A 115,343-nucleotide genomic window follows, 5' to 3' on the forward strand; every position below is an offset into this window, starting at 1 on the left:
CGAAACCACCCTTTCCACGAATGCTCACGCGCCAGGCTTCAGCGTCGCGGTGGAGCAGGCTATCCGTCAGCTCAATGACGATGATTTTGTGATGGCCGTCGATGTGCGTCGCGCACGCATGCAGCGAATCAGGCCGCTCGCGCTGGGGTCGGGCTCACAACCGGATACCGAGGCCGCGACACCTGCCGAGTCCGCCAGCTTCGATGCGCTTGAGAACGCACCGCAGCTGCCCGCGTTCGATGTCGAAGTTCCCGCCGAGCCGGATACCCCCGCCGGAAAGCTGGAACTGTGGCAGCGGAAGCTGCTGGATCTGACAACACGCAACCGTCTGCTTCATGTGCCGGAAAGCGCAAAGGCCATCCGCCTCATCTGCCCGGACCCTGCACTGCTCGAGGATCGGCTGGCCGAAGGCAAGCGTATTCGCATCGTTTCCATGCCGGATCTGACGGCCAGTGGCCGCGATCCCGCTCTTTACGAGCAGCAAAATCGCGAGAACCTTCGTGACGAGTACGCGCGCAGCGCGCTGGAGCGATCGGAAGTCCTGGCAACCCTGGAGAAGTCGAAGCTGGAGGCTTCGCTGGTCGACATGTATCGCAAGGCGCGCAGCGATCTGGACGAAGGCGGTGCGAACACGCTGTACCTCGCACTTGGCTTCCTTAAGTGGAAGAAAGCTGCGGAAGATCCGAAGACGTACTCCGCGCCGCTCATTCTCGTGCCGGTCAAGCTCGAACGAAAGAGCGCGCTCTCCGGTGTCGTCATGACCATGATCGATGAGGAACCGCGGTTCAACCTCACGTTGCTGGAGTTGCTTCGTCACGATTTCGAATTGGTGATTCCCGGCCTCGGTGCCGACCTTCCCACGGACGAAAGCGGCATCGATGTCAACGGTATCTGGAATCGGGTACGTCATGCGGTTCGGGACGTTCCTGGATTTGAAGTGGTACCCGATCTGGTTCTGGGGACGTTCTCATTCTCCAAATACCTCATGTCGAAGGACTTGTCCGACCGTTCGGAGCAATTGCTCGAAAGCCCGATGGTGAAGCACCTTCTGGGAGATCGAACTGAAGCCGGTGTGTTCTCAAACACGGGGGAGTTTCCGCGGCCGGAAACCCTGGATCAGGTCACCGATCCGGCTAACCTGTTCATCCCTTTGCCAGCGGACTCATCGCAGTTGGCCGCGGTTGTGGCTTCCGCCGCGGGGCATAGCTTTGTTCTCGACGGGCCTCCAGGAACGGGCAAGTCGCAGACGATCGCCAACATGATCGCGCATAACCTGGCCTTGGGTCGGCGGGTACTGTTCGTAGCAGAGAAAATGGCCGCTCTGGACGTCGTGAAGCGTCGACTCGATGAGCGAGGGCTGGGCGAATTCTGTCTGGAACTGCACTCGAGCAAGGCGTCCAAGGCCGAAGTCCTGAAGCAGCTGGAGCGTGCCTGGGATACGCGCGATCTGCTCTCCGCCGACGAATGGCGCGAAGAGGCGGCAAAGGTCAAGATGATTCGTGACCGCCTCAATGGTTTGGTGGGCGTGCTTCACCGTCGCTGGCCGAACGGTCTGACGATTCATACGGCTATCGGCCGTGCGGTGCGAGACGTCACTCCGGCGACCCCCCGTCTGGCCTGGCCCGCTACGACGCGGCACAGCGCCGAGGAGATTGCCCAGCTGCGTTCAGTCGCCGAACGTGTCGATCTCAATCGGCAGGTGCTGTCGCAAGCGAGCGGACTCAATGTGGTTCGTACAGGCGAATGGTCGAACGGATGGCAGGAAGCCCTGGTCGGTAGTGCTCGTACACTGGCCGCCGCCATCGACGCCTGCCGGTCGGACGTACACCGCACACTTGAGGCAACCCGACTGCCTCTCAACGAGACGGATCACGCGGGTGTCGGTCTGCTCATCGCCTTCACACGGTTACTGGCCGCCGCCTATGACGTGGACCTGCGCTTCGTCTTCGCGCCAACGTTCAGTGCGGTTCAGGCCGCAGTCGGGACGGTGCTCGAACAGATTCAGTCTTACCGGGACGTCGAGAAAACTTTGTCGGTAGCGTATGCCCCGGAGGCCGTCCGTCGAATCGAACTGGCACGGTTCAACGCGGAGTGGGTGGCAGCAGGTGAGAAATTCTGGTTCCTAGCGACGCTGGCGAAGAAGCGGGTCAGCAAGGCACTTGCCCTGGCCGGTGCGACGGGAAGCGTGCCTGATGTACAAGCTGACCTGCCGAGGCTGGCTGAGATGCACCAGTTGCTGGGCAAGATTGACCTCGCGGGTGGCGAACTGATTGGCGTGCCCGGCTGGAACGGGTTGTCGACAGACGTTGCCAGGGTCGCATCGGCGTTGGAGCTCGGAGCGAATATCCTTGCCTCGCTAGTCGCGCTAGCGAAGTCGCCGGAGCATCTGATCGAACTTCGGAAGGCCGCTGGCTCCCTCATTGTCGACGGTAACGAGATGTTGGGCGCGGGCGGGACCGTTGTGGGTGCGGCTACGCACCTCAAAACGACGTACGACGCGTTCAAGGGCGCGCTGGCGAAGTTCGCCGAACTCACCGGGTCGGTCTTGAACCCCGATGCCGATCTCGATCACCTCTACGGGTCCTGTCAGGCGATTCTTTCACAGGAGCGCCAGATCAAGGCATGGTGCGATTGGTGTCGGGTACGCGACGAAGCGCATACGCTCGGACTGCGGACGATCATCGAGGTCGTCGAGCTTGGAGCGCCCCCATCGGACACGGCAACGGACATGTTCGAGGCGGCCTACGCAAGGTGGTTCGCCAGTGCTGCCATTGACGCCGAGCCGCTCCTGCGCGGATTTGTGGCCTCCGAACATGCGAATGACATCGAGAACTTCCGACGTCTTGATGAGAAAGTCGCCAAACTTACGGTCCGGTATATCCGAGCTAAGCTCAGTGGCGTAATCCCTGCCAAGAACGATGTTCCCAAGAATGGCGGATACGGGATCCTGAAGCACGAATTACAGAAGTCGCGCAGGCATAAGCCCGTCCGTCAACTCGCTGCGGAGATGGGTGACGCCATGGCAAGGCTGGCGCCCTGCATGCTGATGAGTCCGCTTTCGATCGCGCAATATCTCCCTGCCGACCAGGCACTCTTCGACCTTGTGATCTTCGATGAGGCGTCCCAGATCGCACCGTGGGATGCGATCGGATCCATTGCGCGCGGCAAGCAGGTGGTGATTGCTGGCGATCCACGTCAGATGCCGCCGACCAGCTTCTTCAATCGCGCCGCCAGTGCGGACGACGACGATACGGCGGAGGATCTCGAGAGCATTCTCGATGAGTGCCTTGGTGCGGGCGTACCGAGTCATCGCCTCACCTGGCATTACCGGAGCCGGCACGAAAGCCTGATCGCCTTCTCCAATCACCGTTATTACGACGATGAATTGATTACGTTCCCGGCGGCGGAGACGCGCCCCAGCGCTGTCGAGTGGCGGCGCGTGGGAGGCGTGTATGCGAAGGGCAAAGGGCGCAACAATCAACGCGAGGCGGAGGCGATCGTGGCCGAGACGGTCAGGCGTCTGACCGATCCGGCTTTCATTGCGTCCGGCCAGTCGATTGGCATCATTACGCTCAACTCGGATCAGCAGAAGCTCGTCAACGACTTGCTTGATGCCGCTCGTCAGGTTCATCCGGACATCGAGCCGTATTTCCAGCCAGAGCTGGCCGAGCCCGTCATCGTGAAGAACCTTGAAACGGTGCAAGGTGATGAGCGCGACGTCATCATGCTCGGCATCGGCTATGGGCCGACGGCCTCCGACGCGAACACGATGTCGATGAACTTTGGGCCGCTCAACAAGGAAGGTGGATGGCGCCGTCTGAATGTCGCTGTGACGCGTGCCCGGCGCGAAATGCTGGCCTTCACGTCGTTCGATCCATCGATGATCGACCTCAATCGAACATCCGCCAGAGCGGTGGCCGATTTGAGGCACTTCATTGAATTTGCGCAGCGCGGGCCCCGGGCGCTGGCGGAAGCCGTGCGGGGGTCGGTGGGTAGCTATGACTCGCCTTTTGAACGTTATGTCGCCGACGGTCTTCGGGCTAAGGGGTGGGACGTAGTGCCTCAGATTGGCGTATCACGATTTCGTATCGATCTGGGTATCGTGCATCCGGACCGGCCCGGTGACTATCTGGTTGGCGTCGAATGCGATGGTGCGACGTATCACAGCGCTGCTACAGCTCGTGACCGTGACAAAGTTCGCAGCGCCATCCTGCAGGGGCTCGGGTGGAAACTGCTCAGGGTATGGTCGACAGAATGGTGGGTGGACAAGGAAGGCGCACTGGGCCGTCTGCACCTTGCTATTGTCGATTTACTCGAGCGATCTCGCGCAACCTCTCCGGCGAAGGCGCCTGCCGTGAAGGCCACCGACCCGAAGACATCGGAACGTCTGCTGCCCAAGGACGTTCCTGAGGTCGTCGTCGCCGAGCCTGAGGAGGTTGTCCAGGCCGAGAAGTCCTCAGGCCGCGTTGAGACAACAACCGTCTCGCAGGATGTCATTATCGCTCGTCGCTCGGACACGGTGGATGCACGCCGTGCGAAGTACGTTGTGGCGGATCTCGGTGACCTCGCCGGTTCGGTCGATCCGGCACGTTTCTATCTCCCTGAATATGACGAGGCGTTGCGGATCATTATTCGCCGGGTGCTTGAGCAAGAATCGCCCATGTTGGATACGCTGCTGGTGCAGCGCGTCGCAAGGACTCATGGATTCTTGCGGGCAGGGCGACTGATCAGGGAGCGCGTGCTCGAACTCGTCGACCGTTACCATCACGTGGAGGCTGATCCGCTCGAGGGCGCTTTCGTCTGGGTTGATGCCGATGCGGTAAATATGTGGACCACTTATCGTGAGCCGTCTGGGCCAGGGGACGTTCGGTCAATCGAGGAGGTGTCGATGCACGAGCTCGTAGCCTCAGCGCGCTCCGTGAGCGGCGCGGATCCAGTGGTCGAGATCGGCCGAGTCTTCGGCGTCAGGCGGCTGAGCGCGCAGGCGCGGGTAAGGATTGAGCATGCACTGTCACTCGGTTCGTGAGCGCTACAAATGCCGCTTAGAGGAGATCAACGATGGCTAGCTTGACTCTCGGCATACCGTCCATCGATACCGGGAAGGTGCATGCACGCTCGCGTTGACGCCTGGTACCTTCCGGTGACCGAATTCGCCGCCTCGGCCTTCATCAGCCACGGCGCGGTTCCGGAGGCGTCGATCGAGCGCGCGGCGCTGCTGGCCATGATGCTGGCGACGCAGCGCCCGCTGGGTCGCGGCGACCTCTATCGCCTGGTGGACGAGGCGCGCCAACTCTTCGATGGCCAGCCGCTGGCGGACGGCGAGCGCGATCTCCTGGCGCAGCGTGCCGTCCTCGCGGACATGGGATTTGGTGAGGTCGCAGGCTTGCTTGGCGATCAGGGCGTCGCTTTCGCCGATGTCGAGGTCATGGCGGCCGAGGCGTGGCTCGGGGAGGACGGCGAGTTCTCGCACGGGTTTCAGGCGGCCTGTCGTGAAACCTTCATGGAGGTGAGCGTTCGACTCGAAGAAGACCTCGGGGCGGACGACGAGGACGGCGACGTCGAACAACCGATGGCGGGCGATCAGGTCGTCGAAGTGGTCCGTCCCACGTTCCACCTTCGTGGAACGACGGATCAGGTCCGCGCGGTAAGGGCCATCGCGGCATCCTCGAGCGAGCATTACGCGATCACCGCGTTTGCCGGAACCGGCAAGACGCACCTCATGTTCGCCCTCGCGACCAGCGGTCGTCGTTTCACGCACCTCGCGCCGACCCATGCGCACCAGCACGCCTTCAACGAGCGCGTAGGGACTCGTGCGGTCTCCAGCGTGGTGCTTCGCACGCTCGCCAATGACATGGCCACCGCGCACGTCCAGGGCAACAGCATCCGCTGGGTGCGGGCGCCGACGGTGCGCGAAGCCAGTATGCCGCTCGAAGCACGATTGCAGGCCGCGGGCATCGTGTCGATTGCCGGCGATAGTCCGGCCAGGGTGCTTGCGGCGGTCGATCGCATCATCAACCGGTGGTGCTACACGGATGCGCCGCAGATCGGTCCGGAGCACGTGCGCTTCAACGACGGCCTCTCGGTGGATGAGCGCGCCGCTTACGTGGCGATGGCACGCCGCGTGTGGGAGCTGATGCTGCAACCGCTCGGGAACAAGACCGAGCGACCGTTCACCGTTCGCGCGTATCACCTGTTCAAATGGCTCGACGTCGAGGGCGCCTCGTTGCCACCGATGGGCACGCTGCTCATCGACGAGGCCCACGATCTTCCCGCCCCGTTGCTCGCCCTCATTCGTCGCTACCCCGATGGCTGCGTGACCATGGGCGATCCCTATCAGAAGTTGAGCGGGGTCATGGCCAACTACGGGTCGGGCAAGGCGTTGACGCTGACCCGGTCGGTACGCGCCGGTGGTCAGGCGGTCGGACTCATCCGGTCGGTGCTCGACATGCACAGTACGGAGCTGGTCGTCGAGTCGCTCGAGGGTTCGCGAGAGCATTACACGCGACGGTATTTCTATCAGTCGACCGACACGCTGCCACTCGCAGGGCTTCGCGTCTATGGGAGCGTGTGGTCCATTCTGGAGGACGCGCTACGGCTTAAGAGCCAGGGCGTGCCGTTCCGGTTGCTGCCCGCCACGGAGAGCGACCTGGCACGTGCCACCGAAGATGCGATCGGCATGCGACGTGGGGACCACGTGACACGGTATTACGGCAACCGGGAGTACACGTCCTGGAGCGCACTGGCAGGGCACCTGGAGAGGATCGGCTACAGCAGGGTCGTGCGGCTGTTCGAACGGGATTTCGGCAGCACGGATATGCAGTCGCTGCTCGGCTCCCAGAAGGACGCGGAAGCGGAAGGACTGACCCTGGGCCTGCTGGAGCATTGCAAGAGCCTGGAGTTCAGCCAGGTGACCTTGTGGCCGTGTTGCTTCGACACGCTGTCGGGAGCGCTCGAGCGACGTCGCGCCGACGAGCGCGTGCGCGCCGTCTATCTCGCGATGAGCCGTGCGACGGACGAACTCTGGTTGCCTGGCGATGCGCTCGACATCCTTGCCGACAGGGTGTCGCGGGGACGCGGCCAGTTCACCTGAATGCGATCAGCCTGCGCTGATCGCGAACCTCCGCCAGGAACTTCTGCGGGGTAGTACCGGCGATGACATGAAAGTCCGCGATGAGATGGGCCTGGTCGTAATAGCCCGCATCCACCGCGACGCTCGACCAGTTCGATTCGCCGTTATTCAGCGCGCTGCTTACGGCGCGGTCGAACCGTTTCAGCCGGGCGAACGTCTTGGGATTGAGGCCCGTCACCTCCTGAAAGACGCGACGCAGATGACGATCGCTGATTCCCAGTTGCGTTGAGACTTCGCCGACGTTGGCGTGTTCCAGCAGTCCGGCTGCCCGGCGCACAAAGCCATGCCTGGCATCCATCGGCGTCGACGCGACACGCAGGGCGATCGCATCTTCCAGCACGGAGGCAGCGGTGGCGGAATCATGGGTATCGGCCAGCTTCCCGATCAGATCCTCCGCAGCGCTTCTGCTCCAGATCTCCTCGATCGGAATCGTCCGCCCCACCAGCGCGCTCGCCGGCACGCCGAACACGGCCTGGTGAGTCTCATAAGGAACACGGACAAAGGCGGCGCGGTGACCGCGGTAGATCCGCTTTCGATGAACGCGCTGACGTGCACCGAGCGCATGAACGTCCAGTCCGCCGGGAATTGACGGGCCGTAGCGAGCGACCAGATACATATTGGCGCTTGGGCTTGCGACGAGGTCGAGGTAAGTCGCGGATGCCGGGAAGGGCATGCTCAGCGGGTCGTGATAACGGTGCATCTCTGTGCGCATGGGGTCAGTCTGAAGACAAACCGGGCGGCTAACAAGCCTTGTCCGATTTATCCAATTCTCCGGAAATCCCGCGAGTACGCTGACCGCTCATTCTTTCGGAAAGGCGGTGTCGTATGAAGGTCCTGGTTACCGGAGCGACGGGTAAGGTGGGTTCACGTCTCGTGAAGCGCCTGATCGAGCATGGCGAGCAGGTGAGGGCGTTGGTGCGCGACGAGAAGCGCGCCGGGGACATGCTGGGCGACCAGGTGGAACTGGTCAAGGGCGATCTGCTCGAGCCTGATTCCTTGCCTGAGGCGGTGGAGGGTGTGGACGCGGTGGTTCATTGCGCCGCGTTTTTTCGTGGCGCGACCGATGAACAGGCGCATGCGACGAACGACCTGGGAACGCGGCATCTGGCGGAGGCGAGCAAGAACGCCTCGGTAGGGCGCTTCGTTTTCACGAGTACGGGCCTGGTGTACGGCCCCAAGGGTGGAGCGCAGACCGGCGAAGAGGATAGCTGTGCGCCGGTAGATGCGTACCCGGTGAGCAAGCTTGCCGCCGAGAAGATGCTGTTGTCGATGGACGGGCTGGATGTCCGGGTGCTTCGTCTTCCCTTCGTTTATGGCGCGGGTGATCCGCACATCAACGAGGTCCTGCCGTTCATGCGTAAGTTCCCCGCCGACATGCGGATGTCGCTCGGGCATCATGACGACGTCGCTCAGGCGGTCGTTCGCATGCTTCATGCGAAAACGCCGAAGCACCGTATCTACAACGTCGTCGACGACGAAGATCCCGATCTGGCGACGTTGTTCAAGGCGGTCGGCGAGCTGCCTCCGGATGGTTCGGACGCTGAGCGAGCCAGGATCTTCAATGTGCGCATGGACGGTCGCCGCATTCGCGAAGATCTGGGTTTCTCACCGGTCTTTCCGCGTCTGCGGGATGCTGTGGAGGCGGGGGCTCTCTAGGCCGCGGGACGGCTCAAAAGTCTTCCACCAAGCCACAATGCTCACGATGGCCGGTTACGGGGTGGCCGCGGAGACATGGCTTCGGACACGCCGGACAGCATGGGCGCGTAGGCTCCGCGCGGGAAGAGGATGACAAAGTCGGGATCCGGTCTCATCGCAGCCCGTTGACGCGGCTTTGTCGCCCCGTCCCCGACCATGTCCCATGCCCGCCGATTCCTTCACATACACCCGCTCCCTTCGAGTCAACGAACTGCGCCGCAGCGGCCTGCTGGATCGGCCGGGGAGCGCCCAGTTCGGACACCTCACCGAACTGGTCCGGAACGTTCTTAGCGTTCCCGTCGCCATCGTGTCCATCGTCGACGAAACCCGTCAGGTGTTCGCTGGTCACTCTGGCCTGCCCGAGCCCTGGGCGTCGATGGGCGAAACCCCGATCACTCATTCGTTCTGCCAGTACGTCGTCGAGCGGGGTGAAGTGTTCGACGTACCGGATGCGCGCGCCGAGCCGCTGGTAAAGAACAACCTCGCCATTCCCGATCTTGGCGTAGAGGCGTACCTTGGCGTGCCGATCCACTCGCTCGACGGTTCACTGATTGGGGCCCTGGCCGCGATCGACACGAAGCCGCGAGCATGGACGGCGCACGATCGCAGCGTACTCGAGATGATCGCGATCATCGTCGACAAGGAAATCCGCGTCGGTTCGTCGGAGCGAAAATTCCGTACGCTTTTCGGGGAGATGCGGGAGGGCTTCTACGTCGGTCAGCTCATGCGCTCGGCCGATGGCGCCGCCGTCGACTTCCGTTTCGAAGAGGTCAATCCATCTTTTGGAAGACTCACCGGTCTCGACCCGGCGGCGACGACCGGTGCGATGCTGGGCGATGTCGCGCCGCTGGCCATCGATGAATTGCTTCCGGTGTTCGAGGGCGTACTCAAGGATCGCTCGGCGGTCGTGCATGTCGGTCGTTCGACGCTGGTCGACGGCCGCTGGTTCGAGACCCGTCTGACGCCGCTCGACGGCGACCGGCTGATCGGCTTCTTTACTGACGTCACCGAGCGTCGCAGAAACGAAGAGCTGCAGGATGTGCTCAACCATGAGATGAGCCATCGTCTGAAGAATACGCTCATGATGGTTCAGGCGCTGGCCGTGCAGACCTTGCGCGGCGTGACCGAGCGGGACGCCGTGGATGCACTGGAAAAGCGCATTCACGCACTCAGTTCGGCGCACGACATTCTCTTCCGGGAGAACTGGCACGGAGCGCCCGTGCTAGCCATCGCGCAGTCGTCCTTCGGGCGTTTCTGCCTGGAAAGCCGTGTGGATTTCATCGGCACGGCGTTCGAACTCGGACCGAAAGCCACGCTTTCCCTGTCGCTCCTGCTTCATGAGCTGACGACCAACGCGGTGAAGTACGGCGCTCTTTCGAATGCCGAGGGAAGGATACGACTCAGTTGGTCAACCGACAGCGAACAGTTCTATCTGAAGTGGCAGGAAGTGGGTGGGCCGCTTGTGAGCGAGCCCGAACGCAAGGGCTTCGGCTCCCGTCTGATCAGGATGGGCATGGGGTCGGGCGATGTTCGTACGGAGTACCACCCTAAGGGGTTCGTACTGACGCTCTCCGCACCGCTTTCGCATCTACAGCAGGTATGACCCAGTGGGCCAGGCATCTCCCTTGAAACCCGTGGTTCTCATCGTCGAAGACGAACCGTTGCTGCGCCTCATGGCGGAAGAGCTGATCGAGGACGGTGGCTTTGACGTCGTCTCCGTGCCGGATGCCGCGTCGGCCGTGCGGATTCTGGAAACCCGGCTCGACATCCGCATCGTGTTTACCGACATCGATATGCCCGGTGGCATGGACGGCATTCGCCTTGCCGCGATGATCCGCGACCGCTGGCCGCCGATCGAGATCGTGGTTACGTCCAGTCATGTCAGTATCGCGAACCACGAGATGCCCGCGCGCGGAGTCTTCCTTTCCAAGCCGTATGACGCGCAGCAACTCGTGGGCCTGCTTCGGAGCATGGCGGAGCGGAGGCCGGATGTGCCGGATCCTGCGCGCCCGAGGTGAGCTGAGCTGAGGTGCATCGACCTGATTCATCTGTTTGGCCGCGGAAGCGCGCCCGGCAACGCCCTGAACGCGAACGGTGACGTCGCCACCGCTTACAGATCGCGTCGGTAGAAGCGCGTGTCCACCGCCATCCGGGGAAACATGGCCGGTAGCCTCTCTGGATCGACCACTGTAAACCCGTGTTTCTCATAGAAACGATGTGCGGCAAGAAAGCGGGCGGTGGTGCCGAGGTAGAGCGATCCAAATCCACGCTTCCTCGCGGTTTGCTCCAGGACGTCCAGCAGCCCTGCGGCCACGGACGGCCTGATCTCACGCCAGTCGCGATGGACGAACATCTTCCGAAGCGCGCCGATCCCGCCGCCGATGTCCTTCAGCGCGATAGTCCCCACGATCCGGCCACGCTGTCGGGCGACCCAGAAGTCACCCTGGCCGGTGCGATAGTAGCCGTCGATGTCGGCCAGATCCGGTTGATCGTCCCGGGTGATCGGGAGGCCGAATTCCTCCCTTTGTATGGACACGATGAGATCGGCGATGGCGTCGGTATCGGCGTGGGTCGCCGGGTCGAACGTGAGCATGCTATCTCCGTAGCGAATGGCCAGCGTAGCGCTCTAGACGGCCGCCTTCGGGCGGACGGTCAACGACTGACTGATGACAGCGACGGGACCGCGCTCGTCGTATACCGTGCTATGGGTCACCCCGAGCCCTGCCGGTCCGAACGACGCGTGGCTTGCCAGCCCCAGCCAGCCGCCCTCGGGAGAGCGCAGGATGTGCGCGGTCAGATCCACATTGGGAAACGCCACGTCACCGGGCAGCCGCCTCGGGCAAAGGCCATTCGCGACGTCGACGACACCGAGCATCCTTGCGAGGGGGCTGGTGGCGGCATCGGCGATCAGCGGAAACCCCGGTCGCACCCAGCTGGTCGCCTGACCGGTATCGACCTTGATCTGACGCGCTTCCACACTTCGTACGAAGCCGCCCGGCCACAGGGATGAGAAGTCCCACGGCGGGGTGTCCGCCAACGGAGGCATAGACGGGAATCCGTCCCCTGCGATCGTCGACGTGTCGGATGTCGCCAGCAGCCATGCGCGCAGTGTGATCGCGATGCGTCCCTGACAGGTGAGGGTGGCCTCGACGAGCTCGATGGTGCGGCCCGGGCGGATTACGTCGACCGATATATCGAACGCGTCCATGGGAAGCACGCCATGGATGTCGTAGGTGGCACGGCTGATGGTCAGAACGTCGGTCCGACGCGACGCATGGTGCGTTTCGATTTCGCGGGCGAGCAGGCCCATGACCGGCGCGATGTGCTGTTCGTCGGGATTCCAGCCCCCGCCGACGTGGTCGGTGGGACGATAGCGCCCTGGTGCGATCGGAACGAAGTAGGCGTCGGCAACGGGCGTGCTCATCAAAGCGTTTTTCTGCGCAGGGAAACGGCGAGGTTAGCCGAACTGGCCGATCGACCTCAACGCGCCCGACAACGCAGGTATGTCAACGAGTTTCAGCATCAATCCGGCTGCTCGGCATCGAGCATGGCCTTCAGCGTCAGGGCATTGGGGACGGCCTCTCCGCGTGCCGTGTTGTCAAAAATGCACCACGCGTCGCGTCCGTCGCCGGCTGACAGCCGCATCCTCGTGGCGACGCTGTCGATGAACGTGCGGTCGTATGCGGAATAGTAGATCTCGGGGGCGCCGTGCAACCGAATGTAAAGAAGCTCGGGGTGAAGCATTGGCTCGACACCGGCGACGGGCGAGGGATGGGCCTGGACGATCGATATGTCCCCTTCTCGTAACAACGCATCCGCCTTCGCCGTAAACCAGGAAGCGTGTCGCGGCTCGCACACGACGGGGGTGGATGTGATCTTCCGCAGACGGCGGAAAAATGCTCTCGCTGTTTTTGAATCAAGTGCAAGGCTCGGGGGAAGCTGGATCAGGATGCAACCGAGCTTGGCCTTCAGTCCTGACACCTCACGCAGAAAGGCGGCGAGCGGCGCTTCACAGTGCTGCAGGCGAAGCTCGTGCGTGATCGTTCGAGGCATCTTCACGCTGAAGCGAAAGCTTTCAGGAACGCTTTCCCCCCAGCGAAGGTAGGTCTTCTCCTGGTGCGACCGATAGAAGGACGAGTTGATCTCGACGCAGGAAAACACCCGCGCATAGCGCTCCAGATGAGTGCCCTCGGTGCCGAACGACGAGGCGACCTTCGACGCAAGCGACCAGCCCGCGCAGCCCACTCGCAGGGCGGGCGATTCGGAAGCGTGAGTGGTTTGGTTCATGCGGGCAGTCTTGGTCAGACGGCGTGAACGCACGGTGGCCTGACCGGACAACGTCGCATGAGGTCTTCACCGGGCCTCCTGACTCAGTCACGCAATGAACACCGCCGACACGCTCTTTCGTCACGGAGGTGGGGCAACGATTCGTTCTTCTGAGAGGAGAGAACACCATGAGCGACCGCGACAGCGTGCAGCATTCCTCCATCGGCGTCGGTGGGTCCAACAATCCAGCGGCCAACCCCGGCCAGGACAAGCCGGCGAACGAGCCCTCGGACCAGGTCGGTCAGACCCGGCCGGACGATGTGGCGACCGACGGCGCGGATCAGAAGGGACGGCGGGATCCGGGCAAGAGCGGTCAGCGATAGGGTAGGGAGGCACGCTTTTGAATTACTAGCCTCGCGGGTATATCAAATTGGGATTCGCAAGATTAAAATCATGTTTCGCCGATATGGCAAACACATGTCTTAATCCGCTTTTCAGGGATCCCAGAATTGAGCAACTCCGCCTCGCTGCGCATCGTTCCCCTTGATAGCAAGGCCGAACTGGACCGGTTCATCAAGGTACCGGGCGCGATCCTGGGATCGGATCCCGCATGGATCGCGCCTTTATTTCTTGAACGAAAACTCCACCTCGGTGCAAAAACCAACCCATGGTTCGAGCATGCCCGGTGGAAGGGGTGGATCGCCTATCGCGGTGATCGCCCGGTTGGCAGGATCAGTGCCCAGATAGATTCCCTGCACCTGCAGCGCCACGCCGACGGTGCGGGCTTCTTCGGCATGCTCGACGCCGAGGACAACCCGGAGACCTTCGCCGCGTTGCTCCGGACGGCGGAAGACTGGCTCCGAGGCGAGGGTATCGAACGCATACGCGGGCCGCTCAGTCTGTCGATCAACGACGAGGTGGGCCTTCTCATCGACGGCTTCGATACGTCGCCCTATTTCATGATGGGTCATACGCGGCCGTATTACGGCTCGCACATCGAGCAGGCAGGCTACGCGAAAGCCAAGGACATGTTGGCCTATGTCGTCGCGCCCGACTTTCCCGAGCCCAAAGTGATGAACCGCTTGCTCGGCAAGTCGAAGCAGCGCATCCGCGTGCGCCCGCTCGACCGCAGCCGTTTCGATGAAGAACTGGCCACGCTGCGCGATATCTTCAACGATGCCTGGGCCGATAACTGGGGCTTCGTGCCGTTCACCGAAGCCGAATTCAAGGATCTCGGTCACACCCTGAAGGTCTTGATCGCCTCGGAGCTGATCCAGATCGCCGAGGTGGACGGCGAACCGGCCGCGTTCATCGTCGCCTTGCCCAACGTCAACGAAGTGATCAGGGACTTCGACGGCAAGCTGCTGCCGTTCAACTGGGTCAAGCTGCTGTGGCGGCTCAAGAAGCGCTTCCCGAAGTCGTCGCGCGTGCCGCTCATGGGCGTGCGTCGCAGCTTTCATAACACGCCGCTCGGTCCCGGACTGGCATTTCTGGTGATCGATGCCGTCCGGCATCATCTGGTGGCGCGTGGCGTCGAGGAGGTCGAGTTGTCCTGGATCCTCGAAGACAACGCCGGCATGCGCAACATCATCGAAGCGATCGGCGGTCGTGACTACAAGCGCTATCGCGTCTACGAAAGGCAGCTCTGATGGCGAAGCAATCCTCGCGTGGAACCGTGGCGGTCGTCGGCATCGTCGCGGTCGCCGCGATTGTATGGTGGGTCGGACACGGCAAAAAAGACGGTGCCTCGGTAGCCGATCAGGCGGTGCCGGTCGTCACGGCCACCGTCCGGCAAGGCGGATTCGTCGTCTATCGCGTGCAGCCGGGAACGGTCACCCCGTTCAACAGCGTGCTGGTGCGGAGCCAGGTGGATGGAGTGCTCACGCGCGTCGCCTTCAGCGGCGGGCAGCAGGTCAGGAAGGGCGATCTGCTGGCCGAGATCGATCCGCGAGCCTCGCAGGCACAGCTCCAGCTCGCAACCGGCGATCTGGGCCGCAGTCAGGCGCAGCTGGCCAATGCGGAAGAAACGCTCAAGCACTATGAGGCGCTCCTCGCGCAGGATTCCATCTCGCGTCAGCGGGTCGCCGATCAGCGCTCGTTGGTACGGCAGTACGCCGCCGAGGTGAAATCCGAGCAGGGCCGTATCGGCAGCGCCAACCTTCAGGTGTCCAACGCGCGGATCGTCTCGCCGATCTCGGGAATGGTGGGCTTGCGGCGCGTCGACCCGGGCAATCTGGTGGGCCCGTCGGACGCTCGTGGCATCGTCACCGTCACGCAGTCGCAGCCCAGCAAGGTCCTCTTCTCCGTACCGGTCAACGTGGTTCCGCGCGTACTCGCGCGCCTTAACGGCGGTGCCTGTATTCCGGTCGATGCTTACGGCGACGGCCCTGACGACAAACTGGGTACCGGCCATCTTCTCGCGGCGAACAATCAGGTGGACCCCACGACCGGCACGGTGAAGTTCGAAGCCGAGTTCGCCAATGCCGACGGCGCGCTGCTGCCGAACCAGTTCGTGACCGCGAAGCTCCCCGTCGATGTGTTGCCGCAGGCGATCCTGGTGCCATCCGCAGCGATCCAGCAGGGCGCTCAGGGGCCCTTCGTCTACGCGATCAAGGACGACAAGACCGCTGCCGTCGTGCCGGTCAAACTGGGTGCTCAGGACGCTTCCACCACCGTCATCGCCTCCGGGATCGCAGCGGGGGCGAAGGTCGTCGTCGAAGGCGCGGACCGGCTGCGCGCCGGGACGAAAGTGCAGGCCACGGCGGCGGCCGAGCCTGCGCCGTCCCCCGCGGCGGAGACGCCTTCCTGTCATCGCGACGAGGCGGGCGCCTCAGCGCGGACGTCGACCGCGCGCTCGTGAACCCGTCCCGTCCGTTTATTCTCCGGCCGGTCGCAACCGCGCTGCTAGCCGTCGCGATCCTCCTGGTCGGCCTGTTCGGGTATCGCTTTCTGCCGCTCTCGGCGCTGCCGGAAGTGGACTTTCCGACCATCGAGGTCGTCACAGCGTATCCGGGGGCCGGACCGCAGGTGGTGGGATCGACCATCACGGCGCCGCTCGAACGGCAGTTCGGCCAGATGCCAGGGCTGAGCCAGATGTCGTCGACGAGTTCGGCGGGCGCCTCGACGATCACCCTGCGCTTCAATCTGGATCTGCCGCTCGACGTGGCGGAGCAGGAAGTGCAGGCTTCGATCAACGCGGTGGCGCCGTCACTGCCTTCCGATATCTCGCAGCCGCCGATCTACCGCAAGGTCAATCCGGCCGATGCGCCGGTGATGACGCTGGCGCTGACGTCCCCGACGTTGCCGCTCCGGACGCTGCGCGAACTGGCGGATACCCGCCTCGTGCCCAAGTTGTCTCAGGTGACCGGCGTCGGCCTGGTCAGCCTCGGCGGAGGCCAGCAACCGGCCATCCTGGTACAGGCCGATCCGGCGAAACTGCGCTCGCGTGGCATGACGCTGGAGGACCTGCGCGGTTCGATTCGCGAGGCCAATTCGAACGTGGCTAAAGGCACCCTCGACGGCGCGGTGCGTTCGTCCAACATCGCCATCGCGGATCCGCTGGACAGCGCGGAAGCCTTCGCGAATCTGACCGTGGGCCACCGCGAAGGCGCGGTGGTTCGCCTGCGCGATGTGGCGAGCGTGAGCGATGGTGCGGAAAACGCACGTCTTGCCGCCTGGTCGGGCGAGCAGCCCGCCATCATCCTGCAGATCCGCAGGCAGCCGGGCGCCAACGTGGTCGAGGTCGTGGATCGCGTCCGGCAGGTGCTGCCGCAATTGCAGGCGACGCTGCCCGCGGCCGCCGATGTCACGACACTGGCCGATCGCACGGAGTCCGTGCGTGCCGCCGTGCACGATGTACAGATGGAGCTGGTATTCGCCGTGATCCTGGTGGTCCTGGTGATCTTCCTGTTCCTCGGCGGCGGCGCCGCGACGCTGATCCCCGGTGTGGTCGTGCCGCTGTCGCTGATCGGCACGTTCGCGGTCATGTACCTCGCGGGCTTCTCGATCAACAACCTGACGCTGATGGCGCTGATCGTGGCGACGGGTTTCATGGTGGACGATGCGATCGTCATGATCGAGAACATCGCACGCTATGTCGAAGCGGGGGAAGAGCCATTCGCCGCCGCGCTGAAGGGTTCGCGCCAGATCGCGTTCACCGTGGTCTCGCTCACCTTGTCGCTGCTGGCGGTACTGATCCCGCTGCTGTTCATGGGCGGGGTGGTGGGGCGTCTTTTCCGCGAGTTCGCGGTCACCCTCGCGGTCGCCATTCTGATCTCCGGCGTGGTGTCGCTGACACTGACACCGATGATGTGCGCACGGATGCTCCGGCGCACGCCCGTGCGCGAGGGCAAAGCGTGGCATGCCCGCGTACTCGCGCGTTACGAGGCCGGTCTGAGCTGGGTCCTGGCACGGCAGACCGCGACACTCGTGACGGTCGGCGCGATGGCGGTATTTGCGGTCGCGCTGTATTTCGTCGTGCCGCGCGGTCTCTTTCCCCGGCAGGACAGCGGCGACATTCAGGGCGTCACCGTCGCGCCGGCGACCGTATCGTTCGCCGCCATGAGCCAGCGGCAGCAGGCGTTGACGCATGCGATCCTGCGCGATCCGGCCGTGGCCAGCGTCGCGTCGTTCGTCGGTGTGGGTGACGGTGCGCCATCCCTCAACAGCGGGCGACTGCTCATCCACCTCAAGCCGCTGTCGCACCGCGACCGCGCGCCCGCGGTCATGAAGCGACTCGCGGACGCGGCGTCCGGCGTCGCCGGCATTACGCTCTACATGCAGCCGGTGCCCGACCTGACGATCGACGACCGCCTCAGTCCGGGTCAGTACCAGTTCTCGGTCGAAAACGCGGACTCCACCCAGCTTGCGGCCTGGCTGCCGCGGGTGCTGGAGCCCTTGCGGAACGACCGGCACCTGGCCCATACCACCAGCGATCAGCAGGTCGACGGTCTCGAGGCTTACGTCCATGTCGATCACGAGCTTGCCAGCCGCTACGGGATCACGTCGGCGGCTGTGGGTGACGCGCTGTACAACAGCTTCGGCCAGCGTCAGGTCGGCACCTTGCTCACCCTCGCCAGCCAGCGTCGCGTCATCCTCGAGGCCTTGCCCGCCGCGGGCGGTACGGCGAGCGCGATGGAGGGTGTCTATCTCTCCGGCCAGGGCGGGGCAGGCGACGCCGGTGCCGACCCTGCGGATCCGGCGGCGTCGCTGATTCCCCTCGCATCCATCGCGAAGGTGACGGAGCGCACCGCGCCGCTGGTGGTCACCCGAATCGACCAGTTGCCCGCGGCTACGGTGTCGTTCAATCTCGCTTCGGGCGTGTCGCTGGACGGTGCGATGGAAGCCGTGGATTCGGCGTGGCATCGACTGAAACCGCCGGCCGGCATGCACATGCGCTGGCAGGGCGCCGCGCAGGCGTTCGAAGCATCGCGCGGCGGACAGCCGTGGTTGCTGCTGGCCACGCTGCTCAGTGTCTACATCGTGCTCGGCGTACTCTACGAGAGCTACATCCACCCGTTGACGATTCTTTCGACGCTTCCCTCAGCCGGCATCGGTGCCCTTTTGGCACTCATCATCGGCGGCTTCGAGCTCGACGTGATCTCGCTGATCGGCGTGATCCTGCTGATCGGCATCGTGCAGAAGAACGCGATCATGCTGATCGACTTCGCGATCGATGCGCAGCGCGAGCAGGGCCTTCTCCCGCGCGATGCCATCGTGCAGGCGTGTCTCCTTCGTTTCCGTCCGATCATCATGACCACGCTGGCCGCGATGCTGGGCGCGTTGCCGCTGATGCTGGGCGGCGGTATGGGCGCGGAACTGCGTCACCCCCTGGGTGTGGGCATCTTCTGGGGGCTGCTGGTCAGCCAGTTGCTGACGCTGTTCACCACGCCGGTGATCTATCTGGCGTTCGAGCGCGTGCTGCAGCGGGGCGGGCGTCGCTCGTGAGTGAGACGGCATGAATCTGTCGCGTCTCTTCATCGACAGGCCGGTAGCGACCTCGCTGCTCTGCCTCGGGCTGGTGGTCGCAGGGGCGCTTGCCTGGCGGCTGCTGCCGATCGCCTCGTTGCCCGAGGTGAACGTGCCGACCATCAAGGTGTCGGCCGAGTTGCCCGGTGCCAGTCCGGCGACGATGGTCTCGGCCGTGGCGACGCCGCTCGAGCGCGCGCTCGGGCGCATCGCCGGGCTCACCGAGATGACCTCCGTCAGTACGACGGGAGGCACCGACGTGCGGCTCACCTTCGACCTGTCACGCAACGTGGTCGGGGCGTCGCGCGACGTGCAGGCGGCGATCAATGCCGCGCGTGCGGACCTGCCGTCCGATATGCCGGCCGCACCGAGCTATCGCGAGGTCAGTTCCGCCGACGCGCCCGTGCTGGTGCTCGGCCTCACCTCCCGGCATGCGACGCCGAGTCAGATGTATGGCGTCGCGTCGACCACCTTCAGCCAGACGCTGGCGCAGGTGGATGGGGTGGGCGAGGTCGAACTGGTCGGAAGTTCCGTCCCCGCCGTGCGTGTAGCCCTGGATCCGCAGGCGATGAACCAACGGGGTGTCGGCTTCGAGCAGGTGCGCCACGCGGTGTCGGCTGCCGTGTCGAATGCCGCCGGCGGCGCGATCGAGACCGGTGACCGTTACCTGCAGGTCGCTACCAACGGTCAGTTCGACAAGGCCAGCGCGTTTCGCTCGGTCGTCGTGGCGGGACGCGATGGTACGGCCGTGCCGCTCGGTGACATCGCCCGCGTCATCGAGACGGAGCGCGACCCACATCAGGCGGCGCTCGCCAACGGCGAGCCGGCCGTGCTGGCCCTGGTCCGCCACAAGCCCGGCTCCAATACCATCGATGTCATCGACGGGGTGATGAAGCGCCTGCCCGCGCTCCAGGCTTCGCTGCCTGGCGACATGAAGGTGAGCGTCATCGTCGATCGTGCCACCTCGGTCCGCGGCTCGCTGCGCGCGGCCGAACATACCCTCGCGCTGGCCGTCGTGCTGGTGGTCCTGGTCATGCTGGTCTTCCTGCGCGACCTGCGCGCGGCCCTGATCGCCAGCGCCGTGGCGCCAATCTCGCTGCTCGGTGCGATGACCGCGATGTACCTGCTGGGGTACAGCCTCGACATCCTCTCGCTGATGGCACTCACCATCGCGGTGGGCTTCACCGTGGATGACGCGGTCGTCGTCGTCGAAAACATCGCGCGCCATATCGAAGACGGGGTGCCGCCGCGCGAGGCGGCGCGTGTGGGTGCTGGTGAGGTCGGTCTCACGGTGGTGAGTATGAGCGCGGTCCTCATCGCGGTATTCATTCCCTTGTTGCTGATGGGCGGCTACGTCGGTCTGTTCGTGCGCGAATTCTCCGTCACGCTCGCCGTCGTGATCGCGATCTCGCTGGTGGTTTCGCTTACTGTCGTGCCCATGCTGTGCGCGTTGTGGTTGCAACCGGCAGACGCCCGGCGCGCACCAGGGCGGATGCTGCGCTGGAGCGAACGTGCGTTCAGTCGTCTGCAAACCGCTTACGACGACAGCCTGGTGTGGGCGCTCCGCCGTGCGCCGCTGACAATGCTTTCCCTGCTGGCCGTGCTTTGCCTTAGCGTCTTTCTCTACATCGCCGTGCCGAAGGGATTCTTTCCGCGGCAGGACACCGGTGAGCTCACCGGCGACTTCGACACCGACGCGGATGCCTCCTTTCCGGTGGCGCGCGCCAAGCTGGCGAGCTATCTCGAGGTGGTGCGTGCGGATCCGGCCATAGCGAGTGTCGCGGGTTATGTCGAACACGATTCGGGTTCGCTGTTCGCCACGCTGAAGCCGCTTTCGCAACGCGACGCGACGGCGGACGAAGTGGCCGCGCGTATCAACGCCAGGCTGGCGAAACTTTCGGGCGGCACGTTTACCGTGACGTCGGTGCAGAACATCCGCACGGGTGGACGTCGTAGCCGCGCCTCCAACGAATACACGATCCAGGCCGACTCGTCGGCGCTGCTGGCGACATGGGTGCCGCGTATCGCGGAGGCCATGGCAAGGTTGCCGGAGCTGTCCAACGTGCACGGCAGCGGTAGCGGGACGGGCGTCGCGACGGCGCTGCACGTCGACCGGGATGCCGCGGCGCAGTTCGGTGTCAGCTACGCACGGGTGGACGGCGTGCTGCGAGACGCGTTCGCAGGCCGCCGGGTCACGACGATGTTTTCTCCGTCGAGCCAGACGCCGGTGCTGATGGGGATCGCGCCCGAACACGCCACGTCTACCGACGTGTTCAACCACATCGAGGTTCCCGCAGCGAACGGTGCCAGCGTGCCGTTACCCGTGCTCGCCCATGTGCGTCAGTACGACATGCCACTGATGATCGCGCATTTCGCTCAGTCCGTGGCGACGACGATTTCGTTCGACAGAGCGCCTGGCGTCTCCCTCTCTCAGGCAACGCTCGCTATCAGGAAGGCCGTGGATGGGATGGCCGTACCGACGTCCGTCCGCGGCAGCCTGCAAGGGTCGGCGGGTGCGGCTCGCCAGGTGGCGGACAGCGAGCCGGCCCTCATTCTTGGCGCGTTCCTCACCCTGTTCATCGTGCTGGGTATTCTCTATGAGAGCTGCGTGCACCCGCTGACGATTCTTTCGACGTTGCCGTCGGCCGCCGTGGGTGCCGTCTTTGCGCTGATGCTCTTCCGGACCGACCTGGACGTCATCGCACTGGTCGGGATCTTCGCGCTGATCGGTATCGTGATGAAGAATGCGATCATGATGGTGGACTTCGCCTTGGCCGCGCAGCGCGGATCGGCGCTGACGCCGACGGAAGCCATCCAGCTGGCATGCCGGCTGCGCTTTCGCCCCATCCTGATGACGTCTCTCGCCGTCATGGTCGCCGCGGTGCCGCTGGCGGTCGCACGCGGCGACGGTGCCGAGATGCACCGGCCGCTCGGCATCGCGATGGGCGGCGGCCTCGTGGTCAGTCAGCTCTTGACCCTTTACACGACTCCCGTTGTGTACCTTTACCTCGATCGATTCAGCAAGTGGGCAGGCAGATGGATGCAGAAACTCGGCAGGCGCGACGACGCGGGTTGGTCAACCGGCCGCGAGGATCCGCTGCCGTGAGCGAGCGCATGCCTCCCCGTGTATGGCGCGTTACCCTCGTCACTCTGGCTGTGTGCTTCATCGGCGCCTGCGCGCCGGTGGGCCCGGACTATGTTCGCCCTTCCGCGCCGGTACCCGCCGCTTACAAGGAAGCGGGCGCGCATGCGTCGTCGGGTGCGCAAGCCGCTATCTCGGCCAGGTGGTGGGAGATCTACGGTGACCCGGTGCTCGATGCGCTGGTGTCGCAAGTCGCGGTGAGCAACCAGTCGCTGGCGGCCTCGGCGGCACGCGTACGCGAGGCGCAGGCGCTGGTGCAGGTCGCCAGTGGTGCCTCGGTACCGGCGGTCAGCGCGGGAACGCTGAAATCCGGCCGCAAGAACGAGAACGACTTCGGCCTGGGCGTCAGCTGGGAGCTGGATCTGTGGGGGCGGATCCGCCGTGACGTCGAAGCCCATCGGGCAGCCGCCGACGCCAGCGCCGACGATCTGGCCGCCGCCACCCTTTCGATGCAGGCGCAGCTGGTGCAAAGCTACTTTGCGCTGCGTCAGGACGATGCGCTGATCGTGCTGCTTCAGCGAAGCGCCGAGGCAAACGATCAGTGGCATCGCATGGTGGGCAACCAGTACGCCCAGGGACAGGCATCGAGCGCGAACGTCGCCGAGGCGCTGATGCGGGCGAGTACGGCGCAGATGCAACTGGCGGATACCAGGAGCGCGCGAGCCCAGCTGGAGCACGCGATCGCGGTGATGCTCGGCAAGGCGCCGGCGGACTTTGCGATCGCCCCTGCGGCGTTCGACGTGCAGGTCCCGGCAATTCCCGCGGGCGTACCCGCGACGTTGCTCGAACGCCGGCCGGATGTCGCCGCCAGCGAGCGTCGTATGGCGGCGGCCAGCGCGCGCATCGGCGTGGCCAGGGCGGAAGCGTTGCCGACGATCAACCTCGCGGCCGGCATCGGCATCCTCCGCGGTCCCACGGGGACCGCCGATGTACGCGCACCGTTATTCACGGGTGGACGGCTGCAGGCACAGGCCGCCAATGCCAGCGAGGCCTATAACGAGGCTGTCGCCAATTACCGCCAGACGGTGCTCGATGCTTTCCGCGAAGTGGAAGACGGCCTCGTGATCACGAGCACGCTGTCCGGTGCGGCGGAGCTGCAGGACAGGGCCGCCGCGGCGGCCAACGAATCCGACCGGGTCACGCGAAACCAGTACAGGGAAGGTGTCGCCGACTATTCCGCTGTCGTGGAGGCGGCCAATGCTTCCCTCGACGCGGGCCGTGGCGAACTTCAGCTTCGCGTTCGCCGGCTGGACGCCAGCGTCAATCTGATCATGGCGCTGGGCGGCGGGTGGTCTTCTCCGTCGCCGCCCGTCCCTGAGCACCGATCACCCTAAACGGGGTAGCGGGCGATCAGCGTTTCGAGGCGTGAACGAATCTCGTTGGCCAGCGGAGCCGGCGTGCGGTAATGACGCCGGCCGGAGAGGGCCTCGGCCACCATTTCGTCGTGACGCGAGCCCATCAGGCCATTGATGGCCGCCAGAAACCTCGACATGCGCAAGGCATGCTCGTCGGGACCGAGCGAGCGCAGGGTGTCGTAGTAGGACACCTGCATGCTGACGATCTTGCGCACGGTATGGAATTCGTGGCCCGCGAAGTGCGTGCGCGACACCGCCCCGGCGAGGCGCCGCATTTCAGCCCGCTGCAACGCGATCAGCCCGGCTTCGGTATCGATGCGCGTGCGTTCCATGGTCCGCCGTACCATCGTCCACACGGGCCTGGACAACAGAACGCGCAGTCTTAGCCCGTGGCGGACGATGCCGCCGCGCCTGCCGCTGCGGAACGCATCCTGCAAGTGGCCGAGCACGCGTGTCGTCAGGTCGAAAAGATAGCTGGAAGTGTGACCTTCGCTGTACAGGCGCTGCGCGAAACGGAGGTGTTTGTACCGGGCGCGGATGTGCTTGAAATGCAGGCGCTCGTCCGCGCTCAACCCTTCGTTGCGAAGCAGCTTTCCGACGAGTCCCAGGAGCTCTTCCCGCCGCACGCCTTCTTCCCAGAACTGCAGGCACAGCGCGTAGCAGTCGCGCATCGTGCCCTCGGGGCAGCTCAGAACGATGGGGTCGGGCAGGGCGACATGCGCATCGACGATATCGTCGACATCGACGGCGTCGAACAGACGTCGGAGCGCTTCGGCCGGAAAGGTCGGCCATGCGTGGTCACGGCGGCGGATCATGTCTGCGCTTCCTCGGGCTTGTAGAACGAAAGCGTATGTCGCTTGCGGTACGCGCCGATCGTCGGAATCAGCGAGAAGAAGGCCTCCAGGCACTGTCCGCCGAAGTAGGCGATGGCGGCGCCCATGATGCCGAGATAATGCGACAGTCCGACCAGCAACAGGGCGTAAAGAAGGGCCGCCAGCGCCTGGGCGACCAGGGCGGCACGCTGACGGCTGGCGATGTACAGCAGCGATTCGAGCGGGAAGCCGGCCATCGAGACCACCAGGGCGGCGGACATGACCTGGAGCAGGTTGTAAGACTCGAGATACTGCGCTCCGAACACCGTCGAGATCAGCGGCTTGCCGACGACGATGACCAGTAAGGCGACCAGAAGACCGACGCCGCCGGCCAGCGTCGCCGAGCGCAGCCCCAGCTTCCACGGGCGTGTGCTGGCCGGGTCCATGCGCATGATTTCCGGATAGAAGCTTTTCTGCATCAGCGACGCCGGCGTGCCGGCGGCGTCGAAGAAGGTAAGCGCCACCTTGAACAAGCCGGCCGCGGTCGGTCCCAGGATGATGCCGACCAGCACGTTGGTACCGGCGTTGCGGGCGGACCAGATCGAGTGCGCGATGTTCGTCGTCCAGACGAAATCCCATGCGCCCTTGATACGGCGGGCGGGACCGAGCAGGCCCGGGCGCAGCGCATGATCGATCCGCTGACGGCGGAGTTCGCGGACGGCGAACAGCCACAGCACGCCGTCTCCGGCCAGGCTCGAGACATACCAGGTAGCGATGAAGCCCGGAAATCCGAGATGGCCGAAGTACGCGATGACACTGCCGGCCGCGCGCAGCAGCGGCGTAATGGCTTGCTGAACCGCGATCAGGTCGAAGCGATCGATCGAGCGCAGGATGCCGGTCGGTGTCGCCGCGGTCATGGTCGGAATCAGAGTGCAGTAGCCCAGTGCCCACCAGAAGTCCGCGGGCGAGATGCCGACGGCATGGCCGAGCAGCGGGAGCAGCACCACGCCACCCACCAGGGCGACCGCGCCGCTCGCCAGATCCAGTCCGAAGGACAGGCCCGTGACATCGCGAAAGCGGGCCACGTCCTGATGGGCCAGCGCGGGGGTGCCGAACTGAACGATGAATTGCCAGGTCTGAAACTTGACGAAATCACTGACGCTTTTCGCGTACGCCTGAACGACCACCAGCGTGCCGAACAGCTCCGGCGTCATGCCACGTCCCGCACACGCGAGCGACAGCAATCCCAGCAACGCGCTGGCGACGTTGCTGGAAGCCAGATAGGACGCGTTGCGCACGATGGCGCGGAAAGCGCCATCGGAGAACCAGTGCTTCATGCTTTGGCGCCAGTCCAGCTGGCGAACGCGGCGCAGATGGCGTCGATCTGCTCGGGCGTGTGAGCGGCGCTGACGCTGCAGCGGAGCAACGATTCGCCCCCGGGCGTGGCCGGCGGAACCATGAGGTTGACGTAGACACCGTGTTTGAGCAGGTGGTCCCAGAAGCGCAGCGCCTCGAGCTTGTCGCCGACAAGGACGGCGACGACGGCGTTCGCCGGAGCGCCGAGCCGGAAGCCGAGCGCGCCCAGGCCCGCGTGCAGACGCTCGGCATTGTTCTGCAGGCGCAGTCGCAGGTCGTCGGCGGCCGACAGCGTGCGCAGCGCCTGCCGGGTGGCGGCGATGGTCGCGGGCGGCAGGGACGCGGTGAAAACGTAAGGCCGGCTGGCATAGCGCAGCACGTCCAGATCCGGCGAGTCGCTGACGCAGAAGCCGCCCGTGTTTCCGAGGCTCTTGCTGAAGGTGCCGACCACGTAGTCGACGTCGGCAAGCACACCTTGCTCATCGGCCAGGCCGCGCCCCTTGCTGCCGAGCACGCCCATGGAGTGGGCTTCGTCCACCATCAGCGTGGCACCGAACTCCCGCTTCACGCGAGCGAAATCGCGCAGGGGAGCGCGGTCGCCGAGCATGCTGTAGACGCCTTCGACGACGATCAGCGCGTTGGCCGCGTCGTCGCCAAGACGGCGCATGCGCTTGGCCAGATCGGCGGCGTCGTTGTGACGGAAACGAATGACGTTGGCGCCGCTCAGCCGGCAGCCATCGTAGATGCTGGCGTGGCTGTCGGCGTCGATCATGACGACGTCGCCGGTGCCCACCAGCGCGGAGATCATGCCGAGGTTGGCCTGATAGCCGGTGGAGAAGACGATGGCGTCGCGTTTGCCGTAGAACGCCGCCAGATCCACTTCCAGCTCGCGGTGTCCCGCGTAGCTGCCATTGGCCATGCGCGAGCCCGTGGTGCCCGTGCCGGCCGCCTCGAGCGCTTCGCGCGCCGCGGCGATCGTGCCGGGATCGAACGTCAGTCCGAGGTAGTTGTTCGTGCCCGCCAGGATCGTGCGGCGGCCGTGGATCAGGCCTTCCGTGGGCGAAAGAATGCGGTCGATCTGCACGCCGAACGGATCGATCCCCAGGGTGGCGAGCTCCTGCCGGACGGCTTGTACCGCCTGAAGCCTGGGATTCTCTCTCATGCGTTTGCGCTCAGCGTCGTTTCGATCTGCGTCGCGAGGTCGCCGACGGTCTTGATTTCCGCGAGGGCGTTGATGGGAATCGAGATGTCGAACTCGTCCTCGACCGCCAGCACCAGGTCCATGACCCGCAGTGAATCGAGTTCCAGTTCGCCGGTGAGTTCCGTGTTCTCGCCGATGGACGCGACGCGGCCCTCCGCGAGTGGCTCGAGGATGTCGACAAGCTTCGCAACGATGTCTTGATGGTTCATCAGGGTATTCCGTTCAGTGCGTCACGGTGTTGCCGAGCGTGGCGGCAAGGCCACGTTCAAACCCGATGTCGGGTGTCCAACCGGTGGCGCGGGTAAAGGCGCGGCCGTCGCATACCCAGTCGGCATGCGTCAGTTCGCGGACCTTGCCGGGGGTCAGCATGGGGGCGTAACCGAACACGCGCGCCGCGGCGCGGTTCGCTCCGGCGATCGCGCGTAATAACGGCGCGGGGATGAGGAGGCGACGGATCGGCGCGTTGTCGCGCAGGACGCGTGACGCCGTGCTCAGCACGGTGTCCCAGTCGTAGCCGCCCGCGTGACCGTCGTCGAGTTCGAAAGTCTGCCCCGACTGTGTGTCCGAGCGCAGCCAGGCCACGATAGCCGAGGCGAGATCGCTCACATGGATCAGGGAAAAGCGACCGTCGCCGCTGCCGGGTATCGGCGCGATGCCGCGTGCCATGCTCTGGAAGAGCGGAAGCATCTCGCGATCGCCTGGCCCGTAGACCGCCGGCGGCCGCAGCGCAGCCCACACGAGGTCGCCGGCGTGGGCTGCCAGGGCGCGTTCACCGAGCCACTTGCTGCGTGAGTAGTCGGACAGCTGCGGCTCGCGGGCCGCCAGCGACGACACCAGCAGGAACCGGTGGCAGTGGCTTTCTTCCCGCGCCGCACGCACGATGTCGATGACACCGGCTTCATTGACCACGTCGAAATCGGCGGCGCGCGCGCCGCGCACGTTGCCGGCGCAGTGCACGACCGCGTCCGCGCCTTCCACGAGGGCGGCGAGGGCGTCGCGATCGTTGAGGTCGCCGGCGATCCACTTAAGGCCGGGCGCATTCTCCGGTACCCGCCCGGGACGAGGTCTGTACAACGCCCGCACACGGTATCCGGCAGCCATCAGCTGTTCGCGCAGCACCGTGCCAATGAAGCCCGTCGCCCCCGTCAAAGCAATCACGGGATGCCCCGCGTCGGCGAGTTCCTTCATCGTTACGCCGCGGCTCCGGTCGCATCCCGCATGGACTGACGCTCGAGGTATCCGGTGCGCGTCGCCGAACGCGACAACTTCCCGGAGGACGTGCGCGGCAGCGTGTGGCGAGGTACCAGCTCGATGATGCAGGCAATGCCGAGTTCTTCGAGCACGTCGCGCCGTACGCGCCGCACCAGGGCGGCGCGGACATCGGGATCGAGCGAATTGCACTGTACGACCACCGCGGCGATTTCCGCTCCCCCGGGGCCGGGAATGCCGAACGCCGACGCATCCTGCGAGCGCAGTTCCGGTTGGCGTTCGACGATGCGTTCGATGTCCTGAGGCAGGATGTTGCGCCCGTTGACGATGATCATGTCCTTGTGCCGGCCGGTGATCACCACTTCGCCATCGACCACGTAACCGATGTCGCCGGTGTCGAGCCAGCCGTCATCACCCATCACCTGCGCGTTGAGTTCCGGCTGGCGGAAGTACCCCGACATCAGGCTGGGACCGCGCACGAGGATCCGGCCTACGTGGCGTTCCGGCAGGCGACGGCCGGCGTTGTCGCGCACGTCGAGGTCATGGCCGGGCAACGGTCCGCCGCATCGGACGAAACCGCTGCCGGTGCCTTCGGCGACCGGCGTGGCGCGCAGGTTCTCCGCGAGGTCCACGGGATCGAGCCACTCGACCACGATGCCGGTGTCCAGCGGTGCGAAACTGACGGCAAGCGATGCTTCGGCCATGCCGTAGGAGGGCACGAACGCCTTCGCGTCGAAGCCGGCGGGTGCCAGCATCTCGGCGAAGCGCGCCGGTACTTCCGGCAGGATGGGCTCCGCGCCGATACCCGCGGCACGCCAGTTCGACAGATCGTATGCCGCGATGTCCGACGGGCGGACGCGTCGTGCACACATCTCGTAACCGAACGGCGGACTGTAGGAAATGGTGGCTTTCGATTCGGTCATCAGCTCGAGCCAGCGACGCGGACGCATCGCGAACTCACGCGTGTCCAGGTAATCGATCGAGCGCTGGCTCGCCACGACGGTCAGCAGGCAGCCGACCAGACCCATGTCGTGATAGAACGGCAGCCACGATGCGAAGCGGTCGCTGTCGCGCAGATCGAGGCCGTCGTTGATCGATCCCCGGGCGTTGGCAAGCAGGGCTTCCTGGGTGATCACGGCGGCTTTCGGGGTGCCGGTGCTGCCCGAGGTGAACTGCAGATAGGCCACTTCGTGCGGGCCGATGGGCTGTAATTCGACGTCATGGCGGGGCAGGGCATCGAATGCCTGCGGCTCGCCCCACATGACGATGCCCAGGCCACTCACGGCTTCCCCGAGGAAACCCTGGAACGCGGGCGAGGCCACGGCGATCACGGCCTCGCAGGCCTGCAACATGCCGCGCAGCTTGTGCACGTAAGCGTCGTGTCCGCCCAGATTCACCGAGGACGGCAGCGCGACAGGCACGAGGCCCGCATACTGGCAGGCGAAGAAGAAACGCAGGAAATCCGGCGTCGTCTCCGCGACGATGGCCAGGCACGCGCCGCGTTCGAGGCCGAGGCTGGCCAGTTTCTGCGCGAGCTCGCGAGCCTGCGCTCGCAAGGTTCGATAAGGCAGCGCGGTGTCGAGCTTGCCGCCAGCGTAGAAATTTGCACCTGTCACGCCGCATGCCGCGTAGTCGAGCGCCTCGGCCAGACTGGCGAAGTCGCCGCGTCGCATGGGCACCGTGTTCGTGGTCGGCGTCGCCAGGCCGGCCTGCATCGCAATGTTTCCGTCTGCGCTCATAGTGTTAGTCGCGTCTCAACGAGTCCCGTGCCACTGGGGCCAACCCCCGTGTTACCGGTCTGTTACTGGGTTATTGCCGTGCGTTTACTGTACCCAAGGGTACCATAATCCGAGGATTTGTTAAGAAAAACCTCAGGCCGACGTAAGATTGCGCTAGGGCGCGCAGCGGGACGCGCTCAGGCCCCCTGGGCCGGGAGATCGTGGATGGCGGCCATGGCCGCGGCGAAGACCTCGGCGTACGGGGCACGGGTGTCGAGATCGAAGAGACGGGCGCCGTTGAAGCGCAGCCGTGACATCACCGCAATCTTGTCGTTCAGCTCTTCCGCGCCGTGGTCCGGCTTGCGCGCATGCGCCGTGGCGAAGTCGATATCGAGCTTGATGACGAGCGAAGGGCGATAGGTCGCCATGCGTTCGTACAAGCGCTGCTCGCGCACGGCAAGCTTGCGCACGAGCCAGTGTTCGCTGCGCGCGAGGCCCAGGCCGGGACCGTCGTAACGAAAGCCTGCAATCTCAGCCTGGGGATAGCGGTCCGTGATGATCAGCGTGCCGCGCTCCGCGAGCCGGCACACCCGGCGCAGGTGAGCGGCCCGCCAGACGGATAACCCGTACATGACGAGCGAGCCGAGCACGCCGGGCACCTTGTTGCGCATGTCCTGAGCGCTGGCGGCTTTGGCCGCCAGGCGCCTTTCCAGGCGGGGACCGATGAGCGGCAGGCGCTTGATCTTGTCGCCGGTTTCGCCGGATATCAGCCCGAGGTAACGGCGCTGGACGCTGCGCGTCTGCTTCAGCGTTCTGACGATGTCGTGGGTCAGCGTCGATTTGCCGGTCCCGTCGCATCCCACGACGGCGATGAGCCGCGCGATCGGCGGCCGCAGGGTCTCGGCCGCCGTCATGAGGACAGCAACGGCACAGCCGTGCTCACCGCGCGCAACGAACGATCGAGAATGGCACCCTGATCGTCACGGCCATCGAGGTCGAGGATCCGCGCCCCGTTGAACCGAAGCGTCGGCAAGGTAGCGACCTTCTGGCGAAGCGATGCCATCTTGTGGTCGGGTTTGCGCGCATGCGCCGTCTCGGCATCGACGTTCAGACGGATGACGAGCGCTGGCACGCTGGACGCCATCCATTGGTAAAGGCGTTGCTCGCTCGCGCGGAGGCGTCGGATCCACCAGTTGCCCCCTTCGGTCTTCGCCAGTTGCGGGCCGTCGCAGTAGAACCCGGGAATTTCCGCCTGTGGGTAACGGTCCGTGACCACCAGGACGCCGCGCCGGCACAGGGCGAGCATGCGTCGGAACTTGTGAGCGCGCCAACGCGACAGCATGTAGATCACGAATGCCGCGACGTTGCCCGGCGGCATCGACGGCTTATCGTGAACCTGGTCGGATTTGCGCAGCAGGTACGCGTTGAAGCGTGGCCCGATCAGGGGCAGCGTGCGGATCCACTCGGCGATCCGGCCCGACGACTGGCCGAGGTACAGGGCCTCCGTGGGGCGTTGTTCGCGCAGCTGGGCGACGAGCTTCGCCGCCAGTGTGGACTTGCCGGAGCCATCGCAACCGGTAAGCGCGATCACCCCCACCGTCGGGTGGAAGTCATCGGAATCAGAAAGGAGAGGCACACCAGACAGCCGGTAGCGCAGGATGAATACAATTTTATTACATGGCATATTCTTGCGTCTACGGTCGTAAGACCGCGCGCATCAGCGAGATTTAATGAACCATTTTTTCAGTCCGGTAGCAGTATCCGGGGCAAAGGACGGCGCCATGGCGCCACTGATCGCGGTCATCGGCTGCGACGGTTCCGGTAAGTCGACAGTCAGCGAACATATCCTCGCCTGGATAGGACGTTACGGTCCCGCGGCCAGCGTCCACCTCGGCAAACAGGCCGGTAACGTGGGCCGTGCGGTCGCGCAGTGGCCGCTGGTGGGAAGCGCGCTGGGGCGGTTGATCCGGCGCAAGTCCGATGATGTGAACAACCGGATGAAAGAGGCGAAGCAGCCCAGCCTGCTGCCCGCTCTGGTCATCAGCGCCTTCACGCTCCGCCGCCGACGGCGCTTCCGGCGCATGCTTGCGCTCAGGCGTCGCGGGCTGATCGTGGTCACCGATCGCTTTCCGCAGCTGGAAATTCCCGGCGCGTACGATGGCCCGGGATTTCCCGCCGTCGAGGGGGGCTCGCGCTTCGTGCTCGGTCTGGCTCGGCGCGAATACGCCATGTTCGAATGGATGGCCAGCCACCGACCCGATATCGTGCTCCGTCTGAATGTCGACCTCGACATCGCCTGCGCACGCAAGCCGGACCACCGGCGCGAAGCGCTGGCGCGCAAAATCGCCGTGACACCGCGGCTCGCGTTCAGTGGTGCGACGGTGATCGATATCGACGCCAACCAGCCGCTCGAACGGGTCCTCGACGATGCGAAAGCAGCCGTGGCACGGGTCATGGCCGAGCGCGGCTATACCGCGCGCGCATGAGACACCACGAGCGCCGTGATGACCGGGTTACTCGCTGTCCGCCGCGACCGCTTCGGCCAGCGCATCCCTGGTGAGCCAGACACCCGCATCGTCCTCGATCCGTAGCCGGATCGGGACGGTGCGGGTTTCGCGGATCACATGTGCCCTCGCAAGCGCGAACTGAAGCGATTCCTCGCGAGTGGGAAACCCGCCGAGATGCTGGCGGTCCTGGAACACTGCGTACGCTTCGGCGCCAGCGCTTCCCTGGGGCAGGTAAAAGGTGATCGTGTCACCGAGGTCGCGAGCTTCCATCGTGTTCGTTCCGTTATTTCAGCAAGTCGTCGTGTGGCAAGGCATCATGGGGTAAGCACCACTTTCCGACAATCTTCCTCCTTCTTGTCGAAGATTTCGTAGCCGCGGGCCGCGTCGGCCAGCCTCATGCGGTGCGAAATAATGATGTCGGGCTGAAGCTTGCCGTCTTCGATGAATTCGAGCAGCTCCGGCAGGTACTTCTGGACGTGCGTCTGACCCATCGCCAGCGTGAGCCCCTTGTCGAAGGCGTCACCGATCAGGAAGGCATGGATGAAACCGGCATAGACACCCGGAATGCTCACCACGCCGCCGCGCCGTGTGGCGGTGATGCACTGGCGTAGCACCTCACCCGAGCTCGTTTCGATCTTCAGTGTGCTCAGCACCGTCTCCGTCGTGCTGCCTTTCGCTTCGAAGCCGACGGCGTCGATGGACGCGTCGACACCATGGCCCGCCGTCTGCTCGAGAATGAACTCGGACGGATCGAGTGAACCGAAATCGACGGGGATGACGTCGAACGCCGAGACGGCGAAATCCAGCCGGTATTTTTCGGAGTCCACCATAAAGATGCGCTCCGCTCCCAGCATACGCGCGCAGGCGGCGGCCATCAGGCCTACCGGGCCGGCGCCAAAGATGGCTACCGTCGAACCGCGCTCGATCTTTGCGTTGAGTACGGCCTGATAGCCGGTGGGGAGGATGTCGGAGAGAAAGAGCACGCGCTCATCCGACAGACTGCCGGGAACCTTGAAAGGCCCCACGTTGGCTTTTGGGACGCGGACGAATTCCGCCTGACCACCCGGCACGCCACCGTAGAGGTGCGAATAGCCGAAGAGGGCGGCGGGCGGCGTCATCTTCGCTCTCTTTCTGAGGGACGCACCCTGATCGGGGTTCGTCGTCTCGCAGGCGGCGAACAGGTCGTTCTCGCAGAAGAAACACTTTCCGCAGGCGATAACGAAGGGGATGACCACGCGATCGCCAACAGCGACGTTGGTGACATCGGCGCCGGCCTCTTCGACGACTCCCATGAATTCGTGCCCGAAGATGTCGCCGTGCTTCGTTTCAGGGATCTTGCCGTGGTACAGATGCAGGTCCGAGCCGCAGATGGCGGTTGCCGTGACTCGGAGAACGACATCGTCGGCGGCCAGGATCGTCGGGTCGGGCATCGTTTCGACACGCACGTCCTTGGAGCCGTGGTAGGTCAGAGCCTTCATACTGTTTCTCCAGTCAAAGCCCGATCCTCATCCTGCCGTGTTGAAGGGGAGGTGTTGGCCGCAAGCGGTTTCGCAGCCGCCAAATCGACAAATGCCTGTCGCCGGCGATCGGCAAGCGCGCGCGAAGCATTCCTTCACGCCGCGTTACGGTCGCTGTTACACCCCGCAATGCACGGTCATGACGACGAATCCCATGGCTTGAGAGGGTGTAACGATGGCTTATCGGAATAAGAAAACGCTGAATTTTTTTGTGGCCGGCTTGCTCTTGCTGCCGCTAGGGGCGATTGCCCAGACAAGGGCCGACGAAGGCGCCCAGGTCAAGACGCAGACGGTGGCAGGGCATCCGCAGAAGGTCGTCGAAACACCGAAGACAAAGCGGGCCGAGGCGAATCAGGAGCTGACCGATCCGGTGAATACTAAAAAAGGCTCAGGCGATCCGCGTCGCCGGGATGCTTTCGGAACCCCGGTGCCCGAGCCGCTGAAGGGCCAGGGTACGAACGTGAGCTCGAACGCTGTGCGGGCGGCGGACAAGAAAAAGTAACGTGCTTAAGCCGCGACAGGGCAGGTGAAGTCCATCCCTGCCCGGCCGGTCAGTCGGAACGGTGGTACCTTCAGATTCGCGGATGCCGGCCGATACACGGAGACTTGAGGAACACCGAAACGATGGACAGCCAATTGACCTGCGGGGCCTGCCGCGACAGCGATTCACTTGCCGCCGGGATTACGATGGCGTTCCAGCCCATCGTGGACGTCGCCGCACGTACCGTCTTCGCGCACGAAGCGCTGGTGCGGGGCATCCATGGCGAGGGAGCCGCTGAAGTGCTCAGCGGTATCGACGCATCGAATCGTTACGGTTTCGATCAGGCGTGCCGGGTGCGCGCGCTGGAATGTGCGAAAGAAGCCGCGCTTCCTGCGCTCGTCTCGATCAATTTCCTGCCGAACGCCGTCTACAATCCGGAGCATTGCCTCAGGGCGACGCTGGCGGCCGCGGAACGGGTGAACTGGCCGCTGTCCGACATCATCTTCGAGGTGACCGAGCACGAAGAGATCACGGACCACGCGCACCTGCTCTCCATCCTCGCGGCTTACCGCGCCCGCGGATTCAGGACCGCGATCGACGACTTCGGCGCGGGATACGCAGGGCTGAACCTGCTGGCCGACTTTCAGCCGGACCTGCTCAAGCTGGACATCGGCCTGATCAGAAACGTCCACGACGACGTGGTACGCCAGCGCATCGTGCGACACATGGTGCGGTTATGTGAGGAGATCGGCGTCCGCGTCATCGCCGAGGGCGTCGAACTCGCGGAGGAGGCTAAGGCGCTGTTCGATCTGGGTATCTCGTTGCAGCAAGGCTTTTTCTTCGCGCGTCCGGCGCTGGCCCCGCTGCCGGACATCCATTTCATTTCGCTGCCTTAGCCCAGCCCGGGCCGCGGCGAAGCCGGACCGGTCCCCGATCGATATCATCCGGCGAAAGTCGCTCCGCTCCCTGAGTGATGACGACGCGCCCGCGACGCGCTAGCGTGGCGGCGACTTCGCGTACCTGTGGCATGAGCGCCCGCCAGGCGGCTTCGTCCTCGGCGAGCGCCCGCGCGACATCCGACGGACAAATCGACGCCTCGGGAGCTCGTCGACTCAGAAGCTGGATGATCGTCGCCTCTATATCCACGCTCGCTCCCGCCGGCGAGGCATACGCCGAAGGCGCTTCGCCCTCAAGCAGCGACGCGCACACGCGGCACGCTGAGGGTGAAACGCGTACCTTCGCTGGCGTTCGAGTCCACTCGAAGGGTCCCGCCGTGGCCTCGTGCGATCTCGGAAGCGATGTAGAGGCCAAGGCCGAGTCCGGGCTGGGAGCGGGGCGATTCCGGCCGGAAGAACGGCTCGAACAGGCGTGGCAGGAAGTGCGCGGGAATCGGCTCCCCGGCGTTGGCGACACTGACCTCGATGCCGTCTCCGGACTGTGCATAACTGACGACGATCGGCTGGGTGGGATCGCCGTGGGCCACGGCGTTGTTCAGCAGGTTGGCCATCAGCTGCCGGATGCGCCGGTCATCGAAGCGTACGCCGCAGTCGATCTCCCCTTCGGTCACGATCCGGCACGTGGGGTTGCCCAGACGAACCTCCTCCGCGACACCATCGAGCACCATCTGCAGGTCGGGGCCTTCCTCGAGGTCGAGTTCCAGCCGTCCGGCGAGTCGGCCGCGGACCAGGTCCATCACGTCGGCGATGAGGCCCGTCATGCGGTTGAGGCTCTGCGTCAGGTTGCGGGTCAGGCGCCTGGCGCGCTCGCCTTCCTGCAGCGGTTCGAGGAGCTCAGCGGCCAGCTTGGCGGCCTGCAGGGGGCTGCGCAGGTCGTGGCCGACGACGGCAAGAAACTGTTCGCGGAGCGCGCCGTTGTCCGCTTCGACTTTCAGAGCGGTTTCGGCGGCGATCGTGCGGTCGTGGAGGGCAAGATGGGAGGCGACGAGTTCGGCGAACATCGTGAGGCTCGCGAGGATCGTTCCTTCGTCGAAGTCACGCGGCGCGCTGTCGATCGCGCACAAGGTGCCGAAGAACTTGCCGCCCTCGGTCAGGATGGGCACCGAGACGTAGCTTTCCAGCCCGTAGATGCGGGGCGTGTGGTGCGCCGAAAAAACAGGGTGATGGCTGGCATGACCGAAGATCACCGACTGGCGATGCTCGCGGATCTCGTCGCAGATGGTGCTGTTGAGGACAAGGTCGCCGCCCGGAAGCAATCCGAAGTTCAGGTGGTCGAGAACGGCGCAGGCGGTCCAGCGATCGTCGGTGACGCGGGCAATGGCGGCGAAGCGCATGCCCGTGACCTTGCAGACCGCGTCCAGAACCTTGGGCACGATCGACAGCCGCTGGATGGCCTCAACGGAGGCCTCGACGCTCAGGGGTGTCAGGGATTCGGTCATCGGGCAAGCATAGCCGGGAAACCGGCGCGCCGCTGAACCATCGGCATGGCGGACCATGATCCGGACGCGGCGGGAACCTCCGTCCCGTCCCGGGACGAGGACGGAGGTGCTTCAGCCTACTCGAGTATGTTCGCCGTCACGTGGTACACGCGACCGCCCCAGCCGTCGTCGGGGAAGGCATCGGACACCTTCAGGTAAAGCGGCTTCGCCCCGTCTGCCGCCGCACCGAGATACGGGGTGAGGTCGATGGTGCGGTCCGCCTTGTTCGATCCATCCGTGACCGGCTGCGACTCCTGCAGCACCGTGGTCCAGTGCGCGTTGTCCTGGCTGACCTGCACGAGGAATTCGGCATCGATGGTCAGCGTGACATGCGCGGCGGACGTGTCCGCCGGGAACGGGAAGCGATACGTGAAGTGGGCATGGCCATCGGCGAAGCGGTTCTGCACGCCGTTGCTCTGCGAGCCGCCGGCGTCGAACAACCAGGGATTCTCGTCGACCGTGCCGGTATCGAAGTCGATCGCATGGGCGACGAGCACGTCGGCCTGCGTCGTGAAGCGTAAGCCCGCCGCTTTCAGATACACCGTCACCATGTGGTGTCCATCCGCCGCGTTGCCAGGCACGGTGACGGTCAACGGTAGCTTGCCGCTGACCGGCGCCGAGATGCCGTGGGGCTGCAGGGCAAGCAGATTCGCACGTGGCGTCGCGTTCCATCCCGAAGGTACATCGACCGAGGCGAGCGCGAGCACGGGCAGGAAGCCGGTGGCCGAAACGCCGAGGTCGACGGGAATCTTCGTCACGCCGGATGCCGACGGCATGATGACCGGTTGGGCGGGAGACAACGTCGCCGCCAGCGATTCGAGCGGTGTCACGGCGGGCACGTCGCCAATCAATGCGCTAAGCGCGCTTGCCTGCGTGCGCCAGTCGAACACGTTGGGATGATCGTCATCCGTCGCCCCGGACCAGCGGGTGCCGAGCCGTCCCGCCGCGTCGCGATCGTTCGCCCAGATGCTTTGCGCCTGGTGGTCGAGGAACGTGGCATAACGCGGGTCATGCGTGGTGTCGACCAGATCGGTCCAGTAGCGCGTAAAGATGCCTTTGAACTGCTTCCCATTGTCGTCGCAGGTCTGATCGGTCGCGTCGCAGCTCTCGGTCAGGATGCCGTCGGCCGCTAACGCGTCCGGTCCGATCGCCGCGTCGGCAAGGCGCTTCACTGCCACCAGGATCTGTGCATCCCCGGTCGCGCGATACAGTTCCAGGCCCCCGCCGATGGCGAGCCCCTGGTTGTAACTCCATACGGTCTGGCCGTTATTGGTGCATGCGTTGGTCAGTCCGTCGTTGACCAGCCCGTCGGCATTGACCATGCCGCTGCCCTGGAACCAGGTCCATGCCGTCTTCGAACGGCCCAGCCACAAGGTGTCGCCGGGAATGCGGTTATGCAGTTCGGCGGTCAGACGGATCCACAAACCGTTGGTGATGGCATTCTTGTACGTGCGCTCGCCGTCCCACCAGACGCCACCACCGCAGGTGCCGGTGTCCCAGTAGCCGTTGACGTAGTTGGCGATGGTGACCGCCATGTCCAGGTATTTGGGGTCCTTCGTCAGGTCGTAGGTCTGCAGCCAGGTCAGGGCCCACCATTCCGAATCGTCGATCGCGCGGCTGGTGAAGTTGCCCAGCAGCGGGTCGCCCGATAACACGCCGGCGGGGAAGGCGCCCTTGTCCTTCTCGAACGTGTTGTCCAGCTGACCCAGGTAGCGGCGGTCGCCGGTGCGCTGCATGTAGTCACCGATGGTCTGCAAGGCGACGGCGGAGTTCCACCAGCTGGAGGGGAACCAGGCCTTCACGGGGTCGTAGGTGGCCATCAGCACGTCGGCTGCCACACCCGCACGCGCGACGGCGGTCGGGCCGTCGACCTGCGGCCCGGTCAATGGCGCTTGTACCGCTGCGACAGCAGGGAACGCCGCTGCCACGGTGGCAAGGCTCGCGGTAACCAGCAGCGATCTGAAACGGGCACACGTCGACACCAGCCGATGCACGACCGGCTTGAACTTGATCATCGGATTCACTCACCGCTCCTCAGGGATACCCACGACCCATCTGTCCGTCACCGGACCGTGGGCGGTGATCCGGTGGGGAAACGTGCACGCAGGGCGCCGTTTTGACAGGTTCGAAGAGGCGTCGGCTCGTGCGAGTCGGCGAAGTGTCGCAGAGGTGGTCCGTTAAAAATGAGAACCCGGTCAAGGCAGCGCGGTGCTTTCAACGGTAACCAATTTCATCCCGGTGCGCGGTCAGCTGAGTTCTTTAATGATGGCGACGACGGCTTTCGCGACGGCCTCGGGTGCTTCGAGAACCATAAGATGCCCAGCGCCTGGAATGGTGATCGTGCCTGCGGCCATAGCGACGAGACGCGGCGGCACGCCAAGGGCACCCGCCGACTTTGCGCCCTGGATGAGATAGGTGGGAACCGACGCCATGACGCTCGCAACGGCCATGCCGTATCCGGGATGCACGGTCTCGACGAGCAGAGCACGCGCCATCGCATGTATCGCTTCGGCGGACTGGTGCGCTAGCCAGTCTTCGAGACGTGCCATCTGTTCGGTGTCGAAGGCCATCCGTTCCTGCGCGACGAAACCGGCCGGGTTGGCGCGAGCTTTCTCCAGCCACGCGCGTATGGCGTCGCCCGACATGGGAGCCAGGCGCGAGGAGAGGAATGCGTCGCTTGGCGCCAGGTTTCCTTCGGCACTGACCAGACCCGCGACACGCTCGGGCCAGGCCTGGGCAAAGCGTACGCACAGGGCCGCCCCGCCCGAGTGTCCCACCAGCAGCACAGGCGCGTTGCCGAATCGCGCGGAAATCTGTCGTTCCAGGTGCTCGACCTGGTCGGCCACGGATCGCGGAAAGCGATGTGCGAAGTCGCCGAAGCCAAGAAGGTCAGGGCTGATGACGCGCGATGGATCGAGTCCCGCGCGCAATTCCGGAAAATGGAGGTGGCCAATGAAACCCTGGACGTAGACGACAGGCAGAGGCATTCGGCGGTCCTTGCAAGGTGATGCAAAAACTTATCACGCACGGCGCCTGAAGGTTTGCGTCAGTCGTCGCGGCCTTATGGCAAGTGAGGCTTCGCGATCAACAGGGCATCGGCGATGACGTCGAACAGATGCGCCGCCCGCGGGGCGAACGAGGGCTGGTCGTTGAGCCAGCCCAGCGCCGCGATGAGTGACAGCAGATCCGCCCCGTCGATGTCCTTGCGGGCCAGTCCTGCGTCCTGGGCACGCAGCAACAGTCGGGCACCGTCCGCGCGAACCTTCGTGCACGAGGCATGTAGCGCGGAGTTTTCATCGTCCATCGCGGTAGCCATCAGGTCGACGACGCCGCGGAAGGTGTGGGTGAACGCGACCGCCAGCCGTGACCACGTCAACAGCGCTTCGTCGGGAGCGCAGGTGGCTTCGATGTCGGTCGCCTTCCGTGTCAGCTCGTCCAAGGTGGTGCGCAACAAGACTTCGAGTAATGCCTCGCGTGTGGGGAAATGGCGGTACAGCGTCCCGAGACCGACCTCCGCCCGCCGCGCGATATCGCGGAGTGACGCATCCGCGCCCTGTTCGGCGACGACCTCGGCGGCGACGGCCAGTACCTGATCGTAATTTTTTTTCGCGTCGGCTCGCATGGGCTTCCATTGACAAGTGGAGCAGTGCTCCATATATTGAATCGGAGCACTGCTCCATTAAATATAACTCAAGAGGAAAAGCCATGGGTAAGCTGGACGGTAAGGTCGCGGTCATCACGGGTGGCAGCAGCGGTATGGCGCTGGCCACCGCGCAACGGTTCGTGGAAGAAGGGGCGTATGTCTTCATCACCGGGCGCACGAAAGCGACGCTCGATGAGGCCGTGAAGGTGATCGGTCGCAATGTGACCGGCGTGCAGGGCGATGCGGCCAATCTGGACGATCTGGATCGCCTCTACGACACGGTGAAGCGCGAGAAGGGCAAGGTCGACATCATTTTCGCCAGCGCCGGCACGGGCGAATCGGCCATGCTCGGTGACGTCACCGAAGAACACTTCGACAACGTCTTCGGTCTGAATACGCGCGGCACGCTTTTCACGGTGCAGAAGGCTCTGCCGTTGCTGACCGAGGGCGCATCGATCGTGCTGAACGGATCGATGGTCGTGGTCAAAGGGTTTCCGTCCTTCGGCGTCTATTCGGCGAGCAAGGCCGCGTTGCACGCGTTCGCGCGCACATGGCTGAATGAGCTCAAGGACCGCCGGATCCGGGTCAACGTGCTGCATCCCGGACAGGTGCGCACGCCGATTCAGGAAAAGCTGTTCGATGAAGCGACGATCCGTCAGTTCGAGTCGATGATCCCGCGGGGCCAGATGGGCACGTCGGAAGAGATCGCGAAAGCGGCTCTCTTCCTGGCATCGGACGATTCGACCTACGTCAACGGGGTTCAGCTCTTCGTCGACGGCGGGACGTCGGCGATCTGATTCAGGCGCCTTGCGGCCTGGTCACGGAGCCGCGTGGCGGCTGAGCTGGCCGTAAGGCGTGATGGCATCGCGCAGGGACGCCGAGGTCATCGCGCCGTAGGGCAGAACGGTCTCCGCGGAGGACATCGCCTCGTGGCTCACCGCGCCGTAGGGAAGCACCGTCTGCGGCGCTGAGTGCACGTCGTGTCCGACGGCTCCGTACGGCAGCAAGGCATTTGCCCCGTTCGCCACATACACGGCAGGCGCCGTGTCCGCACTCGCGGGAGCCACCTGCTGCGATGCCTTGCGGACCTGCGGCGCGACAACAAGGAGGCCAGCGGCAAGAACCAGTGCGGCCAGGGGGAGCGCACGCGACGGCGTGCGGGCGAGGGCGGTAGTGTTCATGGTGTTTTCGACTTGGGGCGTTCGCCCCTGGTTGCTTCTGTGAGCGTAGAGCGTGCGCGGCAAGCGCGTTGCAATCCAATCGTTACTTGCTATGGGGGCGATAGCGAAGACAAATGAGCCTTCGCACGTCACCCAGGCTTGTAAGACGGCCGCCTATGGATAGACTAGGGGTTCACCAGGGGAAGGGAACAGGGATGTACTGGCATAAGCGTGTGTTTATCGCGTTCGTCTGCGTGCTGTCGGCATCTGCGCTTGCGCAGGACGGTCCTGCGCGTCAAAGCAGTTCGGCGGGCGCCGCCGCTACCCGTCCAGGCGGGTTATTGCACCGTACGACCGAAGCGGAGACGGCCATCATCGGCGACATGGCGCGCTTCGATGCCTATCCCGATCGTCTTGCCCGCTGCCTGCATTACCCGGATCCGCGGGACGTGCACTGGGATCACCGCGAAGTCGACTTGCTGTGCCACTTCCAGTTCGACCCCTTGATGTCGCTCGGGCAACTTCAGCAGACCTTCGATGCGAAGGGCCCCAAGGCTCTGGAGCGATATTTCGACGGTTTGCTGAAAGATCAGGCTCGCATCGAGACCTCGTGGAAGCTGGACGAGGCCTTCCTGCGTACTTTCTCGTGCGCGTGCAAGGAAGCGCGCGATCTTGCCGACGCCTGGCTCGCGCGTTCGCCCGATAACGTCTGGGCTCACGTTGCAAGCGGCCTGCAGCACGTGGCCGCAGCTGGCGAGGCGCGCGGTGGCGCCTTCAGCCAGGACACCTCGGACGAGCGGTTTGCGCGGATGGCACAGCTTGACGCCAGAGGCGCTGAAGACCTGCGGCGAGCCCTCATCGCCGTCCCCCAACTGACGCCAGCCACATACGGCATGCTCTGGGTCGAAGCGCGCGAGGGTGAGCGGCTGGAGGCGCGGGACCGCCTCGAAAAGGCTCTGCACGAACATCCCGACAATTTCATGCTGCATGAGGAAGCGGCCAGGCTTCTTCAGCGTAAATGGGTGGGCTCGGACGCCGATCTCGTCGCCGAGCAGGAACGTGCGCGGGCGGCCGGCGCGAGCAACCCTTTGCTGATCCTCATCGTGAGCCAGATCGAGTGGACGCGACGCTCGTGCGGCGACGAATGCGCATGGAGCACGGCCGACCTGGAGGCGATGAACCAGATCGGTCCGAGCCTGCCCGTCATGCGACAGATCGCACAGCGGCGCGCACGTGCCGGCGGCCCGGCGGACGCGGCGATCTACGCCACCGAAGTGCTTCGCATGTCACCTACCTCTGAAGTAGCAAGCCGGACCGAGCGCGGCCTCGCCCGCTTGTCGATGAATGATGTGAAAGGCGCCGAAGCCGATGCGGAAGCCGCCCTCGCGGCGAAGCCCGGTTTCGAGCGGGCGCTTCAGCTGATGCAACTGATCACGATGCGGCATCGCTTCGACAGCGGACAGGGTCCCGACAGACTGAGTAAGCAGCCCACCATCTGAGCGGCTACTGCCGGTAAACTCGTCGTTTGACCGACGGGCAGGGAGCGGCCATGACGCGCATTGCAGCACTTTTCGACGGCCCGCTTGACCTGATCGGCGACGTCCACGGTGAGATCGACGCGCTGAGGGATCTGTTGCACCGGCTTGGCTATGGTCCGGACGGCACGCACCCCGAGGGGCGTCGGCTGGTCTTTGTCGGCGACCTCTGCGACCGCGGTCCCGACAGCCCCGCCGTGCTCGACCTGGTCATCGGGCTGGTGGAGAGCGGACACGCGCAGTGCGTGCTCGGCAACCACGAACTGAACATTCTCTGCGGCGCCATCAGAGAGGGCAACGGATGGTTCTTCGAGCACGACCACGATCGTGCGGAGGGGAAGTTTCACACGTCCTCGGCTGTCGACCCGACCATGCGTTCACGGTATCTCGCTTTCCTGGAAGCACTGCCGCTGGCCCTCGAGGGACCTGGACTTCGCGTGGTGCACGCCTGCTGGCACGCGGCTTCGGTCGGGAGGGTGCGGGCGACTTCCGTCACTGGCACCACTGCCATGTTCGACCAGTGGGAAGAAGAACTCGAAGCGAAACTGGAAGCCGAGGGTGCGTTCGTGGGTGCCCGTGACGAGCGGTTGGCGTTCGGCGAACTCATGCATGATCCGAACGCCCTGATGCCCATTTTGCCCAACACGGCGGTCATGGACGAGACGCGCCAGATGGCCAACCCCATCCGGGTGCTGACCTCCGGGGTCGAGCGTGTCGGTACCGCGCCGTTTTACAGCAGCGGAAAATGGCGCATGGTCGAGCGCGTCGCCTGGTGGAACGAATACGCCGACGATGTGCCGGTCGTGATCGGTCACTACTGGCGCTGGCCGTATCCGGTCGATCGCGCCGCGTTCGGTAAGGGTGGTCCGGACCTCTTCGGCGGCGCCTCCTTTGACGAACCACTGGGAGCGCGAAAGAACGTCTACTGCATAGACTATTCGGTCGGTCGGCGGTTTCAGGAACGGCTGCGGGGCACGGACTTCCAGACGCGACTCGGCGCCCTGCGCTGGCCCGAGCGAGAGGTTGTCTTCGACGACCTGGTCACCTCGGCAGTCGCAGGATCGGTCGCGCGTCGCGGTTAGCGCGACGCGGAAACGTCTTCACCATCGGTTGGGGTCGATCGCACACAAATGTGAAGACGTGTCGATTATTCGGCTGCCGCATTTGCCGTCGAGAAAATGGGGAATTCGGTTACCATGGCCTCTGAACAGGTGCGCCGCCCAGGCTGCGGACCCCCGTCCGTCCCGACCTGGTTCCCCCATGCCTCTTCCCCGTATGACGACCGGTACCGCCGGGCTGGACACGATCCTCAAGGGCGGTTTGCCCGTCGACCGCGTCTACCTGCTGGAAGGCCAGCCGGGCTCCGGCAAGACGACCCTTGCCCTGCAGTTTCTCCGCGAGGGCGTGCGGAACGGCGAGCGCTGTCTTTATGTCACCCTCTCGGAAACCACGGACGAACTGACTGAAGTAGCGGCCTCGCACGGCTGGTCGCTGGATGGCATCGACCTTTTCGAACTGGCCTCCGCCGAGGCCGTTCTGGGCGACGGTCGTCAGCAATCGATCCTGCATCCGTGGGAGATGGAACTCGACGGCACGGTCCGACTGATCCAGGCGGAGGTCGAACGCTTCAACCCGAGCCGCATCGTCTTCGACTCGCTGTCCGAACTTCGCCTGCTGGCCCAGGATGCGCTGCGTTACCGCCGTCAGGTGCTGTCGCTCAAGCAGTTTTTCGCGCCACGCAACATCACCGTGATCCTGGTCGACGACCTGACCGGTGAGGGTGGTGAGCGTGATGCGCACCTGCACAGCCTTTGCCACGGGGTGCTTTCGCTCGAGCGCCTGACCCTCGATTTCGGCGCGGCGCGTCGACGCATGCAGGTGCAGAAGCTGCGCGGTGTGGATTTCATCGCGGGTTACCACGATCTGTCTATCGAGACGGGTGGTATGCGGATTTATCCCCGGCTGGTTGCTTCGGATCACCACCGGCCTTTCGTCGGCGACGCCGTGCCCAGCGGTATAGCCGAACTCGACGATCTGCTGGGAGGCGGCCCGCTGCGAGGTACCAGCACGCTGCTGACGGGGCCGGCGGGGACGGGGAAAACCAACGTCGCCCTGCAATTCGTCGCCGCCGCCTGCCAGCGCGGCGAGCATTGCTGCATTTTCGAATTCGACGAGCGTACCGGGACGTTGCTGACCCGGGCCGACGCGCTCGGCTTCGACCTGCGGCCGCATATCGAAAGCGGTCTGCTCGAGCTGCGCCAGATGGACCCTGTGGAAATCTCACCCGGCGAGTTTGCCTGGAGTGTGCGCGAATCCGTGCAGGACAAGAATTGCCGGGTTCTGGTCATCGACAGCCTCAACGGGTACCTCGCATCGATGCCGCAGGAAAAGCAGCTGATGCTGCAGATGCATGAACTGCTTTCGTTTCTCAATCAGGCCGGCGTACTGACCTTGCTGATCAATCCCCAGCACGGTCTGGTCGGCACGATGTCGACGGGTAACCTCAACGTCAGCTACATGGCGGACACGGTCATCCTGTTCCGTTTCTTCGAAGCCCAGGGGCGTATTCGCAAGGCGTTGTCGGTCATCAAGAACCGCAGCGGCGCGCACGAAGACACCATTCGCGAGTTGCGCATCGACAGTCAGGGCTTGCGTCTGAGCGCGCCGCTGTCCGATTTCCGTGGCGTGCTCACGGGTACGCCAGAATTCGTCGGAAGCTCGGCGCCTCTGCTGGATGAGTTCAGTGCCCTTCAGTAAGACGGTCCTGCTGCTGGCGCCTTACGGACGCGACGCGGAGAGCCTGGCTTCCATCATCGGCGAGAACGGCTATCGATCGGCGATTGCCTCGTCCCTCGAAGACCTCGCGCAGCGCCTCGACGATTCGGTGGGCGCTGTGCTGCTCACGGAGGAAGCGATCGCCGGTGACCCGGCGGCGCTGGTCGCGGCACTGCGCCGTCAGGAATCGTGGTCCGACATTCCCTTCGTGCTGCTTCGTGCGCCGCGTTCGTCGGGTCCGGGCAGGCGTGCGGCGCTGCCCGACGAAGCTCTGAACGTCGTCGAGCTGGAGCGCCCGCTGAGCGCGACGTCGCTGGTCAGCGCCGTCACCTCGGCGCTGCGGGCACGGCATAAGCAGTTCATCATTCGCGATCAGATGGTGCGGCTCGAGGAAAGCCAGGCGCTGCAAGCCGAGAGCGAAGCGGAACTGCGTCTGATCGCGGATTCGATCCCCGTGTTGATCGGGTTCGTCGATACGAATCTGGTATACCGCTTCGCCAACCTCGCTTATGAGGAATGGTTCGGCGTGCCGGTGAAGGAGATCCTCGGTCGGCGCATGCCGGATGTGCTGGGACCCGTGACGTGGGCCGAGCGAGCCGAAGCGATCGATCGTGCGCTGCATGGTCGTCCCGTACGCATGGAACTCAACTGGCCGCGCCGTGACGGTCGCCGGCGCGACGCCGAAATCCGTTATCTGCCTCGGTTCGATGCCGATGGCCGTGTCGACGGATTCCACATCTTCGCCACCGATGTGACGGTGCGCAAGGTCGCACTCGAAGCCACGCAGCAGCAGGCGGCTCTGCTCGAGTCGCGGGTCGCGGAGCGCACGGCCGAGCTGAAAGCCGAAATGGCCGCGCGCGCGAGCAGCGAAGAGGCCTTGCGGCAGGCGCAGAAGATGGAGGCGGTCGGCCAGCTGACCGGCGGCATCGCGCATGACTTCAACAATATGCTCACCGGCATCCTGGCCGCGATGGAGCTGATGCGCATGCGCCTGGACGCGAAGCGCTACGACGGCCTCGATCGTTTCCTCGATATCGCCTCGACATCGGCTCAGCGGGCCGCGGGGCTCACGCAGCGGTTGCTGGCGTTTTCCCGCCGTCAGTCACTCGACCCGCGCCCGGTCGATGTCGAAGTCCTGGTGCGCTCGATGGAAGATCTGCTGACGCGGACGCTCGGCGAGCGCGTGCAGCTGCATATCGACCTGGGCCATGTGCCGCATGCGATGGTCGACCACAACCAGCTCGAGAGTGCGCTGCTGAATCTGGCGATCAATGCGCGGGATGCGATGCCCGAGGGTGGTTCGCTGTGTGTCAGGACGACGGTCGAAACGCTTCCCGACACGTCGGACGACACGGTTTACGTGGTCATGTCCGTCACCGATACCGGCACCGGTATGGACGCGGGCACGCTGGACAAGGTATTCGAGCCCTTCTTCACGACCAAGCCGATCGGACAGGGCACGGGGTTGGGCATGTCGATGATCTACGGCTTTGTCCGGCAGTCGCATGGACATGTCCGCATTACCTCCGCCTTGCGGCAGGGTACGACGGTACGGCTTTATCTGCCGATGGCGACCGGGACCGAGGTTGCACCCGAGCAGGGTCGCGCTGTCGTGTTGCAAGGTGGCGGTCAGCGCATCCTCGTGGTGGAAGACGATGTGCAGGTACGCACCCTCGTCACCGAGCTGCTGGAGCAGCTGGGTTACGACGTGGAGGCCGTGGAGTCCGCGGATGCCGCGCTCCCCCTGCTTGCCTCCGCACGTCCTCTGGACCTTTTGGTCACCGATGTGGGTCTGCCTGGACTGAACGGCCGCCAGCTTGCCGAGATCGCCCGGCAGTCGAGGCCGGAATTGCCCGTGCTGTTCATGACAGGCTATGCGGCGACCACGGCGACGCAGGGGGAGTATCTCGATGTCGGCATGACGCTCATCACCAAGCCTTTCAGCCTGAGTGCGCTGAGTGCGGCGGTCAACTCTATTCTGGGGAATACTCGATCCGCAGCTGCCGCGCACGGGACCTGATGGCTTCGCGTTGATCTTCGCTCAGTCGTTCGAGTGAGCGCCACTGCAAAGCCGCGCGTGGATGATTCCAGAAGCGTGCCTTGTGCCGGTCGAGGAAATCCCAGTAAAGCGTCGTGAACGGGCAGGCGTTATCGCCGACCGCTTCGCCCGGCTTGAAGCGGCAATCCGTGCAGTAGTTGCTCATGCGCTCGATATAGCGGCCCGATGCCGCGTACGGCTTGGATACCATGCGGCCGCCGTCGGCGAACTGACTCATGCCCAGCGTATTGGGCGCTTCCACCCATTCGACGGCGTCGACATAGATCGCGAGGTACCACTCGTGGATCTGTGCCGGCGCGACGCCCAGAAGGAGCGCGAAGTTGCCGGTGACCATCAGGCGCTGGATGTGGTGCGCGTAGCCTGTCTGCAGCGTCTGGGTGATCGTTTCCCTCATGCAGTGCATGTCGGTGTCACCGGTCCAGTAAAAGGCCGGCAGCGGTGCGTCGGCACGCAACGCGTTGGACGCGAGCAGGCGCTCCGGTGACAGCCAGTAGACGCCGCGCACGTACTCACGCCAGCCCAGGATTTGCCGCACGAAGCCTTCGATCGACGAAAGACTGACCTCGCCGCGATGGAAGCGGGCGAGTGCGGCGTCGATCACCTCGGCGGGCGACAGCAGGCGCAGATTCATCGAGGTCGACAGACGTGCATGGTAAAGCCACGGTTCGCCGGTCCACATCGCATCCTGCCAGTGGCCGAAGGCGGGCAGGCGGTGGTCGAGAAAGTCGGTGAGTGCCTCCTGTGCCTGCTCGCGGGTGACCGGCCAGTCGAAGCGGTTGAGTTCACCGGGATGGTCCGGCAGCGTGGCCTCGATATCGTCGAGGGCGCTCTGGGTGATGGCATCCGGTTTGAACGCGCTCGGGCGTGGGACCCAACCGGGTCCTTGCCGACCGAAGCTGCCCCGGTTGTCGGCGTCGTAGTTCCACTTGCCGCCGACGGGCTTTCCGTTCTCGAGCAGGATGTCATGCCGCTGGCGCATCCAGCGGTAAAAGTTCTCCATGCGCAGTTCGGTCTTGCCTTTGGCCCATTGGGCAAAGTCATCGACCGAGACGAGGAAGTGGCGATCGGGCCGCTCGACGTATTGCACGCCGCATGCGGCGGCCACTGACTGGATGCCTGCACGCAGGCGGTGTTCGCCGGGACGGATGATGATCAGGCGTTCGGGCTTGAGGTGCTGGAGGGTTTCTTGCAACAGCGCGGTGAGGTCGTCGGGGCCGGCGTCGTTGAGCTTCGCGCAACGCAGCGGAAACCCTTCTCGCTGAAGTTCGGCTGCAAAGTGCCGCATGGCAGCGATGAACAGGGCACTCCGCGCCTTGTGCGACCACACGTGTTCGGATTCGCCGCGTCGCTCGGCCATCCAGACGAGATCGGTCGCCGGATCGAAGTCATCGAAGGCGGAGGAGTTCCGGTTGAGCTGGTCACCGAGGACGACGACGAGGTGGCGAATGGTCATCGGTGGAGTTTATCTCCGCCGGGAGCCATCCCGCCGCCTCAACCGGTCAGAGCAGCGTGCACGCCCCCGCGGTAGCGCGGCCGCTGGCGAACGTCACGCTGGAGCAAAGCACGCGGACCGCCGTGCCGGCTTTCAGCGTCGAGACGCCCGACCACGCGTCGGCGCCGAGAACCATTCTGGGATCGGTCGCGCTGCCGCCACTTGCCAGCGTCAATACCGGAACACCCGGACCGTCGGCGTCGACGCTACGAACATCACCCGTGATTTCCAGCTGTCGATGAGCGAAGTGCTTCGCGGCGACATCAGGATCCGCGGCAAAGGCGCCGGCCAGATCGCCGGCCGAAATCGCTTCCTTTGCCTGCATCGGCGGCTTGGCCGCGTGATGGCCCGCCACGACGGCCACCTGCCTGGAGGGCGGTTGAACCGAATCCTCGCCGGAAGGATGGCTTCGGCAGCCGCCCAGCAAGGCGAGGCCTGCAAGGGCTACGGAAAGGATGAGGGTGTGCTTTGAGGTGATCATGGGGGCTCCTGGCGGCCAAGATGGGGGCCGCCGTCGCCTTTTCCAGAGGGCACCTCGCAGGTTCAGGCGACCAGGACGGCCTTACTCCCGTCGGACGGGGCGTATGCCATGGCCTCGTCGATCTGGTCGAAGGCGAATTCCTTGCCCAGCCGGGTCCGGAACAGGGGATCCCCGATCACGCCGCCGAGCGCTCGCAGTGCGGCAACCAGACCTGTTGACCGAAACGGAATTCGTGATCGTGGCGAGCCCAGCGTATCTCGCCGAACACGGTGTTCCGCAGCGGTTGTCCGATTTGGACAAACACAGCTGTATCGTCTTCGCGCGTGGTCGCGAGCGTCGCCCGTGGACCCTGAAACAGGGACGGGAAACCGTCGCGTACGTGCCGCATGGGTCGCTGGTCACAGGCGATGCCGAACACGTGCGGGCAGGCGTGCTCAGTGGGCTTGGTATCTCCCAGGTACCGATGTGGCTGCTAATAAATGAAGTGCTATCCGGCGAGGTGCAGGTGGTGCTGCCGGAGTTACAGCCCGCACGCATACCGGTGCATGTCGTTTATGCGGCGGGCCGGCGCATCCCGATGCGCGTCCGGGTGTTTATCGATTATCTGGTGGAGGCGTTCGCCGCGGCTGACTCCTGAAGGTCTTTCCTGGTCGCTCCCAGCAGGCCCGCCATCTATCGGGTTTCCGCCGTATCCATCATGGGTGCGAGTGCGAGCAGGTTGCAGATCATCGGCTGCATGGCTTGGCGCATCACTCAGCATCTTCGTTGCCATCATGATCCCGACGACCGGGAATCTCTGGTCCATGTGCGGCATGTTGCTGCTCTGCTGGAACATCGCGTTCACGCCTGGCCCATCGATCGCGACGCCGCTGGGCGAAGTTTACGAGCGCGCGCGGGCCGGTAGTTTTCGCACGTCTACGACATCGAAACTCGTCAGCCTGGCGGGCATGCTTCTGATCGTCGTTGGTACGTATTACACGTACGCCCGGTGACGATGCAGGGCGCATCCGGTAAGTTCGTACATCGTTCCACTCCAGGGCGTGATTCCGTACAAACATGTAAGTTCAACATGCGGGAATGTCAGTCGTTGGGCAATGGATTTGGCCGCACCATGGTATTTCAGGCCCCATGGAGTAATCGATATGAATTTTCGCACGAACATTTGTGTACGTCTCGGCCCCGCTAGGGCGCTCCGATGAGGGTGGCGTGGATCGGCCTGGGCAGCATGGGCGCCGCGATCGTTCCCCGCCTCGTGGCAGCCGGACATCGCGTGTCCGTATGGAACCGTTCGCGGGAAGCGATGGATGCGCTGGACGGCGTTGAAAGGCTCGAGCGAGCGGCGGACGCGTTCGGGCACGATGTGGTGATCAGCATGCTTGCCGATGATCGTGCGGTCCGCGAGGTCTTGATCGGGAGCGGTGCCATTTCACGTGCTGGAAGCTCGACAATCCACATCGTGATGTCGACGATTTCGCTGGCGCTCGTGCAGGAACTCAAGACCTTGCATGACGAAGCCGGGATCCCTTATGTCGCCGCGCCTGTCTTCGGCGTACCAGCGGTGGCAGCTGCCGGAGCACTCAATATCCTGGCTGCGGGATCGGACGAAGCGATTGCATCGGTCCAGCCCTTGTTCGACGTGATGGGTAAAACCACGTGGCGTCTCGGTGCGGATCAGCGTATGGCGCATGTTGCGAAGATCGCCGGCAACCTGATGATTACCCAGGCGATCGAGTCCATGGCTGAAGCGACGGCGCTTACTGAAGCGTACGGCTTATCGGCGGACGTCTTCCTTAGCGTGGTAACGCAGACGATGTTCGCCAGTCCGAGCTATCAGCGATATGCGCAAAATATCGCCCGCAGCTCGTACGAACCGGGTTTTAAACTTTCCCTTGGACTGAAAGACGTCAATCTTGCGCAGGAGGCGGCAAAGGACGCGGCACTCGAACTCCCCGCGATGAGCGTCGTGCGTGAAAGCCTTTCGCGAGCCGCGTCCTCCGGTCTCGGTAACGAGGATTGGTCCGCGCTCGCGAAAGTCGTACGTGGGGAGGTAAGCGGGGAGAGCGCTACCGTGACAGATGAGTGCGGTGTGCGCGGGGCGGGCAGGGCCGCCGTGCCGCCATGGCCCTTAGTGCGCGATGACCGGCCCGGATGACTGCCGCGCCCCTGGCGGGAAGCCGTGAGACCGTGCCGCGAACGCAATCGACAGTGCGGCGAGCGCGAGGACCAACGTGGCCCACGGAAACGACACCGCTCCGAAGTGATCGAGCAGGACGCCGCCAAGCAGGCCGCCGCCGGCGATCGCGCTGTTCCAGGTCACCACGTTCATCGACAAGGCGACATCCGCCGCATCGCCTGCCGCATCGGCCAGGGCGGTCTGCAGCAGGGTGGCGGCACCGCCGAAGGTCAGTCCCCATACGGCGACGGCCGCGCATACCACACCGGGCGATCGCATGCCGAAGCCCAGCGCGAGACATGTAGCCGCGAAGACGGCGAGACTGCCAAGAACGGAAGGCCGCAGACCCCGGTCCACGGTACGACCGGTCGCGTAGATGCCTGCCAATGCCGCTACGCCGAAGACGAGAAGCAGCTTGTCCAGGTCTCTCAGCAGGCCGGAAGGTGTCGCCAACGGAGCGATGTATGTGTAAAGGATGTTGTGTCCGAGCATCCAGGTGAGCACGACGCCCAGGACAGGGCGCACACCGGGCATGCGTAGTACGGCGCGCAGGGCGTGCGATGACTTGGCTGGTTGCCCAGCGTAATCAGGGACCTTCAGTAGCACCCACGCGATCAGCACGAGCGTCAGGCCTGACATGCTGCCGAAGGCCCAGCGCCATCCGATGGCAGCCCCCAGCCACGTTCCGACCGGCACGCCCAGCGCCAGTGCGATCGGGGTACCCACCATCGCCAGTGCCATCGCCTTGCCTTGCTGGGCGACGGTGACCATGCGTCGCGCATAGCCTGCCAGCAGGCTCCATGCGAGACCGGCCGCGGCACCGGCGAAGAATCGGGCGACCAGTGTCAGCGTAAAGCTGGATGACCACGCCGTAAGTGAGTTGAAGACGAGGAAGCCAACGATCGACAGGAGGAGCACGCTGCGCCGCCGCCAGTTCTGCGTCGCGACGGTCAGGGGAATGGCCGCGATCAACGAGCCCGCAGCATAGGCCGTCACCGTCTGTCCGGCCGCGGAAGCATCTATGCCCAGACCGTCGCCGATCTGTGGCAGCAGCCCGGCGGGAAGGGTCTCCGTGACGATGCAGGTGAAGCCGGTCATCGCGAGGGCGAGTAACGCGGCTATGGGGAGCTTGGGGTCTGAAGGCTTTGCCACCGGAATTCCTGAATTGATCGAGTTGTGTATCAGTCGATACAAAAGGTCGATACAAAAGTAGGCGGTGGCGGTCTCGTGGTCAAGGACTTCTGTATCGAGTAGTATATAAATCATCCAACGGAGGACCTTTCGATGGCTCAGATGGGGCGACCGCGCGGCTTCGATCGCGACGCCGCGGTAAAGCAGGCGATGCACCTGTTCTGGGAGCGTGGGTACGAATCCACCTCGCTGAACGACCTGAAAGCAGGTATCGGCGGCGGGATATCGTCGCCAAGCCTTTACGCGGCTTTCGGTTCGAAGGAGGGTCTGTTCCACGAGGCGGTCGAGCTGTATCTCGCGACGCACGGGCAGGTCATGGAATGCCTGTGGGACGCATCGCTGTCGCCACGTGAGGCCATCGAACAGTCGCTGCGTCGCTCAGCGCGCATGCAATCCGAGCGTGGCCATCCGCGCGGCTGCATGATCGCGCTGGGGGCAATGGGCGCCTGCTCGCCGGAGCACGCCGACACCGACAAGCCGGTAAAAGCCGCACGTGAACGGAATGAGGCGGGGCTGCTCGCCTGCGTGAGACGCGGCATCGCACAAGGCGACTTTCCCGCGGAGCTGGACGCCCAGGCAACCGCTATGGCGCTTTACGGCTTCCTGCTGGGCATGTCGACCATGGCGCGTGACGGCGCGTCGCGCGCCATGCTGGAAGGCGCGGTGAGCCGGATGATGGATCTCTTAGGACCGGCACTTAAGTAGCTTCTGCAAAGAAAGCTTAGTTTTTGCTGATGCGAATGCATTCGATTTGCGTTAAGATCTCGCCGCGAAACGATGAGCCAGCCCTGCGGCAAGCCCTAGTCGTCACATGAATCGGGACGGCAAGACGGCCGTTCCATGGGTTTTGCTTGCCTGGGGTTTTTGCCATGTCTCATCGTTCATCGAGCCAACTGCGGCTGACTTTGCTTTGCCTTGCCCTCAGCGCGGCGCTGCCCGCGATGGTCCACGCCGAAACGGCCGTTGAGGACGCCGACAAGGACGCCAAGGACAAGAAGACGACCACCCTGGACACGGTCAACGTGAAGGGCCAGGCCGTCTCGGTGTACACGACGGACCAGACCAGCGCGACCACGCGCCTGCCGCTGACCCTGCAGGACACCCCGCAGTCGATCAGCGTGATCACCGAGCAGCGGATCAAGGACCAGAACCTGACCAACCTGCGCGACGTGCTGGACAACACCACGGGTGTCTCGTCCACGGCGTACGATTCCGAGCGCGTCGTGTTCTGGTCGCGCGGCTTCCAGATCGAGAACATGTCGTACGACGGCGTGCCGATCGCATCCAGCCTGAACATCAGCTCGGCCGACTCGTCGCTGGACACCTCGATCTATGAGCGTGTCGAAGTGATACGCGGTGCGACCGGTCTGCTGAGCGGCGCCGGCAGCCCGTCGGCCAATATCAACTTCGTGCGCAAGCATGCCGACAGCCGTACGGCCGAAGCCGATGTGAGCGTCAGCTACGGTTCCTGGAATACCCAGCGCGAGACCGTGGACGCCTCCTTCCCGCTGAACAGCTCCGGCAGCGTGCGCGGCCGCTTCGTCGCGGCGCATGAAGACGGCGACTCGTATCTCGATCGTTACCATACCCAGAAAAACGTGGCCTATGGCGTCATCGATGCCGACCTTGACGACAACACCACGCTGAGCGTGGGCTATGACTGGCAGAAGACACGTCCGACAGGCGTCACCTGGGGCTCGTATCCGGTGTACGACGACGCCGGCGGTTTCATCCAGTGGCCTCGCAGCTTCTCGCCGGCGGCGGACTGGACCCACTGGAACAACACGACGCAGACGGCGTTCGTCGACCTGAAACACAGCTTCGACAACGGCTGGCAGCTGCACGCGATGGCCAGCCACCGCAAGACGGATGCCGACTCCGCGCTGTTCTACGTCTACGGCTGGCCCAACCGCGACACGGGTGAGGGCATCACGCCGTACGCGTATAAGAGCTACCAGCGCGGCAGCCAGAACAATGTGGACCTTTATGCGTCCGGTCCGTTCAGCGCCTTCGGTCGCGAGCACGAACTGGTGGTTGGCCTGACCGACTCGCACTATCGGACCGATTACTTCGACTACCCGCATGGCGACCTGCCGGACGTGGGTAATTTCCTCCAGTGGACAGGCGACTATCCGTATCCGGATTTCTCGTCGTCGAGCGAGCGAGTGTCGATCGCCCGGACCGAACAGAGCGGCGCGTATGCCGCGGCGCGCCTGTCGCTGGCTGACCCACTGAAGCTGATCGTCGGTGCACGCTATGCCAGGTGGAAAAATGACACCAACGACAGCACGGCGGGGATCTATCACGAGACCGCCAGCAAGACGATCCCGTACGCCGGCCTGATTTACGACATCACGCCGACTTACTCCGCGTTCGTCAGCTACACCCAGATCTTCGATCCGCAGAACAACCGCAAGGAAGACGGCAGCTTCCTCGAGCCCGTGCTGGGCACGAGCCGCGAAGTGGGCGTCAAGGGTCGCCACTTCGACGGTGCACTGAATACCTCGCTGGTCTTCTTCGAAACCCGGCAGGACCATGTGGCCGACGCGCTTACGGGCGTCTACCTGCCGGACGGCATCACCCAGGCTTACCGGTCGGTTGACGGTACGAAGTCGCGCGGCTATGAGTTCGAGGCATCCGGCGTGCTGTCGCGTGACTGGAACGCGACGCTCGGCTGGTCGCACTTCAACGTGAAATCGCCGGACGGCGGTGCGCTGCGTCCCTCGTTGCCACGCACGCTGGTTCGCCTGTTCACCTCGTACACGCTGCCGGACGCATGGAGCGGGCTCACCGTGGGTGGCGGTGTGAACTGGCAGGGTCCGTCGAAGGCGTATGTCGACGGTGCCAGCGGGCCGAACATCCTACGCCAGTCGTCAGTGACGCTGGTCAGCGCGATGGCCCGCTACGCCTTCAACGACCGCGCATCCGTGCAGTTCAACGGCGACAACCTCCTCAACAAGAAGTACTTCGTGCTCGACGATTCCAGCGACCTGTATTACGCGCCGGGCTCGACCTGGACGCTGTCGTTCAACTACAAGTTCTTCTGATAGAACGTCTCGACAAGCCGGAGGAAGATCGCCGGCTTTTCAGCTGCCCATGCGGGAGCGGATGGCCGACTGAATCTGCTCCAGCGTGATGTAACCGCGATGCTCGCTGTCGATGTCGTCGAAGTGCTCGGCGATGCGCGGCATACCCGCTTTCGCCTCGTCACGGGTCAGTTTGCCATCGTGGTCCTTGTCCGCCTGGTTGAAACGCTGTGTCAGCTGGGCCATGGCCTGCTGCGCGCGACCGTCGGCTTCCTGGGGCGAAGCGATGGCGAAGGTCGGGACAATCATCAGGCAGGCGGTTACGTAGAGGTATCGCATATCGGCTCCTCGGGACGTGGCGGTATGCCTCGTCGTCGGGAGCAGGTTAGTCACCGGGTGCGTTGCGTATGTGTCGGAAGCGGCGAAACTTGTTTCAAAACGTTACCGGCGCTCAGCCATGTATCGCCCCGGGGACGTTCCCAGCGCCTTGCGGAACATGGTCACGAAACTACCGGCGCTTTCATAGCCCAGCCGCTCCGCGACGCTCTGAACGGTCGATCCCGTGCCAAGCCACCTGACGGCCAGCATCAGGTGGATCTGCTGGCGCCAGCGGCCAAAGCTCATGCCGGTTTCCCGGGGAAGGATGCGGGCCATGGTTCGTTCGCTGAGCCCCACGCGAGCGGCCCAGCTATGCATCGTGCCGCGGTCGGCGGGCGCGGCCATGATCATCGTCGCGATTTTGCGCAAGCGGGCGTCCGTGGGCATAGGCAGGTGGAGGTTGCCTGTCGGCATCGCCGCGATTTCGTCCAGTAGCAGCGTTACGACGTGCGATTCGATCCCGCCCTCGGGATAGAGCAGGGGGAAGCTCGCCGAGCGGATCATGAGCTCGCGCAGGAGCGGGGAGACCGCGATGGAGCAGCATTCGGCCGGCATGTTCGCCGTCACCGCCGGATCGATGAAGAGCGTATAGCCTTCGAGTCGGCCGGCGATCGTGATGTTGTGCAGCACGCCCCCGGGTACCCAGATGGCGTGCTGGGGCGGCACCGTCCAGAGGCCGCTCTCGACTTCGCAACTGGCGATGCCGCGCACCAGCATCATGAGTTGCGCCTTCCGGTGCCGATGAAAATCGGTCTCGATCGGGCTCAGGTTCTCGGCGACGACACCGAACGTGATGGCGGGCCGGGGAACGTCATCGGGTTCGATCCATTCGGCATTCTCGGCGCCGGGCGTGGGCGAGTCGGTAAGGATCGGCATGCGATGGACTTGTGTCCGGTCCGGGTGGCGGTGGCAGGAATTCCAAACATTCTGGCGTTCTTGCGCAATGGCAGCAAGCTCGCCGCGTCCTAGGCTGTCCGTCCATTGCTGCCGGACTCGCCGGCAGCAGCTCACCCTCATCCGGAGAACCGGCAGCATGGAATCCTTGAGCACGGGGCGTGTCGCTGACACGCTGGCACGTCTTTTCGCGGAAGCGGAGCTGGCGGATCGCCCTCTGATGGAGCGGTTTGCGGAGGTCGAGATCGACGATGCGTTCTTCGCGCAGCAGATCGCGCTGGAGCAAGACGACCTGCGCGGCGTCTACCAGGGTTACGCGGAAAACTTCCTCAACGTGGCGCCTGAATACGTACGCTTTCTCTATCAGTGTGCGCGTGCCGGCCGAGCCACCCGCATCGTCGAATTCGGGACATCGATGGGCGTATCGGCTGTTTATCTGGCCGCCGCCTTGCGCGACATGGGTGGCGGTCAGCTGGTGGGCAGTGAGATCGAGCCGGCCAAGGCCGAGCGAGCGCGTGCGAATCTTGCATCCGCCGGACTCGCGGAGTTCGTCGATATCCGGGTCGGCGATGCGCGCGAGACGCTGTTGGACGTGGGTGGCCCGATCGACATGGTGCTGCTCGATGGCGCCTCCAGCCTCTATCTGCCGATACTCAAACTGCTCGAACCTCATCTGACGTCGGGGGCGGTCATACTGGCGGAGAACGCCTTCGATCACGGCAACGACTACCTCGACTATGTGCGCGATCCGACGCATGGCTACCTGTCACAGCCCATCCCGGTGAGCGAAGGGCGGGGCAACGAATATTCGGTGTTCGTGCGATGACGGGGCAGCCCGGGCGGTTCGGGAAGACGCTGACCCGCATGTTCATGAAGCAGGCGCAGGTGACCGCAGTCGAGACCCTTGCGGGCGGATTCCATTTGATTTCGCTGCAGAGCGACGCCTTCAGAGACGTGGCGTGGGCACCCGGGCAGAAAGTGCAGGTCGCCATGGGATCCGCGTTCACGGCCCGAACCTTCACGCCCGTCGACTGGAATGCGATATCGGGAAGAACGAGGATCGTGGGCTACGCGCACGGAGACGGGCCTGGCTCTCAGTGGCTTCGGAGTGTAAAGCCAGGTGCGCCATGCGATGTTTTCGGCCCTCGTGCATCCCTCGATCTGAGCGGTGTGCAAGGCGAGCCCGTGGTATTCGGTGACGAAACCTCGATGGGTCTGGTGTATGCCCTTGCCCAGCGGTTCCCCCATCAGAAACTGCACGGCATCCTGGAGGTCAGTCACGCAGCCCGTGCCGGTGAGGTCATCGCCCGGCTGGCGCTCGAGGGCGTGGAAATTCACGAGCGTTTGCCGGAGGACGCCCATTTCCCGGCCGTAGAGCGCCGCTTCGCCGCGCTGGCCGCCACACCGGCCAGCTTTGTTCTTACGGGCAAGGCGACATCGATACAGCATGCCAGCCGTGCGCTGAAGGCACTGGGTGTGTCTCGGGCGCGCATGATGTCTAAGGCGTATTGGTCCCCCGGTAAAACGGGCCTCGACTGACGTTGGCGAATTCAATCGCGCGGCGTCCTCGTGCGATAGCGGGATGCTGGAATCGCGTGTGGAGCAGGACGCAGAATGAGGTCTTCGTGCCTTCTGCGACTCGCCCCCGGAATCCATCATGCGATCACACGTTCTTCTTGCCGCCATGGCGCTGCTCATCGCGCCAGCCTCGTTCGCCGCGACGCAGGATTTCTCGGTCGGACCGCAATATGACACGACACACGTCTATGTGGCCCCCGGCGACGTCGACGCGTTCGTGCGGAGTTTTGCCGCGACGTTCGGCGGTCAGTCCACGCCGCAAGCCGTGGTCACTGTCACTCCGACGCCATCGTCGACGTCATCTCAGCTGGTGAAGAGCCCCGTGGGCGCGATCTCCGTATTCGGCTTCCGCACACCGGTGCCGTATCCGTTCGGGCTGGAGCGCACGGGTTATCTGGTGACCGATCTGGATGAGGCGGTCAGGGCGGCCAACCGCGCGGGCGCCGCCACGCTGGTGGCGCCCTTCGATGATCCCATCGGTCGCGACGCGGTGGTGACGTGGCCGGGCGGCGTGAACATGCAGCTCTACTGGCACACGAAGAAATCCGAATACACCCCACTGGAGCACGTGCCCGAGAACCGCATCTATTTGCCGGTGCAGTCGGCGGACGCTTTCGTCAAGGCGTTCGTCGCTTTCGCGCATGGCAAGGTCGTATCGGACGAGCGTGCCGCTCCGGTGGCGGATATCGGCGGGAAGAGCGGCGTGTTCCGTCGTATCCGTATCGAATCGGGCTACGGCAAGGCGACGGTGCTGGTGACGGATGGGCACCTCGACTGGCCCTATGGCGCGGAAACCACGGGCTACGAGGTCGGCGATCTGGACGCGACGCTGGCACGTGCGCGCGACAATGGCGTAAAGGTCCTGGTCGACATCCATGCGGAAACGGATCGCCGCGCCGCGATGCTGCAGTTCCCGGGCGGCTACGTCGCGGAAGTGCACAGCGCTGCCAGGTGATCGGGTGCCCGCGATTCGACGGGGTAACATCCAAGGCCATGACGCGTGCATCTCGTGGATAACCGGCGGGCGACTCCCGGATGGATCGTCGGACACATCGTCGTGAAGAGGGTGTGAAAAATGACGTCTCGAATCGCTTGCACACCGGCGCTTTGGCAACACATGGTGGGCGAGACTGGCGGGACCGTCATGATATCTTAGGCAGCTAACAGGGCGGCTTTGGACAGGGCGGTATGACTTCTCAGGTTTCCGGCGCATCGCGCTCACGCGCGGTGGACCAGCGCACATCGTTGGCACTTAGCGTCGTCATCGTATTTTTCCTCGTGACGGGTCTGCTTGCCTGGCAGAATATCCGGAGCATCCGCGACAACAACGAGAAAGTCATCCACTCCCAGCAGACCGTCACGGCGCTGAGTGAGATCCTTTCCAGCGCGCAGGATGCCGAGACCGGACAGCGTGGATTCCTGCTCACCGGCAACGACCGCTACCTCGAGCCGTATCGCGCGGCTGTCGCGGGCGTGCCCGCCAGACTCGACACGGTGCGCGAAGCCCTCAGCGACAATCCGGCGCAGCTTGCGCGGCTGAAGGAAGTCGGCGCCCGCCTGGGCGACAAGTTCGCGGAACTGAAAACCACGATCGAGCTGCGTCAGACGCAGGGCTTCGATGCGGCCGTGGCGGTGGTCAACAGCGACCGGGGCAAGGCCGCGATGGATGCCATCCGGTCGCAGCTGGGCACCATGCAGACGGAAGAGCTGGCACTGCGCGACAAGCGCGTCGCAGAAATGACCTCCGCGTACAGCAGTGCGCTCACCAGCGGTATCCTCAGCGCGCTGCTCGGCGTCGCGCTGACGGTGGTCGTGGGCGTGCTGATCCGCAATGCCTCGCGGGCGCGTCAGCGCAGTGAGTGGCTGCAGGCCGGCCAGCTGGAACTCGCCAGCGTGATGCGCGGTGACCAGGGCACCGACGAACTGGGTGCGAACGTTCTCGCCTTCCTGGCCCGCTTCCTCAATGCGCAAGCCGGCGCATTGTTCGTCAATGCCGCGACGTTCTTCGAGCGAATCGGTGTGTACGGGCTTGCGCCAGGGCATGACACGGTCGAGCGTTTCCTGCCCACCGAGGGCTTGCTCGGCCAGGCGGCGGCGGAACAGCGCATGCTGGTGGTCAATGACGTGCCGGACGGTTATCTCTCCGTCGGCTCGGCACTGGGCAAGGAAAAGCCCCGCCAGCTCGTGATGCTGCCCGTCCTGGTGGACGGTGAGGTCAACGGCGTGCTGGAACTCGGGTTCTTCCGTCCGATCGACGATGACGCGCTGACGCTGCTCGACGAGGTGGCCTCGGACATCGGCGTTGCGCTGCGGTCGGCGACCTACCGTGCCGAGTTGAGCCGCCTGCTCGAAGAAACGCGGCGGCAGTCGGATTCGCTGCAGCATCAGAGCGAAGAGCTGCGCGCGTCCAACGAAGAGCTGGAAGAGCAGAGCCGCGCTCTCAAACAGTCCCAGCACGAGCTCGAACAGCAGCAGGCGGAACTGGAACAGACCAACGCCCACCTCGAAGAGCAAGCCAGCCAGCTCGAAGTGCAGCGCGACGACCTCTACCGCGCCAACGAACAGATCGAAGCCAAGGCGGAGGAAGTCCAGCGTGCCAGCCGCTACAAGTCGGACTTCCTGGCCAACATGTCGCACGAATTGCGGACGCCGCTGAACTCCGCCCTCATCCTGTCCAAGCTGCTCGCGGACAATCCGCGCGGCAATCTGACGGAGGAGCAGGTCAAGTTCGCCCGTACGATCCATTCCTCGGGCAACGACCTGCTCACGCTGATCAACGACATCCTCGACCTCTCGAAGATCGAGGCGGGCCATATCGCCATCCAGCCGGAGCCGTTCGCGGTCGACCGGATGGTCAATGGCCTCATCCCGGGTTTCCAGCCGATCGCCGAGCAGAAGGGATTGTCCTTCGAAGTGACGATGTCGCCGGATTGCCCGGCTGTGCTGGATACGGATCGTCAGCGCCTGGAGCAGATCCTGCGCAACCTGTTGTCCAATGCGTTCAAGTTCACGGAAGAGGGCGGCGTACGCGTCGACGTATCGGCAGGTACGCAGGGCGATGTCGTCTTCACGGTCAGCGACACCGGTATCGGCATTCCCGTCGAGCAGCAGCGGCGTATCTTCGATGCGTTTCAGCAGGCCGATGGCACCATCAGCCGCAAATACGGCGGCACGGGCCTCGGCCTGTCGATCTCGGTCGAGCTTTCGCGGCTTCTGGGCGGCGGCATCACCGTGGAGAGCGAAGTCGGGCAGGGCAGCACATTCATCCTGACCCTGCCACTCAGCATCGCCGATGCCGGTGTCGACGCCGCCGCCAGCAGCGCGTCACCGGCGCGTGCTCGCATCGCCGCGTCGGGCCAGGGTCATGCTCCGCCGCCTCGTGTCGAAACCCCCGCTCCCGCGCCGGCCATCGTTCCGCGCATCCCCGACGATCGCGAAGACGAGGCCGATCACCGCCGCGTCATCCTGGTCATCGAGGACGACGAGGCCTTCGCGAGGATCGTGCTGGATCTGGTTCGCGAGATGAACTTCCGCGGCCTGGTGGCCACCAGCGCGCAGGAAGCGCTGGCGCTGGCGAGGAAGTTCCTCCCGCATGCCATCGTGCTGGACGTCGGCCTGCCGGATCAGTCGGGCCTCTCCGTGCTCGATATCCTCAAGCGCGACGTGCGCACGCGCCATATTCCGATCCATGTCGTGTCCGCGGAGGACCATTCGCACGCGGCGTTGTCCATGGGCGCCATCGGCTACCTGATCAAGCCGGTCCGCCGCCCCCAGCTGGTCGAAGTCCTGGACAAGCTGGACGCCCGTCTGTCTCGCGACGTGCGACGTGTCCTCGTTGTCGAGGACGACGACGTGCAGCGCGACGCCATCCGCAGTCTGCTTTCGACGGCGGACGTCGAAACCGTGGACGCGGGCACGGCGGCCGAATGCCTGGAGCTGCTCAAGAGCCAGACCTTTGACTGCATGGTGCTCGACCTCTCCCTGCCGGACGCGTCGGGTCTGGCCTTGCTGGAAACGCTCAGCGCCGAAGGCATCTACGCCTTCCCGCCGGTCATCGTCTATACCGGGCGCGACCTCACGGCGGAAGAAGAGTCGCGCCTGCGCGTCTATTCCCGCTCGATCATCATCAAGGGCGCCAAATCGCCCGAGCGTCTGCTCGACGAGGTGTCGCTGTTCCTGCACCAGGTCGTGACCGATCTGCCGGCCGAGCACCAGCGCATGATCCAGGAAGCCCAGCACCGCGACGCCGTGCTGGAAGGCCGCCGCATTCTGGTCGTTGAGGACGATGTGCGTAACGTCTACGCGCTGATCAATATCCTCGAGCCGCGCGGATGCGTCCTCACGGTCGCACGCAACGGCAAGGAGGCGATCGAGGCGCTGAACAAGGCGGCGGATGTCGACGGACAGCCGATGGACCTCGTGCTGATGGACGTGATGATGCCGGTCATGGATGGTCTGACCGCGACGCGTCATATCCGTAGCGACTTCCGCTGGAAGAAGCTGCCGATCATCACCCTGACCGCCAAGGCGATGCCGGACGATCAGGAAACCTGCCTGGCGGCGGGGGCCAGCGACTACATGGCCAAGCCGCTCGACGTCGACAAGCTCCTGTCTCTGGTCCGTGTGTGGCTGGCGCGATGATTTCGCCCGTGGAAATGACCGATCGCGTCGAGGCGATCGAGATCGACCTTCTGCTGGAGGCGCTGTACCAGCGCTTTCACTACGATTTTCGCGGTTACTCCAAGGCGTCGGTCAAGCGGCGCCTGAAGCAGCTGCGCGAAAGGCTGGGCTATCGCACCTATTCGGCGATGCTGGAAGGCCTGCTTCACGACCCCTCGGTCGTGCCGCAGGTGATCAGCTACCTCACCGTCCAGGTCAGCGAGATGTTCCGCGATCCGTCGTACTTCCGCGCGCTGCGGGAGCATGTCGTGCCGCACCTGCGTACCTATCCCTCGCTGAAAGTCTGGGTCGCCGGCTGCAGCAGCGGGGAAGAACTCTACTCGCTGGCCATCCTGTTCCGGGAAGAAGGGCTCGAGCAGCGCACGATGTTCTATGCGACCGATATCAATCCGGGTGCCCTGGAGGCCGCGTCGGCCGGCGTCTACAACCTGGACCGGATTCGCGGGTTTACCGAGAACCACCAGCAATCGGGCGGCCGGTCCTCGCTGTCCGACTACTACACGACCGGATACGGCAAGGCGACGTTCGATCGCAGCCTGCGCGAACGCGTGGTGTTCTCGGACCACAGCCTGGTCACCGATGCGGTCTTCGGGGAGATGCACCTCATCTCGTGCCGCAACGTGCTCATCTATTTCGACAACACGCTTCAGGATCGTACGCTGAAGTTATTCAACGACTCCCTCATTCGCAGGGGATTCCTGGGGCTCGGGTCCAAGGAGAGCATCCGCTTCTCCAGTCAGGCCGCCGCGTTCCAGGATTTCGTGCAGGGCGAGAGGATTTACCAGAAGACTTCCGACGATGCTTAAAGACACAAGTACCGCTATGAGCCCGGTTTATTTCCTGCTCGTCGACGACCTCGAGGACAATCTCCTCTCGCTGGAAGCGCTGCTTCGGCGCGAAAACCTCGTCCTGCTCAAGGCGCGCTCCGGCGAGGAAGCACTTGAGCTTCTGCTGGTTCACGACGTGGCGCTGGGCCTGCTCGACGTACAGATGCCCGGCATGGATGGTTTCGAACTTGCCGAGCTGATGCGCGGCAACGACCGCACGCGGCATGTGCCGATCATCTTCCTGACGGCGAGCACGGCGGACAACCAGAGAAAGTTTCGTGGATACGAGGCCGGTGCGGTCGATTTCATCCAGAAGCCGATCGAGTGGGACATCCTGCGCAGCAAGGCCAACGTGTTCTTCGACCTCTACCGTCAGAAGCAGCAGATCGCCGACCAGCGCGACCGGCTCGAAGCCTATGCCGAGACCCTGACGCGTTCGGACCGCTACAAGGATCAGTTCCTGGCGATCCTGGCGCATGAGCTGCGCAATCCGCTGACCCCCTTGCGCATGGGACTCGACGTGCTTCGTGGGCATCCCGCGCGGGAGCGCACCGAACAGATTCACGGCGTGATGGATCGGCAGCTGGTGCATCTCGTACGGCTGGTCGACGACCTGCTCGACGTATCCCGCGTGAGCCAGGGGAAGATCGCGCTGCAGCGGACAAAAGTGCGGATCGCCGACATTGTCGAGGCCGCGCTCGAGGCAAGTCAGCCCTTCGTGGATGGGGGCAAGCACGCCCTGCGGGTCGACGTCGCCGATACCCCCATGTGGATCAACGGCGACAAGACGCGACTGACCCAGATCGTCGGCAACCTGCTGAACAATGCGGCCAAGTACACGCCGACCGGCGGCTCGCTCGCCGTGGATGCCACCCGTGAGGGTGACGAGGCGGTGATCGTGGTGTCCGACAACGGCATGGGCATCCCTCCGGCCATGCAGGCGAATATCTTCGAGCTCTTTACACAGGTCGGTGAGCACCTGACCCGTTCACAGGGCGGGCTCGGTATCGGCCTTGCGCTGGTGAAGCAGCTGGTCGGCATGCACGAGGGATCGATCTCGGTCAGTAGCGAAGGCGAGAACCAGGGCAGTCGCTTCACCGTTCGCCTGCCGCTTCTGCCGATCGGGCAGCCGGCTGACCGCGTCCTGTCGTCGGGCGACCGGGGCGCGCGCGACGAGCGCCTCAAGGTTCTCGTCATCGACGACAACGTGGATGTCGCCGAGACGATCGGCTGGTTGCTTCAGGAGATGGGCCACGAACACCATGTGGTGCTGGATGCACGGCTGGCCCTCGACGCGGCGCACGCGTTTCAGCCCGACGTGGTCCTGCTGGACGTCGGCATGCCGACGATGAGCGGCTACGACGTCTGCCGCGCATTTCGTCAGGATGCCTTGCTGAAGCACCTGCCGATCATTGCCCAGACGGGCTGGGGGCAGGCCAACGACAAGGCGGCTACCGCCGAAGCCGGCTTCAACCATCACCTCGTCAAGCCGGTCGGCGCCGTCGATTTGCGCGATGCCCTCGCGCTGGTGACCGCCCCGTTCCGGAGCGCCGTGGTGTAGGCCTGGAAAACGTTCACCAGCGATACGCGACACGCGTGTACAGATACCGACCGCTGTAACCGAACGGCGAGTAATCGGGATACGGCCAGGTGCCTCCCACGGCACCGTCGCTGCCGCTCTTGTATTTCCGCGGGTAGACGTTGGTAAGGTTGTCGACGCCTGCGGTGAAGGTCCATCCATGCGTCGCGTAGCTCGTGGAGAGATCGAGCAGCCAGCGCGCCGGAAACACCTGGTCGAATCCGGGGTTGCTCACCGGATCCTGGTTGACGGCGAACTGGCCGTAGCGGGTGAGCGCGCTGTGGACGCTCCATTTACCCAGCGCGTAGTCGGCGCCAAGGGCGATCTTGTCGCGTGGCGCGCCGTTGGTGATGTAGCCCTGCGCGATGTGCCCGACGCGCACCAGTTCCAGCCCGCTCTCGGCCAGCGACGCGGGATTCGGCGCCACGGACAGGATCGAAGTGTGGTTGCGGTTGTAAGCCGCCGTGAGCTGCAGCTTGCCCGCGTTGCCGAAGTCGATGCGATAGCCGCTGCTCAGGTCGATGCCCCGGGTGCGCGTCTTCAGGGCATTGGTGAAGTAGCTCCCGCCCTGGATGTTGGCGAAACCTTGTCCCTCCAGGTATGCCTGCACCGGGTCGCCGACGAGGTTCTCCGATGGCACGATACGGTTACCGATGGTGATCTGGTACAGGTCGAGTGACAGCGTCCAGGTCCCCGGCGCATACACGGCACCCAGCGTATAGTTATGCGACTTCTCCGGCTTCAGTGGCTCGGCGCCCAGCGCGCGCGCCACCGGGTCGCTCACCGCGAAGTTCCGGATCTGCGTCGGCACACCGCCGATCACATTGGTCGACGTGGTGGTGTAGTACTGCTGAGGAAGCGATGGGGCGCGGAAGCCGGTCGCCGCCGTGCCGCGCAGCGCGAAGCTGTCCGTGAAGTCGTATCGCGCGGACAGCGTTCCCGATGTGGTATTGCCGAAGTCGCTGTAATCCTCGTGCCGGATCGCCAGCGAACCGCTCAGCTTGTCGGTAATCTGATTCTCCAGGCTGACGTATTCGGCCACGTCGTGGCGGCTGTGCTGTCCCGCATCGGCGGGCTGGAAGCCGGGGAAGCCTTGCGAGCCCGTGCCAAAGTACGACGCCGGGTCGCCAGCATCGATCTCATATTGCTGGTGCAGGTACTCGAGCCCGAAGGCGAGTGTCACGGGATTATTGAGCCAGCTCACGTCGAGGTCGCGGGCGATGTCGACGTCGAAGGCTTTCTGAGTGGCAATCAGGCGACCTGCGTTGAAGCGGGTGGGGCTCGCGGCACCGAGGTCGACGTTGAGCGTGTGGATCGGGTCGATACTGACGCGGTCGCGTCCGTAGTTGCCGCTGATATCCCAGCGCCATCCACTCGCGGTGGTGCCGCGCACGCCGGCGACGACGGCGCTGTCGATCGAGCGGACATCGTTGAGCGGGAGGTAGCCGTTGGGGTAGATGGAGCGTACGTTGCGTGCGCTGTCGTAGGTGCGGAACAGGGCAGGCGAGGTACCTTCGCGGCTGCTGGTACTGGCGAAAGCGTAGAAGTCGATGTCCGACGCCAGCGCGTACTGCACGTTGAGCAGCGCCTGATGGGTGCTGATGTCCGGCTCGCCGATGCGCTGCGTCTGCTGGCCGTAAACAGGCGAAGAAGGATTGCGATAGTCGCGGCCGCCACGATTCGTGGCGTCCGCGTGCCCCTGCACGACGCTCAGGCGAGCGAAGCCTTTGTCACCGCCCAGCGGCACGCCAAGGCTTGCCTCACCTTGCCACTGCCTGCCGTCGCCGGCGCTCGATCGTCCCGCGGTGATGCTCGCTTCGTTGGTGCCGTCGCCCGCGGCGCCCTTCAGCACGATGTTGATGACGCCAGCGATGGCGTCCGATCCGTACTGAGCGGACGCACCGTCACGCAGTACTTCGATGTGATCGATCGCCGAGATCGGTATCGAGTTGAGATCGGCCGGTGCCGAGCCACGACCGAGCGCACCCTGCAGATTGAGCAATGCGCTCGTGTGCCAGCGCTTGCCGTTGACGAGCACCAGGGTCTCGTCGGGTGAGAGACCGCGCAGCGCCGCGGGGCGCACGATGCCGGAGCCGTCGTTGCCCGGCGCACGCGGGAAGTTGAGTGACGGAGCGAGGCGCGACAGCACCGCGCCGAGCTGCGTATCGCCGAAGGATTGCAAGTCCTGCGCCGACACCACGTCGATCGGCGAGAGCGAACTGCTCTGGCTCCGGTTGACCGAGCGGGTGCCGGTCACGACCACGGTCTGCAGCCTGGCGGCGTCTTCCCGCGCTTCGGAAACGGGAACGTAAAGACTGGCTGCGATGACGACGGACAGCGACAAGCGCGCGGGCAGGGCATGCCTCATGAATGAATTCCTGGATTTTACGGACGGCGACACGTCAACGCGGCGGCAGGCCGCGCGTGGCACAGTGGGGGCGATCGGAGGGGGTGGGTCCGCCGGTCAGGCGGAAGCGCGCAGGGGCGCTACAGGATCAGGCGAGGCGACAACAGCAACACGCACCGATCGACATGGCGATCGGGTGAGGCGTGTGGGTTGACTGCGGCATGATCAAGATGGGTTTACCTCGAAGGACGTCCAGAAGTCTGGGCGTTTAGAAGTCCGAATGGTGGACCCATGCTGGTGCAGTGCGTTTCGAATGTCAACTAGCCGCAAACGGCGGAGCTTCAGCCGGGGCTGGGTGCGCGAACGTGGCGGCGTTGCAGAACGATCCAGCCGATGGCGGCGGTCGTGAGTACGAGGATGGTCGCGCTGTACAGGTTGACCGCGGCAATCAGTCCTTCGTGCTGCACGACGAAGCCCAGAGCGATGGCGGGTGCGCTGAATGACAGGTAGCTCTCGATATAGAACACGCCCATGAGGTGGCTGCGCTCATGCGGCGCGGCGAGGGGGAGTACGGTGCGCAACGAGCCCAGGAAGGCGCTGCCGAATCCCGCGCCCGCCAGCACCGAGCCTGTGAGCAGACCGGTCGTGCTTCCGTGTACCGCCGCCCAGCGGATGCACGCCGTGCCGACGGCAAGCAACGTGGCACCGGCAAGCAGGGCATGCAGTGCGTGCCGCTTCATCGCCAGCCATACGGCGGCCGCACCGGTCAGCGTCAGCAGGGCCACGCTCGCGCCGCCGAGCCACAGCGAGGAAGAATGCGATGCCTGCGCGATCAGCGTCGGCATGAGTGAGAGGTAGAACGCGCCAAGCATCCACAGCGCGATGTTCAGGGGCGATACCGCCAGCAGGGCCGCCCGTGCGCTGGGCGGCACGCTGACTCTGGGGCGCAGGCTGGCAAGAACGCCTGGCCGCCGCACGACCGTTTCGGGGGTGCGCCACGTGAGTATCGCGCAGAGGATCAGGAGCAAGCCCATCACGGCATAGACCAACGACAAGGGCGCGGGGGCCAGCTGGGCGAGGGCAGTGCTGCCCAGCGCGCCCGCGGCGAGGCCGACCAGGGGAGCGATGCTGTTGAGATCCGGGCCGCGTCTGGGATCCGTGTCCATCAGGGCCGCGCCGAGCGTGCTGGCGGCGAGGCCGGTCGCCGCGCCCTGGACCGCCCGCGCGAGCAGCAGGGCGGGCGCCGAACCGGCGATGATGAAGAGCAGCATGGATAGCAATTCCAGTGCGATCGCCATGCCAATGACCGGGCGCCGCCCCAGATGATCGGACAGCCGGGCCCCGGTCAACAGCGCCGCCAGCAAGGCGATCGCGTACATGGCGAACACGGCGGTGAGCCAGGTCGCGGAGAAGTGCCAGGTCTGCTGGTAGACGCGATAGAGCGGCGTGGGTGCCGACGAAGCCGCGAAAAACACGAGCAGCGTCAGGCCATGGGTCAGCAGCGCACCGGTCGTGCTGAGTGTCGTACGGGGCGGGGACATGCGATACTTTCCACTAAAGCTAAGAATATGCATTAGTAAGCTACCCCTCCTTGCTCACTAAAGCAAATAAATTGCGTTAGTGCGGATAACTTGCGAGAGCTATGACCGACGTTTCAGACACGCCCGACCCCGCGTCCCGCCCCGGTCCTCGTCCAGGCGGCCGCAGCGCGCGCATCCAGTCCGCCGTCCATGCGGCGGTGCGCGAGCTGCAGGACGACGCGGGCCGCGAAGGTCTCACGGTTCCCGCGATTGCATCGCGCGCCGGGGTGACCGCGTCGACGATCTACCGCCGCTGGGGCGACCTCGGACGGCTTCTTGCCGACGTGGCGGTCGAGCAGCTGTGGCCCGAAACACCGCCGGCCGACGAGGGATCGTTCGAGGCGGACCTTCGCGCGTGGCTGGAGCAGTACGTCGACGAGATGACGTCGGTGCCGGGACGCGCGATGCTCCGCGACCTGCTCGGCACACAGGATCACGCGATGGCAGGGAAGTGCCTGACGTTCTGCACGCAGCAGATCGACGTGATCCGCGAGCGAGCGCTCGATCGTGGCGAACATCCCGTCCCCACCATCGACATCATCGACGGGGTCATCGCCCCGGTGATGTTTCGTATCGTCTTCGCGAACGCGACGCCCGTCCCGGAGGACGTCGACCGCTGGACGCGGATGGCGCTTCAGCCGCGATGACGGTTATCGTCGGCAAGTGCAGCGGATATCCATTCCGGGCGTGAGCCCCTGCGGTCGTGCGCCTGACCGCCAATTTATCGCCGCCGGGCCGTGGCACCGAATTTGCTTCACGCTGGCATGGCCCCAACGCATCCCCGTCCAGCGATACCCGAACCGCGCCCGCAGCGCCTGAGCCGTCTTGTCGACCGTGCGCTTCGGATGGGCGCCGCGCTGATCGGACTGCTCATCGTCTGCGGGGTGGCGACGACAGGCGCCTTGCTGATCGCGCAGGGCAGAGTGGCTCACAGTTATGACGTGCTGCATGAAACCTCGCTGGTGCGCGAAGACGTCCAGGCGCTGCGGCTCCGGGTGGGCATTTTTATCGTCCGCGGCGATCGCGCGTCGCGTGACGATGTCACCGCCTCCATCCGCTCCGCCCGTGCGCGACTGGCGTCCCTGCGCGCCCTCGTGGGTTCGAACCAGGCGCAGAAGCCGCTGCTCGATCAGCTTGCCGGTGCCTTTGAAGAGCGTGTGCGCAGCTCGACCAGGCTGATGTCGACGGCCGACTTTTCCGCGGCGATCGAAAGTCGCGCCCGGGCGATGACGGAGCCGGCTTATCAGGTCGTCAATGCCCGCCTCATGGATTCGATCGACCGGATGGAACGGGCTGAAGAGCTGTTGCTGGCGGAACGGCGATCGCGTCAGAGCGGCATCCTCCTCGTGCTCGGTATCACTCTGGGTGGTCTGGTTTTCTGGGCGGTGGCGATCCTTGCCAGGTTGCGTCGGGCCGCGCACGACCTGATCGGCGAACTCTCCGCGGCCTATCGCGACACGGCATTGAGCAAGGCCGAACTGGAGGCGTTCATCGATGCGTCGCCACTGGGCCTGTTTCACCTCGACGAGAAAGGCTTGCCGACGTACTTCAACGCCGAAGCCATCCGGATGGGTGAACTGGTGACCGAGGGTGGCAGCGTGGCGGACTGGCTGGCCAGTGTGCATCCGGAGGATAGCGATGCCCTGAACAGTGCATGGCACCGGCTGCTACGCACCAACGAAAGTCTCGAGGAGATGTTCCGGCTGGTCCGCAAGGATGGCTCGCCGGTCTGGGTCGAATCGCATCTGGCGCCGGTGCTGGTCGAAAACCGGACCACGGGTTTTGTCGGTGTCTGCCGTGACCTGTCGGAGCGCAAGGCGCTGGAAGAAAATCTTTTCGCCGCCAAGGAGGCCGCCCAGGTCACTCTCGAATCGATCGGCGACGCGGTGATCGCGACCGATGCGGAAGGCGTGATCACCTTTCTGAACCCGCGCGCCGCCGTCTTGCTCGAAACCGAAGCGCAACGGGGCGTCGGCATGCCCGTGGACGAACTGCTGCAGCTGGTCGACGAAGATGGCGAGGCCAGTCCCACGTCGCTGCTCCGGGCGATCGCGGAAAACCGTACGATCGATGTGATCAAGCCGAGGCGCCTCGTCCTGTCGGATGGTACGCGACTCGATATCGAAGACGTCGCCGCGCCCATCCGCAATCGTCAGGGCACGGTCATCGGCGGTGTTCTCGTCTTGCGCGATGTGAGCATCGCGCAGGCCATCGCCGAACGCATGCGTCACCTCGCGGAATACGACGTTCTGACGGATCTTCCCAACCGGCTGCTGTTCGAGGACCGGGCCCGCCAGGCCCTGCATGCGGCCATTCGTCATCGTGCGCGTGTCGGCTTGCTGTATATCGACCTGGACGGCTTCAAGCAGGTCAATGACACGCATGGTCACGGCGCGGGGGACGAACTCCTCCGGCAGGTGGCCGCATGCCTGGAAAGTACCGTGCGCCTTACCGATACCGTATGCCGGATCGGTGGCGACGAGTTTGTCGTGCTCATGCCTGAGGTGAGTGACGGCGAGGGGGCGATGAACCTGGCGGAAAAGATCGTCGCCGCCGCGCAGGGACGCTTCAGCTGGCACGGCGAGCCACTGGACGTGACGTTCAGCGTCGGTGCCGCGCTTTATCCGGACCACGCGACGGACGTCATTGCGCTTATGCGGCAGGCCGACCACGCCCTGTATCGCGCGAAACAGTCCGGGCGCAATCGCGCGCTCATGGCGCCGGAAGCGGCGAATAGCGTCTCAGTCTGACTCCCGCCGATCCGCCCGGCCGAATGCTTGCGGGTCGCGGTCCGACGGGCGCATTCCCCCTGCTGGTTAAAATGTGACGAACTTGGCTATTTGTTGACCAAGCCTGCCGCGTCTTCACATTCAACTCGTTGATTTTATGGTCGTGCAATATCGGCACGGCTCTTGCTTCTTCACGGTACCGGCCCTCTTGCCGGCGTCTGAATCGGGAGTGGGACATGGTGGTGCTGCGTGAGCTTGCGGAACGTCTGGTCTGGCGCGTAACGCTGAATCGTCGTCTGGGTGAAGTCTTCGCTCTGCCGGGTGGCGCGTCGCTGGCGAGCCGTTCGGCACCCTGGATCACCGAGGCTTCCTGGTGGGGTAACCATGACGCCGGCGCCGAGGCTTCCGCCTTGTTCGCAGCCATGCATCGTGACGACACGCTCGAAGCCGCCTTCCGGGCTCACCGCCTGCAGCGTGCCGGCCGCCTGAGCGGTATGCCTGGCGTCACCCTGCACGCCGAAGCGCTCGAGATCGCCCTGGTGTCGCACGCTTCGTGCGGAACGGCGTCGGTGTGCAGTGCGTCGATCCAGCTGGTGCGGTCGCTGACGGATGAGGGCGTGCTGCTGACGTCGCAGCCGTAAAGCGCGAGAAACGCGAGTCGCGCGTTGCGCGGCACGTATAATGGGCGGTCCCCACAACCAAGCCGCCCTCATGTCCGCCGAGCGAATTCGTCATCCTCTTCTGCGCGATCGTGTTGTTTCCGCCGAAGCCGCGGCCGCGCTGATCCAGCCGGGCGAAACGGTGGCGATGAGTGGTTTCACCGGCTCGGGATACCCGAAGTCGGTGCCGATGGAGCTGGCGAAGCGGATCGACGCGGCACATGGCCGGGGCGAATCGTTCCGCATCAAGCTGATGACGGGTGCATCCACGGCGCCGGAGCTCGACGGCGCGTTGGCCAAGGCGGACGGCATCGCGCTGCGCATGCCTTTCCAGACCGATCCCGACGCCCGTCAGCGTATCAACGCGGGCACGCTCGATTACATCGACATCCATCTCAGTCACGTGGCCCAGCACGTATGGTTCGGCTTCTACGGCGAGATCGATACCGCGGTGGTGGAGGTGGCCGGCATTCGCGAGGACGGCAGCCTGATTCCCTCGACATCGGTCGGCAATAACAAGACCTGGCTCGACCTCGCCCGCAAGGTGATCATCGAGGTCAACGAGTGGCAACCGGAAGGCATCGACGGCATGCACGATGTCTATTACGGCACGGCCTTGCCGCCCAACCGCAAGCCGATTCCGCTGGTGCACGCCGACGATCGCATCGGTGTGCCGTCGCTGCACTGCGACCCCAACAAGATCGTCGCCATCGTGCGGACCAACGGCCCCGACCGGAACAGTCCGTTTGCCGCTGCCGACGAGTGCAGCCAGCGGATTGCCGGGCATCTCATCGAATTTCTCCAGCACGAAGTGGCGAAGGGCAGGCTTCCCGCCAACCTGCTGCCGCTGCAGTCGGGTGTGGGCAATATCCCGAATGCGGTACTGGCCGGGCTCGCCAGCAGCGGATTCCGCGACCTCACCGCCTTCACCGAAGTCATTCAGGATGGCATGCTCGACCTGCTGCGCAGTGGTGTGCTCAAGGTGGCGTCGTGCACCGGTTTCGCGCTGAGTCCTCAGGCCAACGAAGAGTTCAAGCGCAACATCGATTTCTACCGTGAGCGCATCATCATGCGCACGCAGGAGATCTCGAATCATCCCGAGCTGGTGCGCCGACTCGGCTGCATCGGCATGAACGGGATGATCGAAGCCGACCTCTACGGCAACGTCAACTCCACGCACGTCATGGGCAGCCGCATCATGAACGGCATCGGCGGATCGGGCGACTTCGCCCGCAACGGTTTTCTGTCGATCTTCGTCAGCCCGAGCACGGCGAAGAACGGAAGCATTTCGTCGATCGTGCCGATGGTCAGCCACGTCGACCACACCGAGCACGACGTTTCGATCATCGTGACCGAGCACGGTCTGGCCGATCTGCGCGGACTTCCTCCCCGGCACCGTGCGCGACAGCTGATCGATCGTTGCGTGCATCCGGACTATCGTGCGCAGCTCGAGGATTACTTCGACCGCGCCTCCCGTGACAGCTACGGCAAGCACACGCCGCATCTGTTGCCCGAGGCGTTGTCATGGCACCAGCGCTGGCTCGACACCGGGAGCATGCGCAGCGCGGTGTGAACCGGCGGCGCGGCGCGGGGCCGGTCTCAAGGGTCCTGCGCTTGCCAGCCGCCGCCGAGGGCGAAGAACAGGTTCACCTGGGCCTCGGTGACATCACGGTCCGCGTCGGCCAGCGCGTGTTCGGTGGAGACCCGGGTGCGTTCCGCGTCGAGGCTGCTCAGATAGGGAGAGCGTCCCGCATGGACCAGGGTCTGCGCATCGGACGAGGCCTGCGTGGCATCGTTCAGCGCCTGCCTGAGCAGCGCCTGTCGATCCAGCGCCCGCGCATAGTCGCTCAGCGCGGTCTGCACTTCCTTGAGGGCCGTGAGTACCGTCTGATCGAAGGCGGCAAGCTCGGCATCCGCACCTGCCTCGCTGGCGCGAACGCGCGCGTGAGCCGATCTGGTCGGTACCGTCCAGGAAATCAGCGGTCCCAGCGACCAATAGCGTGCGGGTGCCTGACCGACATCCGCCAGCGTGCCGTTGCTGCCGAGGCCGGCGCCCAGCGTGATGTCCGGATAAAGCTCGGCGGTCGCGACGCCGACCCGTGCCGTCGCCGCGGCCAGATGACGTTCCGCCTCCCGGACGTCCGGTCGGCGACGGAGCAACGTCGCGCCGTCGCCGACCGGTATCGGCGTCGACAGGCGCGGTGCCTCTTTACACGCCTCGACGGCGGAGGGGAGACGTCCCGGGGTTTCACCGGTCAGGGCGGCGAGCGCGTAGCGCGAGGCGTCGCGCCGTTTCTCGATCGGCGGGAGCTCGGCGCGTGCGAGGTCACGTTGTGTCGTGGCACGCGTCACGTCGATGCGCGTGCCCCTGCCTGCCGCCATCATGCGCGTGGTGGTCGACAGGACCTGCTCCTGGATGCGCAGCGTCTCCCGCGCGACCGACAGATCGTGAGTCGCTTCGCACTGCCCGAGATAGCTGCGCGCCACCTCGGCGGCGACGGTCGTGCGCACGAGATCCCGTGCTGCGCGCGTGGCTTCGGCATCGGCGGCCGACGCCTCCGTGGCCCGCCTGAGCTTGCCGAAGAGATCGAACTCGTACGACGCGGATGCCGCCACCGACGACAGCGTGAAAACGGGCAGCTTGTCCGATTGCAGGTATGACTCGGCGGACAGCTGGTTTCGCGACGCCGAGGCGGAGGCGCCGCCGGTCAGGCCGCCCTCCGCTCGCGCCGCATCCAGCATGGCGTACGCCTGACGGAGGTGTGCTTCGGCTTCGCGAAGCGCCGCGTTCGCCTTGAAGGCCTGCGTTTCCAGCGCATCCAGCGTCGGGTCGTCGTAGAGCTTCCACCACGCGTCGGCGGCGGCATGCGACGTGTCCACGGTTGCGGTGTCCACGTCCACGAAGGCGGCCTGAGCCTCAGGACGCTTCACCACCGCGCGGTCCGGCAAGCGGTAATCGGGGCCTACCGCCGCGCAGCCCGAAAGCAGCAGGCCGATCGTTACGAGTGCCGCGTGCCGGCGCATCACGAATGGGCCGCCGTCGCCGGGGGCGTGTGTCGCGTGTCGACGGTCACCGTGACCGTGCGGCCGGCGATCAGCCGCAGATCGTCCGGTCGCCCATCGATCGATATGCGGACGGGGATACGTTGCGCGAGGCGGACCCAGTTGAAGGTGGGATTGATGTTCGGAAGCATCGTGCCGTCGGCGCTTCGCTCGCGGTCGGCGATGCCGGCCGCCAGGCTGACGACGCGGCCGTGCAGTAAGGCCGGCTCGCCCATGACTTCGATACTGACCGGTTGGCCGGGCTCCACGCCATGCAGTCGTGTTTCCTCGAAGTAGCCGTCGACATGGAACGACGCGGCATCGACCATGGAGAACGGTGCATGACCGGCCTTGACGTAATCACCGGCGCGGACGACGCGGTCATTGAGATAGCCGTCCGCGGGTGCGCGGACGACGGTGCGGTCCAGATCGAGACGCGCCGTATCGGCGGCGACCTCCGCGGCGTGCAGATGCGCCTCCGCCTCGGCGACCTTCGCGTGAACCTGTTCGACGCTTTCGGCGGCGACGAGATCCTTCAGCGCATCGTTTCGACTGGCATCGCGATGGAGTTGCGCCAGGGCCGCCCGGTCTTCTTCCACGGCCGCGGCGGCCCGGCGAAAGGCCAGTTCGAAGCGTGCGCGGTCGACGAGAAAGAGAGGATCGCCCCTTTTTACGAACTGGTTGTCGGAGGCGTAGACCTTTTCGACGAGTCCTGAAACGTCCGGCGAGACAGGCAGCGTGTCCGCACGGATGTGCGCGTCGCGGGTCCACGACGCGCTGCGGTACGAGGTGTAGACGTGCCAGCCGACCACGGCCGCCAGCGCCGCCATGGCCAGCGTGGGCCAGATCGAGCGGGCATGCGCGAGGCGGCCGCTCATGACGCCGCCCCGGGCATCAGCGCGAGCATCGAGCCGAGGACGACGATGTAGAGGGCGACGTTGAAGAGTCCTGGATGCCAGATGCGCGCGTAGAACCCCGAGCGCGCAAGAACGCCGCGGATCGCGCCCTTGCGGAGGTAAGCCGCTGCCATGAGGACGAGGAACGTGGGGACGAAGACCCCATAGAGATTGAGGTCGCCGGAGAGGCTGGTGTTCACGGAAGTGCCGGTGAGATGGGTAAGGGAGAGACGGGTTCGGAGAGCGCGAGGCGGTAGGCGATCAGCAGCGTGGCGAGCTGGCCGTCTCCATCGCCGCGATGCACGGCGGCGTCGTCGATAAGCCTGAGCAAGGCGTCGGGAGGGTCGATGCGCGTACGCCGCGCGACGCTGTCGAGCAGCCAGGCCCTGCTGCGCGCGAGTACGTCGTCGATGTCGGTCGCGGCGCCGCGTGCGATGCGTTGCAGATCCAGTAGCGCCAGGCAGAGGCGCATATCGCGCACCGCATCCATTCGGACCAGCGATTCACCCGTCGCCAGCGCGATGCGCGGCAGCCATTGCATCGTGCGATCGAGGACACGAGTGGCTCGCGCGACCTGCTTCGGGGCGGACGCTGGCTGGGCGAGCAGGGCAAGGTCGCGCGCATTGGCCAGACCGAGGCGGTGCGCCGCACTGTCGCCGCCGAGCGGTCGCGTGACCAGGGTCCAGGCCAGCGCGAAGCCCAGTCCCAGCATCATCCCTGTCGCGGAATTGGCGAAATCCTCGAAGCCGACCGCCGCATTGTTCTGCAGGGCGATGGCGCTGACGGTCTGCGACGTGACCAGCACGATACCCGTGGTCATGGACGGACGACCGGTGAACGCCCCGAGCACGAGGAAGAAGGGTGCCATGGCCGCGACCACGCCCATGAAGGTGGTGATCCGCGGCAGCACGAGAAAGAGATACGTGCCGGCCGTGACGACGCTGATCGCCTGCCAGACCAGGAAGCGGCGCACCTGCGGCGCCGGATCGTCCGACGCGGCGAAGAAGGCGGTGGCGATGGCCACGAGCACGACCCCGCCGGCGCCGCCCGGCCAGTCCGTGAGCAGCCACAGCCATCCGGTGGCGATCACCGCCATCGCCGGCGATGCGGCGGCAAGCAGGCGGGCACGGAGGTCGTCATGACGAGCGCGGTGGCCCAGCGTGTGCGCGCGATAGATGAGCGGCGTGGGCTGTGGGCGATGCTCGGTGAACGCGGTATGCAGCAGGAGTACGTCCTGCCAGAGGTCGATGAGGTCGGTGAGGCGTTCGGCGGCGTGCCGATGCAGCGCGTGCGCGCCGGGCGTCGTCATAGCCGTCGTCAGCCGCAATGCGCCGCATCGTGTGCGCAGGACGTCGCCGGTCGTTATCGACGCGGTCGTCCCCTCGTGCATCCAGGCGATGGTCGCGTCCAGCACGTCCTGCAGGCCACCATCGCGCATGTCCGCGCGCCCGTCGAGCGCGACGAGCGCGTCGCTCAGAGACGCCACCTGTGGAAGCAGCAGGGTCATGCGCATGCGGATCTGGCGTGCCTCCTCGGCCTGGCCGTCGCGCGTGCTGTCATAGGACAGATGCGTAATCAGCGCGTCGAGAGCGAGCACGTCGTTGAGCAGGCGGAGACGCAGCGGAGGCGGTGCCGACCGGTCCAGGTGCCGCAGGCGTTGCCCGGTCCAGTCCCCCGCGTCCTTCAGCAGCGAAGCGACGCGTGCATGAAACAGCGGCGATACCCGGCTGGGAAACAGCACCGTACTGACCACGCTGGCACAGACGATACCGAGCAGGATCTCCTCCGTGCGTGCGACGGCGATATCGAAGATCGAACCGGGGGCGAGAATGGCGGGTACCGCGATGAGCGGTGCGGTATACGAGGCGAGCAGGAAGGCGTAGGCACTGGGCGTGTTGTTACCCAGCGAGAGGTAAAGGGACACGCCCATCCACGTGCCGAGCGTGAACACCAGCAGCATGGGTGACTCGGCGAGGGCGGACACGAGGAGCAGCGCGACGGCGGCGCCGATCGCCGTCCCGATCGCGCGGTAGACGCCCTTCGAGCGCGTCGCACCCGAGAGCGGATGCGACACGATATAGACCGTCGCGAACGACCAGTAGGGATTCGGCAGCTGCAGGAACAGCGCCATATAGAAGGCCAGCATGCCGGCGAAGAACGCTTTGCCCGAGTAGAGCCACTCGAAGCGCGTGGGCGCACCCATGGGTTTCGTTCCTCAGCTGCCCGGGCGGATGGGCGCGAGCAGGGCGAGGCGGTCGACCAGGGCTTCGTGCACGCGCAGCGCTGCCTTGAGGTCGTCGGTCGAGATGCCCTCGAAGAGTTCGGCGCGGATCTCGACGAGCCTTTTTTCCAGTCCCTCCACCATGGCCTCACCGACGTCGGTCAGCCAGAGGGTCCGTACACGGCGGTCGTTCGGGTCGGGCTCGCGCCTCAGCAGGCCTTGTTCATCCAGCCGCGCCAGGGTGCGAACGAGCGAGGGCTCGACGACGCCGAGCTGTTCGGCCAGCGCGATCTGGGCGATGCCACCGCCGGCGCGTCCGACCAGGATCAGCGGGACGACACCTGCCGGGGTAATGTCGAAATCGGGAATCCGCGCAAAAAGCAGCCGCAGCCAGCGCCGGCTGGTCGAGGGCAGCAGCGTGGTGAATTGCATTTGCAGTCTGGCGGGAGGTCCCATCCGAAAAGCTTAGCATGCTATGAATTGATCTGGGAGCCCGGGCGTCCTGCTTCAGCGCGATCTCGCTACCGTCGGAGCGACGCTCGCAGCGAGGCATGACCGGCCATTGCCGTCTCCACGCACGTGATCAAAGCCTTTACCGTTCGCGTGACGTACCGGCGCGTCGGCACGACGACGTGGACGTCGAGGGGAGGGTAGCCGAACTCGTCGAGCACACGGACGAGGGCGCCGCTCTCCAGCTCGTTGCGCACGAGCGCCGTCTGCACGCCGCCGATGCCGCGTCCCGCGAGCAACGCTGCGATCAGCACGAAGCTGTTGTTCGCGACGAACGTCGGCGATAGAGGAACGGCTATCGTGCCGCCTGTGCCAACGAGCGCGAGGTCGTGATCCGCGCTCCGCGAACGAGGGGTCATTCCCTGAGTTGACCCCCGGCCGCGCTAGACTGAGGTTTTCCCGGGTGTTTCACGGATGCTGAAGGTCGAAGGGCTGGTCAAGACGGTGCCGGGTGGGCGTAGCTTGTTCGGCGGGCTGGATCTGTCGCTTGCCCCCGGGGAGTTTGTCGCGGTAACCGGCGAGTCGGGTGCGGGCAAGTCGACGCTGCTCAATCTGATCGCCGGGCTGGATACGCCGGATGCAGGGAAAGTGATGATCGGTGGCGTGGATATCGCCAGCCTCGACGACGACGGGCGCACCGCCTTGCGTCGCGATCGGGTGGGTTTCGTCTTCCAGGCGTTTCACGTGTTGCCGCATCTGGATCTCGCTCATAACGTGGCCCTGCCGCTGGCACTCCAGGGGCGCGAGGCGCGTGAGTCGCTGACCGCCGCGGACGCTATGCTCGAAGCCGTTGGCCTGGGCGGGCGAGGGAGCGCGTATCCCCGCGAACTCTCGGGCGGCGAACTGCAGCGTGTCGCGGTGGCGCGGGCGCTCGTCCACCGGCCGGGGCTGATCCTTGCGGACGAGCCCACGGGGAATCTCGATCCGGAAACCGCGGCACGCACGCTGACCTTGTTTGTCGATCGCGTGCGCGACGCCGGCACCGCCGTACTGCTGGTGACGCATTCGGCCGTGGCGGCCGCGGCCGCGGATCGCACGCTGGTGCTGTCGCAGCGCGGGCTCATCGCGCATGGCTGAGCGCATGCTCCTGCCGGTGGTCGGGCGCTGGCTGCTGAGCAGCGAATGGCGCGCTTACCCCGGGCGCGCGTTCTCCGCCGTCCTTGCCATCGCGCTTGGTGTCGCGCTGGGTTTCGCGGTGCATCTCATCAACGCCTCGGCGCTCGGCGAGTTCGACAAGGCCGTGCACGCGGTGAGTGGCGCGGCCGACTTCAGCGTGCGCTCGTCCAGCCCGTTCGGTTTCGACGAGATGCTCTATCCGCGTGTCGCGAAGCTGTCGCACGTGTCGGTGTCGCCGGTCGTGTCGTTGCCCGGGATCGTCGGCGGAAAGACCCCTGTCACCCTCGAAGGCATCGACCTTCTGCGACCCGCGCCGCCCGGCCAGTCGGCCGGTGCGGTCGACTCGGGTGGCTTCGGCCGGCTGCTGACCGGTGAGTCGATCTACCTCTCATCGGACGCGATGGTGTCCGCCGGATACAAAGTGGGCGACACGGTGACACTCGTCGCCAACGGTCACACGGTATCGGTGCGGATCGCGGGGAGTCTTCCCGGCGGTGCGAACGACGGCGCACATGCGGTCATGGATATCGGCGCGGCGCAGTGGCGATTCGGCACGCTGGGGCGCCTCCAGCGTCTGGACGTCCATCTCGCCGCCGGTGCCGATGTGACGAAGGCGAAGCAGGCGGTACGCGCGGTCCTGCCTGCGGACGCCATCCTCGCCGACGCGGCGAGCGACGTCGTCCGCAACGATGGTCTCTCCGCCGCATATCGCGTGAATCTCGACATGCTGGCGCTGATCGCGTTGCTCACCGGTGGCTTTCTCGTCTACTCGGCGCAGTCCTTGTCGGTCGCCCGCCGCCGCCCGCAGCTCGCCTTACTGCGCGTCCTGGGGATGGCGCGGAAGACGTTACTCGGGCAGGTCCTGGCGGAAGCGCTCGCGCTGGGTGTCATCGGTGCCGCGTCGGGCATCGGTCTGGGCCTCGGTCTGGCCCAGCTCGCGCTCAGGGTGCTCGGTGGCGATCTGGGCGGCGGCTACTTCCATGGCCAGGCCCCGCAGATGGTGTTCGCGCCCTGGCCCGCGCTCGTTTTCGGTTTGCTCGGCATCGCCGCGGCGGTGCTCGGCAGCATGGTGCCGGCGCTCGCCGCCTCGCGCATTTCGCCGGGTATCGCGATCAAGAACGCGGGTGACGCGGTGGATCCCCGCGTGCGCGCACGGGTGCTGCCGGCCATCGTGTTGCTGGCCGGCGCGCTGGTGGCGTCACTTCTTCCCGCCGTGGGCGGCATCGCGCTGTTCGGATATGTAGCGATGGCGTTGCTTCTGGCGGGTGGCGTCATGCTGATGCCGTGGCTGGCCCGTGCGCTGGTCTCGCCATTGCGCCGTGTTCCCTCGCGGTCGGTGGCGTTCCGTCTCGCCACCGCCAGGCTCTGGGGCGCTCCCTCGCAGGCGTCCGTCGCGCTGGCCGGTGTTCTCGCCTCAACGGCCTTGACCGTGGCGATGGCGGTGATGGTCACCAGTTTCCGCGGATCGGTCGAACACTGGCTGGGCGACGTCCTGCAGGCCGATGTGTATCTGCTGGCGGACGGTGGCGCCGGCGGCGGCTTCGATGCCGCGATGCAGGCGCGCTTGCGGGCGGTACCCGGCGTCGCGTGGCTCGGCACGCTGAAGGAAACCCCGTTGCAGTTCGACGAGCGGCGTCCCGCCGTCACGCTGGTGGCCAGGACGCTGAATGGCCCCGGTGGGCGACTGTCCCTCATCGGTCCGCAGGTCGCGGCGGGCCCGAAAGCGTTACCGGTGTGGATCTCCGAGCCGGCATCGCGCATTTATCGCTGGCAGCCGGGTGACACGATCACCTTGCCCCTGCCGGGATCGCCCCGCGCGACGGTTGTCGGCATCTGGCGCGACTATGCACGGCAGCAGGGCGCGATCGTGATCGACGAGGCGGCATACACGCGACTGACGGGCGACCGTACACGCAGCGGCGTGTCCGTCATGGTGTCCCCCGGCACGAGCATCGACGAGGTGGCGACGCGCTTGCGCGCCGTGGTCCGCGCGAGCGGCGGCGCGGCCACGATCAGCAGCCCGCGCGATATACGCGCGAAGGCCCTGCAAGCGTTCGACCGCAGCTTCCTCATCACGTATCTGCTCGAAGGCATCGCCGTGTGCGTCGGCCTGGCCGGCGTTGCCGCGACCATCGGCGCGCAGGTACTGTCGCGCATCCGAGAGTTCGGCATGCTTCGACATGTCGGAGCGCTGCGTGGCGATCTGGCCCGCATGCTGATGATCGAGGGGACGCTGCTGGGGTTGGTGGGTGGCGTGGCGGGCGTGGCGCTGGGTCTGGCCATGAGTCAGGTGCTCATTCATGTGGTGAATCCGCAGTCGTTCCACTGGACGATGGACACCTTGCTGCCCTGGCCGTTGCTCATCGGTGTGATCGGAAGCCTTGCGGTCGCGACGGCCGGTACGGCGGTTGTCGTGGGGCGGGGCGTGCTTTCGACGGACGCGGTGCGTGCCGTGCGGGAGGACTGGTGATGCGCGCGCGCGTACTCGGGCTGGCAGCCATGTTGCTCACGACCCTCACCGGCGCGGTCGACGTCGCGGCGAGCGATCGGGTCACGTATACGCCCGTGTCGCCGGACGCGCCGGTGGTGCTCCCGCGGGACCACGGCGCGCACCCGGGTTTCAGGACGGAATGGTGGTACGTCACCGGCTGGCTGCGAACGAAGGACGGTCCCGTCGGCTTTCAGATCACCTTCTTTCGCTCGCGGCTCCCGTTCGACGACGCGAATCCCAGTCGCTTCGCGCCGCGTCAGGCGATCGTCGGACACGTAGCGCTGTCCGATCCCGCGACGGGACACATTGTCGAGTCGCAGCGTCTCGCACGTGAAGGCTTCGGTCTCGCCGGGGCGTCAACGGCGGATACCGACGTGATGCTCGGTGACTGGCGGCTGCGTCGCGACCCGGGCGGCAGCTTCGCGACGAAGGTGAGCGGCGAGGATTTCACGCTCGACCTGACACTGACGCCAGGCCAGCCCGCTTTGCTGCAGGGCGACCGTGGCTACAGCCGCAAAGGCCCGGACACAGGCGAAGCGAGCGCGTACTTCAGTCTCCCGCATCTCAAGGTCGGCGGACGCTTGTCGCGGGGAACGACGAACGAAGCCGTGCAGGGCGAGGCGTGGCTCGATCGCGAATGGTCGTCGAGCCTGCTCGATCCACGTTCGGTCGGCTGGGACTGGGCCGGTCTCAACATGGACGATGGCAGCGCGGTCACCGTCTTCCGCGTGCGCAATGAAGCAGGCCATGCCGTCTGGGCGGGCGGCAGCGTGCGGGGCGCGGATGGAACGCTTACGGTACTCGGCGCGGGCGATGTCACCTTCGAACCGCGACGCCGCTGGCACTCGCCGCGTACCGGTGCGGATTACCCCGTGGAAACCGATGTCGTCGTCACCACCCCGACCGGCAAACGTCGTTTCACCCTGCGACCGCTGTTCGACGATCAGGAACTCGATACCCGTCGCACGGGAGGTCCGGTGTACTGGGAAGGCGCCGTGCGCACCGAAGGGGGACGCGGCTATCTCGAACTCGTCGGTTACGGCGGCAAGGTCAGTCTCTGACGTCGGAGCCCGAGGCTTCCCGTGCAGCGAGCGCGCGACCGCGCCAGTTCATCAACGGCGTCGTGCTGGCGCCATGCGCGACGATGCTCAACGCCACCACCGTGAGCACCGCGGCGGCGGCGGTCTGCGCCTGCGCACCGCCGAGGCCATGCACGAGCGCGTAAGCCAGATAGTTGAGGCTGCCCAGGCCGCGAATCCCGAACCAGCCGAACAGCAGGCGGCGCTGCCAGGGTGCGCCGGAGCGAATCGTCACCAGCCACACCGCGGCGGGGCGGACGACGAAGAACAGCGCGACGGCAAGCAACACGCCATCGAAGGTGAAGCGCGGAAGCACCGCCACGCCGACCAGAAACACCATGGCGGCACCGATCAGGCGTTCCATCGTTTCTCCGAACGACAGCGCATCGGAGACGACCCAGCCGACGGTTTGCGCGGGATGGTTCGCTTCGGACGTGGCCCGCTCGTTGGGATTGACGAGCAACTCGGCCGGCGCCCGCGCGCGGCTGTGTTCGTGCCGTGCCTCGTCCGCATCGTCTTCCTTGCCGACCGGTGGATGGCCGTGGGTGACGCCCATCTCCACCCGGCGTAGCCCGACGCCTGCCGCGAACGCCGCGAGAAAGCCCGAACTATGCAGTGCTTCGGCACCCGCATACGCCAGCGCCATGATGCCGAGCGCGAGAAAATCGCTCGGTGCCACGCCCGGTGCGAAGTGCCGGAGACGCGTGCCGATGTGGCCGAGACCCCAGCCGATGAGAAAACCGATGCCGATGCCTCCCACGCAGTCCCAGCCAAGTTCGACGCTGAACCAGTGCGGCCAGAAGCCGGCATCGCCGGACATTTCGCCGGTCATCCATGCGAGTGCGAGGACGAGGAAGGGCAGCGCGGTACCGTCGTTGAGGCCGGCTTCGCCGGAGAGCCCGACACGCAGCGCATCGTCGTCACGTGCGTCGTCGACGGAAACCAGACTGGCCAACACCGGGTCGGTCGGCGACAGAATGGCGGCGAGTGCCAGCGCGAGCGGCCACGGCCATCCGAAGGCGAAATGACCGACGAGGCAAAGCCCACCGACGGTCAGCGCCATGCCGGGCAGGGCGAGGCGGATCGCCATACGCCAGCCGGGATCGTTGAACGGCAGACGTAGCTTCAGACCGGTGATGAACAGCGAGACGATCATGCCCATCTCGGTGGCGGGCCGCAGCCACGCCGTGCTGTCCCCATCGAACGCGACGGCCGCCAGTCCCAGCAACGCGGGGCCGACCACCGCCCCAGCCACGAGATAGAGGGCGAACGCGGTGATCGGGCTGCGTCTTATGAAGCCGGCACTCGCCGAGGTGGCGACCAGTAGCACGCCAAAGAAAATGATCCAGCCGAGGTATCCCATGGCCCAGCATCGCGGTCAGGCCATGAAACGGCCGCGAAGGATCAGGCACGACCCGCGCGCAGTGCCCCGGGCGCGGAACCGACCACGCGTTTGAACGCCCGGCTGAACGCGGCCAGCGATCCATAACCCAGACGGAAGGCCACCGATTCGATCGGCTGGCGGTCGTGGGAGATCCACTGCGCGGCCAGGCGCATCCGCAGCTCGGTGAGGTAATGCACCGGGGTCATGCCGGTCACCGCGAGGAAACGCTCCGCGAACACCGAGCGCGAACTACCCATTTCCGCCGCGAGGTCGGCGACGGTCCACGCGCGACCCGGGTCGCGATGAAGGGCGACGATGGCCTTGCCCAGGCGGGGATCGCGCAGCGCCTGCAACCAGCCCGCCGCGTCGCCGCAGCCGCATTCGACCCAGCCGCGCACGATGATCGCCGCGACGACATCGGCGAGACGCGCCAGAATGCCGGCGAAGCCACTCCGCTTCGCGGCGGACTCGCGTTCCATCGCGGCGAGGATCGGCGGCAATTCCGGATACCGGTCGAGCAGGGTGCCGACCTGCATCACTTCGGGCATGGCATGCACCATGGGTTGCATCCCGCCGAGCTCGAAGTCCATGCAGCCGCTGAAGATCAGCGCGCCGTCCGCCCGTGTCGCGAACACGCAGTCAGGATGGATGTCCTTCACCGTGTCGCAGAGGGGTGTTTCGTCGAAGGTGGCGATATGCCGGGTGGTCGCCTCTTCGGACGAGAGCAACGCATGAGCACGCCCCTGCGACATGAGCAGCGCATCGCCCGTCTTCAGCGGATAGATCGTGCCGTCCTCGGTGCGCAGCAACACGGAGCCACGGCCGATGAAGTAGAACTGCGCCTTGCCGGGTGCGGCGTCCACGGCGATGCCGAACGGCCGGGCTACTTCGATCCGGCGGTATCTGACGCCGACCAGACGCATGCCCAGCAGGAGTTCGCTGGCGGGATCGGTGTCATGGACGGAGAGGGTAGCAGTCATGATCCGGACGAAAGATCAAATTTTGAGGATGATGCATCATATACCGTCCGGACCTGGCCGGGTAACCTCATGTTTTCTCCGACCAAGATACCGACCACATGGATACCTGCGCAGACACCGCCGACGCGGTGACGAAAACGACGGCTCCCGCCTGGGGAGCGGTCTTCGCCATGACGCTTGGCGTCTTCGGACTGATCACCGCCGAATTCCTCCCGGCCAGCCTGCTCACCCCCATGGCGCTCACGCTCGGCGTGACCGAAGGCATGGCCGGGCAGACGGTCACGGCGACCGCCGTGGTGGCGCTGTTCACCAGCCTGGTGATTTCCGTGGTCACCCGCAACACCGACCGCCGGCTGGTGTTACTCGCCTTCTCGGTCCTGCTGATCGGCTCCAACCTGCTGGTCGCCTATGCGCCCAACCTGACCGTGATGCTGCTCGGCCGCGTCCTGCTGGGTGTCGCCATCGGCGGTTTCTGGACGATGTCGGCGGCGACCGCCATGCGACTCGTACCGGAGGCGATGGTGCCGCGTGCGTTGTCGATCATCTTCAGCGGCGTATCCGTGGCCACCGTGGCCGCGGCGCCACTCGGGAGCTACTTCGGCCATCTGATCGGCTGGCGCAACGTGTTTCTGATCGCCACCGCGATCGGCGTGTTCGCCCTGGTGTGGCAGTGGTTCACGCTGCCGCGCATGCCGTCGAACGGCGCCGCACGCATGGGTACGCTGCTCAAGGTGATGAAACGTCCCGCGATGCGCACGGGCATGCTTGCGGTGATTCTGGTCTTCACCGGGCACTTCGCGTTCTTCACCTATCTGCGCCCCTTCCTCGAGACGGTCACCGGCGTAGGTGTCAACGGCCTGTCCGCGATGTTGCTGGGTTTCGGTATCGCCAATTTCGTCGGCACCTCGCTGGCCGGCTTCCTGCTCGAGCGCAATCTCCGGCTCATGCTCCTGCTGATGCCGCTGGCGATGGGTGCGATGGCGCTGGTGCTGGTCACGCTCGGTCGGGCGCCCGTCGCCGATGCCGTGCTCGTCTCGCTGTGGGGCATGGCGTTCGGCTGCGTGCCGGTGGCCTGGACGACGTGGATCACGCGGACCGTGCCCGATGAAGCGGAGAGCGGCGGTGGCCTGATCGTCGCTGCCGTGCAGCTCGCGATCACACTGGGTGCCGCGGTAGGTGGTGTGATCTTCGATGCGTCGGGTGCGACCGGTGTCTTCGTGGCATCCGCGGTCGTGTTGCTCGTGGCGGCGGCGACGATTTCGATGCGCTTGCCCGCGGTCGCTGCGTTGCCTTCGGGTGCGAGCGCCGCGCCCGGTCTGCACTAAGGCGCTGTCGCTCGACGGGCGCGCGCACGTGCGCGCTCCTGGCACGGCGTTTTCACCCCACGCTGTTCAAGCTTCGCGGTTGGTTGTGGATCGAAACGATGCGCAAGAACTTACGAGGCGAGCATGGCGAAGATCGTTCCAAGAACACCGGAGGAGCGCGCTCCCCGTCTCGCGTCACTGCGCAATCTGAAGATGGCGCGTTCGGCGCACGCCTTCGTACGCGGCAATACCGTGCAGTTCTATGAGTGGCTGGAGAAAGCCGGACGTGCCTTGCCGAGTGGTCCCGACGTGTGGATCTGCGGCGACTGTCATGTCAGCAACATCGGGCCGGTGGCCGATATGCAAGGCGGGATCGACATCCAGATCCGCGACCTCGATCAGTCGGTCATCGGCAACCCCGCGCACGACATCGTACGGCTCGCGGTATCGCTCGCTACCGCGGCGCGCGGTTCGGATCTGCCAGGCGTGGTGACGGCGCGCATGGTGGAACAGCTGATCGACGGCTACGAGCGGGCGATGGGCAGCGGTCGCAAGGAGTACCGTCTCGTCGACCGGCCGCCGTCGATCAAGCTGGTGATGAAGACGGCGCTCAGGCGGCGGTGGAAAGACCTTGCGCGCGAGCGCATCGACGGGGCGCACCCCCGCATCCCCGAAGGACGTCGTTTCTGGCCGGTGACGGAGGAGGAGCTGGAAGAACTGCGCGCGCTCGTGCACACGGAAGGCATGCGTTCGCTGGTCACGCAGATCGTGCATCGCGCCGATGACGCGGCGATCGAACTGATCGACGCGAAGTACTGGGTCAAGGGCTGCAGTTCGCTCGGACGCCTGCGCTACGCGTTGCTGGTGCGCGTCGGCGAAGGCAAGGGCGAACTCTGCCTGGTCGACGTCAAGGAAGCGCTGCGCGCCGCCGCGCCGCGCAGCGCGGAAGCGATCATGCCGCGCGATAACGCGACGCGGGTGCGAGAGGGCGCTCTGCATCTCGCACCCAACCTCGGCCAGCGGATGCTCGGTGGCAAGGTGCAGGGCCGCTCGGTCTTCGTGCGCGAGCTGAGACCGCAGGATCTCAAGGTCGACATCGAACGGATGGATGAGGGCGAGGCGATGGACGTCGCGCGCTACCTCGGCAACGTCGTCGGTCGCGCGCATGCCCGGCAGCTCACCCGCGAGCGCCGCAAGGCCTGGCTGGGGGAGCTTGCGCGTAACCGCCCGGCCAACATCGATGCTCCCTCGTGGCTCTGGCGCAGTGTCGTGGAACTGGTTCAGGCGCATGAAGGCGGTTATCTGGAGCACTGCCGGCGTTACGCCACGGCCGCACCCTGAGGACCTTTTTCACGCGGGGCGCTCATCGTGCGTGCTCCACTCCGCGTCGAAAACGACCGATGCCCCAGGGGGACCCATGAACAGCAGCGTGCCAGAGACGAAACCGACCGTCGAACCCGAGGTTTCCAAAGCGCTGGACAGCGCCACCGAAGACGCGGAGATGCCGCTGCCGAGTGACCCTAAGACGGTCTTTCTCGGCGGGCTCTTTCTGCTCGCCGTGCTGGCGGCGTCCTTCGTCGCACGCGAGGTGATCCTTCCGGTCGTTCTCGCTTTCATCCTGAAACTGCTGCTGCAGCCGGTCATGCGTCTGCTGGCCCGTCTGCGCGTGCCGCGCGTGCTCGCGTCGCTGCTGATGATCCTTGCGCTGTTCGGCATCATCGCCGGGCTCGGCAGTGCGCTCAGCGGTCCGGCCGCGAACTGGGCGAAGCGACTGCCGGAAGGTCTGCCTCGCCTGCAGGAGCGGGTCAAGGTGATCAGTGGCCCGCTCGACAGCCTCAAGGGCATGCTCGCGCACGCCAGGGGCATGGTCGGTGCAGGCGACGAGGGTCATCCGGCGCAACCGGCCCAGCCAGCGCAGCCGGCGTCGGCCGGAACGGCGGATATCCAGTCGGCCATCCTGTCCGGCGTACAGACCTTCACCTCGGAATTCCTGACCACCTTCCTCGTCCTGTTCTTCCTGCTCAATTCCGGCGACACCTTCCTGCGCAGGCTGGTCGAGGTGATGCCCCGCTTCAAGGACAAACGCCAGGTCATCGACATATCCCAGCAGGTCGAGTCGGACGTGTCGTCGTATCTGGTGACCATCACGGTGATGAACGCGGCGGTCGGTGTCGCCACCGGCCTGGCCATGTGGGCACTCGGCTTACCCGATGCGGCCTTGTGGGGCGCGGTGGCCTTCCTGCTCAACTACGTACCGATCCTGGGGCCGCTGGTCGGCGTGGTGACCTTTCTGGGGGTGGGCATGCTCAGCCTCGATCCGCTGTGGAAGGCCTTCATGCCGATGATTCTCTACGGGGCGATCCATGTGATCGAGGGCGAGACCATCACGCCCATGCTGCTGGCGCGCCGGTTCACCCTCAATCCGGTGCTGGTGATCATCTCCCTGTTGTTCTGGGACTGGATGTGGGGCGTGCCTGGCGCGATTCTCGCCGTACCGATGCTCGCGATCACCAAGATCGTCTGCGACCGGATCCGGCCACTGGCGGCCTTCGGGCATTTCCTCGAGGGGGAGAAACACGGGATCTCGCCTTGAGGGGCTCCTGGGACATGCGCCTGGCTCGATGCATTAAGTAAATTCGGCAGCGGCCGATACTCCTGCAACGTGTGACGTACGTCACAACGGGGGTGAGGCATGAAGATCGGAATCAGGATCCTGGCTACGGTCGCCGCGTCGGTGGGCATCGCCGTCGTCGTTGGCTTCGTGGGGTTGCGCGGCATTCGTGCGGCGGACCAGGGCGCCCATCGGATTTACGGCGAGGCGCTGGTGCCGATCGCCGAGGTGACGGACGTTCGCCATCACATCGACGAGCAGCGAACGGCGCTGAACCGGTCGCTGCTCACGGATGCGCCGGATGCCTCGGATGTGGCTCATGCCCGGATTCAGGTCCTGCGTGCCGAGGGCGATGAAATGTGGAAGCGTTATTACCCTGACCATGTGGATACCGACCGCGAGCGCGCCGCCGCGGACGCCTTCATCGCCGCGCGGAGTGCCATGCGGCCGCTGGTCGACGCTCAGCTGGAATTGCTCAAACGCGACCATGCCGCGGCGACGCACAACATGCTCACCGTGGTGGGCCCGTCCTTGCAGAAGGAGACGGATCTCATCGCGCAGCTGGTTACGATCAACCGCGAGCAGGCCAAGGCGACCTACGACGGCATGGTTGCCGACGGAGAGCGCTCGGCGGTCGAGGCGCTGATCGCGCTCGTGGTCGGCGCCGTGGCGATTGCCGTCATCGGCTTCTTCCTCCGCCGCGCGGTGATGCGACCGTTGCTCGAGGCCCGGGCACTGGCTTCGCAGATACGCGATGGCCAGCTCGGCAACCAGCTGACGGTGAGCGGGAACGATGAGCTGAGCGACACCTTGCGCGCGCTTGCCGCGATGGACGAGCAGCTGACGCTGATCGTGCGTCGCGTACGGGAAAACGCCCTGCAGGTGAATGCCGCCGCGCGTGACATGTCCGCCGGTAACGACGATCTTTCCAACCGGACGCAGGAGCAGGCGTCGTCGCTCGAGGAAACCGCGGCGTCCATGGAGGAGATGGCGGCGACGGTGAAGCAGAACGCGGACGCGGCGGGCCATACCCAGCGTCTGGCCGACAAGCTACGCAACGATGCGCAGGCCAGCCACACGATCGCCAGCACGGCGGTCGAGGCGATGGGGCGCATTTCGCAGGCGAGCACCGATATCGGCGAAATGGCCGTGCTGATCGACGAGATCGCCTTTCAGACGAACCTGCTCGCGCTCAATGCCGCGGTGGAAGCGGCGCGTGCGGGTGAACAGGGTCGGGGCTTCACCGTCGTGGCGGCCGAAGTTCGTGCGCTGGCGCAGCGCAGTGCGGCGGCGGCGAAGGATATCCGTCGCCTGATCGCGAGCACGCGTGACGAAGTCGGGCAGGGTAAGGAACTGGTGGAGTCGACCGGACGCTCGTTGGCGGGCATGGTCAGTGACGTGGGCGCCGTATCGGGGCTCGTCGGCGAGATAGCCGCCGCTTCGGTGGAGCAGTCGGCCGGTGTGGACCAGGTCAATCAGGCGGTCTCCGCGCTGGACGAGGTCACCCAGCAGAACGCGGCGCTGGTCGAAGAAGCCAGCGCCGCCAGCCGGGCCACGCTGGAACTGGCCGAGGCGCTGATGCGCGATGTGGCGTTTTTCAGGCTGGGCGATGAGCCGGCCAGCGTCGTGCCTGCCGCCGCCCCGGTGAGCCGCGCACAGGCTGCGCCCGTTTCCGAGCCGGCGCCAGCGCGCCTTCCCACGCTGCCACGTGCCGCGTCGGTGCGTGCCGAAGAGGCGGTGTGGCAGGAGTTCTGAGCGGACACTAGACCCGCAGCAGAGAGATCGCGATCTCCACGACGATCAGCACCACGATCGCGATCTCCAGCAGTTCGGCGCGGCGACTGGACGCTTCCTCATACAGCGCCGCGTAGGTATCGCGGACGATGGCCAGCTTGCGGTCGACCGACGCGCTGAGTGTCGGCACGCGGAACAGCGACAATGCGGTGCTGTAGACACGCGCCAGGTAGACGTCCTCGGTGACTTGCAGCGCATTGTCCACGCGCTCGGTCAGTTCGGTGACCTCCGCCACCAGCGTGTAGAGACGTCGTGCCAGATACGCGAAACGCCGCGATGCCAGCAGGGAAGCCGCCGTACGTGCGTTCTCCACCTGGTCATACATCAGCGGAAGTTCGTCATCGAGCAAGGTGTCGTAATAGCGCAGTTCGACCAGCTGGGCGTTGGCCACTTCGATCACATCGGCCACGTCGGTATCGCGTCGGGGTTCGTAGACGAACGCACGGTCCCAGTTGAGTACCACCAGATCGTCCGCGTAGTACGAGAAGCTGCGCGACAGCAGTTCCTTACGCGCCGCACGCGACAAGGGCCGGGTCTCTCCCGAGAGCACCTGGGTCAGGTCGAGTTGTTCTTTCAGCGATTCCGCGTCTACGGGGACGTCGAAGGCATGCACCGTCGCGATGAGGTAGTCCTCGTCGAGCGCGCTCGTTGCCGGCCGGTCGAGCGAGGGCAGGAGGATTTCGCGAACGCGCGCGAGAAGATCGGTCCAGAACGCCGGATCCGCACCGGCGCCGACCTGAGCGTCGAGCGATTCAACATCGCGCGTGTAGGCCGACCAGGGGCGGTCCTTGACCGAAATGCGCAGGGACAGTGCCGCGACACCGAAGTCGTAAAGTCGCACGGAGAGTTGCCCGGTCACGGGACCGTCAGCCAGCGGAAAGGCCACGTCGCCCAGCGCCAGCCACAACGGTGCGACCCCGAACGAGACCGCTTTCGGTGGCGTCGACAGATGGGAGCGGTTGAAAGCCTGTCCTGAGCGCTCGGCCCATAACCGTTCGGCGCGGGCAAGGTCGATGCTGTAGGCAATGTCGATCAGGCGCAGCGCGGTGAGTTCACCGGATGCGACGGTCAGCTCGTTCGATGTCACGGAGCACGTGCCTCGCCGAGGGGGATGCCCCAGTGTAGCCCGGACGTGCTGCTTGCCTGTGTCAGCGTGCGAGGCGTGCGCTGCGAGACAGGGGCACGCGTCGGAATGCCACGGCGACCAGGCGAACGACGCAGGTGAGCGCCGCCAGTGTCAGCAGGGCGACCGCTCCGGTCAACCAGATATCGAACTCCTCCACCGGATCGCGTGGGTCGATCGTCGCCGCCATCGGGGCGATGAATTCGATGAGGCGCCAGGCGACATAAGCGAGGGTAGGCACCAGCAAGGCCGCGATCCCGTTCGCAGTGCGCGACGCCGCCGGTGCCGCCAGGACCACGATGGTCAGGACGATACCGATCAGGCCGGCGGATCCAGGAAACAACAGCTGTGACACCGGGCTCTGCGAAAGAAAGGAGAAAGCTAAGCGGATACTAAGCTTCGGCAGTGACGGTTGGGTGACTTCGGCAAAAACCATGACTTTTGGCCTATTCAGCCGATTTTGCCCACTGCCGATACGCTTGCGAATGTGACGGGGGTCACAGAAGGGGCGGGATGACTATCGTGATGCGCAGTTCGCCCCTGAAAGAAATACCGATGGGCGACCTGCGGCTCGGCATGTTCGTCCACAAGGTCGGCGTGTCGTGGGTGTCGCACCCTTTCTGGCGGACGAAGTTCCTGCTGGAAGCCCCCGACGACCTGGCGACGCTCCGCGCGCTCGATGTGCCGACTATCTGGATCGATACGGATCGCGGACTGGACGTGCCGCCGGTGGACGTTCCGGTTGCGGCAAACGAGCCCAGCGTCGAGGCGGAAGAAGATGCCTCGTCGGTCGAAAACCCCACAGCGTCTCCCGCGCCCGTCATCGCCGCGGTCGCTCCGGACCCCGTCGCTACCGCCGCCGCCCTGTGCGAACGCGCACGCGGCGTGGTCGTGCGTATGTTCCAGGACGCACGTCTGGGGCGTGGCATCGATGCTGTCGCCGCGCGTGAGCTCGTCGACGACATGTCACGCTCGATCGAGGCACACCCGTCGGCTTTGCTGAGCCTCGTCCGCCTGAAGACCGCGGACGATTACACGTACATGCATTCCGTCGCCGTGGGCGCGCTCATGCTGAGCTTCGCCCGCCACCTGGGCCTGGATGCCTTGCGCGTGCGGGCGGCTGGCATGGCCGGGATGCTGCATGACGTCGGCAAGTCGCAGGTGCCCCTCGAGGTGCTGAGCAAGCCGATGGAACTCAGCGTCACGGAGATGAATCAGGTCCGCAAGCATCCGCTGCTGGGCCATCGGCTGCTGGTCAGCCGGGGCGGTGTGGACACCGAGGCGGTGGATGCGTGCCTGCACCATCATGAGAAGTTCGATGGCACCGGCTACCCGCACGGGCTGGTCGGCGAGCAGATCACGCGACTGGCGCGCATGACCGCTATCTGCGATGTCTACGACGCGATTACCTCGGATCGCCCGTACAAGAAAGGCTGGGATCCGGCGCATGCGGTGCAGCGCATGGCGAGCTGGCGCGGGCATTTCGATCCGCGCCTGTTCCGCGCCTTCGTCCGCACGGTGGGTGTCTATCCTATCGGTGCCCTCGTGCGCCTGGAGTCGGGCAGGCTCGCCGTGGTGCTCGATGGCTCGCGCGACTCGCTCACCCAGCCGGTGGTCCGGGTGTTCTATTCCATCGTGGAAGGACGCCGGGTCGACCCGTTCGTCCTCGACCTTGCGACACCCGGCTGCGAGGATCGTGTCGCGGCCAAGGAGGCACGAGGTGAGTGGTCGGAAGCGGAGCTGGCGAAGCTGGCTTTGCCCTGACGGGCGCCCTGGCCGATCTCAGCCCTCGCCGAAGGCCCGGTCGATCTCGGCGGATACGTTCACCATGGCGGCGCCGTAGCCTGGGAGCGGCTCGGAACCGGGCGGCCCGAGCAGGCGGGTGAGGGCGTGCGCGGCTTCGGCGATGCCGTCGAGTCCTTCGGGCGCCGCGAGCGAGGCGATGCGACGTGCACGAAAACGGCTTACGTCGAGATTGCCCGATACGGCGGCCTCGTTCATCTCCACGGCGTCGAAGATGATCTCGCCCATCGTGAACGTGTCGGCTTCCTGATTTTGCTGCATCTTCCTTTTCTCCCCGATGGTCGGCCCAGAGCATAGCTCCGCTGACGTGGCGACGGTGTCGACGCACTCCCAGGCCGGGCACCGCGCATCGCCGATCTGTGACGATGTTCGCATCGTATGACCAGATCGCCTCCCTTGCATCGGTTTCTGTCGAAACTTTCTGCCCGTTCGGGGCCGCGCGCCCCGCCCCTGCTGAGCACGCATGACGGGAAGGGCGGGATCGACCCGGCTCCGGTCGATGCCGCGCTTCGCGATCGCGGCGAACTCGTCCACCGTGCATTCGCCCGGATGGCTGCACCCGGCCACGTGAACCGGCCTGCGCCGCATGGCATCGAAGCGCCCCTCGCGTAGCTGTTCCATGGACGGCATCAGGGTGTCGATGCGGATCAGGCGTTTGCCATCGCGCTCGACCAGCGCCATGAGCAGCGCACCGCCCGGGGGGTAATCGTCCGGACGCGATGTATCGTGCCAGTCCAGGCCCAGGACCCCCGCCACGTTCGCAAGATTGGTGTCGTGTCCGACGAGCACCACGACGCCCTGGTGCGACGGGGTCAGGGATGCGACGTCCGTCGTGACGCCATTGGCCGCATCCAGCGTGGCAACGATATGCGCAACCAGATTGGAGGCCGCAAGCGACGCGGCGGGCATGGCTTTCTTCGTTACGGCGAACTGGTCGTTATGCAGCGTGATGATCCGGCCAAGCCGCGTGACGTCGCCGCGGCCGAAAGCGACCGTATCCAGCGGCATGCCTTCGACATAGGCGAGCATCAGGTTCTCGCTGAGTGTGCCAGCGAGTTTCATGGCCTTCGGCAGCGCATCCGGTGTGGACAAGAGGAGCTTCTTTCCGTCGCGTCGGGCGATGTCGGCACACGTAGCGCTTTCGCAGCCCAGCAGCACGGACTGCAGTTCATCCAGTGCAGGGGGCGTTGAACCGAGGGTTGCCGGTGCCGCGTCGTCGTCATCGTCCCTGCGGTAGTGGAACAGCGGGTTGTTGGTCGCGCCGTCCATGGCAAGGTACGTCGTGCCGCAGCCCGGCGTCAGCCCTTCACGCAGGGCCACGCTGCTCTCGCGATTGCGTGGCGTGCTGTCGCCGATGAGGACCAGCGAGGATCCCATGGGGCATGACTTCGACATGGCACCGTCGGCGACCAGTTCCTGGCGAAGGCGCGAGCCGATGGCCCGCATGCCCTCATGACCGTGCGCCGTGAGCATGCCCGGTGCCACGGGCCAGTCGGGCCAGCTGGCGTTCGCATAATCGACGTAGTTGGCGTTGGGTTTGGTCGGCGAGCGGATGCCGTGGCGCAGTAGCACGATCTCGACCTGCGCGTGATCTTTCGCATGCGCCATGGGCGCCGCAAGCACCGCCGCAGCGAGGAGTAGGGCGAGCGCGGCCCTCACAGCTTCACCGACAGGTCGAGAAAGATACCGCGACCGGGCAGCCCGAAGTAGAGCGGATCGCCTTTGACCGACTGCGTGCCGGCATAGCCGGTGTACTTGTGCACGTTGAACAGGTTGTTGACGTCGATGCTCACGGAAAAGCCCTTGGTTCCGGCGGGGCCTTTGTCCGTGCGGTAGCCGGCGGCGGCGTCGACGCTCATGTAGCCGGCGATGCGCTGATCGTTATGGAACGCCAGGTTGCCATCGTCGTCGGTCGTATTGTCCAGACCGTACTGGTGGCCGAGGAACTTGCCCATCAGCGAACCGAAGTACCCGTTGCTTCCGCTGTAGAGCAAACCCAGCGCGGCCGTGACCTTCGGTGTGCCGGCGACCTGCACGCTGCTGTTCTTGTACGTGGCCTTGTTGTAGCTGGCATTGCCGTAGAGGCTCAGCGTGCGCGTCAGCGCCCAGGTCCCTTCGACTTCCGCACCCTTGTAGATGGCGCCGCCACCGTTGACGTACGTGCTCTCGTTGCCGTTGTCGGTGGCGACCTGGGTCTTGGTGATGTAGTTGGAAAAGTCGATGTAGTAGACATCGGCGCCGAAGGTCAGCTGGCGTGACGCGAAGGCCGTGCCCAGCTGGTAGTTCTTCGTGGTTTCCGGGCTGAGGCCGTGTGAGCCGTTGACCTGAATGACGTCGATGGGCGGTGCGAGGAAGCCCCTGGCGGCCTGCAGATACGCGCTCCACTCATCGCTCAGGCGGTCGTGCACGCTGATCGAGGGCAGGGTAGCGTGATAGGTCGCTTCCGCATCGAGCGGCACCGGCGGGGATACCTTATTCAGCGGTGCGTCGATGCTGCGGGTGACTTCCGAGTAGCGCACGCCCGGACTCACGGTGATGCTGTCCGTGGCCTTCCAGTCGTACTGGAGATAAGGCTGCAGCGTGTCGGTGCGGTCGCTCAGCTCGTAGTTCTGGACGGGGCTGTACTTCGTGCCGGTCTTCTCGCCGGTGGTCAGGTCGAGCGGATACTGGTACCGCGCATCGAGGTTTCGTTCGAGCCAGACACCCGTCTTCAGTGTGCCGGGACCGAGGTCGCGGCCAAGGCGAAGCACGTTACCGAACGCATGAAAGCCGGAGTCGGACAACTTGCCCGGCACGTCGTCCGCCACGGTGCGCACCTTCTTGCCGGCCGCATTGTAAAACGTCACGCCATTGTCGGCAGGGTCGATGTCCGACGCGTCGCTGGCCTTGCGCGCCCAGTGGTCGAAGCTGTTGTAGTAGAGCTTGTCGTCGACGGTCCAGTCACCGACCTGGCTGGTGAGACCCAGATAAGTGAAGCTGGAGTAGTAGGCGGCGTTGTTCGCACCGGCGAAGTTCTGCAAGGTCGGATCGTTGCCGAGCCCGAAACGCCAGCCGTAGCGGTCGATTTCATCCTTGGTCGCGCCCTGCACGGTGTTCTGGTGTTCGCGGTTGTAACTGGTGACGAACGTGAGTTCGGTGGTGGTACCGAGCTGCGTGATCGTCTTCAGGAAGATGTGCTCACGGCGATCGTCCGTACCTTTGAGGTAGGTATCGCTGGATTCCTTGGAGATGTCGGCGAACACGCGCGTGTTGCCGAGGGTTTCGTCGGCGGTGACGCCGCCGGCCCGCGTGTTCCAGCTGCCCAGCGTGAGGTAGGGCGTGATGCCCGGCTCGTCGGACGGATCGCGCGAGCGCAGTGCGATGGTGCCGCCGAAGGTGGCGTTACCGATGGTGCTGCCGCCACCCGGGCCACGGTCGATCTCCGCCTGGCCGAGCACATGATTGTTGAAGTAAGCCGAGGTCGTGTGGTGCAGGTCGCTGGCGTCGCCGAAGGGAATGCCGTCGAAGGTGATGTTGAACTGGCCATCCTGGAATCCACGCAGGCTGATGCCTTCGTTCTTGCCCAGGCCCGGACCCTCGGGTGAGGTCACGGTGATGCTCGGTGCGTACTTGATGATGTCGTCGAAGTTGGCGTTGAAGCGCAGGCCGTCGCGGATGAAACGCTCGTCGATCACCGAGGTCGGCTGGGTGGCGTCGAGCGGCGCGGCGCTCGGTGCCAGCGTGTCCACCGCGTTGGCTGAGACGCTGACCGGCGCGAGGTTCTTCGCGTCGTCATGGGTGTCGATGGCGGGCAGTTCCCTCGCCGGCGCCGGGCCGGCCCCGACGTTTCCCGGCACGATCTTCACCGTCGTCGGGGTAACGAAGCGGTAGGTCAGGTGCGTACCGCGGAGCAGGGTGGCCAGCTGCTTTTCGGCGGTAACGCCGCCCGGAGCGGCGGTGCTGCGCGCGTCGTCCGGCACGCTGGTGTCATAGACCACCTGCCAGCCCGAATCCTGCGCAAAGCGATCCAGTGCCTGCGAGAGCGGCATGGCGGCGATCGGTGTCGTGCTCACCGTGGCGGCGCGGAGCGTGGGCGAGGCGGTGGCCGCGAGGGCGAGGGCGATACAGAGCGCGAGCGAATGACGCATGGGAACGCTTTCCTTTGAGGGGTAGAAGCATGGCAACGTGTGGTGCCGACCCCATCAAAGAGTCCGTTCGCGGGCCATCGGGTACCGCCGATTCGATGAATTTTTTCTTACAGCGTCGTTTAGCGCTTCGCCGAAACGAACCGGATGCGTCCTGGTTCGCGGATCACGCGGACGTTCGGCAGGCTGCCGAGGTAGCTGACAAAGGCCTCGACGTCGCTCGCGTGGAAGACGCCGCTGATACGTTTGTCCGCCAGGTCGGGGTCGTCGATGGTCAGCGGTGCCTGCGTATACGCGTTGAAGCGCCGGGCCACGTCGGCCACGCTGCTACCGTGGAAGGCGATCTCCGCCGGCAGCCAGGGGGCGACCGTGGCAGTGGCGTGATTGGCGTGACCCAGCAGACGCCCGTCCATGGCGACGCGTGCGTCTTCGCCCGCGCCGAGCGCGACGATAGTATCGGTCGACCATGCGGAGCCGGTGACGCGCTGGCTCGCGCGATCCAGCCATGCCACGGGGCGCTGCGATACGGTCACGCGTCCGCTGACCACGCTGACGTCGGTCTCGCCGTCGCGAAGACCGACGTTGAAGACCGTGCCGATGTCGTCGATCCGCTGGCCACCCGCCATCACGGACAGTGGGCGCGCCGGATCCTTGCCTATGTCGAAACTGGCGTGGCCGGCGATTAGCGTGATGCGGCGTGCATGAAGATCGAAGGCAACGTCCACCATGGCGCCCGGTGCAAGCTGGAGCCATGTGCCGTCATCGAGTGCAACGCTGCGGACGGCGGCAGCGTCCGCCGCATAGCGCACTGCCGGGGTTTCCCGGGCCGGCCATGCGCCGATGAGTCCGATGGACACGGCCATCGCGACGCTTGCGGCGATCGCGAGGCGTCGGACGGTGCGGGCCCGCTGACGCTCATGGCGGTGGGCTGTTGCGGGTTCGGCTGCGGCGGATGGTCGCTGGCCATCCTGCGGTGCCGCGACCCTGGACGCCTGGCCGCCACGAACGAACGGCAGCACCGACGGTTCGCTGTCGGCCAGTGCGCGCAGTTCGTCGAACGTAGCGATCTCGGCCAGCGTCGCTGCGCGCATTTCACCGTGCAACTGAGCGATGGCGAGGTATTCGGCCACATGCTGGGGCGACCGGCGCAGCCAGTCGAGAAAGCGCTGGCGGGTGCCCGCGTCGACCTCCTCACGCATGTCGAGGTGCCAGGCCGCGGCTTCTTCGGTCGTGCGTCGCGATACGCGCGTCGTCCGTGCTTCATTCATAGCGCAGCATCCCTTGCCGGCACGTAGCCAGTCCCTTGACGATGTATTTCTTGACCATGTTGGTGGAGATCGACAACTGCTCCGCGATCTCGCGGTAGGACAGGTCATCGCGGTAATGCATGACCAGGACGGCGCGACATTTCGGCGAAAGCCGTCCGATCAGTGTCGCCAGTCGTTCACGGCGCAACGCGCGATCGACGTCGGCGCCCGCGTCGCATGGCGTGGCGAGGCGTTCGATAACGTCTTCGAGCCCTTCACTGCTGATCGGCGCGCGCTGTTTCATCTGCGCGTGTTCCTTGACCAGGTTGGCGGCGACGGTGAACAGATAGGCTTCGGGGTTGCGAACGTCCGAAGCATCGCCCTGACCATTGCGCAGCAGGCGCAGGTAGACCTCCTGCACGAGGTCTTGCGCATCCCAGCGATGGGAGACGCGGCGGAGGAAGTAATTGGCGAGGGTGGGACCCTTGTCGACCAACAAGCGCGCCCAACTCGACGGCGTCTCGTGGCTCAAGGTCGCTCCCGGTTCGTGTGACGAGCCTAGGAGGCGTTTGTGGCAGCGGTGTTACGGCGCAGGGCCGGCTCCTGTGGGAGCCAGCCCCGCTGGCGATGCTCTTTACAGGTCGAACGAAGCCGACACCAGGAACGTACGCGGCGTCCCCTGGCTCAGGTAACCGCCATTGGCACTGGCCCAGTAGCCCTTGTTGGCCACGTTCTGCACCGTCAGGCGGAACGTGACGGGCACACCCTCCAGATGCGCCGTGGTACGTGCACCGATGTCATAGGTGGTCCATGCCGGCAGCTTCAGCGAGTTGGCGGCATCCAGGTACTGCTTCCCCGTGCGGACGGCGCGTGCGCTCAGCGAGATATCCGGGGTGTTCGGAATGTCCCATTCCGCACCGAGGTTCGCCTGGAAGCGCGGCGTGCCGATCGAGTCCCTGCCTTCGTTGACCCCGTCCTGCGTGTCGGTCTGTTCCGGCTGGATGTAGTTGGCGCCGCCCAGCAGGCGCAGGCCCTTGACCGGTTCACCGAAGAAGCTCCATTCGACGCCGCGGTTGCGCTGCTCGCCGTTGACCACGTAGGTGATCGTCGAGGGATCGACATACGCGTTGGGCTGCTTGATCTGGAACAGCGACAGCGTGCTGCCGAACTCGCCGGCGTCCCACTTGACGCCGACCTCGTTTTGCTTCGATTTGTAAGGTGCGAATACCCGGCCGGCATTCGTCACCGGCAGGCCGCCGTACGTATCCGGCGCCTGGCCGCCCTGGGTGAGCGCTTCGATGTGGTTGGCGTAGATCGACCACTGATCGGCGAACCGGTAATTGATGCCGACGATCGGGCTGTTGGCGAACTGACTGTATTCCGAGTTCTTCACCTCGGTGCCGTAGTCGTAGCCGAGCACCTCGAGCTTCTGGCGCCGGGCGCCCAGGGTCACCTGCAGGCGGTCGTCCATGAAGCCGAGCGTGTCGGAGACGGCAACGCTGCGCAGTATCGTACGCCCGGTGATGCCCGGATCGGCAATAGGACCGATGTCGTAGTCGAACGCCGGAACCGGCACGTAGGTCGGCGAATAGATGTTGGTCTGGATGGGCGTCAGCGAACCGGCGTACGCCGCCTTCTTGCGGAAGTTGAGTGCCGAGAAACTCACGTTGATGCGCTGGCTCACGTCGCCGTCGAACTTCGCGTTCAGACCCGCCTCGCCGGTGGCGGTGTCCGCGATATAGGGGACGGTGAAGCGTGTCTCGGTGGCGCTGCCGCTGCCGTCGAGCAGCCTCGGGCTCACGTAGTCGCCATACTCGTTACCGTGATGGACACCGGCGGCCACGTAACCGGTCAGCCAGTCGGTGAAGTCATATTCGGCACGAACCACGCCGAAGGTATCTTCCAGCGACGAGTTGGACCACGGCTGGGCATAGTTTGTCTTCGCCGAAGGCGCGCGCGGCACATAGGTCAGGCCGCCGTTGTAGACGACCGCACGGCCACCCGTAATGTCCTGCTTCTGATAACCCAGATCGGTCGTGATGCGCAGGTTCTCGCCCTGGAAGTCGAACGCGACGCCGAGCGCGGTGACGCGACGCTTTTCGCCATCGATGGCGTCGCCACCCTCGCGGTGGACGGCGTTCACGCGGATACCGAATTCCTTGCCGGCGCCGAACCGACGGCCGATATCGACGCTCTCGCCGATCTGGCTGTCGCTGCCCCAGTCCATGCCGATACGCGTGATGGGTTCGGCCTCGGCGCGCTTGGGCGCGATGTTGATGTTGCCGCCGACGGCCGTGCCTCCCGGGCTGATACCGTTGAGGAACGCGCTGGCACCCTTGAACACCTCGACGCGGTTGACCAGCTCAGGCGCCAGCAGCTGACGCGGCAGGAGGCCATAGAGACCGTCGAAGCCGATGTCGTCGCTGGCGACCTGGAAACCGCGGATCACGAAGGTCTGCGAGAAATTGCCGTAGCCGAAACCGGTCCGGACCGACGGGTCGTTCGAGACCACGTCACCCAGCGAGCGGGCCTGCTGATTGCGGATCAGCGTGTCCGTATAGCTGGTCATGCTGAAAGGCACGTTCATCATGTCCTGGTTACCCAGCACGCCGAAGCGGCCGCCCTGGGCAACCTGCCCACCCGCGTAGGCCGCCGTAGGCGCGACGACATTCGCCGCTACCTGCATGCCGGACAGGGTGGTGACGTTGTCCGTGTGCTTGTTCTGATCGTCCGGGGCGGATGCATCGGCCGCGTGTGCGGCACCGGTGACGAGAAGCGCACCGATGAGAGAGGCGCGGATGGACACGGCGAGGCGGCGACGCGCCTGGAAGGAGGTGGCAAGCATGGTGGTCCCGAGAGCGAGAGTCGCCCGGCTAGAGGCGAATGGAAATGCGAATCGATCTTATTATGATCGATCCGTGAATCCGCCGCCAGTGGCGGGACGCCGCGGCCATTTGACTTCCGGGGCGGTGCGCACGAGCATGGTCATGCCTTCTAGATGCCGGGCGCCAGGATGAGGGACGCCATGAGCCTTGAAGACACCTTTCTCGTCGTGGGTATCGGCGCTTCCGCCGGTGGCATCGAAGCCCTGCAAGGTTTTTTCCAGGGCGTGCCGGCTGAACTGGACGCCGCCTTCGTCGTTGCGACCCACCTGAACCCCGAACGCGAGAGCCTGCTGCACGAGGTACTGGCGCGCTTCACCTCCCGGCCCGTCTCGGTCGCCGTCCATGATTCGCCTGTGGAATCGGGGCACGTCTACGTACTGCCCGAAGGAGCCACCCTGACCACCGCCCAGGGCCGCCTCGTGCTCACTGCGACCGTGGGTCGCGGCGAGGTCAAGCCTGTCGATCTGCTCCTGGCGTCGCTGGCCACGGACTTCGCCGAGCGGTCCGTCGGCGTGGTTCTCTCCGGAGGCGATGGAGACGGGACGCTGGGGGTCAAGGCGATCAAGGAGCACGGCGGTATCACCATGGCTCAGGCGCCCGATGGCTTCGGCCCGCGCCATCCGAGCATGCCCGACACGGCGATCTCCACGGGTTTCATCGACTTTGCCTTGCCCGCCGAGCGTATGGGGGCGCGCCTGCTCGACATGATGCACGCGGCGGATGCCCTCGAGCGGACCGGCATCGCATCCAGGGAGGCGGAGCAGTCCCGCGCCGATCTGCTGGGCCACATCTACAAATTGCTGCGTGGCCAGCTTGGACACGACTTCAGCGGATACAAGACGAAAACCTTCGTCAGGCGCGTGGAGCGACGCATGCAGGTACACGACATGCGCTCGATGGATGAGTATCTGGCGCTGCTTCGCACGGACGCGCAGGAGGTGCACGCGTTGTTCCGCGACCTGCTGATCAGCGTGACCAGTTTCTTCCGGGACGCCGCCGCTTTCGAAGCGCTGGCGGCCAGCGTGATACCCCGGCTCTTCGAGCACAAGGGAGCCGACGATGTCGTACGCCTCTGGGTGCCCGGCTGTGCCACGGGTGAAGAGGTTTACTCCATCGCCATCGTGGTACGCGAATACATGGATGCGTTGAGCGCGCCGCCGAAAGTCCAGTTGTTCGCCACCGACATCGATGACAGCGCGCTTTCCGTGGCCCGCGCGGCTCGCTATCCGGAAGCACTGATGACGTCCGTGTCCGCTGAGCGCCGCGAGCGATTCTTCACCGCCGACGGGGACGCATACGTGGTGGCCAGGGAAGTGCGCGACCTGTGCATCTTTTCCCCGCACAGCCTGATCCGCGACCCGCCGTTTTCCCGCATCGACCTCGTGTCCTGCCGCAATCTGCTGATCTATTTCGGCGCGGATGTGCAGAGCCAGGTGATTCCGATCTTTCATTACGCCCTTCGTCCGGGCGGTTTCCTGTTTCTGGGCTCCGCTGAAAATGTCAGTCTGTTTGACGATCTGTTCGAATCCCTGGAGAAGCGCCATCGTATCTTCCGTCGCCGCTCGGACAGCACCCGCAATCTGCGCCTTCCGGTGGGTCCCGCGCGGGGTGCCGGCGGGTACGCCGCCGTGATGTCCCCACGCCGTACCGACGTGCCGGGAACGGGTCTTCGCCAGCTGGTGGATCAGCAGGTGCTGGATCGCTTCGCGCCTGCGCACGTCGTCGCCAACCGCGATGGCGACGTGGTCTATTACTCCTCGCGTACGGGCAAGTATCTCGAGCCGCCCGCCGGCGCGCCGACCCGTCACCTGATGACCATGGCGCGGAAGGATATCCGGCTCGATCTGCGAACCTGCTTCCGTGCCTGTGTCGAGAGCGGCCGTGCCAGCAGCCGCGAAGGCGTCATGGTGGAACTCGAAGACGGGCGCATCCAGGTCCTCACGCTGCACATCGAGGCCCTTCAGGGCGGAGACGCCGCCGATTCGCTGTACATCGTCCTGTTTGTCGATCAGGGAGTGGTCCAGAGTCGCGGCGATGCGATCGATCACCTCGGTCGTGGCGGCGCCGACGGTTCGCAGGTGGAACACGAACTGCGCGAGACGCGCGATCGCCTGCAGTCGATGGTAGAGGAGTACGAGACCTCGCTCGAGGAACTCAAAGCGTCCAACGAAGAGCTCGTCTCGGTCAACGAAGAACTCCAGTCCACCAACGAGGAGCTAGAAGCATCCAAGGAGGAACTGCAGTCCGTCAACGAGGAACTGCACACTGTCAATGGCGAGCTTCACGGCAAGATCGACGCGCTCGACCGGGCCAACAGCGACCTGATCAACCTGTTCGACAGCACGAACGTGGCGACGGTGTTCCTGGATCGCGGTCTCGTCATACGCTCCTACACACCGGCTGTCGCAACGGTCTTCAATATCCGGGGCAGCGACCGCGGCAGGCCTATCACGGATTTGTCCACGCAGCTGCTGATTCCCACCCTGCCGGAGGACATCGACAAGGTCTTCCGGTACCACGCGCCGATCGAGCGGCGCACCACCAGCGAGGACGGGCGGCGGCACTACCTCCTTCGCGTCGCCCCTTATCAGGCTTCCGATGCGCAGGTGGACGGCGTCGTGGTGACGTTTCTGGACATTACGAGCCTGACCCGCTCGGAAGCGCGACAGAGGATGCTCATCGCCGAGTTGCAGCATCGGACGCGCAATCTGCTGACCATCGTGGAGAGCATCGTCCGACGCACCGTCAAAGGTTCGCAGGGCCTCGACGAACTCAGCGTCCGTCTCGGTGCGCTCAGCCGTGTGCAGGGTCTGGTGGGAAGCCAGTCCGGTGAGTCGATCGACCTGAGCGATATGCTTCGGCTGGAACTGGAGGCTCACCCGGTGCCCGCCGGCAAGGTCTCCATCGAGGGTCCCGCCGTGCCGCTCAGCTATGACGTGGCGCAGACACTGTGCATGGCGCTGCACGAGCTGACAACGAACGCGGTGAAGTACGGTGCATTGCGGAACGACGGTGGAGGCACCCTCGCCGTGACCTGGCGCCTCATCGGCGAGAGCGAGGAAACGCTGTCGTTGACGTGGAAGGAAAGTGGCGTGGCGATCGCGAACCGCGAGGTCGGAAAGGGTTTCGGACGGGAGCTGATCGAGCAGGCGCTCGCGTTCTCGTTACGTGCCAGGCCCTCCTGGCAACTGGAGGAAGACGGTGTCCGCTACGTTCTCGACATGCCGATGAACAATCGCGGCGTCCATTACTGATCGGCGAGGGGGGGGGGCGAAGACCATGGGTATGGAACTGACCGGCAAGGCGGTCATGGTGATCGAGGACGACTACGTCATCGCGCAGTCGCTCGTCGTTCTCCTTCGATCGGCAGGTGCCAACGCCATCGGACCGTTCGGATGGCTCGATGAAGCGATCCGGCATGCCGCATCGGACGCCTACATCGATGCGGCGCTGGTCGATGTAAACCTGCACGGCGAGTATTCCTATCCCGCCGTCGATGCCCTCCTGGCTCGTGGAGCGCACGTCGTGTTCATGACCGGCTATGCGCGCGACAGCATCAAGCCGGCCTACAGCGGCTGTACGGTCTGCACCAAGCCTTTCAGGCGCGCCGACGTGGTCGAGGCGTTGCTGTCCGTCCCCGGCCGCCAGCGCCCGGCACACGCATCGTAAAGCCGCCCCCGGACACGGCCGGGGGCGACGTATCGCATCAGCGACCGAGGTCGCTCAGGAAGCGCCTGGTGTACTGCAAGGCACTGGTGCCCGATACCGAGTTGCACGTCGGCGAGGCGAAGCCGCCATTGTTGCCGTTGGTGCATGGCGTGTCGCGATCGAGCGACCAGAAGTGCACGCCGGCCAGCTTGTTGGTCGCGGCGTACGCCGTCACCTCATCAATGTCCTGAAGGGTGAAGGTCTCGCTCGACACGTCGTTGACACCGATCATCGGCGTGAGCTCGATCTTCGTCAGCGGAATGCCGTAGGTGTGCTGCAGGTTCTTCGCCGCCTGGATGGCCGACTGACCCATGTCGCAGCTACCGCCGCTGACCACGCAGACACCGGCACCGGCCGCACCGTAATCCATCGTCATGAGGTTGATGGTGTAGTTCTGCAGGCCGGATGCGAGCACGGCACGGACCACCGCGTCACCGGTGCCGTTCAGGCCGCCGTAGCTGCCGTCGGAAGCGGCCAGGGTGGCGAGGGTGAACGAGAAACGCAGGTTCGGGTACAGGCCAGCGGCGTACTTCGCGTTGGCGATCAGGGCGTTCAGCTGAGCGGGTGTCTGTCCGCCTTCGATATCGAAGTCGATGCCGACGAGGTGCGATGAGTTGTACGTCTGGATGAACTTGGCCATGCCCGCGGTGCTGCCACAGGTAAACGTCCCCGCCTGACCACCGGTGGAGACGACGTAGTTCACGCCTGCACTATTGAGCCGCGCGATGTTCGCGCTGGCAAATGCCGCGGCGGGAACGCCGCCCCAGTTCTCGCTGCCGCATTCGCCGGTCGCGAAGGCGAGGGTGATCGCACCGATGTTCGGAACCTGCGTGGACACGAGGCTGCCGCTGCCGACGACCGGAATCCGCGTTCCGGTGACCAGCGTCGACATGATGTTGGTGTTCCAGTCGAGGTTGATCGTGATGTCCTTGTACGGACTGAACAGCAGGTCGCCCGCCGCGGGCGGCGGGTTGGTCGGCGGATCGCCGCCCGGGTTGCCTGGATCGGTGGGTGGCGTTGTCGTGCCGCCGTCGCAGGCGCCCTGCGAGGTCCACGGCTGACCGGAGCCGGCACCGCCGCTGTTGGTGGCGGGATCGTTGCCCTGAGTCCACCAGTTGGCGACGTAGTTGGTGCCATTCTTGCTGGCCACGTTGCCGCCGGTATAAACCGTGCCGGCCTGCCAGGCGGCGGCGCACGCCGTGGCCGCATGCGCGGCGTTGACAGGGACGACCGAGGAAAGAGCGAGCGCGATAGCGAGGGCGAGACTGCCTGTACATCCGCCCAGTACCGCACGAGACCGCATAGCTGATGCTTTCGGGAACATGGAGCGCCTCCGGATCGAGTGGTGCTTGAAAGGGAAGGGGCGCGCGCGACCACGGCGGAGTGCCGGCGTCTACGTCCCCTGACCGCGTCCTTGCGCGATACGACCAACCACGATTGAGCGCTTACGGTTTAGTCCGGAATGACAACGTTGTCTATTTGGAATGTGACGAAATGTGACGGGTGCCATGAAAGCCGCGACGCCAGTTTTGCGGCATCGCGGGGTATTTTTTTTCGTCGATGCTGTGTATGCGATATCCCGCTCGTGATGCACTGCGCAAGCCACTTACCGCCAAGAGTGACGGTTCAATTGTCCTGAATGACAACGTGGGTCAATCGATCCGTGTCACGATGTCGCCGTCGCGAGTCCGCTTGCCGGAAGCACGTATGCGTCCAGGCAAAGGGTACGGTCTACCCGACGCGATGCTGAGGCAGTGAGTCGATCGTGGGCGTGCGGTGCTTCTTCAGCTCGTGCGTTATCGCGACGATCAACGCCGGCATGGTGTCCGGATCGACGATCGTGCGAAGGGTCCTGCGCAGCGCGCGCAGATCCTGCTTGCTACCTATCGTGTCGGACAGGGCGGACATAGCCCTGGCGAGTGCCTTGTCGCGTTCCGCATGATGGGGGGCAGGCATCCCGGCCGCCTTGCGCGCTTTGCGGATCAACTCCAGCTGCATGCGCAACCGTCGGGCCCGCCTGCGCCAACGGTGAAGGTTGGCCGTCGTCGCCGACTTGCGCATGCGCTTGCGCGCTTTCGCGACGCGCTTTTCCGAGTTCGCGACCGCGTGTTCGAGTACATGCCGGGACATCTTCCGCCAGGGAAGCGCGGCGACGGCGTGGGCGAGTTCGCGAATGCGTTTGCGGCGATCGAGAAACCGGGGATCCTTGATCAGCGCCGCCGTGAGCCGACTCTCGCTGCGCAACTCCAGCGCCTCGATGGCGTGCTTCCATCCATCGGACGGATCGGCGCCCGCAAGCAGGCGAGCGGTGAGCACGGCGACGTGGGCGTCGCGCAAGGGCGAAAGACTCACCGCGAGGCGATCGATGGCGGTTTCCAGTGGCGGCAGCGCGCCCTCGAAGACCGTCGCTCCGAGTCTCAGCAGACTCTTGAGTCGGCGCAGGGCTTTGCGGGCTTCGTGGATGCCCGTGTGCGGCTGCTTGCTATCGCCCAGCGACCGGATGGCTCGACGGCATTCGCTGGCGGCGAATGCGGCCAGGGCCGTGGCGAGTTTCGGTGTGGTCGGCATGGCGGCATTAATACCACGCTTACATGGTCTTCACGCCACGCTGCCGCCACTGACACCGGTTCGTCATACGCGCTTGCTACCTCTGGGAGACCAAGACCGGAGGCGCGCCATGAACAGCACCGTCCTGACCGAACAAGCCGCGGGGTCGCCGCAAACCCGCTTGCTCAGCCTGGGTATCTTCACCGCGGTTCTGCTGGCTGCGACCGTTTATGTCGCTATACAGCTCGGCCACGATCTCCATGTGGCGCCCACCAGCCCAATCTTCGAATACGTCCTGCTCGGCGTCGCGCTGCTGATCGCGCTGGGCTTCGAATTCGTCAACGGCTTTCATGACACCGCGAACGCGGTGGCGACGGTCATCTACACGCGGTCGTTGCCGGCTACCTTCGCCGTGGTCTGGTCCGGTGGCTGGAACTTCGTGGGTCCTGATCTCGAGTGGTGCGGTGGCCTATGCCGTGTTGCAGTTGCTCCCGATCGGACTCGTGCTCAACGTAGGCAGCGGAACCGGTTTCGCGATGGTGTTCGCCTTGCTGCTCGCATCGATCGTCTGGAACCTGGGCACCTGGTATCTCGGGCTGCCGTCGTCGAGTTCGCACACGCTGATCGGCTCGATCATCGGGGTAGGCCTGATGAACCAGATGATGAATCCCGGCAACGCGAATGCCGCCGTCGACTGGAGTCAGGCACTGAGCGTCGGCAAGGCCTTGTTGTTTTCGCCACTGATCGGCTTCGGTCTCGCTTTCGCCCTGCTGATGCTGCTCAAGACGTTCGTCAAGGCGCCCGAGCTGTACGCCGAACCACATGGCGACAAGCCGCCGCCGTTCTGGGTGCGCAGTCTGCTGATTCTGACCTGCACCGGCGTGTCTTTCGCGCATGGTTCCAATGATGGACAGAAGGGCATGGGCCTCATCATGCTGATCCTCATCGGTACCGTGCCGAGCGCATATGCACTGAACCGGGCGGTGACGCAGGACGAGACGCAGAGTTTTGTCTCGGTCGCCCACCATGCGAGCGAGACGCTGCAGAAGTATGCGCAGGGCGCGGCGCCGGTGGCATCGGCACGCAGCGAGATCGAGCGTTACATCCAGTCGCGCGAGGCGACGCCGACGACGATGGCCGCCCTGGTCCAGCTCACGGACAGCATCGGCGCGCAGGTTGCCAACCGGCCCACGCTGGCCGACGTGCCGGAGCATGAAGTCAACAACGTTCGCAACAACATGTACCTGAGTTCGGAAGCGCTGCGCCTGATGGAAAAGGACAAGAAGCCCGCCTTCCGTGCGGAGGACAGTGCCGTGCTCGGCAACTACCACGGCCTGCTGGACAAATCGACCAAGTTCATTCCGCCGTGGGTGAAGGTCGCCGTCGCCATTGCGCTGGGCCTTGGGACGATGGTCGGCTGGCGGCGCATCGTGCGCACCGTGGGCGAGCGCATCGGCAAGCAGCACCTGACCTATGCGCAGGGCGCGTCCGCGGAGGTGGTCGCCATGCTCACGATCGGTGCCGCCGATCGCTTCGGTCTGCCGGTGAGCACGACGCACGTGCTCTCATCGGGCGTAGCCGGCTCGATGGTCGCGAACGGTTCGGGTCTGCAGTGGAGCACGGTGCGCAGCATGCTGATGGCCTGGGTGCTGACCTTGCCGGTATCCATCGCTCTGGCCGCGGGGTTGTTCTGGCTTTTGCGTCACCTGTTCTGAGCGGATGCCTGCAAGGCGAGCAGATCGTTTTCGATCGTCGTGCTGTAGGCATCCAGTGGCAGGTCGTTCGGCAAGGTGCCGAAGGGATCTTCGATCTGATCGCCCAGCGCATCCAGGCCAAAGAACGTATACGCAAGCACACCCACGACCAGCGGAGTGAACCAGCCCATCAGGCCGACCAGACAGAACGGCAGCAGGAAGCAGTAGATGTGTACCGTCCGGTGCAGCAGCAGGATGTACGCGAACGGGATGGGCGTGCCCTGTATGCGTTCGCAGCCGCCCAGTACATGCGACAGCTTGCCGAGTTCGGCGTCGATCGCGGCCAGCAGGATGGGCTCGATGTTAAGCGCCCGGGCGATCTCCGCGTAGACGGCCCCGGTGCGCGCCAGCAGGGCGGACGGGCGGTTCGGCGCGGCGAGAATGGCCTCGATGGACGCCTGGTCGAGCCACTGCCCCAGCTCCGCGGCGGGGTCGCTGCCGCGCAGGTGGTGACGAAGCGTGTGCGCATAGGCAATGAGGTGGTATGTGAGCCGGCGCGCGTCGACCGCCTCGGTGCCCGGCAGGAACGCCATGCGCTGGCGGGCCAGATTGCGCATCGCAATGATCATCTCGCCCCAGAGCGTGCGGGCCTCCCACCATCGCTGATAGGCCACCGTGTTGCGGAAGCCCAGAAAGATGGCCAGAGTGAGACCCATCAAGGTCAGTGGTGCCGCATTCAGACCGGCCTTGAGCGCGAAGAGGCGATGGTCCAGCAGGACCACGATCAGCGACAGAAGGACGGTGTAAAGGACGCGGCGCCAGATCATCGGGACGATCGACCCGTTCACGCCGCTCAGGGAGAAGAGCAGCGAGCGCAGGCTTGGCGTGCGCGTACGGGTCATTCGTCGACGGACGGTTTCTTGGTGCGCGGCTTACGCGGCTTCGGTTCCGCGCTGGCGATCAGGCCCTGGAGGTACGCGATGCCCTCTTCAGGCGGAAACCATGCCACCACGTCGGCCACACTGAGCTGGTAACGAAGCCGCAGCGCCTCGAACTCCGCCCTGGCGGGCGCGAGGGGATCGACCTTGGGGGGCCGGCCGCGGCGCTTTGGCGCCACCGGCTCAGGCACTACCGGCTCGGGCGCGACGACCGGTTTCGTTGCCGTATTCCCGGATAATCGGTCTAGGGCGGCCAGTTCGTCCTGGAACTGCTTGAAATCATATTTGCCGGACGAGTTCATGGTCATGCTTCGATCGTGGGTCGGCCCATTGTGCCACGACGATCCCATTCCGGCCTGAGACGGATTGCCCCGGATCGGGCAATACGTCGAACGGGGCGTCGTCCGTGAGCCCCTGTATCGGTAAGAGCCGACGGCACCGTTGGCCGGCGCCGTCCATCGCATCACGTCGGCGCTGTGGCTTCAGAGCCGGTGGAAATATCGTCCGCGTTGTTCCGCTTGAAGACATCCTTTGCCACGTCACGCTGGCGGCCGCTCTCGGTGTGGACGGAAATAAGAATGCTGCCCTCACGGACCTTGGCGTCGTAGCGTTTCGCCTCGAACTCCGGAATGCCCATACCTACCAGCGCACCCAGGATGCCGCCGGTAGCCGTGCCGACGGCGGCGCCGCCCAGGGCGGCCATGATCGGTCCGGCCGCGATGAACGGGCCGACGCCGGGAATGGCGAGCGCGCCGACGCCGGCCAGCCAGCCCAGACCTGCGCCCAGACCCAGGCCGAGAACGCCACCCGTCGTGGCACCTTCGGGCGCCTTGGTGTGGTGTTCGTGCGCGAAGTCACGGGTGCCGCGGCGGTCGGGCAGGAGCGCCGAAATATCGTCGCTCGTGAAGCCCGCCTGCTTCAGTTCCAGCACGATGTGCTCGGCCTGCTCGACGGTACGGGTGGTGCAGTAGACAGATGCTTTCATGACGGTCCTCGCTTTCAGTGCTTGGTATCGAGCTGGTTTTCGACCTGGCTCACGCCGGCCACGGAATGCACGATGCTTTCGACCCGCGCTTTCTCGGCGGCGTCCTTGACCGGGCCGCGAAGCGTGACGACGCCCTTGGCCGCGATCAGTTTGAGGTTATGGGCGGCGCTCGAAAGGCCGTCATCCGCGACGATAGCGGCGCGCACGCTGGCCGCCAGCTTGATGTCGGCCGGGTCGTTCGACTGATCGAACGGGGTCGCATGCTCGGTATGGCGGTCGCGCTGATTGATCTGGGTGTTGTCGACCTTCGACGTGTCCTGGGCGAACGCGGGTGCGCTGACCAGGGCGGCGAAGGCGAGAAGCGGGGCGATACGAAAGGTCACGGCGTCAGCTCCGTCGCGGGGGAGGGCGCAGTACGCGGCAGACGCCGTGAACCGGCGGTGCAATCCACGCGACGGGAGTTTCGCTCAGGCTAACGGTGGATGAATCAGGCGGCGCGAAATGTCACGACCAGAACATCGCGATGCGACGCCTGACCCGGATCCAGCGGCGTCACCGGCGTCACGCCGTGAAACACTCTGGGGTCGTGGATCAACGCGGCATCCAGCGGGCGGGCGAGAGTGAACTCGCCCAGCGACGTGCCATCGGGTGCGTGGATGGTCGTCGTGCCGCGAGCGATGTTCTCGCGGTCGACCAGCAGGACCAGAACGTAGTCGACGCCATCGCGATGGCTGCCTTCGGGAGTCGGTTCACCGGCGGCACCGGCCGTGGCTTCGATCCGAAACTGATGGACTTCGACGTGCCACTGCTCGATCTCCGGCGACAAGCCACCGAAGAAGTCGCGGCAGAATTCGAGGATCGCACGCAGCGTCGCTCCCCCGGCGATCTCCGGAAGCACCGGCTCGAACCAGCGGGCGATGTCGCCCTGCAACGTGTTGTAAGCCAGCGTCTGGAAATGCGCCTGATGCGGGCGCTGCTCGACATGACCGAAGCGCGAGGCGGCATAGACGGCATGGCGACGTCGGCGAAAGCGCCCTGTCGCGGCCAGATAGGTGTCGGGCTCCAGGGCGTCCCAGCTCGCACGGAAGGTGTCCCAGTCGGCGAGCGGTGCGATGTTCGACACCAGCTCCCGCATGTCGTCTCCCTGGACGAAGGCGAAGCCGTCATCCCGAACCTGGTCGTGTAAGGTCGTCTCGGTCGCGGTGGGAGAGGGGTTCATCCACACAGTATACGACCGGGACCCTTGCTTGCGCCGTGCGGCAAACGGCCCCGGATGCCTTACCGAT

95 protein-coding genes (1 of these 95 cut by a window edge) are annotated in these 115,343 nt (G+C 65.1%); 45 read left to right on the top strand and 50 right to left on the bottom strand.

Annotated elements, in window-relative coordinates; genetic code table 11:
* Nucleotides 1–5,026, top strand: partial view of a DUF3320 domain-containing protein gene (locus BLT40_RS04245; RefSeq protein ID WP_090351669.1) — the 3' portion only. 833 nt of this gene lie to the left of the window's left edge; only the last 5,026 of its 5,859 coding nucleotides appear in the window; its start codon lies beyond the left edge, outside the window; the stop codon is at nucleotides 5,024–5,026.
* Nucleotides 5,027–5,107: 81 nt separating this feature from the next.
* On the top strand, nucleotides 5,108–7,090 hold the full coding sequence (locus BLT40_RS04250; protein WP_090351672.1) for an AAA family ATPase: 1,983 nt from the start codon (nucleotides 5,108–5,110) through the stop codon (nucleotides 7,088–7,090).
* On the opposite strand, the gene BLT40_RS04255 is transcribed toward BLT40_RS04250, so the two are convergent.
* Nucleotides 7,083–7,802: a helix-turn-helix domain-containing protein gene (locus BLT40_RS04255; protein WP_176809097.1), complete on the bottom strand. Its 720-nt coding sequence runs from the start codon at nucleotides 7,800–7,802 to the stop codon at nucleotides 7,083–7,085. The genes BLT40_RS04250 and BLT40_RS04255 overlap by 8 nt on opposite strands.
* A gap of 152 nt (nucleotides 7,803–7,954) precedes the next feature.
* On the opposite strand from BLT40_RS04255, the gene BLT40_RS04260 reads away from it, so the two are divergent.
* The 3 genes from BLT40_RS04260 to BLT40_RS04270 all read left to right on the top strand — a co-directional run bounded on the left by BLT40_RS04260 (nucleotide 7,955) and on the right by BLT40_RS04270 (nucleotide 10,842).
* Complete coding sequence (locus tag BLT40_RS04260) at nucleotides 7,955–8,785, top strand: NAD-dependent epimerase/dehydratase family protein (protein ID WP_090351677.1); 831 nt, start codon at nucleotides 7,955–7,957, stop codon at nucleotides 8,783–8,785.
* A gap of 202 nt (nucleotides 8,786–8,987) precedes the next feature.
* Nucleotides 8,988–10,427, top strand: a complete 1,440-nt coding sequence (locus BLT40_RS04265; protein WP_090351679.1) for a sensor histidine kinase — start codon at nucleotides 8,988–8,990, stop codon at nucleotides 10,425–10,427.
* A 31-nt stretch (nucleotides 10,428–10,458) separates the two neighbouring features.
* Nucleotides 10,459–10,842, top strand: coding sequence for a response regulator (locus BLT40_RS04270; RefSeq protein WP_239709161.1), 384 nt, complete (start codon nucleotides 10,459–10,461; stop codon nucleotides 10,840–10,842).
* A gap of 92 nt (nucleotides 10,843–10,934) precedes the next feature.
* On the opposite strand, the gene BLT40_RS04275 is transcribed toward BLT40_RS04270, so the two are convergent.
* The 3 genes from BLT40_RS04275 to BLT40_RS04285 form a co-directional block, all read right to left on the bottom strand.
* The gene (locus BLT40_RS04275) at nucleotides 10,935–11,417 is read right to left on the bottom strand and encodes a GNAT family N-acetyltransferase (RefSeq protein ID WP_090351682.1); all 483 of its coding nucleotides are present in this window, start codon (nucleotides 11,415–11,417) and stop codon (nucleotides 10,935–10,937) included.
* Nucleotides 11,418–11,450: 33 nt separating this feature from the next.
* A complete protein-coding gene (locus tag BLT40_RS04280; protein WP_090351685.1) occupies nucleotides 11,451–12,248 on the bottom strand; it encodes a thioesterase family protein in 798 nt (265 codons plus the stop codon).
* A gap of 98 nt (nucleotides 12,249–12,346) precedes the next feature.
* Nucleotides 12,347–13,111 carry a DUF72 domain-containing protein gene (locus tag BLT40_RS04285; RefSeq protein ID WP_079520345.1) on the bottom strand — a complete coding sequence of 255 codons (765 nt, stop codon included), beginning with the start codon at nucleotides 13,109–13,111 and terminating at the stop codon, nucleotides 12,347–12,349.
* Nucleotides 13,112–13,278: 167 nt separating this feature from the next.
* Here BLT40_RS04285 and BLT40_RS04290 point away from each other — a divergent pair, with 167 nt between their 5' ends.
* The 6 genes from BLT40_RS04290 to BLT40_RS04315 all read left to right on the top strand — a co-directional run bounded on the left by BLT40_RS04290 (nucleotide 13,279) and on the right by BLT40_RS04315 (nucleotide 23,533).
* Nucleotides 13,279–13,473, top strand: a complete 195-nt coding sequence (locus BLT40_RS04290) for a hypothetical protein (protein ID WP_079520170.1) — start codon at nucleotides 13,279–13,281, stop codon at nucleotides 13,471–13,473.
* 126 nt (nucleotides 13,474–13,599) lie between these two features.
* A complete protein-coding gene (locus BLT40_RS04295) occupies nucleotides 13,600–14,739 on the top strand; it encodes a hypothetical protein (protein ID WP_217699714.1) in 1,140 nt (379 codons plus the stop codon).
* Complete coding sequence (locus BLT40_RS04300) at nucleotides 14,739–15,950, top strand: efflux RND transporter periplasmic adaptor subunit (RefSeq protein ID WP_079520168.1); 1,212 nt, start codon at nucleotides 14,739–14,741, stop codon at nucleotides 15,948–15,950. Before BLT40_RS04295 ends, BLT40_RS04300 begins: the two co-directional genes overlap by 1 nt.
* The gene (locus BLT40_RS04305) at nucleotides 15,947–19,036 is read left to right on the top strand and encodes an efflux RND transporter permease subunit (RefSeq protein WP_090351687.1); all 3,090 of its coding nucleotides are present in this window, start codon (nucleotides 15,947–15,949) and stop codon (nucleotides 19,034–19,036) included. The genes BLT40_RS04300 and BLT40_RS04305 overlap by 4 nt, the downstream gene beginning before the upstream one ends.
* A 10-nt stretch (nucleotides 19,037–19,046) precedes the next feature.
* Nucleotides 19,047–22,163, top strand: a complete 3,117-nt coding sequence (locus BLT40_RS04310; RefSeq protein ID WP_090351689.1) for an efflux RND transporter permease subunit — start codon at nucleotides 19,047–19,049, stop codon at nucleotides 22,161–22,163.
* Entirely contained in the window at nucleotides 22,160–23,533 is a 1,374-nt protein-coding gene (locus BLT40_RS04315; protein WP_176809098.1) for an efflux transporter outer membrane subunit, read from the top strand. The genes BLT40_RS04310 and BLT40_RS04315 overlap by 4 nt, the downstream gene beginning before the upstream one ends.
* Here BLT40_RS04315 and BLT40_RS04320 read toward each other — a convergent pair.
* From BLT40_RS04320 to BLT40_RS04355, 8 genes are all read right to left on the bottom strand, one after another.
* A complete protein-coding gene (locus BLT40_RS04320; protein WP_090351694.1) occupies nucleotides 23,530–24,369 on the bottom strand; it encodes a hypothetical protein in 840 nt (279 codons plus the stop codon). The genes BLT40_RS04315 and BLT40_RS04320 overlap by 4 nt on opposite strands.
* Nucleotides 24,366–25,703 (bottom strand): lipopolysaccharide biosynthesis protein, encoded by a 1,338-nt coding sequence (locus tag BLT40_RS04325; RefSeq protein ID WP_090351697.1) that lies wholly within the window; start codon nucleotides 25,701–25,703, stop codon nucleotides 24,366–24,368. Before BLT40_RS04325 ends, BLT40_RS04320 begins: the two co-directional genes overlap by 4 nt.
* Nucleotides 25,700–26,884: a serine palmitoyltransferase gene (locus BLT40_RS04330; RefSeq protein ID WP_090351699.1), complete on the bottom strand. Its 1,185-nt coding sequence runs from the start codon at nucleotides 26,882–26,884 to the stop codon at nucleotides 25,700–25,702. Before BLT40_RS04330 ends, BLT40_RS04325 begins: the two co-directional genes overlap by 4 nt.
* Nucleotides 26,881–27,132, bottom strand: a complete 252-nt coding sequence (locus BLT40_RS04335; protein WP_079520154.1) for an acyl carrier protein — start codon at nucleotides 27,130–27,132, stop codon at nucleotides 26,881–26,883. The genes BLT40_RS04330 and BLT40_RS04335 overlap by 4 nt, the downstream gene beginning before the upstream one ends.
* 13 nt (nucleotides 27,133–27,145) lie before the next feature.
* The gene (locus BLT40_RS04340) at nucleotides 27,146–28,111 is read right to left on the bottom strand and encodes an NAD-dependent epimerase/dehydratase family protein (RefSeq protein ID WP_079520152.1); all 966 of its coding nucleotides are present in this window, start codon (nucleotides 28,109–28,111) and stop codon (nucleotides 27,146–27,148) included.
* Nucleotides 28,112–28,113: 2 nt separating this feature from the next.
* Nucleotides 28,114–29,847: a fatty acyl-AMP ligase gene (locus BLT40_RS04345; RefSeq protein ID WP_090351702.1), complete on the bottom strand. Its 1,734-nt coding sequence runs from the start codon at nucleotides 29,845–29,847 to the stop codon at nucleotides 28,114–28,116.
* 200 nt (nucleotides 29,848–30,047) lie between these two features.
* Nucleotides 30,048–30,764, bottom strand: a complete 717-nt coding sequence (locus tag BLT40_RS04350; RefSeq protein ID WP_090351704.1) for a nucleoside/nucleotide kinase family protein — start codon at nucleotides 30,762–30,764, stop codon at nucleotides 30,048–30,050.
* Nucleotides 30,761–31,486 (bottom strand): nucleoside/nucleotide kinase family protein, encoded by a 726-nt coding sequence (locus BLT40_RS04355; protein ID WP_218124517.1) that lies wholly within the window; start codon nucleotides 31,484–31,486, stop codon nucleotides 30,761–30,763. The genes BLT40_RS04350 and BLT40_RS04355 overlap by 4 nt, the downstream gene beginning before the upstream one ends.
* A 145-nt stretch (nucleotides 31,487–31,631) precedes the next feature.
* Here BLT40_RS04355 and BLT40_RS04360 point away from each other — a divergent pair, with 145 nt between their 5' ends.
* On the top strand, nucleotides 31,632–32,336 hold the full coding sequence (locus BLT40_RS04360; RefSeq protein ID WP_090351710.1) for a nucleoside/nucleotide kinase family protein: 705 nt from the start codon (nucleotides 31,632–31,634) through the stop codon (nucleotides 32,334–32,336).
* A gap of 27 nt (nucleotides 32,337–32,363) precedes the next feature.
* Here BLT40_RS04360 and BLT40_RS04365 read toward each other — a convergent pair whose 3' ends face one another.
* Both BLT40_RS04365 and BLT40_RS04370 read right to left on the bottom strand, forming a co-directional pair.
* Nucleotides 32,364–32,627 (bottom strand): hypothetical protein, encoded by a 264-nt coding sequence (locus tag BLT40_RS04365; RefSeq protein WP_090351713.1) that lies wholly within the window; start codon nucleotides 32,625–32,627, stop codon nucleotides 32,364–32,366.
* A gap of 44 nt (nucleotides 32,628–32,671) precedes the next feature.
* The gene (locus BLT40_RS04370) at nucleotides 32,672–33,835 is read right to left on the bottom strand and encodes a zinc-dependent alcohol dehydrogenase (RefSeq protein WP_090351715.1); all 1,164 of its coding nucleotides are present in this window, start codon (nucleotides 33,833–33,835) and stop codon (nucleotides 32,672–32,674) included.
* A 214-nt stretch (nucleotides 33,836–34,049) separates the two neighbouring features.
* Here BLT40_RS04370 and BLT40_RS04375 point away from each other — a divergent pair, with 214 nt between their 5' ends.
* Together BLT40_RS04375 and BLT40_RS04380 are read left to right on the top strand one after the other, a co-directional pair.
* Nucleotides 34,050–34,376 carry a hypothetical protein gene (locus BLT40_RS04375; protein WP_079520138.1) on the top strand — a complete coding sequence of 109 codons (327 nt, stop codon included), beginning with the start codon at nucleotides 34,050–34,052 and terminating at the stop codon, nucleotides 34,374–34,376.
* A gap of 122 nt (nucleotides 34,377–34,498) precedes the next feature.
* Nucleotides 34,499–35,251, top strand: a complete 753-nt coding sequence (locus tag BLT40_RS04380) for an EAL domain-containing protein (protein WP_090351718.1) — start codon at nucleotides 34,499–34,501, stop codon at nucleotides 35,249–35,251.
* Here the strand turns inward: BLT40_RS04380 and BLT40_RS04385 are convergent.
* The 5 genes from BLT40_RS04385 to BLT40_RS04405 all read right to left on the bottom strand — a co-directional run bounded on the left by BLT40_RS04385 (nucleotide 35,235) and on the right by BLT40_RS04405 (nucleotide 40,411).
* On the bottom strand, nucleotides 35,235–35,501 hold the full coding sequence (locus tag BLT40_RS04385) for a DUF3253 domain-containing protein (protein WP_079520343.1): 267 nt from the start codon (nucleotides 35,499–35,501) through the stop codon (nucleotides 35,235–35,237). The genes BLT40_RS04380 and BLT40_RS04385 overlap by 17 nt on opposite strands.
* 43 nt (nucleotides 35,502–35,544) lie before the next feature.
* A complete protein-coding gene (locus tag BLT40_RS04390; protein ID WP_090352520.1) occupies nucleotides 35,545–36,750 on the bottom strand; it encodes a GAF domain-containing sensor histidine kinase in 1,206 nt (401 codons plus the stop codon).
* A gap of 116 nt (nucleotides 36,751–36,866) precedes the next feature.
* A complete protein-coding gene (locus BLT40_RS04395; protein WP_090352521.1) occupies nucleotides 36,867–38,804 on the bottom strand; it encodes a glycoside hydrolase family 76 protein in 1,938 nt (645 codons plus the stop codon).
* Between the two features lie 231 nt (nucleotides 38,805–39,035).
* Nucleotides 39,036–39,776, bottom strand: coding sequence for an alpha/beta fold hydrolase (locus BLT40_RS04400; RefSeq protein ID WP_079520132.1), 741 nt, complete (start codon nucleotides 39,774–39,776; stop codon nucleotides 39,036–39,038).
* Between the two features lie 74 nt (nucleotides 39,777–39,850).
* Nucleotides 39,851–40,411 carry a TetR/AcrR family transcriptional regulator gene (locus tag BLT40_RS04405; protein WP_079520130.1) on the bottom strand — a complete coding sequence of 187 codons (561 nt, stop codon included), beginning with the start codon at nucleotides 40,409–40,411 and terminating at the stop codon, nucleotides 39,851–39,853.
* Between the two features lie 83 nt (nucleotides 40,412–40,494).
* Here BLT40_RS04405 and BLT40_RS04410 point away from each other — a divergent pair, with 83 nt between their 5' ends.
* Nucleotides 40,495–41,229: an SDR family NAD(P)-dependent oxidoreductase gene (locus BLT40_RS04410; protein WP_090351722.1), complete on the top strand. Its 735-nt coding sequence runs from the start codon at nucleotides 40,495–40,497 to the stop codon at nucleotides 41,227–41,229.
* 21 nt (nucleotides 41,230–41,250) lie between these two features.
* Here the strand turns inward: BLT40_RS04410 and BLT40_RS04415 are convergent, their stop codons facing one another.
* Nucleotides 41,251–41,613 carry a hypothetical protein gene (locus BLT40_RS04415; protein ID WP_079520126.1) on the bottom strand — a complete coding sequence of 121 codons (363 nt, stop codon included), beginning with the start codon at nucleotides 41,611–41,613 and terminating at the stop codon, nucleotides 41,251–41,253.
* 320 nt (nucleotides 41,614–41,933) lie between these two features.
* Between BLT40_RS04415 and BLT40_RS04420 the strand changes: the two genes are divergently transcribed.
* The 4 genes from BLT40_RS04420 (at nucleotide 41,934) to BLT40_RS04435 (ending at nucleotide 47,922) form a co-directional block, all read left to right on the top strand.
* The gene (locus BLT40_RS04420) at nucleotides 41,934–43,091 is read left to right on the top strand and encodes a hypothetical protein (protein WP_143025828.1); all 1,158 of its coding nucleotides are present in this window, start codon (nucleotides 41,934–41,936) and stop codon (nucleotides 43,089–43,091) included.
* A 50-nt stretch (nucleotides 43,092–43,141) separates the two neighbouring features.
* Nucleotides 43,142–44,209 carry a metallophosphoesterase gene (locus BLT40_RS04425; protein WP_090351730.1) on the top strand — a complete coding sequence of 356 codons (1,068 nt, stop codon included), beginning with the start codon at nucleotides 43,142–43,144 and terminating at the stop codon, nucleotides 44,207–44,209.
* A gap of 178 nt (nucleotides 44,210–44,387) precedes the next feature.
* Complete coding sequence (locus BLT40_RS04430) at nucleotides 44,388–45,884, top strand: ATPase domain-containing protein (RefSeq protein WP_079520120.1); 1,497 nt, start codon at nucleotides 44,388–44,390, stop codon at nucleotides 45,882–45,884.
* Complete coding sequence (locus BLT40_RS04435; RefSeq protein ID WP_255363929.1) at nucleotides 45,871–47,922, top strand: hybrid sensor histidine kinase/response regulator; 2,052 nt, start codon at nucleotides 45,871–45,873, stop codon at nucleotides 47,920–47,922. Before BLT40_RS04430 ends, BLT40_RS04435 begins: the two co-directional genes overlap by 14 nt.
* On the opposite strand, the gene BLT40_RS04440 is transcribed toward BLT40_RS04435, so the two are convergent.
* Entirely contained in the window at nucleotides 47,876–49,414 is a 1,539-nt protein-coding gene (locus tag BLT40_RS04440) for a cryptochrome/photolyase family protein (RefSeq protein WP_090351737.1), read from the bottom strand. The genes BLT40_RS04435 and BLT40_RS04440 overlap by 47 nt on opposite strands.
* 46 nt (nucleotides 49,415–49,460) lie before the next feature.
* Nucleotides 49,461–49,934, bottom strand: a complete 474-nt coding sequence (locus BLT40_RS04445) for a hypothetical protein (protein WP_090351739.1) — start codon at nucleotides 49,932–49,934, stop codon at nucleotides 49,461–49,463.
* 214 nt (nucleotides 49,935–50,148) lie between these two features.
* Here BLT40_RS04445 and BLT40_RS04450 point away from each other — a divergent pair, with 214 nt between their 5' ends.
* The 3 genes from BLT40_RS04450 to BLT40_RS04460 all read left to right on the top strand — a co-directional run bounded on the left by BLT40_RS04450 (nucleotide 50,149) and on the right by BLT40_RS04460 (nucleotide 52,086).
* A complete protein-coding gene (locus BLT40_RS04450; protein WP_255363930.1) occupies nucleotides 50,149–50,571 on the top strand; it encodes a substrate binding domain-containing protein in 423 nt (140 codons plus the stop codon).
* Nucleotides 50,572–50,707: 136 nt separating this feature from the next.
* The gene (locus BLT40_RS04455) at nucleotides 50,708–50,926 is read left to right on the top strand and encodes a hypothetical protein (RefSeq protein WP_143025829.1); all 219 of its coding nucleotides are present in this window, start codon (nucleotides 50,708–50,710) and stop codon (nucleotides 50,924–50,926) included.
* Between the two features lie 203 nt (nucleotides 50,927–51,129).
* On the top strand, nucleotides 51,130–52,086 hold the full coding sequence (locus BLT40_RS04460; protein WP_090351748.1) for an NAD(P)-dependent oxidoreductase: 957 nt from the start codon (nucleotides 51,130–51,132) through the stop codon (nucleotides 52,084–52,086).
* Here the strand turns inward: BLT40_RS04460 and BLT40_RS04465 are convergent.
* On the bottom strand, nucleotides 52,060–53,259 hold the full coding sequence (locus tag BLT40_RS04465; RefSeq protein WP_255363931.1) for an MFS transporter: 1,200 nt from the start codon (nucleotides 53,257–53,259) through the stop codon (nucleotides 52,060–52,062). The two genes, BLT40_RS04460 and BLT40_RS04465, sit on opposite strands and share 27 nt — an antisense overlap.
* A gap of 132 nt (nucleotides 53,260–53,391) precedes the next feature.
* Between BLT40_RS04465 and BLT40_RS04470 the strand changes: the two genes are divergently transcribed.
* Together BLT40_RS04470 and BLT40_RS04475 are read left to right on the top strand one after the other, a co-directional pair.
* Nucleotides 53,392–54,003 (top strand): TetR/AcrR family transcriptional regulator, encoded by a 612-nt coding sequence (locus BLT40_RS04470; RefSeq protein WP_090351751.1) that lies wholly within the window; start codon nucleotides 53,392–53,394, stop codon nucleotides 54,001–54,003.
* A gap of 164 nt (nucleotides 54,004–54,167) precedes the next feature.
* Nucleotides 54,168–56,345 carry a TonB-dependent siderophore receptor gene (locus tag BLT40_RS04475; RefSeq protein ID WP_090351753.1) on the top strand — a complete coding sequence of 726 codons (2,178 nt, stop codon included), beginning with the start codon at nucleotides 54,168–54,170 and terminating at the stop codon, nucleotides 56,343–56,345.
* A gap of 39 nt (nucleotides 56,346–56,384) precedes the next feature.
* On the opposite strand, the gene BLT40_RS04480 is transcribed toward BLT40_RS04475, so the two are convergent.
* On the bottom strand, nucleotides 56,385–56,663 hold the full coding sequence (locus BLT40_RS04480) for an EF-hand domain-containing protein (protein WP_090351756.1): 279 nt from the start codon (nucleotides 56,661–56,663) through the stop codon (nucleotides 56,385–56,387).
* Nucleotides 56,664–56,765: 102 nt separating this feature from the next.
* Entirely contained in the window at nucleotides 56,766–57,737 is a 972-nt protein-coding gene (locus BLT40_RS04485) for an AraC family transcriptional regulator (protein WP_255363932.1), read from the bottom strand.
* Between BLT40_RS04485 and BLT40_RS04490 the strand changes: the two genes are divergently transcribed.
* The 6 genes from BLT40_RS04490 to BLT40_RS04515 all read left to right on the top strand — a co-directional run bounded on the left by BLT40_RS04490 (nucleotide 57,736) and on the right by BLT40_RS04515 (nucleotide 66,242).
* Nucleotides 57,736–58,422 (top strand): O-methyltransferase, encoded by a 687-nt coding sequence (locus BLT40_RS04490; protein ID WP_090351760.1) that lies wholly within the window; start codon nucleotides 57,736–57,738, stop codon nucleotides 58,420–58,422. The two genes, BLT40_RS04485 and BLT40_RS04490, sit on opposite strands and share 2 nt — an antisense overlap.
* Nucleotides 58,423–58,460: 38 nt before the next feature.
* On the top strand, nucleotides 58,461–59,135 hold the full coding sequence (locus BLT40_RS04495; protein WP_218124518.1) for a siderophore-interacting protein: 675 nt from the start codon (nucleotides 58,461–58,463) through the stop codon (nucleotides 59,133–59,135).
* 118 nt (nucleotides 59,136–59,253) lie between these two features.
* Nucleotides 59,254–60,129, top strand: a complete 876-nt coding sequence (locus BLT40_RS04500) for a VOC family protein (RefSeq protein ID WP_255363933.1) — start codon at nucleotides 59,254–59,256, stop codon at nucleotides 60,127–60,129.
* Between the two features lie 233 nt (nucleotides 60,130–60,362).
* Nucleotides 60,363–63,815, top strand: a complete 3,453-nt coding sequence (locus BLT40_RS04505; protein ID WP_090351768.1) for a response regulator — start codon at nucleotides 60,363–60,365, stop codon at nucleotides 63,813–63,815.
* A gap of 14 nt (nucleotides 63,816–63,829) precedes the next feature.
* Nucleotides 63,830–64,660, top strand: a complete 831-nt coding sequence (locus BLT40_RS04510) for a CheR family methyltransferase (RefSeq protein WP_036117510.1) — start codon at nucleotides 63,830–63,832, stop codon at nucleotides 64,658–64,660.
* Between the two features lie 16 nt (nucleotides 64,661–64,676).
* Complete coding sequence (locus tag BLT40_RS04515) at nucleotides 64,677–66,242, top strand: response regulator (protein ID WP_090351771.1); 1,566 nt, start codon at nucleotides 64,677–64,679, stop codon at nucleotides 66,240–66,242.
* Between the two features lie 13 nt (nucleotides 66,243–66,255).
* Here BLT40_RS04515 and BLT40_RS04520 read toward each other — a convergent pair whose 3' ends face one another.
* Both BLT40_RS04520 and BLT40_RS04525 read right to left on the bottom strand, forming a co-directional pair.
* Nucleotides 66,256–68,628, bottom strand: coding sequence for a TonB-dependent receptor (locus tag BLT40_RS04520; RefSeq protein ID WP_090351774.1), 2,373 nt, complete (start codon nucleotides 68,626–68,628; stop codon nucleotides 66,256–66,258).
* A 320-nt stretch (nucleotides 68,629–68,948) separates the two neighbouring features.
* Nucleotides 68,949–70,148, bottom strand: a complete 1,200-nt coding sequence (locus BLT40_RS04525) for an MFS transporter (RefSeq protein ID WP_090351777.1) — start codon at nucleotides 70,146–70,148, stop codon at nucleotides 68,949–68,951.
* 101 nt (nucleotides 70,149–70,249) lie between these two features.
* Between BLT40_RS04525 and BLT40_RS04530 the strand changes: the two genes are divergently transcribed.
* The 4 genes from BLT40_RS04530 to BLT40_RS04545 all read left to right on the top strand — a co-directional run bounded on the left by BLT40_RS04530 (nucleotide 70,250) and on the right by BLT40_RS04545 (nucleotide 75,148).
* On the top strand, nucleotides 70,250–70,834 hold the full coding sequence (locus BLT40_RS04530; protein ID WP_090351781.1) for a TetR/AcrR family transcriptional regulator: 585 nt from the start codon (nucleotides 70,250–70,252) through the stop codon (nucleotides 70,832–70,834).
* Nucleotides 70,835–71,032: 198 nt separating this feature from the next.
* The gene (locus BLT40_RS04535; RefSeq protein ID WP_176809099.1) at nucleotides 71,033–72,937 is read left to right on the top strand and encodes a diguanylate cyclase domain-containing protein; all 1,905 of its coding nucleotides are present in this window, start codon (nucleotides 71,033–71,035) and stop codon (nucleotides 72,935–72,937) included.
* Between the two features lie 215 nt (nucleotides 72,938–73,152).
* Nucleotides 73,153–73,557: a hypothetical protein gene (locus tag BLT40_RS04540; protein ID WP_090351786.1), complete on the top strand. Its 405-nt coding sequence runs from the start codon at nucleotides 73,153–73,155 to the stop codon at nucleotides 73,555–73,557.
* Between the two features lie 70 nt (nucleotides 73,558–73,627).
* Nucleotides 73,628–75,148 carry an acetyl-CoA hydrolase/transferase family protein gene (locus BLT40_RS04545; protein WP_090352523.1) on the top strand — a complete coding sequence of 507 codons (1,521 nt, stop codon included), beginning with the start codon at nucleotides 73,628–73,630 and terminating at the stop codon, nucleotides 75,146–75,148.
* Between the two features lie 26 nt (nucleotides 75,149–75,174).
* Here BLT40_RS04545 and BLT40_RS04550 read toward each other — a convergent pair whose 3' ends face one another.
* The 6 genes from BLT40_RS04550 to BLT40_RS04575 form a co-directional block, all read right to left on the bottom strand.
* A complete protein-coding gene (locus BLT40_RS04550; RefSeq protein WP_090351789.1) occupies nucleotides 75,175–76,599 on the bottom strand; it encodes an efflux transporter outer membrane subunit in 1,425 nt (474 codons plus the stop codon).
* Complete coding sequence (locus BLT40_RS04555) at nucleotides 76,599–77,495, bottom strand: efflux RND transporter periplasmic adaptor subunit (protein ID WP_079520016.1); 897 nt, start codon at nucleotides 77,493–77,495, stop codon at nucleotides 76,599–76,601. Before BLT40_RS04555 ends, BLT40_RS04550 begins: the two co-directional genes overlap by 1 nt.
* The gene (locus tag BLT40_RS04560) at nucleotides 77,492–77,713 is read right to left on the bottom strand and encodes a DUF1656 domain-containing protein (RefSeq protein ID WP_255363935.1); all 222 of its coding nucleotides are present in this window, start codon (nucleotides 77,711–77,713) and stop codon (nucleotides 77,492–77,494) included. The genes BLT40_RS04555 and BLT40_RS04560 overlap by 4 nt, the downstream gene beginning before the upstream one ends.
* On the bottom strand, nucleotides 77,710–79,716 hold the full coding sequence (locus BLT40_RS04565; protein WP_090351791.1) for an FUSC family protein: 2,007 nt from the start codon (nucleotides 79,714–79,716) through the stop codon (nucleotides 77,710–77,712). Before BLT40_RS04565 ends, BLT40_RS04560 begins: the two co-directional genes overlap by 4 nt.
* Before the next feature lie 12 nt (nucleotides 79,717–79,728).
* Nucleotides 79,729–80,166, bottom strand: a complete 438-nt coding sequence (locus BLT40_RS04570; RefSeq protein ID WP_176167672.1) for a MarR family winged helix-turn-helix transcriptional regulator — start codon at nucleotides 80,164–80,166, stop codon at nucleotides 79,729–79,731.
* 89 nt (nucleotides 80,167–80,255) lie between these two features.
* Complete coding sequence (locus BLT40_RS04575) at nucleotides 80,256–80,603, bottom strand: LysR substrate-binding domain-containing protein (RefSeq protein WP_079520010.1); 348 nt, start codon at nucleotides 80,601–80,603, stop codon at nucleotides 80,256–80,258.
* A 55-nt stretch (nucleotides 80,604–80,658) separates the two neighbouring features.
* Between BLT40_RS04575 and BLT40_RS04580 the strand changes: the two genes are divergently transcribed.
* The 3 genes from BLT40_RS04580 to BLT40_RS04590 are packed head-to-tail and all read left to right on the top strand — an operon-like array spanning nucleotide 80,659 to nucleotide 84,912.
* Complete coding sequence (locus BLT40_RS04580; RefSeq protein ID WP_079520008.1) at nucleotides 80,659–81,321, top strand: ABC transporter ATP-binding protein; 663 nt, start codon at nucleotides 80,659–80,661, stop codon at nucleotides 81,319–81,321.
* The gene (locus BLT40_RS04585) at nucleotides 81,314–83,830 is read left to right on the top strand and encodes an FtsX-like permease family protein (RefSeq protein WP_090351793.1); all 2,517 of its coding nucleotides are present in this window, start codon (nucleotides 81,314–81,316) and stop codon (nucleotides 83,828–83,830) included. The genes BLT40_RS04580 and BLT40_RS04585 overlap by 8 nt, the downstream gene beginning before the upstream one ends.
* Nucleotides 83,830–84,912 (top strand): lipocalin-like domain-containing protein, encoded by a 1,083-nt coding sequence (locus BLT40_RS04590; protein WP_090351796.1) that lies wholly within the window; start codon nucleotides 83,830–83,832, stop codon nucleotides 84,910–84,912. Before BLT40_RS04585 ends, BLT40_RS04590 begins: the two co-directional genes overlap by 1 nt.
* Here BLT40_RS04590 and BLT40_RS04595 read toward each other — a convergent pair.
* The gene (locus BLT40_RS04595) at nucleotides 84,902–86,293 is read right to left on the bottom strand and encodes a cation:proton antiporter domain-containing protein (RefSeq protein WP_090351799.1); all 1,392 of its coding nucleotides are present in this window, start codon (nucleotides 86,291–86,293) and stop codon (nucleotides 84,902–84,904) included. The two genes, BLT40_RS04590 and BLT40_RS04595, sit on opposite strands and share 11 nt — an antisense overlap.
* Nucleotides 86,294–86,334: 41 nt before the next feature.
* Nucleotides 86,335–87,294: an AraC family transcriptional regulator gene (locus BLT40_RS04600; protein ID WP_090351802.1), complete on the bottom strand. Its 960-nt coding sequence runs from the start codon at nucleotides 87,292–87,294 to the stop codon at nucleotides 86,335–86,337.
* A 98-nt stretch (nucleotides 87,295–87,392) separates the two neighbouring features.
* Between BLT40_RS04600 and BLT40_RS04605 the strand changes: the two genes are divergently transcribed.
* The 4 genes from BLT40_RS04605 to BLT40_RS04620 all read left to right on the top strand — a co-directional run bounded on the left by BLT40_RS04605 (nucleotide 87,393) and on the right by BLT40_RS04620 (nucleotide 92,964).
* Nucleotides 87,393–88,619 carry an MFS transporter gene (locus BLT40_RS04605; RefSeq protein ID WP_143025830.1) on the top strand — a complete coding sequence of 409 codons (1,227 nt, stop codon included), beginning with the start codon at nucleotides 87,393–87,395 and terminating at the stop codon, nucleotides 88,617–88,619.
* A 123-nt stretch (nucleotides 88,620–88,742) separates the two neighbouring features.
* A complete protein-coding gene (locus tag BLT40_RS04610) occupies nucleotides 88,743–89,939 on the top strand; it encodes a DUF2252 family protein (RefSeq protein ID WP_090351805.1) in 1,197 nt (398 codons plus the stop codon).
* A gap of 88 nt (nucleotides 89,940–90,027) precedes the next feature.
* Nucleotides 90,028–91,191 carry an AI-2E family transporter gene (locus BLT40_RS04615; protein ID WP_217699711.1) on the top strand — a complete coding sequence of 388 codons (1,164 nt, stop codon included), beginning with the start codon at nucleotides 90,028–90,030 and terminating at the stop codon, nucleotides 91,189–91,191.
* 99 nt (nucleotides 91,192–91,290) lie between these two features.
* Nucleotides 91,291–92,964: a methyl-accepting chemotaxis protein gene (locus tag BLT40_RS04620; RefSeq protein WP_090351808.1), complete on the top strand. Its 1,674-nt coding sequence runs from the start codon at nucleotides 91,291–91,293 to the stop codon at nucleotides 92,962–92,964.
* A gap of 7 nt (nucleotides 92,965–92,971) precedes the next feature.
* Here BLT40_RS04620 and BLT40_RS04625 read toward each other — a convergent pair whose 3' ends face one another.
* On the bottom strand, nucleotides 92,972–94,090 hold the full coding sequence (locus BLT40_RS04625; protein WP_255363936.1) for a hypothetical protein: 1,119 nt from the start codon (nucleotides 94,088–94,090) through the stop codon (nucleotides 92,972–92,974).
* 61 nt (nucleotides 94,091–94,151) lie between these two features.
* Nucleotides 94,152–94,469 (bottom strand): hypothetical protein, encoded by a 318-nt coding sequence (locus BLT40_RS04630; protein ID WP_090351810.1) that lies wholly within the window; start codon nucleotides 94,467–94,469, stop codon nucleotides 94,152–94,154.
* Nucleotides 94,470–94,639: 170 nt separating this feature from the next.
* Here BLT40_RS04630 and BLT40_RS04635 point away from each other — a divergent pair, with 170 nt between their 5' ends.
* Nucleotides 94,640–95,890, top strand: coding sequence for an HD-GYP domain-containing protein (locus BLT40_RS04635; protein ID WP_255363937.1), 1,251 nt, complete (start codon nucleotides 94,640–94,642; stop codon nucleotides 95,888–95,890).
* An 18-nt stretch (nucleotides 95,891–95,908) separates the two neighbouring features.
* Here the strand turns inward: BLT40_RS04635 and BLT40_RS04640 are convergent, their stop codons facing one another.
* The 5 genes from BLT40_RS04640 to BLT40_RS04660 all read right to left on the bottom strand — a co-directional run bounded on the left by BLT40_RS04640 (nucleotide 95,909) and on the right by BLT40_RS04660 (nucleotide 104,145).
* Nucleotides 95,909–97,537, bottom strand: coding sequence for a histidine phosphatase family protein (locus tag BLT40_RS04640; RefSeq protein WP_090351812.1), 1,629 nt, complete (start codon nucleotides 97,535–97,537; stop codon nucleotides 95,909–95,911).
* Nucleotides 97,538–97,584: 47 nt separating this feature from the next.
* Nucleotides 97,585–100,056, bottom strand: coding sequence for a TonB-dependent receptor (locus BLT40_RS04645; RefSeq protein WP_090351815.1), 2,472 nt, complete (start codon nucleotides 100,054–100,056; stop codon nucleotides 97,585–97,587).
* Between the two features lie 119 nt (nucleotides 100,057–100,175).
* The gene (locus BLT40_RS04650) at nucleotides 100,176–101,321 is read right to left on the bottom strand and encodes a FecR family protein (RefSeq protein WP_176809100.1); all 1,146 of its coding nucleotides are present in this window, start codon (nucleotides 101,319–101,321) and stop codon (nucleotides 100,176–100,178) included.
* Nucleotides 101,314–101,832 (bottom strand): RNA polymerase sigma factor, encoded by a 519-nt coding sequence (locus BLT40_RS04655; protein ID WP_036112903.1) that lies wholly within the window; start codon nucleotides 101,830–101,832, stop codon nucleotides 101,314–101,316. Before BLT40_RS04655 ends, BLT40_RS04650 begins: the two co-directional genes overlap by 8 nt.
* 102 nt (nucleotides 101,833–101,934) lie before the next feature.
* Complete coding sequence (locus BLT40_RS04660; protein WP_079519981.1) at nucleotides 101,935–104,145, bottom strand: TonB-dependent receptor; 2,211 nt, start codon at nucleotides 104,143–104,145, stop codon at nucleotides 101,935–101,937.
* Between the two features lie 180 nt (nucleotides 104,146–104,325).
* Between BLT40_RS04660 and BLT40_RS04665 the strand changes: the two genes are divergently transcribed.
* Both BLT40_RS04665 and BLT40_RS04670 read left to right on the top strand, forming a co-directional pair.
* The gene (locus tag BLT40_RS04665; protein WP_090351820.1) at nucleotides 104,326–107,439 is read left to right on the top strand and encodes a CheR family methyltransferase; all 3,114 of its coding nucleotides are present in this window, start codon (nucleotides 104,326–104,328) and stop codon (nucleotides 107,437–107,439) included.
* A 25-nt stretch (nucleotides 107,440–107,464) separates the two neighbouring features.
* Entirely contained in the window at nucleotides 107,465–107,854 is a 390-nt protein-coding gene (locus BLT40_RS04670; RefSeq protein ID WP_143025831.1) for a response regulator, read from the top strand.
* A gap of 37 nt (nucleotides 107,855–107,891) precedes the next feature.
* Here the strand turns inward: BLT40_RS04670 and BLT40_RS04675 are convergent, their stop codons facing one another.
* The 3 genes from BLT40_RS04675 to BLT40_RS20520 all read right to left on the bottom strand — a co-directional run bounded on the left by BLT40_RS04675 (nucleotide 107,892) and on the right by BLT40_RS20520 (nucleotide 110,792).
* Entirely contained in the window at nucleotides 107,892–109,217 is a 1,326-nt protein-coding gene (locus BLT40_RS04675) for a carbohydrate-binding protein (RefSeq protein ID WP_255363938.1), read from the bottom strand.
* 407 nt (nucleotides 109,218–109,624) lie between these two features.
* Nucleotides 109,625–110,461 (bottom strand): CHAD domain-containing protein, encoded by an 837-nt coding sequence (locus tag BLT40_RS04680; protein WP_090351828.1) that lies wholly within the window; start codon nucleotides 110,459–110,461, stop codon nucleotides 109,625–109,627.
* Between the two features lie 76 nt (nucleotides 110,462–110,537).
* On the bottom strand, nucleotides 110,538–110,792 hold the full coding sequence (locus tag BLT40_RS20520) for a hypothetical protein (RefSeq protein ID WP_255363939.1): 255 nt from the start codon (nucleotides 110,790–110,792) through the stop codon (nucleotides 110,538–110,540).
* A gap of 73 nt (nucleotides 110,793–110,865) precedes the next feature.
* On the opposite strand from BLT40_RS20520, the gene BLT40_RS04685 reads away from it, so the two are divergent.
* Nucleotides 110,866–112,155 (top strand): inorganic phosphate transporter, encoded by a 1,290-nt coding sequence (locus BLT40_RS04685; protein WP_255363940.1) that lies wholly within the window; start codon nucleotides 110,866–110,868, stop codon nucleotides 112,153–112,155.
* On the opposite strand, the gene BLT40_RS04690 is transcribed toward BLT40_RS04685, so the two are convergent.
* From BLT40_RS04690 to BLT40_RS04710, 5 genes are all read right to left on the bottom strand, one after another.
* Nucleotides 112,143–113,036: a bestrophin family protein gene (locus tag BLT40_RS04690; RefSeq protein WP_090351831.1), complete on the bottom strand. Its 894-nt coding sequence runs from the start codon at nucleotides 113,034–113,036 to the stop codon at nucleotides 112,143–112,145. The two genes, BLT40_RS04685 and BLT40_RS04690, sit on opposite strands and share 13 nt — an antisense overlap.
* A complete protein-coding gene (locus BLT40_RS04695; protein ID WP_090351834.1) occupies nucleotides 113,033–113,380 on the bottom strand; it encodes a hypothetical protein in 348 nt (115 codons plus the stop codon). The genes BLT40_RS04690 and BLT40_RS04695 overlap by 4 nt, the downstream gene beginning before the upstream one ends.
* A 155-nt stretch (nucleotides 113,381–113,535) precedes the next feature.
* Nucleotides 113,536–114,057: a hypothetical protein gene (locus tag BLT40_RS04700; protein ID WP_043694172.1), complete on the bottom strand. Its 522-nt coding sequence runs from the start codon at nucleotides 114,055–114,057 to the stop codon at nucleotides 113,536–113,538.
* A gap of 14 nt (nucleotides 114,058–114,071) precedes the next feature.
* Nucleotides 114,072–114,440 (bottom strand): BON domain-containing protein, encoded by a 369-nt coding sequence (locus BLT40_RS04705; RefSeq protein ID WP_218124519.1) that lies wholly within the window; start codon nucleotides 114,438–114,440, stop codon nucleotides 114,072–114,074.
* 104 nt (nucleotides 114,441–114,544) lie between these two features.
* Entirely contained in the window at nucleotides 114,545–115,276 is a 732-nt protein-coding gene (locus BLT40_RS04710; protein WP_079519969.1) for a 2OG-Fe dioxygenase family protein, read from the bottom strand.
* Nucleotides 115,277–115,343: the final 67 nt, after the last annotated feature.

Source organism: Dyella sp. 333MFSha (assembly GCF_900102405.1).
GTDB classification, from domain to species: domain Bacteria; phylum Pseudomonadota; class Gammaproteobacteria; order Xanthomonadales; family Rhodanobacteraceae; genus Luteibacter; species Luteibacter mycovicinus.

Excerpts from the sequence above, each read along its gene's own strand:
- BLT40_RS04250 (WP_090351672.1), top strand. The coding sequence starts at position 5,108 with ATGCACGCTCGCGTTGACGCCTGGTACCTTCCGGTGACCGAATTCGCC.
- BLT40_RS04255 (WP_176809097.1), bottom strand. The coding sequence starts at position 7,802 with ATGCCCTTCCCGGCATCCGCGACTTACCTCGACCTCGTCGCAAGCCCA.
- BLT40_RS04260 (WP_090351677.1), top strand. The coding sequence starts at position 7,955 with ATGAAGGTCCTGGTTACCGGAGCGACGGGTAAGGTGGGTTCACGTCTC.
- BLT40_RS04265 (WP_090351679.1), top strand. The coding sequence starts at position 8,988 with ATGCCCGCCGATTCCTTCACATACACCCGCTCCCTTCGAGTCAACGAA.
- BLT40_RS04275 (WP_090351682.1), bottom strand. The coding sequence starts at position 11,417 with ATGCTCACGTTCGACCCGGCGACCCACGCCGATACCGACGCCATCGCC.
- BLT40_RS04280 (WP_090351685.1), bottom strand. The coding sequence starts at position 12,248 with ATGAGCACGCCCGTTGCCGACGCCTACTTCGTTCCGATCGCACCAGGG.
- BLT40_RS04285 (WP_079520345.1), bottom strand. The coding sequence starts at position 13,111 with ATGAACCAAACCACTCACGCTTCCGAATCGCCCGCCCTGCGAGTGGGC.
- BLT40_RS04290 (WP_079520170.1), top strand. The coding sequence starts at position 13,279 with ATGAGCGACCGCGACAGCGTGCAGCATTCCTCCATCGGCGTCGGTGGG.
- BLT40_RS04300 (WP_079520168.1), top strand. The coding sequence starts at position 14,739 with ATGGCGAAGCAATCCTCGCGTGGAACCGTGGCGGTCGTCGGCATCGTC.
- BLT40_RS04310 (WP_090351689.1), top strand. The coding sequence starts at position 19,047 with ATGAATCTGTCGCGTCTCTTCATCGACAGGCCGGTAGCGACCTCGCTG.
- BLT40_RS04320 (WP_090351694.1), bottom strand. The coding sequence starts at position 24,369 with ATGATCCGCCGCCGTGACCACGCATGGCCGACCTTTCCGGCCGAAGCG.
- BLT40_RS04325 (WP_090351697.1), bottom strand. The coding sequence starts at position 25,703 with ATGAAGCACTGGTTCTCCGATGGCGCTTTCCGCGCCATCGTGCGCAAC.
- BLT40_RS04330 (WP_090351699.1), bottom strand. The coding sequence starts at position 26,884 with ATGAGAGAGAATCCCAGGCTTCAGGCGGTACAAGCCGTCCGGCAGGAG.
- BLT40_RS04335 (WP_079520154.1), bottom strand. The coding sequence starts at position 27,132 with ATGAACCATCAAGACATCGTTGCGAAGCTTGTCGACATCCTCGAGCCA.
- BLT40_RS04340 (WP_079520152.1), bottom strand. The coding sequence starts at position 28,111 with ATGAAGGAACTCGCCGACGCGGGGCATCCCGTGATTGCTTTGACGGGG.
- BLT40_RS04345 (WP_090351702.1), bottom strand. The coding sequence starts at position 29,847 with ATGCAGGCCGGCCTGGCGACGCCGACCACGAACACGGTGCCCATGCGA.
- BLT40_RS04350 (WP_090351704.1), bottom strand. The coding sequence starts at position 30,764 with ATGACGGCGGCCGAGACCCTGCGGCCGCCGATCGCGCGGCTCATCGCC.
- BLT40_RS04360 (WP_090351710.1), top strand. The coding sequence starts at position 31,632 with ATGGCGCCACTGATCGCGGTCATCGGCTGCGACGGTTCCGGTAAGTCG.
- BLT40_RS04365 (WP_090351713.1), bottom strand. The coding sequence starts at position 32,627 with ATGGAAGCTCGCGACCTCGGTGACACGATCACCTTTTACCTGCCCCAG.
- BLT40_RS04370 (WP_090351715.1), bottom strand. The coding sequence starts at position 33,835 with ATGAAGGCTCTGACCTACCACGGCTCCAAGGACGTGCGTGTCGAAACG.
- BLT40_RS04375 (WP_079520138.1), top strand. The coding sequence starts at position 34,050 with ATGGCTTATCGGAATAAGAAAACGCTGAATTTTTTTGTGGCCGGCTTG.
- BLT40_RS04380 (WP_090351718.1), top strand. The coding sequence starts at position 34,499 with ATGGACAGCCAATTGACCTGCGGGGCCTGCCGCGACAGCGATTCACTT.
- BLT40_RS04390 (WP_090352520.1), bottom strand. The coding sequence starts at position 36,750 with ATGACCGAATCCCTGACACCCCTGAGCGTCGAGGCCTCCGTTGAGGCC.
- BLT40_RS04395 (WP_090352521.1), bottom strand. The coding sequence starts at position 38,804 with ATGATCAAGTTCAAGCCGGTCGTGCATCGGCTGGTGTCGACGTGTGCC.
- BLT40_RS04400 (WP_079520132.1), bottom strand. The coding sequence starts at position 39,776 with ATGCCTCTGCCTGTCGTCTACGTCCAGGGTTTCATTGGCCACCTCCAT.
- BLT40_RS04405 (WP_079520130.1), bottom strand. The coding sequence starts at position 40,411 with ATGCGAGCCGACGCGAAAAAAAATTACGATCAGGTACTGGCCGTCGCC.
- BLT40_RS04410 (WP_090351722.1), top strand. The coding sequence starts at position 40,495 with ATGGGTAAGCTGGACGGTAAGGTCGCGGTCATCACGGGTGGCAGCAGC.
- BLT40_RS04415 (WP_079520126.1), bottom strand. The coding sequence starts at position 41,613 with ATGAACACTACCGCCCTCGCCCGCACGCCGTCGCGTGCGCTCCCCCTG.
- BLT40_RS04425 (WP_090351730.1), top strand. The coding sequence starts at position 43,142 with ATGACGCGCATTGCAGCACTTTTCGACGGCCCGCTTGACCTGATCGGC.
- BLT40_RS04430 (WP_079520120.1), top strand. The coding sequence starts at position 44,388 with ATGCCTCTTCCCCGTATGACGACCGGTACCGCCGGGCTGGACACGATC.
- BLT40_RS04440 (WP_090351737.1), bottom strand. The coding sequence starts at position 49,414 with ATGACCATTCGCCACCTCGTCGTCGTCCTCGGTGACCAGCTCAACCGG.
- BLT40_RS04445 (WP_090351739.1), bottom strand. The coding sequence starts at position 49,934 with ATGATCACCTCAAAGCACACCCTCATCCTTTCCGTAGCCCTTGCAGGC.
- BLT40_RS04455 (WP_143025829.1), top strand. The coding sequence starts at position 50,708 with ATGATCCCGACGACCGGGAATCTCTGGTCCATGTGCGGCATGTTGCTG.
- BLT40_RS04460 (WP_090351748.1), top strand. The coding sequence starts at position 51,130 with ATGAGGGTGGCGTGGATCGGCCTGGGCAGCATGGGCGCCGCGATCGTT.
- BLT40_RS04470 (WP_090351751.1), top strand. The coding sequence starts at position 53,392 with ATGGCTCAGATGGGGCGACCGCGCGGCTTCGATCGCGACGCCGCGGTA.
- BLT40_RS04475 (WP_090351753.1), top strand. The coding sequence starts at position 54,168 with ATGTCTCATCGTTCATCGAGCCAACTGCGGCTGACTTTGCTTTGCCTT.
- BLT40_RS04480 (WP_090351756.1), bottom strand. The coding sequence starts at position 56,663 with ATGCGATACCTCTACGTAACCGCCTGCCTGATGATTGTCCCGACCTTC.
- BLT40_RS04490 (WP_090351760.1), top strand. The coding sequence starts at position 57,736 with ATGGAATCCTTGAGCACGGGGCGTGTCGCTGACACGCTGGCACGTCTT.
- BLT40_RS04485 (WP_255363932.1), bottom strand. The coding sequence starts at position 57,737 with ATGCTGCCGGTTCTCCGGATGAGGGTGAGCTGCTGCCGGCGAGTCCGG.
- BLT40_RS04495 (WP_218124518.1), top strand. The coding sequence starts at position 58,461 with ATGTTCATGAAGCAGGCGCAGGTGACCGCAGTCGAGACCCTTGCGGGC.
- BLT40_RS04500 (WP_255363933.1), top strand. The coding sequence starts at position 59,254 with ATGCGATCACACGTTCTTCTTGCCGCCATGGCGCTGCTCATCGCGCCA.
- BLT40_RS04505 (WP_090351768.1), top strand. The coding sequence starts at position 60,363 with ATGACTTCTCAGGTTTCCGGCGCATCGCGCTCACGCGCGGTGGACCAG.
- BLT40_RS04510 (WP_036117510.1), top strand. The coding sequence starts at position 63,830 with ATGACCGATCGCGTCGAGGCGATCGAGATCGACCTTCTGCTGGAGGCG.
- BLT40_RS04515 (WP_090351771.1), top strand. The coding sequence starts at position 64,677 with ATGAGCCCGGTTTATTTCCTGCTCGTCGACGACCTCGAGGACAATCTC.
- BLT40_RS04520 (WP_090351774.1), bottom strand. The coding sequence starts at position 68,628 with ATGAGGCATGCCCTGCCCGCGCGCTTGTCGCTGTCCGTCGTCATCGCA.
- BLT40_RS04525 (WP_090351777.1), bottom strand. The coding sequence starts at position 70,148 with ATGTCCCCGCCCCGTACGACACTCAGCACGACCGGTGCGCTGCTGACC.
- BLT40_RS04530 (WP_090351781.1), top strand. The coding sequence starts at position 70,250 with ATGACCGACGTTTCAGACACGCCCGACCCCGCGTCCCGCCCCGGTCCT.
- BLT40_RS04535 (WP_176809099.1), top strand. The coding sequence starts at position 71,033 with ATGGGCGCCGCGCTGATCGGACTGCTCATCGTCTGCGGGGTGGCGACG.
- BLT40_RS04540 (WP_090351786.1), top strand. The coding sequence starts at position 73,153 with ATGGTGGTGCTGCGTGAGCTTGCGGAACGTCTGGTCTGGCGCGTAACG.
- BLT40_RS04545 (WP_090352523.1), top strand. The coding sequence starts at position 73,628 with ATGTCCGCCGAGCGAATTCGTCATCCTCTTCTGCGCGATCGTGTTGTT.
- BLT40_RS04550 (WP_090351789.1), bottom strand. The coding sequence starts at position 76,599 with ATGCGCCGGCACGCGGCACTCGTAACGATCGGCCTGCTGCTTTCGGGC.
- BLT40_RS04555 (WP_079520016.1), bottom strand. The coding sequence starts at position 77,495 with ATGAGCGGCCGCCTCGCGCATGCCCGCTCGATCTGGCCCACGCTGGCC.
- BLT40_RS04565 (WP_090351791.1), bottom strand. The coding sequence starts at position 79,716 with ATGGGTGCGCCCACGCGCTTCGAGTGGCTCTACTCGGGCAAAGCGTTC.
- BLT40_RS04570 (WP_176167672.1), bottom strand. The coding sequence starts at position 80,166 with ATGCAATTCACCACGCTGCTGCCCTCGACCAGCCGGCGCTGGCTGCGG.
- BLT40_RS04575 (WP_079520010.1), bottom strand. The coding sequence starts at position 80,603 with ATGACCCCTCGTTCGCGGAGCGCGGATCACGACCTCGCGCTCGTTGGC.
- BLT40_RS04580 (WP_079520008.1), top strand. The coding sequence starts at position 80,659 with ATGCTGAAGGTCGAAGGGCTGGTCAAGACGGTGCCGGGTGGGCGTAGC.
- BLT40_RS04585 (WP_090351793.1), top strand. The coding sequence starts at position 81,314 with ATGGCTGAGCGCATGCTCCTGCCGGTGGTCGGGCGCTGGCTGCTGAGC.
- BLT40_RS04590 (WP_090351796.1), top strand. The coding sequence starts at position 83,830 with ATGCGCGCGCGCGTACTCGGGCTGGCAGCCATGTTGCTCACGACCCTC.
- BLT40_RS04595 (WP_090351799.1), bottom strand. The coding sequence starts at position 86,293 with ATGGGATACCTCGGCTGGATCATTTTCTTTGGCGTGCTACTGGTCGCC.
- BLT40_RS04600 (WP_090351802.1), bottom strand. The coding sequence starts at position 87,294 with ATGACTGCTACCCTCTCCGTCCATGACACCGATCCCGCCAGCGAACTC.
- BLT40_RS04605 (WP_143025830.1), top strand. The coding sequence starts at position 87,393 with ATGGATACCTGCGCAGACACCGCCGACGCGGTGACGAAAACGACGGCT.
- BLT40_RS04610 (WP_090351805.1), top strand. The coding sequence starts at position 88,743 with ATGGCGAAGATCGTTCCAAGAACACCGGAGGAGCGCGCTCCCCGTCTC.
- BLT40_RS04620 (WP_090351808.1), top strand. The coding sequence starts at position 91,291 with ATGAAGATCGGAATCAGGATCCTGGCTACGGTCGCCGCGTCGGTGGGC.
- BLT40_RS04635 (WP_255363937.1), top strand. The coding sequence starts at position 94,640 with ATGACTATCGTGATGCGCAGTTCGCCCCTGAAAGAAATACCGATGGGC.
- BLT40_RS04640 (WP_090351812.1), bottom strand. The coding sequence starts at position 97,537 with ATGGCGCATGCGAAAGATCACGCGCAGGTCGAGATCGTGCTACTGCGC.
- BLT40_RS04645 (WP_090351815.1), bottom strand. The coding sequence starts at position 100,056 with ATGCGTCATTCGCTCGCGCTCTGTATCGCCCTCGCCCTCGCGGCCACC.
- BLT40_RS04650 (WP_176809100.1), bottom strand. The coding sequence starts at position 101,321 with ATGAATGAAGCACGGACGACGCGCGTATCGCGACGCACGACCGAAGAA.
- BLT40_RS04660 (WP_079519981.1), bottom strand. The coding sequence starts at position 104,145 with ATGCTTGCCACCTCCTTCCAGGCGCGTCGCCGCCTCGCCGTGTCCATC.
- BLT40_RS04665 (WP_090351820.1), top strand. The coding sequence starts at position 104,326 with ATGAGCCTTGAAGACACCTTTCTCGTCGTGGGTATCGGCGCTTCCGCC.
- BLT40_RS04670 (WP_143025831.1), top strand. The coding sequence starts at position 107,465 with ATGGGTATGGAACTGACCGGCAAGGCGGTCATGGTGATCGAGGACGAC.
- BLT40_RS04675 (WP_255363938.1), bottom strand. The coding sequence starts at position 109,217 with ATGTTCCCGAAAGCATCAGCTATGCGGTCTCGTGCGGTACTGGGCGGA.
- BLT40_RS04680 (WP_090351828.1), bottom strand. The coding sequence starts at position 110,461 with ATGCCGACCACACCGAAACTCGCCACGGCCCTGGCCGCATTCGCCGCC.
- BLT40_RS20520 (WP_255363939.1), bottom strand. The coding sequence starts at position 110,792 with ATGAAAGCCGTTGACGAATTCGAAGCCCAGCGCGATCAGCAGCGCGAC.
- BLT40_RS04690 (WP_090351831.1), bottom strand. The coding sequence starts at position 113,036 with ATGACCCGTACGCGCACGCCAAGCCTGCGCTCGCTGCTCTTCTCCCTG.
- BLT40_RS04695 (WP_090351834.1), bottom strand. The coding sequence starts at position 113,380 with ATGACCATGAACTCGTCCGGCAAATATGATTTCAAGCAGTTCCAGGAC.
- BLT40_RS04700 (WP_043694172.1), bottom strand. The coding sequence starts at position 114,057 with ATGAAAGCATCTGTCTACTGCACCACCCGTACCGTCGAGCAGGCCGAG.
- BLT40_RS04710 (WP_079519969.1), bottom strand. The coding sequence starts at position 115,276 with ATGAACCCCTCTCCCACCGCGACCGAGACGACCTTACACGACCAGGTT.